The 82,225-nt window shown below is 71.8% G+C and carries 69 protein-coding genes and 2 pseudogenes; 28 read left to right on the forward strand and 43 right to left on the reverse strand.

What is annotated here, in order from left to right; translation table 11 throughout:
- Nucleotides 1-14: 14 nt before the first annotated feature.
- The 4 genes from ACFRAR_RS12100 to ACFRAR_RS12115 form a co-directional block, all read right to left on the reverse strand.
- On the reverse strand, nucleotides 15-365 hold the full coding sequence (locus ACFRAR_RS12100; RefSeq protein WP_380697496.1) for a hypothetical protein: 351 nt from the start codon (nucleotides 363-365) through the stop codon (nucleotides 15-17).
- 77 nt (nucleotides 366-442) lie between these two features.
- The gene (locus ACFRAR_RS12105; RefSeq protein ID WP_380697497.1) at nucleotides 443-673 is read right to left on the reverse strand and encodes a MarR family transcriptional regulator; all 231 of its coding nucleotides are present in this window, start codon (nucleotides 671-673) and stop codon (nucleotides 443-445) included.
- 531 nt (nucleotides 674-1,204) lie between these two features.
- Entirely contained in the window at nucleotides 1,205-1,417 is a 213-nt protein-coding gene (locus ACFRAR_RS12110) for a hypothetical protein (protein ID WP_380697499.1), read from the reverse strand.
- A gap of 320 nt (nucleotides 1,418-1,737) precedes the next feature.
- On the reverse strand, nucleotides 1,738-2,364 hold the full coding sequence (locus ACFRAR_RS12115; RefSeq protein WP_380697500.1) for a hypothetical protein: 627 nt from the start codon (nucleotides 2,362-2,364) through the stop codon (nucleotides 1,738-1,740).
- Here ACFRAR_RS12115 and ACFRAR_RS12120 point away from each other — a divergent pair.
- Nucleotides 2,363-2,596: a hypothetical protein gene (locus ACFRAR_RS12120; protein ID WP_380697502.1), complete on the forward strand. Its 234-nt coding sequence runs from the start codon at nucleotides 2,363-2,365 to the stop codon at nucleotides 2,594-2,596. The genes ACFRAR_RS12115 and ACFRAR_RS12120 overlap by 2 nt on opposite strands.
- A gap of 6 nt (nucleotides 2,597-2,602) precedes the next feature.
- Here ACFRAR_RS12120 and ACFRAR_RS12125 read toward each other — a convergent pair whose 3' ends face one another.
- The 10 genes from ACFRAR_RS12125 to ACFRAR_RS12170 all read right to left on the reverse strand — a co-directional run bounded on the left by ACFRAR_RS12125 (nucleotide 2,603) and on the right by ACFRAR_RS12170 (nucleotide 9,813).
- Entirely contained in the window at nucleotides 2,603-3,085 is a 483-nt protein-coding gene (locus tag ACFRAR_RS12125) for a hypothetical protein (RefSeq protein WP_380697503.1), read from the reverse strand.
- A gap of 86 nt (nucleotides 3,086-3,171) precedes the next feature.
- The gene (locus tag ACFRAR_RS12130) at nucleotides 3,172-3,981 is read right to left on the reverse strand and encodes a winged helix-turn-helix transcriptional regulator (RefSeq protein ID WP_380697505.1); all 810 of its coding nucleotides are present in this window, start codon (nucleotides 3,979-3,981) and stop codon (nucleotides 3,172-3,174) included.
- A gap of 17 nt (nucleotides 3,982-3,998) precedes the next feature.
- Complete coding sequence (locus tag ACFRAR_RS12135; RefSeq protein ID WP_380697506.1) at nucleotides 3,999-4,838, reverse strand: hypothetical protein; 840 nt, start codon at nucleotides 4,836-4,838, stop codon at nucleotides 3,999-4,001.
- Complete coding sequence (locus tag ACFRAR_RS12140; protein WP_380697508.1) at nucleotides 4,835-5,467, reverse strand: hypothetical protein; 633 nt, start codon at nucleotides 5,465-5,467, stop codon at nucleotides 4,835-4,837. The genes ACFRAR_RS12135 and ACFRAR_RS12140 overlap by 4 nt, the downstream gene beginning before the upstream one ends.
- Nucleotides 5,467-5,958, reverse strand: a complete 492-nt coding sequence (locus tag ACFRAR_RS12145; RefSeq protein WP_380697509.1) for a type II toxin-antitoxin system RelE/ParE family toxin — start codon at nucleotides 5,956-5,958, stop codon at nucleotides 5,467-5,469. The genes ACFRAR_RS12140 and ACFRAR_RS12145 overlap by 1 nt, the downstream gene beginning before the upstream one ends.
- Nucleotides 5,955-6,707, reverse strand: a complete 753-nt coding sequence (locus ACFRAR_RS12150) for a glycosyl hydrolase (protein WP_380697511.1) — start codon at nucleotides 6,705-6,707, stop codon at nucleotides 5,955-5,957. Before ACFRAR_RS12150 ends, ACFRAR_RS12145 begins: the two co-directional genes overlap by 4 nt.
- Nucleotides 6,704-7,294 (reverse strand): DUF4913 domain-containing protein, encoded by a 591-nt coding sequence (locus ACFRAR_RS12155; RefSeq protein WP_380697512.1) that lies wholly within the window; start codon nucleotides 7,292-7,294, stop codon nucleotides 6,704-6,706. The genes ACFRAR_RS12150 and ACFRAR_RS12155 overlap by 4 nt, the downstream gene beginning before the upstream one ends.
- Before the next feature lie 139 nt (nucleotides 7,295-7,433).
- A complete protein-coding gene (locus ACFRAR_RS12160; RefSeq protein WP_380697513.1) occupies nucleotides 7,434-8,147 on the reverse strand; it encodes an HAD family hydrolase in 714 nt (237 codons plus the stop codon).
- Between the two features lie 29 nt (nucleotides 8,148-8,176).
- Nucleotides 8,177-9,379 (reverse strand): MFS transporter, encoded by a 1,203-nt coding sequence (locus ACFRAR_RS12165; protein WP_380697515.1) that lies wholly within the window; start codon nucleotides 9,377-9,379, stop codon nucleotides 8,177-8,179.
- Between the two features lie 158 nt (nucleotides 9,380-9,537).
- Entirely contained in the window at nucleotides 9,538-9,813 is a 276-nt protein-coding gene (locus tag ACFRAR_RS12170) for a hypothetical protein (protein WP_380697516.1), read from the reverse strand.
- 341 nt (nucleotides 9,814-10,154) lie between these two features.
- Here ACFRAR_RS12170 and ACFRAR_RS12175 point away from each other — a divergent pair, with 341 nt between their 5' ends.
- On the forward strand, nucleotides 10,155-15,122 hold the full coding sequence (locus ACFRAR_RS12175; protein WP_380697518.1) for a hypothetical protein: 4,968 nt from the start codon (nucleotides 10,155-10,157) through the stop codon (nucleotides 15,120-15,122).
- Nucleotides 15,123-15,767: 645 nt separating this feature from the next.
- Here the strand turns inward: ACFRAR_RS12175 and ACFRAR_RS12180 are convergent.
- The 18 genes and pseudogenes from ACFRAR_RS12180 to ACFRAR_RS12265 all read right to left on the reverse strand — a co-directional run bounded on the left by ACFRAR_RS12180 (nucleotide 15,768) and on the right by ACFRAR_RS12265 (nucleotide 32,612).
- Complete coding sequence (locus ACFRAR_RS12180; protein WP_380697519.1) at nucleotides 15,768-15,917, reverse strand: hypothetical protein; 150 nt, start codon at nucleotides 15,915-15,917, stop codon at nucleotides 15,768-15,770.
- A gap of 26 nt (nucleotides 15,918-15,943) precedes the next feature.
- Nucleotides 15,944-17,110: a DnaB-like helicase N-terminal domain-containing protein gene (locus ACFRAR_RS12185; protein WP_380697521.1), complete on the reverse strand. Its 1,167-nt coding sequence runs from the start codon at nucleotides 17,108-17,110 to the stop codon at nucleotides 15,944-15,946.
- A complete protein-coding gene (locus ACFRAR_RS12190) occupies nucleotides 17,110-17,343 on the reverse strand; it encodes a hypothetical protein (protein ID WP_380697522.1) in 234 nt (77 codons plus the stop codon). Before ACFRAR_RS12190 ends, ACFRAR_RS12185 begins: the two co-directional genes overlap by 1 nt.
- 26 nt (nucleotides 17,344-17,369) lie before the next feature.
- Nucleotides 17,370-18,383, reverse strand: a complete 1,014-nt coding sequence (locus ACFRAR_RS12195) for a hypothetical protein (RefSeq protein WP_380697524.1) — start codon at nucleotides 18,381-18,383, stop codon at nucleotides 17,370-17,372.
- Entirely contained in the window at nucleotides 18,380-19,255 is an 876-nt protein-coding gene (locus tag ACFRAR_RS12200; protein ID WP_380697595.1) for a hypothetical protein, read from the reverse strand. Before ACFRAR_RS12200 ends, ACFRAR_RS12195 begins: the two co-directional genes overlap by 4 nt.
- A 193-nt stretch (nucleotides 19,256-19,448) precedes the next feature.
- Nucleotides 19,449-21,240: pseudogene (locus ACFRAR_RS12205) on the reverse strand (type IV secretory system conjugative DNA transfer family protein).
- Nucleotides 21,241-21,340: 100 nt separating this feature from the next.
- On the reverse strand, nucleotides 21,341-21,766 hold the full coding sequence (locus ACFRAR_RS12210; protein ID WP_380697525.1) for a hypothetical protein: 426 nt from the start codon (nucleotides 21,764-21,766) through the stop codon (nucleotides 21,341-21,343).
- 40 nt (nucleotides 21,767-21,806) lie between these two features.
- Nucleotides 21,807-23,084, reverse strand: a complete 1,278-nt coding sequence (locus tag ACFRAR_RS12215; RefSeq protein ID WP_380697527.1) for a hypothetical protein — start codon at nucleotides 23,082-23,084, stop codon at nucleotides 21,807-21,809.
- Nucleotides 23,085-23,163: 79 nt separating this feature from the next.
- Entirely contained in the window at nucleotides 23,164-23,673 is a 510-nt protein-coding gene (locus tag ACFRAR_RS12220; protein ID WP_380697528.1) for a hypothetical protein, read from the reverse strand.
- 76 nt (nucleotides 23,674-23,749) lie between these two features.
- Nucleotides 23,750-24,247, reverse strand: coding sequence for a hypothetical protein (locus tag ACFRAR_RS12225; protein WP_380697530.1), 498 nt, complete (start codon nucleotides 24,245-24,247; stop codon nucleotides 23,750-23,752).
- Nucleotides 24,248-24,275: 28 nt separating this feature from the next.
- Nucleotides 24,276-25,016, reverse strand: coding sequence for a hypothetical protein (locus ACFRAR_RS12230; protein ID WP_380697531.1), 741 nt, complete (start codon nucleotides 25,014-25,016; stop codon nucleotides 24,276-24,278).
- Nucleotides 25,017-25,256: 240 nt separating this feature from the next.
- On the reverse strand, nucleotides 25,257-26,762 hold the full coding sequence (locus ACFRAR_RS12235) for an ATP-binding protein (RefSeq protein WP_380697533.1): 1,506 nt from the start codon (nucleotides 26,760-26,762) through the stop codon (nucleotides 25,257-25,259).
- A 23-nt stretch (nucleotides 26,763-26,785) separates the two neighbouring features.
- The gene (locus ACFRAR_RS12240; RefSeq protein WP_380697534.1) at nucleotides 26,786-27,235 is read right to left on the reverse strand and encodes a DUF6238 family protein; all 450 of its coding nucleotides are present in this window, start codon (nucleotides 27,233-27,235) and stop codon (nucleotides 26,786-26,788) included.
- A 33-nt stretch (nucleotides 27,236-27,268) separates the two neighbouring features.
- Entirely contained in the window at nucleotides 27,269-28,738 is a 1,470-nt protein-coding gene (locus tag ACFRAR_RS12245; protein WP_380697536.1) for an SCO6880 family protein, read from the reverse strand.
- A 154-nt stretch (nucleotides 28,739-28,892) separates the two neighbouring features.
- On the reverse strand, nucleotides 28,893-30,341 hold the full coding sequence (locus tag ACFRAR_RS12250) for an ATP-binding protein (RefSeq protein WP_380697537.1): 1,449 nt from the start codon (nucleotides 30,339-30,341) through the stop codon (nucleotides 28,893-28,895).
- A gap of 15 nt (nucleotides 30,342-30,356) precedes the next feature.
- Complete coding sequence (locus ACFRAR_RS12255) at nucleotides 30,357-31,052, reverse strand: hypothetical protein (protein ID WP_380697539.1); 696 nt, start codon at nucleotides 31,050-31,052, stop codon at nucleotides 30,357-30,359.
- Nucleotides 31,052-31,360, reverse strand: coding sequence for a DUF6112 family protein (locus ACFRAR_RS12260; protein ID WP_380697540.1), 309 nt, complete (start codon nucleotides 31,358-31,360; stop codon nucleotides 31,052-31,054). The genes ACFRAR_RS12255 and ACFRAR_RS12260 overlap by 1 nt, the downstream gene beginning before the upstream one ends.
- A gap of 82 nt (nucleotides 31,361-31,442) precedes the next feature.
- Nucleotides 31,443-32,612, reverse strand: a complete 1,170-nt coding sequence (locus ACFRAR_RS12265) for a C40 family peptidase (protein WP_380697542.1) — start codon at nucleotides 32,610-32,612, stop codon at nucleotides 31,443-31,445.
- Nucleotides 32,613-33,186: 574 nt separating this feature from the next.
- On the opposite strand from ACFRAR_RS12265, the gene ACFRAR_RS12270 reads away from it, so the two are divergent.
- The 10 genes from ACFRAR_RS12270 to ACFRAR_RS12315 all read left to right on the forward strand — a co-directional run bounded on the left by ACFRAR_RS12270 (nucleotide 33,187) and on the right by ACFRAR_RS12315 (nucleotide 51,217).
- The gene (locus ACFRAR_RS12270; protein ID WP_380697543.1) at nucleotides 33,187-33,912 is read left to right on the forward strand and encodes a DNA-methyltransferase; all 726 of its coding nucleotides are present in this window, start codon (nucleotides 33,187-33,189) and stop codon (nucleotides 33,910-33,912) included.
- 342 nt (nucleotides 33,913-34,254) lie between these two features.
- A complete protein-coding gene (locus ACFRAR_RS12275) occupies nucleotides 34,255-35,895 on the forward strand; it encodes a hypothetical protein (protein ID WP_380697545.1) in 1,641 nt (546 codons plus the stop codon).
- Entirely contained in the window at nucleotides 35,892-36,635 is a 744-nt protein-coding gene (locus ACFRAR_RS12280; RefSeq protein WP_380697546.1) for a hypothetical protein, read from the forward strand. The genes ACFRAR_RS12275 and ACFRAR_RS12280 overlap by 4 nt, the downstream gene beginning before the upstream one ends.
- A gap of 2 nt (nucleotides 36,636-36,637) precedes the next feature.
- Nucleotides 36,638-41,236, forward strand: a complete 4,599-nt coding sequence (locus ACFRAR_RS12285; RefSeq protein ID WP_380697548.1) for a hypothetical protein — start codon at nucleotides 36,638-36,640, stop codon at nucleotides 41,234-41,236.
- The gene (locus ACFRAR_RS12290) at nucleotides 41,233-42,309 is read left to right on the forward strand and encodes a hypothetical protein (RefSeq protein ID WP_380697549.1); all 1,077 of its coding nucleotides are present in this window, start codon (nucleotides 41,233-41,235) and stop codon (nucleotides 42,307-42,309) included. Before ACFRAR_RS12285 ends, ACFRAR_RS12290 begins: the two co-directional genes overlap by 4 nt.
- Nucleotides 42,310-42,546: 237 nt before the next feature.
- Nucleotides 42,547-43,659, forward strand: a complete 1,113-nt coding sequence (locus tag ACFRAR_RS12295) for a hypothetical protein (RefSeq protein ID WP_380697551.1) — start codon at nucleotides 42,547-42,549, stop codon at nucleotides 43,657-43,659.
- 687 nt (nucleotides 43,660-44,346) lie between these two features.
- The gene (gene cas7u / locus ACFRAR_RS12300) at nucleotides 44,347-45,537 is read left to right on the forward strand and encodes a type I-U CRISPR-associated RAMP protein Csb1/Cas7u (protein ID WP_380697552.1); all 1,191 of its coding nucleotides are present in this window, start codon (nucleotides 44,347-44,349) and stop codon (nucleotides 45,535-45,537) included.
- Nucleotides 45,538-45,543: 6 nt separating this feature from the next.
- Complete coding sequence (csb2, locus tag ACFRAR_RS12305) at nucleotides 45,544-47,016, forward strand: type I-U CRISPR-associated protein Csb2 (RefSeq protein WP_380697554.1); 1,473 nt, start codon at nucleotides 45,544-45,546, stop codon at nucleotides 47,014-47,016.
- The gene (gene cas3u, locus ACFRAR_RS12310; protein WP_380697555.1) at nucleotides 47,013-50,105 is read left to right on the forward strand and encodes a type I-U CRISPR-associated helicase/endonuclease Cas3; all 3,093 of its coding nucleotides are present in this window, start codon (nucleotides 47,013-47,015) and stop codon (nucleotides 50,103-50,105) included. Before csb2 ends, cas3u begins: the two co-directional genes overlap by 4 nt.
- Before the next feature lie 2 nt (nucleotides 50,106-50,107).
- On the forward strand, nucleotides 50,108-51,217 hold the full coding sequence (locus ACFRAR_RS12315) for a hypothetical protein (protein WP_380697556.1): 1,110 nt from the start codon (nucleotides 50,108-50,110) through the stop codon (nucleotides 51,215-51,217).
- A 1,039-nt stretch (nucleotides 51,218-52,256) separates the two neighbouring features.
- On the opposite strand, the gene ACFRAR_RS12320 is transcribed toward ACFRAR_RS12315, so the two are convergent.
- Together ACFRAR_RS12320 and ACFRAR_RS12325 are read right to left on the reverse strand one after the other, a co-directional pair.
- Nucleotides 52,257-52,403 carry a hypothetical protein gene (locus ACFRAR_RS12320; protein WP_380697558.1) on the reverse strand — a complete coding sequence of 49 codons (147 nt, stop codon included), beginning with the start codon at nucleotides 52,401-52,403 and terminating at the stop codon, nucleotides 52,257-52,259.
- Between the two features lie 2,000 nt (nucleotides 52,404-54,403).
- Nucleotides 54,404-54,691: a hypothetical protein gene (locus tag ACFRAR_RS12325; protein ID WP_380697559.1), complete on the reverse strand. Its 288-nt coding sequence runs from the start codon at nucleotides 54,689-54,691 to the stop codon at nucleotides 54,404-54,406.
- A 1,480-nt stretch (nucleotides 54,692-56,171) separates the two neighbouring features.
- Here ACFRAR_RS12325 and ACFRAR_RS12330 point away from each other — a divergent pair.
- On the forward strand, nucleotides 56,172-56,348 hold the full coding sequence (locus tag ACFRAR_RS12330; RefSeq protein WP_380697561.1) for a hypothetical protein: 177 nt from the start codon (nucleotides 56,172-56,174) through the stop codon (nucleotides 56,346-56,348).
- Nucleotides 56,330-56,707 (forward strand): family 1 glycosylhydrolase, encoded by a 378-nt coding sequence (locus tag ACFRAR_RS12335; RefSeq protein WP_380697597.1) that lies wholly within the window; start codon nucleotides 56,330-56,332, stop codon nucleotides 56,705-56,707. Before ACFRAR_RS12330 ends, ACFRAR_RS12335 begins: the two co-directional genes overlap by 19 nt.
- Nucleotides 56,708-56,823: 116 nt before the next feature.
- On the opposite strand, the gene ACFRAR_RS12340 is transcribed toward ACFRAR_RS12335, so the two are convergent.
- The 5 genes from ACFRAR_RS12340 to ACFRAR_RS12360 form a co-directional block, all read right to left on the reverse strand.
- Complete coding sequence (locus ACFRAR_RS12340; protein ID WP_380697562.1) at nucleotides 56,824-58,749, reverse strand: DNA/RNA helicase domain-containing protein; 1,926 nt, start codon at nucleotides 58,747-58,749, stop codon at nucleotides 56,824-56,826.
- A gap of 63 nt (nucleotides 58,750-58,812) precedes the next feature.
- A complete protein-coding gene (locus ACFRAR_RS12345; protein WP_380697564.1) occupies nucleotides 58,813-59,682 on the reverse strand; it encodes a hypothetical protein in 870 nt (289 codons plus the stop codon).
- A 267-nt stretch (nucleotides 59,683-59,949) separates the two neighbouring features.
- Nucleotides 59,950-60,597, reverse strand: coding sequence for a nuclease-related domain-containing protein (locus tag ACFRAR_RS12350; RefSeq protein ID WP_380697565.1), 648 nt, complete (start codon nucleotides 60,595-60,597; stop codon nucleotides 59,950-59,952).
- Between the two features lie 625 nt (nucleotides 60,598-61,222).
- A complete protein-coding gene (locus tag ACFRAR_RS12355) occupies nucleotides 61,223-62,230 on the reverse strand; it encodes a hypothetical protein (RefSeq protein WP_380697567.1) in 1,008 nt (335 codons plus the stop codon).
- Between the two features lie 469 nt (nucleotides 62,231-62,699).
- Nucleotides 62,700-63,662, reverse strand: coding sequence for a pirin family protein (locus ACFRAR_RS12360; protein WP_380697568.1), 963 nt, complete (start codon nucleotides 63,660-63,662; stop codon nucleotides 62,700-62,702).
- Nucleotides 63,663-63,832: 170 nt separating this feature from the next.
- Between ACFRAR_RS12360 and ACFRAR_RS12365 the strand changes: the two genes are divergently transcribed.
- From ACFRAR_RS12365 to ACFRAR_RS12385, 5 genes are all read left to right on the forward strand, one after another.
- On the forward strand, nucleotides 63,833-64,246 hold the full coding sequence (locus ACFRAR_RS12365; RefSeq protein ID WP_380697598.1) for a carboxymuconolactone decarboxylase family protein: 414 nt from the start codon (nucleotides 63,833-63,835) through the stop codon (nucleotides 64,244-64,246).
- A 157-nt stretch (nucleotides 64,247-64,403) separates the two neighbouring features.
- Nucleotides 64,404-65,654: a serine hydrolase domain-containing protein gene (locus ACFRAR_RS12370; RefSeq protein WP_380697570.1), complete on the forward strand. Its 1,251-nt coding sequence runs from the start codon at nucleotides 64,404-64,406 to the stop codon at nucleotides 65,652-65,654.
- 131 nt (nucleotides 65,655-65,785) lie between these two features.
- A complete protein-coding gene (locus ACFRAR_RS12375) occupies nucleotides 65,786-66,526 on the forward strand; it encodes a leucine-rich repeat domain-containing protein (protein WP_380697571.1) in 741 nt (246 codons plus the stop codon).
- Between the two features lie 210 nt (nucleotides 66,527-66,736).
- On the forward strand, nucleotides 66,737-68,059 hold the full coding sequence (thrS, locus tag ACFRAR_RS12380) for a threonine--tRNA ligase (protein WP_380697573.1): 1,323 nt from the start codon (nucleotides 66,737-66,739) through the stop codon (nucleotides 68,057-68,059).
- 147 nt (nucleotides 68,060-68,206) lie between these two features.
- Complete coding sequence (locus ACFRAR_RS12385; RefSeq protein WP_380697575.1) at nucleotides 68,207-68,494, forward strand: hypothetical protein; 288 nt, start codon at nucleotides 68,207-68,209, stop codon at nucleotides 68,492-68,494.
- Between the two features lie 56 nt (nucleotides 68,495-68,550).
- Here ACFRAR_RS12385 and ACFRAR_RS12390 read toward each other — a convergent pair.
- Together ACFRAR_RS12390 and ACFRAR_RS12395 are read right to left on the reverse strand one after the other, a co-directional pair.
- Nucleotides 68,551-68,649 (reverse strand): annotated as a pseudogene (locus tag ACFRAR_RS12390) (glyoxalase/bleomycin resistance/extradiol dioxygenase family protein); the annotation flags it as partial.
- A 16-nt stretch (nucleotides 68,650-68,665) separates the two neighbouring features.
- A complete protein-coding gene (locus ACFRAR_RS12395) occupies nucleotides 68,666-69,292 on the reverse strand; it encodes a C40 family peptidase (RefSeq protein ID WP_380697577.1) in 627 nt (208 codons plus the stop codon).
- Between the two features lie 229 nt (nucleotides 69,293-69,521).
- Here ACFRAR_RS12395 and ACFRAR_RS12400 point away from each other — a divergent pair, with 229 nt between their 5' ends.
- The 4 genes from ACFRAR_RS12400 to ACFRAR_RS12415 all read left to right on the forward strand — a co-directional run bounded on the left by ACFRAR_RS12400 (nucleotide 69,522) and on the right by ACFRAR_RS12415 (nucleotide 72,499).
- Nucleotides 69,522-69,929, forward strand: coding sequence for a RidA family protein (locus ACFRAR_RS12400; RefSeq protein ID WP_380697578.1), 408 nt, complete (start codon nucleotides 69,522-69,524; stop codon nucleotides 69,927-69,929).
- Nucleotides 69,930-70,069: 140 nt separating this feature from the next.
- Nucleotides 70,070-70,831, forward strand: coding sequence for a hypothetical protein (locus ACFRAR_RS12405; RefSeq protein WP_380697580.1), 762 nt, complete (start codon nucleotides 70,070-70,072; stop codon nucleotides 70,829-70,831).
- Nucleotides 70,828-72,123, forward strand: coding sequence for a nucleotidyl transferase AbiEii/AbiGii toxin family protein (locus ACFRAR_RS12410; RefSeq protein ID WP_380697581.1), 1,296 nt, complete (start codon nucleotides 70,828-70,830; stop codon nucleotides 72,121-72,123). The genes ACFRAR_RS12405 and ACFRAR_RS12410 overlap by 4 nt, the downstream gene beginning before the upstream one ends.
- Nucleotides 72,124-72,316: 193 nt before the next feature.
- Nucleotides 72,317-72,499 (forward strand): hypothetical protein, encoded by a 183-nt coding sequence (locus ACFRAR_RS12415; RefSeq protein ID WP_380697583.1) that lies wholly within the window; start codon nucleotides 72,317-72,319, stop codon nucleotides 72,497-72,499.
- Here the strand turns inward: ACFRAR_RS12415 and ACFRAR_RS12420 are convergent, their stop codons facing one another.
- A complete protein-coding gene (locus ACFRAR_RS12420; RefSeq protein WP_380697585.1) occupies nucleotides 72,500-73,132 on the reverse strand; it encodes a hypothetical protein in 633 nt (210 codons plus the stop codon). It lies immediately after the preceding gene.
- 144 nt (nucleotides 73,133-73,276) lie between these two features.
- Entirely contained in the window at nucleotides 73,277-73,681 is a 405-nt protein-coding gene (locus tag ACFRAR_RS12425; RefSeq protein WP_380697586.1) for a heavy metal-responsive transcriptional regulator, read from the reverse strand.
- Between the two features lie 88 nt (nucleotides 73,682-73,769).
- Here ACFRAR_RS12425 and ACFRAR_RS12430 point away from each other — a divergent pair, with 88 nt between their 5' ends.
- The 5 genes from ACFRAR_RS12430 to ACFRAR_RS12450 all read left to right on the forward strand — a co-directional run bounded on the left by ACFRAR_RS12430 (nucleotide 73,770) and on the right by ACFRAR_RS12450 (nucleotide 82,184).
- A complete protein-coding gene (locus ACFRAR_RS12430) occupies nucleotides 73,770-74,789 on the forward strand; it encodes an alkylmercury lyase family protein (protein ID WP_380697588.1) in 1,020 nt (339 codons plus the stop codon).
- Nucleotides 74,790-74,992: 203 nt separating this feature from the next.
- Nucleotides 74,993-79,189 (forward strand): AAA domain-containing protein, encoded by a 4,197-nt coding sequence (locus ACFRAR_RS12435; RefSeq protein ID WP_380697589.1) that lies wholly within the window; start codon nucleotides 74,993-74,995, stop codon nucleotides 79,187-79,189.
- 270 nt (nucleotides 79,190-79,459) lie between these two features.
- Complete coding sequence (locus ACFRAR_RS12440) at nucleotides 79,460-80,170, forward strand: ScbR family autoregulator-binding transcription factor (RefSeq protein WP_380697591.1); 711 nt, start codon at nucleotides 79,460-79,462, stop codon at nucleotides 80,168-80,170.
- Between the two features lie 394 nt (nucleotides 80,171-80,564).
- Entirely contained in the window at nucleotides 80,565-81,416 is an 852-nt protein-coding gene (locus ACFRAR_RS12445; RefSeq protein ID WP_380697592.1) for a BTAD domain-containing putative transcriptional regulator, read from the forward strand.
- A gap of 99 nt (nucleotides 81,417-81,515) precedes the next feature.
- Entirely contained in the window at nucleotides 81,516-82,184 is a 669-nt protein-coding gene (locus tag ACFRAR_RS12450; RefSeq protein WP_380697593.1) for a ScbR family autoregulator-binding transcription factor, read from the forward strand.
- Nucleotides 82,185-82,225: the final 41 nt, after the last annotated feature.

Consider the following 82,225-nt stretch of genomic DNA (forward strand, 5'->3'; position numbering starts at 1 on the left):
CCTTCGCGCTTTGGTCAGCGTCCCGAATCGGGAGGTGCTGTCGGGGGGAGTCTGCGGGCAGTGGCCAGTCGGTGAAGGCTGAGCCGGACGGCGGCCGGGCGCAGGCGGAGGTCGGCGGCGAGTTCCTCAGGGCTAAGGCCGGGCCTACGCTGCAGGTGGTCGAGGACGGTGCGGTCGGTCCGGTTCTCGGCGGTGCGGATGGTTCGGTAGGCCGCCAGCGTGCCACCCCAGAGGGCGAACAGCCCTGCGGCGCACACCCCGTGGGCGCCGGTCACCGCAGCACTGATCGCGGTTGCGGCGCCGATCACAGCGGTGGAGTACCAGGCGGTCAGCGCGACGGGGCCGCGGACCAGGCGGTCGGGCATCGGCAGGTACTCCCCTTCATGCTCGGTGGCGAGTGGCGAGTGGCGAGTGGCGAGTGGCGAGTGGCGAGTGGCGCGGGTCAGCCGGACGCGGGCTCGGAGGGCTTGCCGTGCAGGTCGCTGCGGCGGCCCTGGCCAGGGGGCGTCCAGTCCTGGAAGGTGGACGGCTTCCAGCGGGGGCGGTCCGGGACGCTGGTGTCGTCGGGATCGGGCAGGGTGCCCCTGTTCTTGCGGTTGCGGGCGGCGCCGACGCTGATGCCCAGGTGCGCGGCGACCTCGGCGTAGCCCCAGAGCTGCTGGTCGTCGGCCATGTGCGTGTCCTAATCCTCGGTGTTCCGGTGATGAGCGTACGCGCCGCCGGTCGGGTGGGTGTACGGCGAGGCCGCCCCGGCTGGTCAGCGCGGGGCGGCCTTGTGCGGTGCTGTTCAGGAGTCGACGAGGCGGTTGGCGAGTTCGAGGGCGGCGGTGGCGACGGCGAGGGCGGAGCACAGGCCGGTGACCTCGTCCAGGGTGGGGCGCACCAGGCGGGGCCAGTCGTCGCTGGCAGCGGGCCAGGTGGCGAGGTGGACGTCGGCGGTGGCGAGGCCGAGGCGGGCGATGACGTCCCAGCCCGCTTCGGGGGCCTTCTCCCACCGCAGCAGGATGCGGCCGAAGGGGAGTCTCGTGGTGGTGGCCGGGAGCCAGAGGACCTCGATCGGTTGGCCGGGGTCGGTGGGAACGCGGCGGACGAGCGCTCCGCTCGCCCAGTGGGGTACGGGGTGCAGTGCGAGCCGGTCGAGCGGCTGCGTGCGGGTGCGGCGGTGGGTGGTCGGGATGTGGGTCTCCTTCGGGCGGGCGGTGGTTCAGGCCCAGGCGAGTTCGTCGCGGACGGCGGAGGGCAGGTAGCTGTCCTGGCCGTCTTCGGCGAGGTAGGCGATGCCGTCGTGGACGACGACGTCCGTGCCGATGTAGTGGGCGAAGGCCCAGTCCGGGTTGACGGCGAGACGGACACGCAGGTTCGGGTCGACGGTCTGGAGCTGGGCGATCAGGTGGGCGACGGTCAGGTACTGGGGCATTGCGGGTCTCCGAGTAGAGAGGCGGTGGTGGGTATGGGCGGCGGTCACGGGAGGTCGAGGCGGAGCCGGTCGCGCAGGACGGCCGGGCCCTTCGGGTGGGGCTTGGGGTGGGTGGCGAGGTGCCGCTTGCGGGACTCGTCGACGTAGCCCTTGCTGGTGCCTTTGAACTCTCAGTCGCCGCAGGTGCAGACGGCCTGGGAGTAGGAGCGCCCGGGGCAGTCGGGGTGGAGCGGCTTGCCGGAGCTGGTGTGCTTGTGCTCGGGTGGGCAGAGGCTATGGTCGGCGTGGTGGTTGGTCAGCGGGGCGCGGTGGACGGTTATTCAGACCCTCTCGGTGGGCGGAATCGTCGGGGTGGGCAAGGCGTCTCGGGGATGGACGAGGACGGGTTCGTCGGCGGGCCACGGGTCGCAGCACTCCCAGGGGAAGTCCCGGGTGAGGACCACGGTCCCGTGCGGGCCCTCGACCTCGGGCAGGCCGCAGACGCCGCATCCGCACGTGAGGTCGTACGGTCCGGGGTCGGCCGGGTAGGGGCCGCAGGCGAAGTAGTCCGTGCGGCGCAGGCGCCCTGGGGCGGCGAGTGCGAAGGCGGAGACGATCAGGTCGCCGGGGCGGACCTCGTCCGCGCGGACGACCCGCAGGGTCGGGCTGGCGAGGACGCGGCGGGCGGCGCGGTGTTCGGTGGTGGCGGTGACGATGAGCGGGTGCAGGGCGACGTGCTGGGTGTTCGCGGCGTGTCCCTTCGCTGGCCTGCGGTTTTCGGCGACACCGATACTTTGACATGCAGCGTCCCGAAGTTGGCAGTCCTTTTTTCGGGACCGGTGCTCTGCCGTGGGCGAACCGGACGGGAATGGATCAGGGGTGCGGGGTGCTGAACCGAGGTTGCGGCGCGGAGCCGTACAGGGTCGGAGGGGGACGAAGGCGTTGGTGCCGAACAGAGGCCGGGACATGGCGGCGCTGGAGCGCAAGATCCGCAGCGCGGGCCGGGCGTGGACGATGGGCGACGTCGCGATGATCGCCGAGGGCCAGTGGGCCGTCGCCACGGGCCGGGCCGAGCACGGGCAGACCGTGATGGTCGAGGAGCGGCTGGCGGACGGCCGGCGGGTGGAGCTGACCCTGGAGGAACTGGCCCGCGTGGTGGGTACCGACCCTGGCACCCACCACGACAGGGCAGCGGACTGACCGGCGCTACCGCCGGTTCACCACCAGCGGGGCCGGGGCGGCGGCTGGTGGAGTTGGCCGGTCGACAGACGGCCCGAGGGGGCGATACGCCTGTGAGGTGCGGGCGGTGGCGGCCCGGACTCGTTCGGCGTTCCGGCCGCCTTCGGCGTTGAGCGCGTGCTCGCGGGCGTCGACAACGTGGCGGATCATCTGGACGGCCGTGTTGCTCTCGGCGTAGGCCGCACGCAGCGAGTTCGCCGAGGCGGTGATCCGGTCGAGGTCGTAGAAGGCGGGAACATGGCCGGGCCGGGTAAGGGCGTGGAGCCGATCCTGGTGCACGGCGATGGAGTTGGACACGACGACGAGGTGGGCCCGGTGGTGCATGGCCGAGCGCAGCATCGGGTCCACGGCGGTCAGGCGGGATGCGGACTTCTCCAGATCGGCGATCGGCCGCCCCCAGGCTTTCTCGATCATCGCGTCCGCGCAGTCGAGGGCGGTGGCGTCGGTCACGGTGCTCTCCGGTGTGATGGCGGGGCGTCAGCGGACGGTGCGGGCGGCCGACACGGGTGCCGGTCCGGTCCAACAGGTCACGGAGGTCACCGGCCGCGCGAGGGGTGGGAGGCCGCCGTGACGGCGGCGGGGACACGCGTCGGAGGCACCGGGGGGTGGCTGAACAGGGAGGAAGGGGCGGCGCTGCGCCGCAGTGCCGCAGCGGTCCGCGTGGACTGCGCGGGGGAGTTGAGGGTGCGCTCGGCGGCCGGAACCGCAGGGGTCACGGCGGTGCTGTGTCGGCTGTCCCACTGCTGGATGGCGGTGTAGACGGGGCCGAGGGCCTGCCCGGCGTCGGTGAGGACGTACGGGGCGCCGTGTCGGTCACCGGTGCGGGCGACGAGGCCGTCCGCCTGCATGCGGTTCAGCCGGGTCGCGGCGAACTGCTCGGAGGCGCCGAGGCGTTCGGCTAGCTGGGGCAGGCGCACGCTCCCGTGCTCCGCGAACAGGCGGACCGTCTCGGTGGTGCCGACGAGCTGCAGGCGCTGCAGGGCGTCCTCGATCCGGTCGTACCGGCCCTGCGGGGTGTGGTCGATGTGGTCGGAGGACCACTCGGCAAGTGTGCGGTAGGTCGGGCCGAGCGTGCGGGCGGAGGACGAGAGCCGGTAGGGCGCCGCACGGTCGAACGTGCCGTCTCGGGTCACCAGGCCGGCCTCGGACATCGACGCCAGCCTCTTGCTGACGTACGACGGGGACAGCGCGGTGAGGTGCTGGGCGACGTCGGCAACCCGCATCTCCGGGCCGTACTTGGCGACCGTATGGACGACGTGGGTGGTCCACTTCGGCGCGATCCGGTGCAGGACGGCCTCGACACGCTGCGCGTCGGCGGTGCTCATGGGAGTGGTCTGGGCGGACATGGCCGGGAGTTCCTTGCTCAACAGGTACGGGTGGAGACGGAGGGCTGGGCCGCTCCTGGCGAGGGCACTGCCTGGGCGGGACCGGCCGCAGTGGGGGTGATGGTGCGGTAGAGGGCGGCGACCTGGCGCAGCCGCTCCGTGCGGGCGGCGGCGCCGGCGGCTACGCCCTCGGGGGTGAGCGAGAGCATGTGTCCCATCCGGGAGGCGGAGGTGTTGGTGTTGACGGCGACAAGGCCGGCGCCGATCAGCCGCTCGACCGTCTCGGCCTCGATCGGGGCGCCGAGTCCGGAGCCCCAGATGACGTGCTTGTCGCCGTGCACGCTCTCGCGCAGCCACAGGTCCCCGTGCTCCATCTGCCGCAACGCCGTCCGGGCGAGGCCCTGTTCGTCGTCCCATACGGTGGTGGCGGGTCGTGCTTGCCGGTTGGCCGGGGCCGTGGCGCCGTTGGTGTGCGCGGAGTCGCGACGGACCTGCGGCGCGGCGGTCGGCCGCTCGGTCTCGGCGCCGCGCTCGTAGGCACCGAGGACCTTGTCGAGCTGCCCGTAGGCCGCTCCCCTGCGGGCGGTGAGCAACTCGACCTGGAGCCCCGCGGACTGGATGATGCCGTTGACGCCGCGCATGCTCGCGTGGTCGCCACGGGCGATCGGCTGCAGGCGCTCGATCACCGTCTTCGCCTGCTCGGTGAGGTCCTGGTGGAGCCGGTCGACGTCCCGGGCGCACGAGGCGACCACCGAGGCGAGGTGGGCCAGCGGGCTTTGGTACGGGTGTTGACCGGCGAGGTCCTGGGCATCGCTGGCACCGAGCCGCTCGTAGACGAGGTGGGCTCCGGGGCGGGTGTGCGGGTCGTGCGGGTTCACCGGACCTCCTCCATCCGGGTGAGGAGGGAGCGGACCAGGGTGGGCAGGCTGTCGGGGCCCTCTCCGTCGAGGCGCACCGCGCTGACCGACTCGTCCAGGAGGCGGTGGGCGTCCTCGGTCAGCGCGCCGATGATCTCCGCGCACGCTTCCGTGAACTCCGCGCGGGCGAGCAGGGCCCGGTCCAGGAGCTGGAGGTAGAGGCCGGGCGGCAGGGCGGCCTCGGCGGCGAGAGCGGCGATGGCCTCCCGGTCCTGCGGTGCGAAGGCCGACAGGTCGACGTCGGAAGCGCCGTCGTCGTCGGCCGGGTGGTCGGCTTCGGCGACCAGGGCGTCGACGGCCTGGGTGAGGTCGGCGAGCGACTCGGTCAGCCAGCCCAGGGCGGAGACGTAGGAGGCGAGGGTGAACAGGGAGGCGGGGGTGGCCGGCAGACGTGCTTCCAGCAGGTTCTCCAGCCGGTCGGCGAGCGCGTTGATCGCCTTCGGCCCGGCGGTGAGCGGCCCGAGGACGGGGTGTAGGTGGGAGCGCGAGGGTGAGGCGGGGGGCTGGGCCGTGGCGATGCCGGAGACGGCCTCGGCGGCTTCGACGAGCCAGACGGCGAGGTCGGTGTGCGTGGGGGTGGCGGTGGTCATCATCGGGCCCTTCGGGCGGCGGCGCTGGGGGCGAAGCCGGGGGAAGCGGTGGTGTAGGCGGGGCCAGTGCTGCCGGCCTGTACGGGGCGGACGGACTGGGCGCGGGCGGCTCGCACGCGGGCTTCCTCGGCCGGGCCGAGGCCGGTCGACACGTTGAGCCCAGTACGGCCCAGGCGGTTCTGGGCGGAGCGGTACACCTGGTAGTCGAGCCGGGGGCCGGCGGCGACGAGGTGGACCTCGCGCCGGTGCTGGGAGGCGGGCGGGGCGTCACGGAACTGCACGACCAGGCGGTGGCTCGCGAACTGGTCGCCGACGCCGAGGTAGACCTTGTGGCAGCCCTCCAGCCGGCCTTCGAGGCGCTTGGCGACCCGCTCGCCGTGGACGAGGTCCTGCAGGTGCAGTAGCGCCTGGTCGCGGACGGCGTCGGGGAGCCGGCGCAGGTCGGAGATCGCGTCCGGGTGGGCGGAGAAGGCGAACTTGGCGCGGCTCACAGCGAGCGCCCCCGATCGGGCTGCGCGAGGGCGGCTGCTGCGGGTGCGGCGGCCACGATCTCGGCGACGCCGGGAGCGGTCGGGGCGGCGCTGCGGGCGAGCGCGGCGCGGGTGCGCAGGGCGTCGGCGTCCTGCCGGTACTCAGGAGGCTCGGGCAGCGGGGTGTTCCGGTCGGCCAGCCACGCCTCGGCGCCGGCACGGTCGGGGAAGGCGCCCTCGCGGACGGTGTAGGTGTTCTGCTCCGCGTCGGAGTGCTCGATGAAGAGCCGGACGGGCAGGTCGGCGGCGTCCCTGTCCACCACCATGGTCCACGCCTCGCCCGGACTCTCACGGGCGGCCGTGAGGCCGATCAGCTCGTAGCGCTCGCCCGCACGGTGGATCTGGTCCTCGATCCGGTAGGTGAGTTCGTCGGCGCCGACGAGGTCGCCGTCCACGGTCATCGCCCGGGGCGGGCAGCCGCGCTCGGCGAGCCACTTCTGGGCGAACGCCACGTTGGCGTGCGCGGCGCCGTCCAGCGCGAAGGTGCCCTGGGCCTGGTCGCGCCGGACGTCGAACGTGAACAGGTCCGGCAGGCTCCGTCCCGGGCCCCACGCAGCGCCGTTGTCGAAGGCGATCAGGTAGCTGCGATCGCCGACGTCGTGCCGCGTCAGCAGGTCGAGGTCGCTTTCCCCGGCGATGTCCCGCAGGATGCCGGAGCGGTCGTCGGCGGGCGACAGGCCGCCGAGGTCGAAGTCGAGGCCGGCGCTCATGCGGCGAGTCCCAGCTGGTCGGGGGTGGACAGGACACGGTGGGCGGGCCGGGACGGGCTCGTGGCGCACGCCGCGAACGGGCCGTCCGGTGCGCGGAGCTGGGCGATGGCGTGGTCGAGGTGGTCGCGGTGCCAGGTCGAGGGACCGCTCTGGCCGGCCTCGGCGGCGGTCAGCTGCTGCCAGGCGAGCCACAGCGCGTGGAGGCGGGCGACGGCCTCGGGGTGCTCGTGCCACTTCGCGCACCAGGGGCGGGTGGAGCCGATCTCCCGGCCGTAGACGGGCAGCAGGATGTGGGTGACCCAGAACGAGAGCTCGGCCAGCTCGGCGGCGTACTGCGCGCTGCCCATGGCGAGGATGAACAGCGGTGGGGCGGAGCCGGGTTCGTCCCCGGCCAAGGGGTCCGGCCCGGCCGGGCCGGACCCCTTCTCGTCGTCGGCCTCGGAGCCGAGGCGGTCGAGGATCACGCCGTGCTGGCGGACCTCGGCCATCGTGCGGGTCAGGGCGCTGACGAGGTCGTCGAGGTCCTCGTCGGCGATGCGGATCGGCTCGGGCTCGGAGGAGCCCGGAGCCGGGACGGACTCGGACATGGCACATCCAGGGGGTTCGTACGGACGGGGAGGGCGAGGCCGGAAGGCGTTCTTCGGGTCATGGCGGGGCTCCGGTGAAGCGTGGTTGTGAGGGACAGAATCCGCAGGATCGGCGGCTTGGTCAGGCCGCTGATTCGTGCTAGGCGCAGGCCAGTTGATTGCCGTGGTCCTGGATGAGGCGCAGGCCCAGGGCGACGGCGTCGGCGAGGGTTTCGGTGAGGGGGTGGCCGGAGGCGGCGAGCTTGGCGGGGTGGTGCAGCCCGCCGGTGTGCAGCACGGCATACGCGCCGTTGGCGTGGGCGGCGTCTGCGTCGTCGACGGCGTCGCCGACCAGCAGCACCCGGTGCGCGTCCTCGGTGAGGCCGAGGGCTTCGAGGTGGGCTGTGAGCGGTGCGGCCTTGGTGCCGCCGGAGGGGCCGGTGCGGCCCTCGAACCGGGTGAAGAAGTGCCCGATGCCGGCCTGCTCGACCTCGCCGACCAGGGTGTCGTGCGGGCACAGGGACAGCAGCGACTGGGTGTGGCTGGCCTCGCGCAGGGCCGTCATCAGCTCGACGGCGCCTTCGCGCACCTTCACCGGCTGGGCGCGCAGCTGCTCCAGGAAGGCGTTGTCGCTGGAGATCCACTCCTGTTCGGTGATCGTGCGGCCGAGCAGGCGGGCGTAGAAGTTCGGGATCGGCACGGTGTGCTTGGCCCGGTAGGTCTCCCGGTCGACCGCCTTGCCGCCGAGGGCGGGCAGGGTCGCGTTCAGCGCGGAGACGTGGTCGTCGAGGTCGTCCTTGACCGTTCCGTTCCAGTCCCAGACCACGTGCATGCGGGTGGCGGGAGTCGCGGCGGCGAAGAGGGCGGTGTTCACGGCGGTGTCCTTCGGAATGAGCGTGGTGGTCAGACGGAGAGGCGGTCGTTGAAGCGGTGCAGCAGCCACAGGGCGAAGGCGGCCCCGGCGAGCGGGACGGCGGCGACGAGCAGCGGGGAGGTGGTGAGGGAGGCCAGGGCGGTGCCGGCGGCCTGGCCGACACCGATGCAGGCGATCAGCCAGGCGAACGCCTCCGTGCTCTCTCCCTGCGGAGCGAGGCGGTCGACGGTGAGGGACGCGGCGGTCAGCAGCGGCGCGAGGAAGGTGCCCGGCAGCACGGCGCCCAGGACGGCGACGGCTGGCGCGGGGTCGGGCAGCAGCGGCAGCCATCCGGCGGCGAAGCCGATCGAGGCGGCGACGAGGTGCTTGGCGGGGGCGCCGGGCCAGGCGCGTCGGCCGTAGGCGAGGCCGCCGAGCATGCTGCCGATGGACAGCGCGGCCGGCATCACCCCGGCCAGCCACCCGGCGTGGTGGCGCTCGGCGGCGGACAGCGCCAGGACGTTGACGGCGCCGAGCGCGACGCCGGTGCCGATCAGCGCGGCGAACAGCACCCGAAGACCCGGCACGCGCAGCGGACCCGTCCAGTGCACCGCCTCGGTGAACTCCACCGGCGTCCATGCGCGGGAGGGACGGGCGGTGACGACCAGGCCGGCGCCGAGCAGCCCGAGCGCCGCGGTCGCCACCAGCGCGGTGGTCGCTCCGATACCGGCCGCGAAGCCGGTGGCCAGCAGGGGCCCGGCGACGAACACCAGCCCCTGGCTGGAGGAGTCCAGCGAGAGCGCGGTGCGCTGGCACTCGGCGTCGGGCAGCAGCACCGGCCACAGCGCCCGGAGTCCGGCCTCCAGTGGCGGCGTCGCCAGCCCCGCCACCAGCACGGTGAGCGCGGCGAGCACCGGGTGGCGTGCCGGGCCGGTGCACGGCAGCAGCAGGAAGGCCGAGCTCGCAGTGGCCGTGGCGGTGATGAGGACCCGGGTCTGGCCGTGGCGGTCGACCAGGCGCCCGAGCAGTGGCTGCCCGAGCGCGGAGGCGAGGCTGTACAGGGCGACGAGGGTTCCGGCGAGGGCGAGCGGGCTGTGCTCGGCGCGTACCAGCAGCAGGATCGCGATCGGCGCCATGCCGGTAGGCAGGCGGCCGATCAGGGTGCCGCCCAGCAGGCGGGCGACGTGCGGCGAGCCCAGGACAGCGCGGTATCCGCTGTCCTGGGCAGGGCCGCAGGCGGTGGTGGTGCTCAAGGGAGGAGGTCCTTCGGTCGTAAGGCCCGGCGGCGCGCGGGCGCGCCGGACCGGGGCATGCGCAGGCATGACAGCCCCCTCGGGTCGGTGCGGCTGCGGGGAGAAGAGTCCGCGGATTCCGGGATTTGGTACGGCCGGGAAAGGGAGGTAGAAGCCCCTCAGCCGGTACGGCAGTGCAGGCAGCGGGCGAAGGCTGGGGCGAGCAACTTCATTGCCTTGGCAGCTTGTTGGGGGAAGAGGCCGTTGCCGAGGGCGGTGATCTGGGCCGGGCGGCCGAGTCCTGGGGTGGTGGTCACCCAGCCAGCAGGAAGCCCTTGCATCCACTCGACGAACTCCGCGCGCAGCCGCCCGCCCTCGTCGATGGGTGCCGGCGCCGGGCGGGTGTGCGTCTCCCACCGGGTGACTGCTGAGGTGTACCGGCGCGCTGGGCGCATCAGAACACGGGGCCGACGAGTGCCCGAGCGTTTGCCATGGCGAGCTGGGGCTGATCGTCCTGGGGCCCGACGACTGCCAAAGGGAGACGGTCACCGCTGAGCACGGCGCCTTCGTGGTGGTGCGAGGCTCGGAGATGATTCCAGCACACGGTTTTGCGTGCTATCGCGTTGGCGGGAAGATGGCGGTCACATCGTCTGCCGTCATGAACCGTCTACGAGGGAACGCGAGCAATTCTCGCGGCACGATGCCTGAGGCTGGGCCGTTGCCGTTGCCGGCACGGACGCCGTCGAGTTGCTTGAGCTTGTCCCGTGGGTGTGACGAAGAGGAGGAACTGCAAGCCGTGACTGAACTGCCGCAGCACCAGGTTTCACCAGAGGCTACTGGTGGAGCCGGAACTATTGAGGAGTACACGCTCGGTGCGGTAGCTCTGACACGCCTCCTCACCGGTGACCTGTTTCCCGGCCTCCTGGGCGCGCCAACCTCCATCGGCCTGCAGCGACGTGTTGCCGGCAACACGCTCGACGACCTCGTCGTCCGATCGCGCTCCGATTCGGGCGAGGTCGGGATCGACTTCCAGATCAAGCGAAAGGCATCTCCGACCAAGTCCGACGGTGCCTTCACCGACGCTCTGACGCAGTGCCTCGAAGTCATGGAGAAGCAACCAGAAGCGTTGGCGAGCGGCCTCCTTCACATGGGGTTCGGGGCGTCTGAACCCCGTGGCCCGCTGACTCAGCTCAAGCGACTGGCACAGCTCGCCCGCGCACACTCCACCCACGAGACGTTCCTGGGCGTCATGGTGCCCGGTGCCATCGATGAGAGCGTCCGAGCGCGATTCGACCACGTACGTGGTGCTGTCGCGCAGGAGTCGGCTGCCCGTGGGGTGACCGTTCAGGGCGGCGACCTCGATGAGCTGACGTACCGGTTCCTGAAGTACCTCCGCGTGTGGATCTTCGAGGTTGATAGCGAGGGACGAGACGTACTGGAGGCCACGAGCCGGCTTGCGACGCTCCTGCCTGCCGGGGGCCCCTCCGCGTACCAGGTGTTTGCCATCTTGCGCACGATGGCCGAGGAGTGGGGCCCGAGCGCCGGCGTGATCGATGCCCCGATGGTTCGCGCAGCGCTCCTCGCGCGCGGCATACCCCTGACGGCGGATCCGCGGCACAAGGGGGAGTTGGGGCGGGTCCTCGATGCTTCCCGCCAGGAGCTGGCCCGTACGGCGAACCAGATGGGCGGAACGCTGCGTCTGGAGCGAAAGACGGCGGCCCAGACCCTGGCCGGGGCCATCAACGACGGCGGCATCGTGCTCGTGTCTGGAGCGGCCGGTGTTGGGAAGTCGGTCCTGGTCCGGCGCATGGTCCAGGGACTTGACGACGAGGCCACGGTTGTCGTCATTAGCCTGACGACCCGGAGCGGCGACACCCTGGCCACCATCCAGCAGGAACTAGGCATCTCCCATCTCGGCACCGTGCTTGCTGCGGCGCCGACGACCGGCCTGCGGATGATGTTCATCGATGGGGCTGAGCACGCACTCACCGATGCGGGACGGCTGCTGGAGTCCCTGCTCGAGGCGGCACCGACGAACGGGGCCAGTTCACCGCCCTGGACGGTCGTGATCACGTGCCGGGCGGACGCGACCGGGCCCCTGACCCAGCGGCTCGGAGGCCGACTCAGGGCTCACGTCGAGCTGGATGAGCTCTCCGACCCCGAAGTCGACGAGGTCAGCGGGGCCTTCCCTGCCTTGGCGCCACTGACGCGTCACCCGCGGGGCAAGCGGTTGCTGCGCCGACCGTATCTCGTCGACCTCATGGTCCGCTCACAGGCCGCACCGGGTGAGGGCGAGGCACTGGGTGAGGAAGACATCATCGCGGTGATGCACGAGAAGGTCGTGCGGCGAAGCGAAGGCCTCTTGCCAGGACAGGGTACGGCTCATGACCGTGACGTCGCCTGGAACGCGCTTGCCGAAGCGGTCATCGCGGGCAGCGGCAGCAGCCGTCTGACCGGCGTGGACGGGACCGCTGTGGGCGGCCTCGTCAGCGACGATGTCTTCCGGCGTCAGCGTTCGACGTACCGCTTCGCCCACGACGTCCTGGCCGACTACGCCACGGCCATGCGGTTGGGCGACGAGGACGGCGGCGAACTGTTGGCTGCCGCCACCGCCCCGCGCTCGCTCATCCGGGCGGTGAGGCTCGCTCTGCAGCGCAACCTCGCCGAGGCGGCAGGCGACGCCGGCGTAGTCCGCCAGGTGTGGGCGCACGCCCAGAACCTCTGCCGGGATCTCTCAGCCCGTGACGGGAGCCGATGGGAAGATGTGCCGTTCGAGGCGCTGATCTCGATGGGCAGCCCGGACGGGGTACTGGCGGTCCTGACGATGGATCTGCTGGCCAACGACGGTGCAGGTCTGGCCAGGCTCATCGACGTGACCGGCCGCTACGCCACTACGTCTCGGTACGAGCCGGACGGTACCGGGCTTGAGATCGACGACGTTCTGGCCGCCCCAGTGGTGACGCTCCTGAGCAGGCTCTCGGACCATCTTCCCGGACGGCTCACTATTGTTGCCACCCAGCTGATTCGACGCTGGCTCGTGAGTGTGGAGATCAACGGACATCGTGCGAGCACGTTCATCCCGGATCCCGCTGTCCTGAGCATTGCTGTTGCCACCTGGGCGGCCGAGGACTCGTACGGCGACCGGCACGAGTGGGCCCTGGCGGTGGTGGGACTACTCGGCGGGCACCTCTCGGCGGAGGGCCGCGCCCTGCTGGAGCGTGCCCGTGGGCACGACCTGGACGTAGTGGCCGAGGATCCGGAGGTGCTGGCCGTGCTGGCACGGGACAATCCGGATCTCCTGCTCCAGGTCGCCGGTAGCTACTATCTGGATCTTCCCCTCACGCTCGATCCGAATGTACCCGGGCGGCGGCCGCCGCGACCGAGCCGTGATCCGGGACGGCGCCGTACGGAGCTGTCCGGATACGAGGGCGAGGACGGTGTGCGGGATCACTCCCACCGCACTTCACGCCGCCTGGGCTTCGGACTGGCGGGTCCGGGCCGGGGGCCGTTCGCAGCGCTCTTGAACCGCTCGCCCAAGCACGGCCTGCGCCTCGTCGGGGCCGTCGTGGACGCCGCCACGGATGCACGACTGCGGGTCGAGGAGTCATTCGACTGGCCGCCGCGACCAGTCCGGTCGCCGCTACGCCTGCCGCACTGGGAAGGGGCCGTCACGTACAGCGGCCCCGCTACGGCGTGGGGGTGGTATCAAGGTTCCGGGAACGGCGCCTACCCTGCGATCTCAGCGTTGATGGCCCTGCGCGCGTGGGCCAAGGAGCAGTTTGCGACCAGGCCCTTGGAGGATGTCCTGGATGAGGTCCTGGGCGCAGGCAAGAGCGTGGCGTTCCCGGCGGTGGCCTACTCCTTGCTGATCCCTGACGTGGCGGCGGCCGGGCCCATCCTCGATGGGTTCCTAGAGCTTCCCGAGGTGTGGGATTTGGAGATCGGAAGGACAGCCGGTGGGCAGGGCCTCTTCCACAGGTTCGAGGACCAAGAGGCCCTGCGACAAGGACCGGACCGAGTTGCCATGCAGCTCGTCCTCGCTGGCACTGCCGAGCGCAGGCAGGCGCTCAAGGCTGTGGCTGAGCGGCTTCTGACGGCATCACGCGAGGCATTGGGAAACCCACCCAGTGACGACCCGGCACTGTCGGTACCACGACGGCGGGCGCTCTTCCTTGACATCGAGGCATACCGAGGCACTCCGTCCGTCGAGCGGCCCGGCGTGATCGAGGTGTCCGTCGACGTGCCGGCGGACGTGCAGCAACAACTGGAACACCGCGGCGGTCGGGCAGCCATGCTCAGCCTGGCACTGACCAACGCGGTGCACGCCGCCATGAAGATCCGCGACGGGGAAGCGACAGAAGCGCGGGCGGCGCAGCTGTACACCCAGGTGCAGGATCTCCAGAGGTCAATCGCGGCCACGCCTGGTGCCAGATCGGTCCACACCGTAGATGACGTGCAGGCGATCGTCGCAGCAGCGGTCGTAGCGCAGGCGGCCCTTGGCGAGCAGGACGCGAGGCAGGTGCTCCCAGAAGCCACCCGGATCCTCATGGAGATCGGGATCGAGACCAGGCCGGAGCCGTACAGTTACGGGTCCGGTCGGGACACGCTCTGGGACGTGGGCGCCGATCGATCAGCGGCCATCGCACTGCCCGTGATCCTCATCCACGGTGATCTACTGGCTGCCGGCGGTGCCTCACGCGCAGACGTGATCACGGCTCTGGAACGCTTGGCGGGTAGCGAGTCGCGCGAGGTGCGAGAGCGCCTGACAAGTGGTCTGGCAGCTGTATGGACCACGGGTTGCGACGACAGCGACCCGCGACAGGCCCACCACGCTGCCGCCATGACGGTCTACCGCGAATGGTTGTCGGCCGCAGGTCTCGGACCGTGGAACGGACAAGAGCGGCCGCAAGTACGACTGTCGGAGCCGCTGGCCACCGCGCTCGAGCAACCAGGCGTCCTGTTCGACCTCTCCACGGCCGCGGATGCACTGCCAGGTTTGAAGGCAGCGGCCGCGTGCGACTGCAAGCACGGGGATGGAGCACGCACCACGCTGATGGTGCTCATGGAGCATGACGTGCGGGCCTGGCCGACGGAGTGGGCTCGCCGCCACCACGGCTCGGGTGCGTGGCGGCGCGAAATGGACGCTTGGGCTGCGGCTGAGGTTTTGGCCGGTGATGATGCGATGCTCGGGCGGTATTTGGGCGGGTTCGCCGCAGTGCCGGAGCAGTTGACCGGCCTGTTGGCCGCCATGGCAGAACGAGCCATCTCCCCGGAGCAAAGCCAGCGACTGTTCACTGTGTGGTCCACGGTCTTGGACCGTTTGCTTCCCGGGGCCCGGCAGGCCGAAGACCCCGGCGCAGAACGGTTGTCCTGGCGCGACGAGGCGGGACTCGACAAGGCGCTCTTGCCGGAACGCCCGGAGGCTGCCAAGTGGCCGCTGAAACTCTGGGTTCAGGGTCTCGTGCGTTGGATGGATGCTTTCGCTCCGAGCCCGAGCCTGTGCGACCGGCTGATTGAGTGTCTCTCACGCTTCAGCCACGCGATCAGCCCGGAAGGCGTCGGACTGGTCCTGCGAATGCTCGGCGACGATACGGGCCGGATCTTGCGAGACAGCCGGTACGTCACGATCTGGCTGCGCGTCGTACTTCTGGAGCGGCCTGAAGGCCTTGAAGCCCACCGGCAAGCCCTGCGAATGCTGCTGGATGATCTGGCAGCGAAGGGCTCCACGGACGCGATCCAGATCCAGCGAGAGCTGGAGGCCTGAAGCTTGTTCTGAAAGGTCGGCGTCAGGCGTTTTTCCGATATAAGTAAGCTCCTGTCGGCTGAGCGGGAGCGGGTGGAGACGTCGCCCTCGGTCGCGAGGTGCACCGGGCGGGTCCGGGTGACCTTGTGGCCGGTGGCGATGAGCGCGGAAGAGGCACCGGTGATCGCGTGTGCGATCACCGGTGCGACCAGGGCGTCGCCGAGCACGGCGTGCTGGTAGGTGTGGGCCTGATCGGCGTCCAGATCGCTGGTGTCGCCGACGTCGTCGGTGCAGGAGAGGGCGTACTGCTGAATGCCCGCGAGGGCAGCCAGGAGGTCGGAGGCCGCTTCGGGGGCGGGCAGGCGAGTGGTCGAGTTCAGGCGCCCAGATGCCGGGCGGCATCGGCGAGAGTGTGCAGCTGCTCACGCCCATGCTGGCCGGGGACGAAGTCCATGACGGCGGGCTCCCGTGGCGGAAGGGATGGGGGTCGGTCCACCGCGAGCGCGCGGCTGTGGGCGCCAGCGGCCGGGCGATGTGGGCGATCGTGGCCAGCTTGTCGGTGACCGCCCCGAGAGCCGCGGCCGCCTGGCCCAGACGGTCGACGACCTCGCCGCCGGTCCGGGCCATGCGCAGCACGTGATCGGCGGCTACCCGAGCGTGGATGGCCTAACCCATCTCGGCGATCAGGTGGCCGAGTTCGGTGAGGCTCCGGCTCGCCAGGGCGGCGTCCGTGAGCCGGTTCGGCAGCTGGGTCGAGGAGGGCAAGCTCGCCTCCTGCGCCTCCTGCGCCTCCAGGCGAGCGGCCAGAGACTGCATGGCAAGGGATTCGCTGACGGAGGTTTTCATACGGGGCTCCGGTGGGAGCTAGTGTGCTCGTGGACCTGGCGCGGGCCCGACGGGGGCAACGGGGCGTGGTTCGGCGGCGGGCTCGCGGGGGTGCCCGGCAGGGTGGGGCTTCGGGCGAGTGCGGCCTGGACGCGGGCAGCCTGGTCGGCGCCAGCCGGGGGCGGTGCGGGAGGTGAGGTGGCGGTGCGCCAGCGGGCTCGTACCTCGTCCAGCGGGCCGAGGGCGTGCAGCGCGTGGCCGATCAGCTGCCCGGGGGCGAGGCGCCGGTCGTCGGCATGGGCGGCGATCTGCTGCGCGGCGCCGGCGGCGGTGCGGGTGAGGGAGGAACGCAGGAGCTGCTCGCCCAGCCACTCGGCCGAACCCGCCGCCCCGTCGCGCAACACCGGCGCGAGCTGCTCCTCAGTGATCGTGCCTTTGGCGAGCAGGCCGCGCCGCTGGACCTCCCACAGCGTGGTGACCGGGTCGATCGGCTCGCCGCGGTGGTGGAGCGCCCCAAGGCAGCGGTAGAGCTGGCCGTGGCCGGGATGGGCGAAGTCCTGGGGGCGCAGCCAGTCGAAGACCTCGCCGATCGCGCCGTTCTGGTGGACGAGCAGGGACAGCAGGAACTGCTCGTCCTCCGCCTGGGCCGCCGCGGGCGGCTGTCCGGCGACAGGGAGAGAAGGCGTCCTTGGGGCGGTGGCCAGGGGGCGGGTTCCCCAGCGCTTGGCGAGGTCGTCCAGGACGCCCGTGAGCACGTCGGCCTGGGCAGCGGTGCCGCGGACCTCGTGCTGCCCGGCGTCCTCCCGGGCGACGGCGAGCAGGCGGTCGGCGTGCTCCGCGACGGTGCGGTGGATCGACCCCTCCAGCACCATCCGCCCGTACAGCGGCGCGTGGGCGGGGCGCGGGCAGGCCGCGACGAGGGTGTGCAGGTAGGAGGCAGTGAGGCCGCGCACCTGCTGGCCGGCCTCGGCGAGGGTGTCGGTCAGCCACGCCACCGGCACCGTGCCCTCCGTGCCGAGGGCCGGGTGGTCCTCGTCCCGGAGCTTGCGCAGCGCGGCGAACAGCGACTGGTGGCCGGGCCGGTAGAAGTCGCGCGGCTCCAGCCAGTCGAGGCCGCCGAGCTGGCGGGGGTCGAGCAGAACCGCTCCGAGGACGGCCTGCTCGCCGGTGAGCAGCGGGTCCATCACCGGCTCCGGCGGCGACGCGCGCCGCTGTCGGCGCGGAGCTGGGCCACCGCGAGGTCGGCGGCGGCCTTCGCGGCGGCGAAGCGGTCCAGCTCACCGGTGAACGTCGGGTCGGTGGCCAGGATCGAGCCTTCGCTGGTGATCAGCCACCACTGGCCGCCCCGGCGGACGACCGGCGCCCCGGTCAGCGGAGCGGGATGGCGGTGGGCGGCAGGCGAGTTGGTGTCGGACATGAAGACCTTCCGGGGAGTCGATCGGGTCAGCGGCTGCGGCGGGCTGCGGCCGGGCCTGCCGCCGCTCCGGCACCGGGCAGGACCAGCGGCGACGCGGTCCGACCTGCGGTGCGGGAGGGGGAGGAGGAGGTGGCGGCCCGGACCCGGGCCTGGTCCGGTGTCTCGCGCACGGCCTGGACGGTGTCGGCGAAGCGGCGCCAGCCGTACTCGCTGCGGTCCCGGGACCACGTGCTGGCGGCGGCCGTGAGAGCAGGGGCGAGGGCGCCGACCTCGTCGGCGGTCGCGGAGCCGAAGGCGAGCAACTGGCCCTGCGCGGACCACAGGTCCAGGTACCAGTCCTCGTTGCCCATCGGGTACGCCTTCACATGGGCACCGGAATCAGCGTCCTGGAAGGCCCACAGGCGCCCCAGGTCGCTCCAGCCGGGGCCGGCGAACGACGGCGCGGCCACCGGGACCTCGGGCCGGGGTCCGGCGTGGTCGGCCACGTCGAAAACGGCACTGGGCGGCTCACCGGCGAGCACGTCCTTGACCAGGCCCAGTACCTCGGCGCCCTCCAGACCCGGCCGCCCCTCCAGCACGCCGACGACGTTGTGCACGGACCGAAGGGTGGCGCGGGCGCCGTCCGGGTCGATGAGGTTCTCGGCCGGGCCCGCGTCCCGTAGTTGGTGGGCCACCCGCACCCCGACCGAGCGCAGGTCCTCCAACTGCTGCACGCCAGGGCGGTCCGGCAACTTCTCGACCCGGTAGAGGAGTTCATGGAAGGGCCGCATGTGCTGGCGTACCGCGTCCTGGGCGAAGCGATCGGCATGGCCCTTGAAGGAGGCGACGGCTGCCGTACGAACCTGCTCGTCGTGCTTGCGCAGGGAGGTCAGCAACGACATGTAGCGGTCGCGGGTGTCGATCTGCTCGCGCAGCACCGACTCGTACGCGGAGTTGAGCAGTTCGAGGTCGGAGAGCGCGGCGGACGGTTCGCCGGAGCGCTCTGCCTGCTCGCGCAGCGCGGCGACGCGGTCGGCGGCGGGGGTGTTCCAGACGCTCATGCCGCCAGCCCGAAGGAGTCGTGGCCGACACTGACCGGCTGGCCGGCGCGGCAGGCCCAGGGCGAGCAGCCGTCCGCGTCGCCGGCCTCCAGTTCGGCGTCCGCGAGCGCGTCGAAGACGTCGGTCTGACGGCCCGCCCACTCGTGCGCGGTGACCCGGTCGATCGGCGCCTCGTCCAGGGGTCGGCGGCTGCGGTGCAGGTACGCCTGCCCCAGCAGCGGGGTGCCCTCGGCGGTCGCCCGCGCGTTGCCCTTGCGGATGGCGCGGTCGAACGCGACGACGTCCTGCCACTCCTCGGGCGAGCCGTCGCGCAGGGCCCGCCACTGGGCGTTGCCGTGGAACGGGCACCCCAGGCAGCTTGACTTCGGCGTGGACTCGAAACCGCGCGAGCGCAGCAGCCGCAGGCAGTCCGCGCGCGAGAACCCCTCCTCGATCAGAGGGAAACGATTCTTCATGTAGGCGACATCGGCGTCCTTCGCCCGGTGGAACTCATCCGTGGAGATGCCGATCCACTGCTCCACGAACACCCCGGCCGGCACTCGCTGCGGGTGCGGGTGGCCGAGCAGGGAGCGGACCTGCTCCTTGATGGGCCGGATCTTGTACTGGCCCGTGCACTGGCGACGTGAAAGCCCCTCGGTGCCTTGGGGGTTGAGGATGTGCAGCGGCATCGACGCGAAGCGCTTGCCGGGGTCGAGGGCGTCGTCGCGGATGTTGCCGGAGGAGACCCGCAGGACCGGGATGCCGGCGGGCTCGGCGACCTCCCGCTCGATCCGGTCGAGGTGCTCGTAGACGGCGCGCGGCTCCCAGCCGGTGTCGGCGAAGATCGCGGCATCGAGGCCGGGTAGGTGACCCTCGGCGGCCAGGAGCAGCAGCGCACTGCTTTGCACTCCGGCGCCGAGTGAGAGAACTCGCAGGGCGGGAGCGGTCGTTGTGGTCACGGAGGTGTCCTTGGCGTGGGCGGGTGGAGGTGGCGCACCCGGGCGGATCGGAGCGGGGGAAGTGGTTGGAGGGCGGCGCCGCCCGGGGAATCGGGCTTCCGGTCGGCGCCGCCGGGGTGGGGGTGGGTCAGGCCGAGAGGGCGAGGTCGTCGGGGGCGGCGCTGCCCTTGGCGAGGGCGCGTTCGGTGATGGCCTTGGTGGCGCGGGAGGAGGCCGGGCCGATCTCCTTGGCGGAGCGCTCCTTGTACCAGGGCTTGAGGTCGAGCATCGCCACCTTCATGCCGGTCGCGAAGAGCAGGATCTTGCCCTTGGGGAGCGCGCGGATCTCGTCCGGCGGCAGGATGCGCTCGGTGCGCATCGACACCGAAGTCGACTTGCCGCTGCCGGAGTCGGACACGGAGACGGTCTGCACGTCGTGCTCGCCTATCTGCCTCGACAGCTTGTCCGCGAAGTCGGCGTCGTCGATGCCGCTGCCGATGACCTTGACGGTGGCTGCGGACCAGAGGGCGTCCATGCCGGCCTCGCCCCAGCAGCGCTGGCCCTGGCGGTAGGACTGCAGAATGGTGATCGGGATGACGCCCCGGCTGCCGAGGTGGGAGTAGAGGTCCGGCAAGTCGCTGATCTTGCACACGTTCGCGGCCTCGTCGAGGACGCACAGCGCGGGCGGGTCGAGCCGGCCGCCGGATCGTTCGGCGACGATGACGGCCGCGCGCATCACCGCGTCGGCCGCCGCCGCGATGATTGCCGAGGCGGAGCCACCGCCGTCCTTGCTGAGCAGGAACAGGGTGTCCCGACTGGAGGCGAAGTCGAACGGCTTGAACTCCGGCAGGCCCTTGGTGGGGGTGACCCACGCGGCGATCTCCGGGTCCAGCAGGCAGCTCGCGTACTGCCTCGCCGTTTCAAAAATCCCATCCCTGGTCTCCGTGGCGCCGGTAACGGTGCCCTGGAGCTGGGCGGCGACGGCGTGGTGGCCGGCGTCGGTGAGCAGGTCGACGGGGGTGCGGTCGGAGGGGGAGGCGAGCCAGGCCAGCACGTCGGTGATCGGGCGGCGGTGGCTGGCGGCGGCCAGGAAGAGCGCGCCCAACGTGTTGCTCGCCGCGGTCGACCAGAAGTCGGAGCCGCTCGACTCGTCCACGCTCGCCGTGACGAAGTGCCCGGCCAGGCGCTTGGCGCCGGCGAGGTCGCGGGCGTCCGCGAGGACGTCCCACCACATCTCGCGCGGGTGGTGCGCGATCTGCTGCGGGTCGAGCGTCCAGACCGTGCCGACCTTCGCGCGGGCGTCGGTGCAGGCGGTGAAGGCGTCGTTCGCGGCCTTGTTGCTGGTCAGCAACACCGGTCCGGGGGCGGCGAGGATCGCGGGGATCGCGATGCCGCTGGTCTTGCCGGAGCGGGGCGCCATGATGGCGACCATCACGTCCTCCCAGCTCGCGCGGACCTCGGCATTGCCCGGGGAGAGGGTGCCGATCAGGATGCCCCGGTCGGCCGGCTCGACCTCTTTTACACTCCCGGTCGTTCAGGCTCGGGCGCAGGCTGCGGGCCTTCTTGGTGATCTCCGCGTCCAGGAGCGGCGCTATGTCCGCCTTGCGGGCCAGACCGCTCCTGGCACCCGAGCGGTGGCGCAGCCACAGCACCAGGACGGTGCCGGTAGCCGCGAGGGTGAGGACGCCGGGGACGATGCGGGCGCCGACCAGGACGGCGGCCGGGTCGAGGTGGGGCCACAGCCGCTCGGGGTGGAGGAGGGCTTCGGTGGCGTGGAACGGAGCCCAATCACCGGACCCGACGAGGTAGTTGGTGAGGTTGCCAGTCAGCCAGGCGAGGGAGCCGAAGGCGAGGGCGGCGCCGACTACGGCGAACAGGAGATAGAGGAGCGCGTCCGAGCCGGAGGTGGTCGACGGCGCGCCGGTGCGCGGGGTGGGCAAGAGGGCGTCCAGGAGGGTGCGAGCGGGCGGCGGGCGGGGCGCGCTCGGCTCTCGTACGGATCATGGTGCTCTCCTCAGGAGGCGGGACTGGCGGAACGTTTCAGCGGGTGCGGGCGGCAGGCCGGACCAGCGCCGCTGCGGGCGTGCCGACCTGGACGGGGGCCGCCTTGGCGGTGGCGGAGGGGAAGGTGCGGCGGGTGGCGGCGAGCCGCTGCTCCTCGGCCTGGACGATGCAGTTCTGGCCGACGTACCCGACGACCAGGTGAGGGTCGATTCCGACCAGGTACCCGGCGTCGTCCAGCATGGCGGCTGCCGTGGAGGCCGCAGCGGGCTGGTCAGCGCCGGGAATGTCCGGGGGCAGGTGGTAGCAGCAGGAGCCGTGCGAGTCGGAGGCGGTGAAGCCGCACTGGCGCAGGACGTCGTGGATCTGTTCCGGGGCGTCGGTGCGGCAGTAGGCCCGGACCACCGCGTCGGAGCGGCGGACGATCTCGACGTCGGTGCCGAACGCGTCGGCCAGGGTGCGCATGATCGTGTTTCCTTCGGGTCGGTCTGTTGGGCAGGCGGTTTCAGCGGGCTCGGCCGGCGGGCCCCGCCGATGCGGCCGGTACGGACGGCACCCGGGTGGGGGCAGCGAGTGGGCCGGTGGATTTGGGTGCCGGGGCGGTAGCGCTGCGGGCGAGCGCGGCGCGGGTGCGGAGGAGATCGGGCGGCTGTACCGGGTGGCCCGGTCCCGGCTGTGCGGGCGCAGCGCCGAGGGTCCGCAGGTCGCTGAGGGTGTCAGCGAGTTCGGCCTCGGCGGTGCTGATCAGTTCGGCGCCGGAGGAGAGGCGGCCGGACAGCCCGTACTTGTCGGGGGCCAGGCCGGCGACCTGTTCGGCCGCCGCTTCCAGTGCTTCCCGCAGCCGGGTGAGGACGCCGTCGTCGGGGTCGAGGAGTTGGCCCAGTGCCATGGCGGCGTCGGCGGCGCTGGAGGCGCCGCGGATCTGGTCGGCCAGCTCCAGGACCTGCCGACCTGCGACCTTGAGACCCTGCGGATCGGTGGGGGTGGCCAGGAGACCGCTGTCGAGCCTGGGGTCGAGGTCGACGTTGTAGCGGGCGGCACGCAGCATCTCGGCGGCGTGCGTGGCGACGGCGATTCGGTCGGCACGGGTCGTGGTGGTGGGCAGCCGGTGCCGGCGCCCGTGCCAGTCCTGGATCTGCTTGAACCCGGCGTGGCGCAGCAGGGTGGCCGACAGGTCGTCGCTGGAGCCCTTGGCGACGACACTGCCGCTCGGTTCGGTGCCGATGGTGATGTACGGGGCGGGCATCCGGTAGTCCTTGGCGGTGGTGACGGAGGGGACGCTCCGGGGTAGGTGGCCGAGTTCGGCGGCGATGCGGTTGCACTCGGCCTGCACGTGGAAGGCGTCGCGGTAGGTGCTGTGGATGCGGCCGTCCTCCCGCACGACGGTGGCGACGATGTGCACCGAGTGGTCGAAGGTGCGGATCGCGGCCCACCGGCAGCCGTTCGGGTCGCCGGAGGGGGCAAGCCCGGCGGCGGTGACCAGGCGCCGGGCGACGTCGGCCCACTGGGTGTCGCTCAGGTCCGGGTGCCGGGGGTCGGAGCGCACCGAGCACAGCCACACCGGCCGCTCCGGTGCGCGGGCGCCGATCCGCTGGGCGGGGGCGTCCAGCACGTCGCCGCCCAGGACCTCCTGAGGGTCGCCGACCAGGGGCAGCTGATTGTCGGCGCCCCGGTACTCGGCGCCGATCAGCCTCGGACGCAGTCGGTGGCGGGGGTCGTCCGGGCCGTAGAGGGCGGGGATCAGCGCGGTCGTGGTGGCGGCGCGCTGCAGGCGGGCGATCACGGCGTCCCCTCTCGGACGGTGGTGGCGGGCCCCGGTGGCCAGGCTGGGAGCTGCGGTCGGCCGCGTGCTTCCGTGAGCGTCAGCGCCGAGCAGTGAGCCCGTGGTCACGGGCGAAGTCCTCGCAGGCGAAACGCGCCCAGTGCTGGTCGTTGTGCAGCCGGGCCCAGCGGCCGTCCTGGCGGATGACGGTGGCGACGAGGTCGAGCCGGTCGCCGGTGTTGCGCAGGGCCACCCATCGGCAGGCGTCGGGGTCGTCGTCCGGTTCGATGCCGGTGGCGTCGAGCACCTTCCACGTCAGTTCGAACCACTGGTCGTCGGTGAGCGCGGCCCGGCCGTTGCTGCGGATCGAGCAGTGCCAGGTCAGGAGTCGGGACGGGGTGTGGCCGGTGCGCGGCTTGCGCAGCGCCAGCGGCTCGTCCAGTAGCGCCGCCAGGTCCGGCAGGACGATGTCCTCCTGGTCGGGCGGGCCGGGCGACCACGACGCCAGCAGGTAGGACTCGAAACCGGGATCGGCGCCGTTCAGCACGGCGAGCAGATCGGTGGTGCTCTCGGTGCGCCGCACGGTGCAGGACAGCGGGGAGGAGGACATCGCGGGGGCTCTCGGATTGTGGTGAAGGGGGCGGGCGTTGGTGAGGTGCGCTGCGTCGGGGGAAGGCGCCGGCAGGTCAGACGAAGGGATTCTCGGTCGGCCGGTCGGTGTCCACGGCCGCCTCCAGCAGCTCGGGCAGGTCGCCGGGTTCGCAGGCGCGCTGGTCGATCCACCAGCCGGCGCGGGTGATCGTGCGGGCCTGGTCCTCGATCAGCTCCCACTCGGGTTCCGCCATGCCGGCGTCGAGGACGAGCGCGTTGTACGCGGCGGCGAGGACCTGGTGGCGACACCGGACGCCCCAGGCGATGCCCTTCTCGGTGCCCTCCAGCGGCGGCATCCGGTACTGCCTGGACCAGTTGTCCGACTCGGCCTGCTCGGCGGCGCGCTTGGCCTCCAGCCACGCCGACTTCTCGGCCTCGTCACCGGCCTTCGCCGCGCGCCAGCAGTCGGTGCACTCCTGCTTGGCCAGCCACTCGGCGAAGCCGGCCCGGCGGTCGGCCGGACGGTCGCCGAGGTCGCGTTCGGCCTCATGCCCGCACGAGTGGGTGATCTGCCAGACCTTCTTCACGGCCATGCGCTCTGCTCCTTCGGGGTGGGGGTGGTCAGCGGGCGCGGGCGAACGCGATGCGCGGGTCGACCGCCGCCGGCGGCGGGCTCACGGGGGCGGGTGCCTTGAGTGCGGCCTCGTTGACGCGGAACTTGTGCGTGGTGAACGCCTGCTGGGCCGGGGTGCGCCGGGCGGAGACCTCCTCGGCGAGGCCGGGAAGCATGGCCACCTGGAAGTGGCCGCGCTGCAGCCCGACCGTGGTGCGGGCCACCGCGTCGAGCGTCTCGGCCCGGGTGCCGGCCGGGGGCAGGTAGACGTCCAGGTCCCGGTGAAGGCGCCAGCCATCGGTCTCCAGGAATATGCCCGGGTTGAAGGGCAGGTCGTCGTTGACGGCGGCGACGATGCCCAGGCTCGGGTGCTCGGCGATGGCGACGTCCGGACCGGTGCCCGGCGCGGGGGCACGCTGTGGCTTGGCAACGTCCGGAGCGGCGTGCGCCTGCCGCGCTTGCACCCGGTGCTGCCGGTCGGTGTTCCCCGCGGACAGGGCCATGTCGGTGTCGACCTGGTAGCCGGCGCCGGTGAGCAGCTTGGTGGCCCAGGCGGCGCGCTCGGGGGCTTCGCGGTGCTGGTCGGTGAGCGTGAAGAGCTTCGGGTTGCCGGGCAGACGCTGGAAGTCGAGGCGTTCCAGCATCCACTCGGCAGCGGCCGACTGGGTGGGCAGGGAGGCGACGACGCCGTGGGTCGGGTGGTGTCCGATGGCGACGTCGGGCAGCGGGATGGGTTCGGCAGCAGGCACGGTGGGGCTCCGCTTCGCTGGTACGGGCTGGGGTGGCCGGGGCCGTGAGGACGGCTTCCGGCGGAGCTGATGATGCGGAGAACCGGGAGTTTGGCCCGGCCGGAATCTGCTGGTAGAGCGCAGGACCGGGGCACTCCGGCCTCCGAGGCAGGGCGGATGCGACCCGCTCCTCGCCGTCCGGTACGAGGAGCGAGCCGTCCGTGGTGGACCCGCGGGTTCAGGATTCTCGAACCCAGTGGCTTACGCGGCCATGCGGAAGTCGGTGTCGTAGAGCGCCCGTTCGCGGCTGTGGAGGAGGTGCTGGACGATGAAGGAGAGAGAGGCGACCTTCCACAGGCCCCGGCCGCGGGTGAGTGCGGCGATGGCCTGGGCCTCGACACCGGTGAGGCCGAGCAGGGCCATGGCGGCGGGGATCTGGTCGGGTTCCTGGCGGTAGATGATCCGGGTCGAGCAGTCGGCCAGGAGGCCCTCGGCCAGGACACGCCCGCGTGATCCGGCGTCGCCTGCGGAGAGCAGGTCCGAAAGCCGGTGCAGGATCAGCAGGTTGGCGATGCCCAGGCCCCGGCTCAGCTTCCACTGCTGCTGCATCCGCTCCAGCAGGCCGACGTGCCGCATGATGCGCCACGCCTCGTCGTAGATCACCCACCGGCGACCACCGCCGGGGTCGGCGAGGGCGGCTTCCATCCATGCCGAGGCGCAGGTCATCGCGAGGACGAGGGCGGTGTCGTCGCCGCTGCTGCCCAGGCGGGACAGGTCGATGGAGAGCATCGGCGCGTCCGGGTCGAACGTGACGGTGGACGGCGCGTCGAACATCCCGCTCAGGTCGCCGTGGACCAGGCGGCGCAGGGCATGGGCGAGGTCGTCGGTGGCGTGGCCGAGGCTTCCGGCCTGGCCGCCGAGGGCGGCGTCGAGGCGATCGGGGCGGCCGAGGACGTGGGCGATGTCGCCGAGCAGCGGCACCGTGTCGGCAGCGTCGGCGTCGGCGACGACCAGGTCCAGGGCGACGTCGAGGCCGGTGTGCTCCATCGGCAGCAGGTCGCGCTTGAGCACGGTGGCCGCGAGGCTGGCCAGCAGCAGAAGGCGGCGCTTGCGGACCTCGCCGCTCCAGTCCTCCTCGCTCACCCCGACCGGACGTTGCGGGGCGTCCAGCGGGTTCAGCCTGCCCGGGAGACCTGGGCCCAGCGCGATGGTCTGCCCGCCGAGCGCCTCGGCCAGCCCTGACCACTCACCCTTCGGGTCGCTCGGTACGTAGATCTTGTAGCCGTGGGCGATGGCGCGGGTGGCGATGGACTTGGCCAGGGCGCTCTTGCCCATGCCGATGACCCCGCACAGGATCGCGTTCGGGTTCGTGAACCCCTCTATTCGGCCTGAGTTGTAGAGGGCGAACGGGTCGTAGCAGAACGACCCTTCGGCGTGGAGGTCGCGGCCGATGAAGATGCCCTCGGCGCCGAGGCCGGCCTCCGCGAGGAAGGGGTAGGCACCCGAGGCGGTGGCGGTGGTCAGGCGGTGTTTGGGCAGTCGGAGCTTGCCGCCGCGGGCGGAGGCGGGGCCCGGCCGGCCGGTAGCCGGGTAGACGGGCTGGAGATCCGCGTTGGTGACGCTGTTCCGGGGACGCTCGGCGGCGGGCTGTGCGTGGCGGGCCTTGGTGCGGGCCTGGGCGAACTCGGCGCGGGCGGCGCGCTGTTGGGCGCGAGTGCTCTTGCTCGGGACGAACAGGTGGGAGGCGGTGGCGCGGTTCCTGGGCATGGTCTCGAATCCGGGGTGGAGGGTCAGCGGCGGACGAGGCCGGTGAACGGGGAGTGCAGGTCGGCGGGGGTGGTGCGGCGGCGCACCAGCTGCGCGGTCTCCTGGTGGCGGCGGCAGATGCTCAGCTCCGGCGCGCCCTCGGGCAGGCGGGCGCGGCAGGCGTCGGGGCCGGGGACCTCGCCGCTGCCGGGCCGGGGCGAGGCGTGGTAGGCGGCGTGGAGGTGGTCGGCGACCTGCCACAGGCGGGTGCGCGCGGCCTTGAGGTGGTCGCCCTCGGCCGGCAGCAGCGGCGCGGTGCGCTGGGTGTGGGCGTCGAGGAGGCCGTGCAGCGCGACCAGGTGCTCGTGGAGCGAGTCGAGTTCGGCGCGGGAGGCGACCAGCGGGCCGGTGGGGATGTTGAGCGCGCGGTGGAAGTCGATCGCGGCGGTCGCGTACGGGACGAAGTCCTGCGCGACGGAGGTGGTGGCCGGCATCAGGTGCTCTTTCGGAAGGCGGGAGGGCCGGCATCAGGCGGCGAGGGCGAACGGCATCGCCGAGGCGGTGAACGCCTCGGCCTGCTGCCAGGTCAGCGGGCGCAGGTCGAGCTGGGCGCCCACGGCGGCGGTCTCCACCACGGCGCAGGCGGAGCGCAGTTCGTCCTCGGTGTCGGCGGAGACGGTCAGCAGCCCGGTGAGGGCGACGTCGGCGTGGCCGGCGATCAGCTGCCGCTCGCGGTCCTGGATGTCCTGGTACTCCACGGAGTCGGCTTCGCTGGAGACCTGGCCCTTGCGGGCGCGCTCGGCCGAGTCGGCGATCACGCTGGCCTTCTTGCGGCGCACGTCGCGCAGTGCCGAGTCCAGGTCCTGGGGTTCGTAGGACAGGGAGACGGTGCGGCGCACGTCGGAGGCGAACAGCACCTGGTGGAGGAAGCCGGGGTTGACCTGCGTCCTCGGCCAGTTCTCGACCCAGTAGGTGGTGTGATGGGCGGAGTCGGTCGAGATGTGGTCGGCCTTCTCCACCACCACGACCGGGCCGGCGGCGGCCGGGTCGGCAGACGGGCGTCCGTCCTCGGACCAGCGGTCCAGCGCGGCACGTGACTTGGGGTCGTAGGCGGTCCGGGCCACGGCGGCGATCTCGCCAGCGGACAGCCAGCCGGACGGGGTGAGGCCAGCGGTGCGGGCGGACTGCTCGAACGCGGAGGTGAGCTGGGCCAGGACCGCGAAACCACCGGTCAGGCCGCCTCCGGCCTGGGAGATCAGCCGCCGCGCGCCCTTGAAGTCCAGGGCGATGGCGACGTACGCCTCGTGCGGGGCGGCGGCCGGACCGGCGCCGCGGATCAGCTCCCCGTACAGCTCACCGGCGAGCGGCGCGTCGGGGCGGCCGTGCTCCTCCCAGTACCGGCGAAGCGCGTCGCCGGTGTCCGGGACGGTGCGCTCGATGACCTGGATGCGGGCGACCTGACCAGTTCGGGCGAGCGCGGCCAGGGAACGCCCCCACCCGTTGACGTTGGCGTTCTGGGTGCCGGGGTCGAGGAGGGCGTAGGCGCGGGAGGAGACCTTGACGATCGCGGTGAGGGTGCCGGCGTGCGGGTCGTGGACGGCGCCGTAGCGGCCATCGGGCGCGGTGACCACGCGCAGGCTGGCCGCGCTGCCGGGCAGGTGGAGCAGGCCCTCGCGCACCGGGCGGGAGGAGGGCCGGGTGAGCCAGACCAGCTGGCCGCGCAGGCGCCGCAGGCCGTAGCGGGCGGCGACGGGCGCCCAGTCGGCGAGGGTACGGCCCCGGTAGCGGATGAACACCAGGGCGGCGACACCGGCCCACAGGGGTATGAGCTGCAGGGCGCCGGTGACGCCCCGGGTGACGAGCACGCCGAGCAGCAGCAGGCCGGTGGCCGAGGTAGTGATGAGTTGCGGGGCGCTCAGGCCGAGAAGGATGCCGCGCTTGGAGCGGTGGGGGAACTTGACGGACGCAGGAGTGGCGTCGGGCGTCGAGGAGGACATCGGTGTTCCAGAGGGGGAGAGCGTGCGGGCGGCGGGCGGGGGCGCGGCACTCTTCTGGACGTCATCGCGGATGCTCCTTCGAGGATTCGAGATCGGGCGGTGGGCCCGGGGCGGGCGGCTGGCTGCCGCCCGCCCCAGGACATGGGGGTGCCGGTCAGGAACCGGGCGGGGTGGGACTGTTCGGGTAGACGAACCGGGCCGGTGCCGGAGCCGGTGCTCCGCCCGCGGCCAGTCCTGCGCTCGCCGGTGCGGGCGGTGCCGGTACACCGGGGCCCGCCGGGGCCGGACCGGGCGCCGAGGGCGCGGGCGCGGCCGGGGCGGTCGAGACGCCCGGCACGGACGGCGCGGAGGGCTGGGCCGCGACGCCGTCCTGACCGCCGCCGGATGCCGACTGGTCACCACCGCTGTCGGGGGAGGCCCGGGTGATCAGGGCAGGGATGCCGGGCCGGGTGACCAGGGCGCGTCCGCGGTCGCCGCCCGCGCTCGGGTCCTCGCCGAAGCGGAACTTCGTCGGCTGCTGCGCGGGGCCGGCGTCGATCCCCTCCTTGCTGATCCGGCCGGTCGGGTCGATGCCGGAGGCACCGCCGCCACCTCCCGCACCCGGGACCTGGGCCGGGCCCTGCGGCGCCGGGACGCCGGTGCCCATCTGCATGGCCAGGGAACCGGCGGTCTTCGCCGCCCCGGCCGCGACCGCCATGCCGGCCATGCCGGTGCGGTGCGTATCGTCGTGGCCGCTGCCGTCCGTCGCCCAGTGGACGAACTTGTAGACGGCGTACGGGCACAGCAGCACCATGACCATGATCACGACACCGGCCATGGCGTCGGACAGGGCGGCCATGCCGTCCTTGGCATCCGTCTTGCCGAGGGCGGAGACGCCGACGAGGAAGACCACGGTCATCAGCAGCTTGGAGACGATCAGGGTGGCGGTGGCCTCGATCCAGCCGCGCCGCCACCGCTGGGCGACCTCCCAGCCGCCGCCGGCACCGGCGAAGGCGGCGAGCACCACCAGGATCAGCACGCCGACCTTGCGGGCGACCATCACGCACCAGTAGAGGAACGCCCCGATCGCGCTGCCGACCGCGACCAGGGCGGGGATCGCCCAGCCGAGGGCGAACATGGGGCCGAACTGGGACACCTTGATCATGCGCCTGACGGCGTCGGCGACGCTGGTGTGCGCGGCTTGGAACAGCCCGGCCGACAGGGCGTCGACCACGGTGACCGCGACCGCCGTGAAGCTGATCGCGCCGAAGGCGAACAGCACGCCGGTCATCGTGCCCCAGGCGGCCTTGGCCAGTGCCCGTTCGTCCCGCCGCCAGGCGGCCAGGATCAGCTGGGCGCAGAAGGTGCCCACGGTCAGGATCAGCCCGATCGGCAGGATCAGCTGGTAGTTGTCCCTGAACCACGGCGCGGACAGGTCGATGGCCGTGGTCTCGTCGACCGCCTTCGCGCACAGGTCGACGGCGCTGGCCGCCAGCTCGCCCATGCTCTTGGCGATCCACGCGCCGATGCCGTCCGTGATGCTCTTGCCCGGGTCGCTGACGAAGTTGATGCCGTCGACGACGTTGCAGACCTGGGCGACCATCGGGAGGTTGCAGATATCCACGAGGAACTCCCCAGGTCAGGGCGCCACGGCCGGCAGCACACCGGCCAGGGCACACGGGCGGTCAGGACGGCACTGCACGGCGAGGGTGGCCGAACGGTCCTCGGCCCCGCCCTGCGGGGCACCGTTCCAGGCGATCGACTGCTTCCCGGAGACGGTCACGGCGTAGACGTACGCCTGCGTGATCGCCCCCGGATCGGCCTGCAGCGCCTTGGTGAACCGGTCCGGGAAGTGCGCCTCGTCCGCGGTCGCGGTGGCGAACTGCCCGGAGTCGGCCATCCGCCCCCACAGCACCGGCGAGGGCACCAGCCGGTCGACCGAGTCGGCGTCGAGGTACTGCCCCTCGTTGGTCAGCCACTGGTGGAGGGAGGCCACCAGCTCCGGCTGCGAGGAGGAGCGGGTGTCGTACGACCACAGCGCCACCGCCGCCGCCTTCGCGAACGCGATCGGATCGTGCGTCGAGGGCGGACCCGGCAGCGACTTCGCATGCCCGCCCGGCGACGGCGAACTCACCGGCGCGGAGGGCGCGGCCGAACCCGCAGCCGCCGTAGCCGGATGGGCGGCCTCGCGGCCGTCCCGGGTGACGTAGGCCAGCACGCCGGCAGCGGCGACGAGCACCACCAGGACGAGCGAGCCCAGCAGCGCCCGGCTGCGCACCAGCGCGCCGCCGGACCCGCCTGGGCGAAGGCCCGAGACGAAGGAACGTTTCTGCATCACTTGACCTGGCTTCCGAGCGTCGAGAAGAACGAGACGACGCCGTTCGCGGCGCCGAGCAGTAGTGCCGCGCCGGCCGAAACGAGGACGCCCTTTTTCCCGTTGGCCTCCGCCTGGTGACCGCCGGAGTGGTGGCCCCAGGCCCACACCCCGGCGCTCACGGCCAGGGCCCCGACGACCGCGATGATGCCGAACAAATTCAGCGAGCTCATCACCTGCTTGAGGACCGAAAGGCCGGGCAAGCCGCCCTCGTTGGGGGTGATTCCGGGGTCGTAGGCGAGCTGTACGACTGCGTCCGCGAGATACAAGGGAAGCTCCAGAGCGGTTCAGGGCGCGCGAAGGCAGCCCAAAGAGAAGAGGGAGAAGAGAGGGGGAGGAGAAAGCGCGGGGTCAGGCGACCCGGCGGGCGGCGAGGATCTCCGGCCGCCACGAGGCGAGGGTCGAGATCTTGACCACGTCACCGGTCTTCGGCGCGTGCACGATCAGCCCCGAACCGATGAACATGCCCACGTGCTCCGGCACAGCGGCACTGCCCCGGGTGAACAGCAGGTCGCCCGGCTTGAGCGCGTCCGCCGAGACGGCCGTGCCCTGCTTGACCTGGTCGTAGGTGGTCCGCTCCAACGAGACGCCGGCTGAGCGGTAGGCCATCTGCATCAGCGAGGAGCAGTCACACCTGCCCATCGGGTCCGCACCGTGCGAGTTCGCGCAGGTGCCGCCCCACTGGTACGCAGTGCCCAACTGGCCGAGCGCCCACCGGATCGCGGTCTGCACCGGCTGTGGCGCATCCGCCGGGATCGTGTATCCGTTGGGCAGTGAGCCCGCGGGGATCGTGCCGAAGTCGCTGCCGTCACCGCCCGCCGTGGGCGTCCCGCAGCCGCCACCCGCTGTCGGGCTGGCGCTCGCGCCAGCCGTTGGCGTCAGGTTCACCGTGGGCGAGGCACCGGAGGTGGGGGTGAGCAGCAGGGCGAGGGCCTTCTGGAGTGCCTCCGCCAGGGGCTGCCACTTGGCGTAGGCGTCGGGGAAGCCGGAGCGCTGCACTGCCTGGGCGGCCTGGGTGACGGTCATCGACTCCCAGCCGCTGACCTTCTGCAGCGCCTCGTAAAACTTCGTCGAGGCGTACACCGGCTGCATGATCTGCTCCGGCGTGCCCCAGCCCTGCGAAGGCCGCTGCTGGAAGAGGCCCAGCGAGTCCCGGTCGCCGCCGTTGACGTTGCGAAGTTCGCTCTCCTGCAGTGCCGTTGCCAGGGCGACGACCTGCCCGCGTACGGGGATGCGCATCGCGACACCGGTGGCCTGGATCGTGCGGGCGTTGGGGATCTGCTCGGACGGCTTGCTCAGCCCGGCCACGGCCGGAGCCGACAGCGGACTGGAGCCCTTGAGGATTGCCTCGACCTGCGCCGCCACCGCTGAGGAATCCACGCCCTGTGTACTTCCTCCGGGAGGGCAGGAGCTGGACGTGGAGGCCGAGGCGCTGCCCGCGCCGACGATCGCGACGGGCAGGGCCAGCATCAGCGGACCGCAGGCGACGACGCCGACGAGCGCGCCGACCGTCTTCTTCACGACGGCCCCCGGTCACCGGGCAGTGGTCGACCGGGTGGCGCAAGAGGATGAGGGCATGGGTGTGCCAGGGCATGCTGCATCGCAGCGGCTCCTCGGGGATTCGTAGGAGAACGCGGTGCCGGCCTCTCGTGCGAAGAAGTCGCCGGCACCGCGCCGGTGGTGAAACCGCCCTTACTCAGAGCGGTCCCGGGTCAAGGGAGTTGGTAGCTCCAGGACGCCGGTCTCGGGCCACGCGCGGCAGTCAGCCGCGCTCGTAATCTCAGCCGGAACACGACGGCGCTCCTCGGGAGACAGGGGAAGGGGACGCTGCCCGCACGTGGTCGCGGCTGTACGGGGCAGCACGAACCAACACGCGCCGGGTCAGGACCGTTTGGCCTGCTGCCCGGTCGGCATGGCGAGACAGTAGACGCGAAATTCGGCCGCACCAAACGACCCCTCGGTCGAGCCCTGCACCCCGTCGCGCTCATTAGGTACGGCCGCCGATCGCGGCTACCGTCCTGGGCATCCCCGCTCCGGGCGGCTGCCGCCGGGAGCCGCCCGGAGCGGGCCCAAGCACCATGCGGAAGGAAGACCCGTGAGCTACCAGCTGCACCGAGGCGACGCCCTCACCGTGATGAAGACCCTCCTGGACGAGTCCGTCAACGCCGTCATCACTGACCCGCCGTACAGCAGCGACGGGCGCACCAGCCGCGATGTCCGCGGCAAGCTCGCCACCAGCAGCAGCGGCGTCCACGGCCCCAAGACCTTCCCCGACGAGAACGGTGACCACATCGCCTGGGCTCACAGAACTCTCACCGAGGCATACCGGGCAAGCGCCGAGCACTCAGTCGCGATGATCTTCTCCGACTGGCGGCAGAAGCCCGACATCAGCGAAGGGCTCCGGATGGCCAGCTGGACCTGGCAAGGCACCATCCCCTGGATCAAGCCCGCCAGCCAGCCCCGCAAGGGCGGCTTCGAGCAGTCCGCCGACTTCATCACCTGGGGGGGCAAGGGCTCCCTCGACAACAACCGCGACCTCTACCTGCCCGGCCACTTCACCGCCACCCAGCCCTGCAAGGATCAGGACCACACAACCCAGAAACCGATGGAGATCATGCAGCAGCTCGTCCAGATCTGCCCCGAAGGCGGCACCGTCCTCGACCCCTTCACCGGTACCGGTTCCACCGGCATTGCCGCCCTGCGCGAAGGCCGGCGCTTTCTCGGCATCGAACTCAACCCCCGCTACGCCGACATTGCCGAACAACGACTGCGCGCCGAACTCACCCAGCACGACTTCGTCCTCGCCGGACCGGAGGCGTGACCCTCAGCGCGATGACCTCCGCTACCACGGTGGCGGGTCGGGCGGCCGGGCCGAAGTGGATGCCCCATGGCGGGGAACGGGCAGGGTTGCCATGATCGCGGGCACGGAGTGGCCGGCTCCGGCGGCGGATGGCTGCAGAGCGGGGTGGTCGTGTTTGTGGTAGCGCGCTCGGGGCTCCATTCCGTCTTCGGCAGAGCTTGGTTGAGCGCGTGGTAGGTGGTGTGAAGCGCAGCTGAGGCTCACGCCGACTCAAGTAGTTCAATCATTCATACGCGTGCATTCGAATGAATTATTCGCCCCGCTTTCTGATAATTTGTCTGACCTGAGTGCTGCACTCGGCGCATGACAAGTACACGCACCATCCGCCGGGGAGCGCGCCCCCTGGACGATGAGGACCAGGACGCGATCGTTCAGCGCCTTCTGAACCGCGAGGAGAACCGGCTTCTGGCCGAAGCCTGCGAGCCGGAGTCCGGCGACGGCTGGCTCGGGCTGGTCTCCGACGCGGGCTTCGTGCGCAAGTGCACGGTGCTGGCGCACTCGGCGCCGTTGCACCGGATCGATCAGCGGCAGGCGTGGCAGCAGTTCCCGACCGGTCTGTACGACCCGCGCACGATGGCCCTGGCGGTGCTGGAGGCTGTGGTGAGCCAGCAGGGCATGGAGCGCGAGGCGACGACCGAAGAGGTGGTCGTCTTCCTGGCGGAGCTGGCCCGAAGAGCGGCACCGTATCGCGACGGGGCTGAGCACGTGGCGGTAGCCCGGTTCGTCCTGAGGGAACTGCTCAACGACCACGGGGCCGCCGAGCAGTTCTCCCTCGGCTACAGCGATTACCGCGAGGGCCACAGCCGGGGCGAGGTGCTCTTCCGCTACCTCGAAGAGGACATCGGCCTTCGGGGCCAGCCGGTGCTCAAAGCCAGTACCTCCGCCATCAACATGCTGCTGTCCGGGCTCGACCACGACCTTGAGGACCAGCAGGCGGCCTACGACGAGATGCTGCGCCGACAGGTGTCGACCGGCCGCTGGGGCCGGGCGGAGGAGAGCGCCGCACAGAGTCTGAAGCTGTCGCTGCTGCTGGCCGAACGCGTCCGGACGGTCCTCGCCGAGACGGAGCGCGATGTGCGCTCGGTCGACTGGTCCGGCCAGGTCACTGGCCTCCTCGCCTCCTCCCGAGCGCACCTGACGGAACGCCAGAGCGTCGAACTCGGCCTAATGGAGCTGATGCGGCAGGCCCGCAACAACATCACCGACGGGGACGTCCGCATGACCTGCGTGCGCGTCCTGCGCCTGCTGGAGCGGGCGAACCTGCGCCACACCCAGCTGCTGAAGAAGGTGATCGGCGCCACGCCCACCTTCCTGCGGGCGCAGGCCGAGCAGTGCTTCCGGCCGATGCCGCGCCTGGCGCTGATCGGCTTGCGCGACGACCTGCTGGAGCCGCTGCTCGAACTCGACGCGGACGAGGCCACGCAGGTGGCGGGCGTGTTCGCGGACGCCAGTGGCGGCCCCCTGGTCACCCGCCGGCCGCGGCTGAGGGACTTCTGGGAGCTGCTCCTGGCTCCGGTGCGCGAGTTTCGGGACTCGTTCCCCGACGACTCCACCGACCTGGTCATCGAGGAAGCCGAGGACGAAGATCCCTACACGGAAGAGGACTTCGCCGCGGCCAGAGCACTGATCGAACAGGCACTGACCGCCCCCGTCCACCTGTCCGCCCTGCTCGCCCAGGCGGAGCAGGACGGGCCGGCCGTCACCGACCTGCTGGCGCTGTGCGTGCTGCGCGCCTTCGCCCCCGACCCCGAGGACGAGGACGACGGCTGCCTCGCGGATCTCGCCGACCTGCTGGAGGAGCGCCTGGTGGTACTGGCTGACGCTGCCACTTTCGACCTCGGCTTCATGGCCGGCACCGACCTGCTGCTTGTGCCGGCCGGACCGCTCATCCCCGAACCGGCGGCGCCCGACGCCCCCTTCACCGCAGAGGACAGCCGCCCATGACCGCCCCGACCGTCACTGGTCTCGAACTGGCCGCTGTCGCGGCGCTCGTCGGGTTCGGCCTCCAACCGCGCATGAGACCCCTCGACAACCCGCGCTACCGGGAGCTGCTGCAGCGGTGCCGTTGCGAGCGCCCGTTCCGCAGCGCCGTCGAAGCCTGCGCCGAGGGCCTGGAGATGGACCTGATCGAGGTCCACCCGGTGGAAGGGTTGATCCTCCACCCGCGCCACGGGTCGATCTTCACCTACCGGCTCACCGACCACGAAAAGCTTTCGAGCAAGGAGCGCCTGACTCTCGGCCTCGTCCACGTCGCGATCGCCGCACGGGCCTACCCCTACCCGGAGGACCTGGAGGAGGACGGCGCCAAGCGGATCGCGGTCGACGACGTCGACGCCTTCCTACGGCACCTCATCGGCAAACTCCAGGAAGCCACCCGCGACAGCGAGGGTCTGGCGCTGCCCCACACGGGCCTGGACGCCGCATGGCGCATCTACGCCAAGCTCACCCCCGGTCGACCGACCGCCGGCGGCAGCCGCGTGGTCCGCGCCAGCAGTCAGTACTGGATCGCCTACGCATTGCGATGGCTGGTCGAGCAGGGCATGGCCACCCCCGCCCCCGCCCACGGGCCGGGCCACTACCTGCTGGCCCACCGCTTCCGCCTTCAGGTCCGCGAAGCCGCCTCCGCCCCCGCCTTCGCCCTCCTCGGCGACCTGCGGCGCACCCAACTCGTCGAAGAGGACTAGACATGTACGTCATCCGCCGCATCCGGCTGGAGCACGTCGGACACCGCTCCGCGCGCTTCGGATCCCTGATCCTGGACCTCACCAACGGCCAAGGCACAGCCGACGGCCGCCCCCTGACGGCGGCCTCGGCCGTGGACACGGTGCTGTGGCTGCGCAACGGCGGCGGCAAATCCAGTCTCCTGGCCCTGATCTTCAGCCTGCTCCTCCCCTTCAAGATCGACTTCATCGGGCACGCCGACGGCAAATCACTGGCCGACTACATCCCCGGCGGGAAGGTCTCGCACGTCATCCTGGAATGGGAGGACTCCGAGCGGCCCGGCACCGGTCCCGCCCTAATCACCGCGGGCGTCTACCAGTGGAAGGACGGCCAGTGCCCCGCCGACACCAGCAGCGGCTGGGACCGCCTCATCCGGCGCTGGTACCTCTTCCGCCCCGTCCCGGGCGTCCTCGACCTCGACACCCTGCCGGTGCGCAGGGACAACTCGCTCCTCAGCCAGAGCAATTACCTGCGCACCATCACGGAGACCTTCAGGGCGAACCGGTCCGCGAAACTCGTCATCGCGGAGGAACAGTGGAACTGGGCCGAGCAGCTGGAGCAGTACGGACTCGACCCACAGGTGTTCAAGATCCAGCGGGACATGAACAAAGGGGAAGGCGGGATCACCGACCTCTTCCGCTTCACCACCTGCGAAGACTTCGTCAACTTCCTGATCGGCATGGTCGTCAACCCCGACGGTCCCATCGCGGCACGCGAGGCACTGGAAGAACACGCCGACAAGCTCGCCACCCGCCCCGATCGGGAAACCGAAGGCCGCTTCCTCGCCGAAGCCGTCCTGCGGCTGCGCCCGGTCCAGAAGGGAACGGCCGCGCTCACCGCCGCGCGCCACCAGCTGGAACAGCAGGTGCACGTCGTCGACCGGGCCGCCGAGCACATCGCCGAGCAGGTCCGCGGGCTGCGGCAAGAAGCCCAGGGGATCGAGGCCGAGGCCGATGCCGCCGAACGGGAAGTGGAAGAAGCCAAGCGTCGCCTCGCTGGGCAGCACACGTACGTGGCCGCCCTAACCGCCCACGTCGAACGACTCGAAACGGCTGAGGCCCAACGTACGACGGCCGACCGTTCGAAGGCAGTCGAAACTGCGCAGCTGGAGCGCGAAGCCTGGGAGGCCGTCGAGCCGCTCCTCGCGCTGAGCGCCAGGACCACCGAGGCGAAGGAGACCACGGAGCTCCTCGCGCAGCAGGACAAGAGCCGAGCCCCGCAACGCCTTGCCCTGGAACGCTCCGGCGCGGCGCTGCACGCCGCTCTCACCCAGTCGCTGGCAGGTATCACGGTCGACCTCGAAGCCGCGAAGGCCGACAAGGCCGGCGCCGATACCGAGGCCCAGGAGTCCCAGAGCGAGCATGCCGCGGCTTGCGAGGCGGCTGCGGCAGCCAACGGCAGAGCCAAGGACGCCACCCGCCGACGCGACGAGATCACCGCCCTCGTCGCGAGCGCACGCACCGAAGGAGTCCTCCAGAAAGCCGAGAACCCGGACCAGGCCCTCCAACGCCTGCGTAGCGCACGCGACAGCACCGACAAGCAACTTGACGACTTCAAGGACCGGCTGGAGCAAGCTCGCCTCCGACAGGGCGAGATCGCCGTCCAGCGGCAGAACGTGGGCAGCGAACTCGGCGAGGTCTCCGAGCGCCACACCCAGTTGTGGGACCGGATCGACGACTTCCAATCCAAACGCCGCGCGCTGGCCGCCGAGCCCCGACTCAAGGAAGTGGCCAGGATCGACAGCAACGAGCCGCTCGACCTGGACGCCATCGGCGGCGACTTGGTGGGGCTCCTCGAAGACCAGTGCCGCGCCGCGGACGAAGCCATCGCCTCGGAACACGCGGCCGCGGCAGAGGACAGGCGAGTAAGCAGGGCCGTGCAGGACACCGGCTACCTGCCGGCCGCCCCCGAGGTGGACAGAGCCGTCCAGAGCCTGCGCAACCTCGGCGCCCCCGCTCTGACGGGCTTCCAGTACCTGCGCGACGCAGTCCCCGCCGAGCGGTACGCCGAAGTCATCGCCACCCACCCGCATCTGGTCGGAGGGATCGTGGTCAGCGGCCCGGTCCCTGGCGACGACCTGACGGCCCTGGCGCGTCGTGCCAACGTCGCGCTGACCTCGGTGATCGCGGTGGCGGCACACACGGACGCGGAAGAGCTGCTCGCTGGCGGGCCCGACCGGCAGTACGTGGTGATGCCCGTCCACCCCGGCGCCCTCAACAGCGATGCCGCAGACGACGAACTGCGGCAGGTCAACCGCCGGCTGGACAGTCTCGCCGCACGCCAAAGCGCCCTGATCAAAGGCCGGGAGAACGACCGCCTGCTCTCCCAACGCCTCGTCGAGCACCTCGCCGACTTCGGGACCCGGCCGCGCGCCGCCCTGGAAGCCGAGCTCGCCCGCCTCGACGACAAGAAGACCGCCCTGCAGAACCGGCAGCGCGAGCTTGCCCGGGACGCCCAGGACGCCGAAGCCGCCCAGCAGCACGCCCACAGCCGCATCCAGGCCATCCATCAGGAACTCGTCGACCTGGCCGCCCTGATCGAGCGCGCGTCCCGGCTGGCGGCAGACTCCGCTGCCCTGCCCGGTCTCGAATCGGAGATCACCGATGCGGCACACGAGGCCGCAGAGCACCAGCGCGCCGGCCAAGCGCACCGGCGACGCGGTGACAAAGCGCTGCAGAACGTCGCCAAGTTCGCCGCCGAGGTCCAGCGCTGCAACAACACGCGGACGAGGTGGCAGAACGACCTCGCCGAGATCCGAGCCGAGCTTCCGGACATCCCCGCTCCTCCGGACGCCCCCACCACCACACCCGCCGGTACCGAGCCGAAGGTCGCGTTGGGCAACCTGCGCACGCGCTGGCACCAGGCCCTCCAGGACTGGAACTCCGGAGTCACCGACAAAGGCCTCCAACAGCGCCTCGACACCTGCAAGACGGCGATCACCGAACTCAGCGCCACCCTCGACCGCTTCAGCGAGCCCGCCCGCACCCGCGCGGCGGAGATCGCCGCCGACACGGACGCAGCGGAACCCCACCGCCGGGCCGACCGCCGCGAACACACGGAACAGGAACTGGATGCGGCGAAAGAAGCACGCACCGAGGCAAAGATCCTCCACCAGCAGGCCGAGGCGCGGCTCGAAAAGGCCGAAGCCGCCCTGGCCCGACTCGGAGAACCGCCCACCCTCCCCGACTTCCCCACCACCGTCGAGGCCCGCTCAGTCCTCGACACCGCGAGCCAGAAGCTGGACGGGGCCAAGGACAGCATCCACGAACGCGAACTCGCCGTCGAACGCCTCCGCCGCGCGGCCGCCGAGACGACCAACCGCGCAGACCTGCTCGCGCAGGCCGAACAGAGCCTCGCATCGGCAGCCGCCCGCCACCGCAGCGACGCCCCCAGCCAAGGAGACAACAGCTCACCCCTGTCCACGGACGCCTTGCTGGCCGAGCAGCACGACTTCACCGCACACGCCGCCAGCACCCTGACCACCGAGCAAGCCCGCACCCTCCAAGCGAAACTGACCACCGTGCTCGACGAAGCGGCCAGCGCCCGCGACAGGCTCCAAAGAGCCCTCGACCGCGCCACCCGCGCCGTTGAGTCCCTCGCCAACCAGCCCGAGTACAACCAGGTCGTGAATGGCCGGCTCCTCGCCCAGCTGACCGGCGACCTGGCATCCCCCACCCGCCTCGCAGCCCTTCTCGCCGACATCCACGAACGCGAGCACGTAGTCACCAAGCAACTCGCCGAAATCGACGAAGACCAGATCCTCGTCGTCCGAGCCTGCGTCACCCTCGTCAAGTCCGTCTTCGACGACCTCGAAGAAGTCTCCCGCTACTCACGACTACCCCGCGGCCTCGGACAGTGGACGGACAAGCGCTTCCTCGACTTCGAGATCCGGCACGAACCCACCGACGAAGAACTCGCCCGCCGGATCGCAGCGGAGATCGAGCGGCTCACCACCGCCCTCACCCCCAAAACCGGCCAGCCCGTCCCATTGCCGGAAGCCATGGAACTGGCCAAGCGCCTGGTCCTGGCCGGCATCGGCGGCAACGGCAACATCGTCGCCAAGGTCATCAAACCCACCCAGAGCACAGACACCCTCGAACGCGAATCCGTTACCGCGATCAAGAAGTTCAGCGGAGGCGAACTCCTCACCACATCCGTCCTCCTCTACTGCACCCTCGCCCGCATGCGGGCCGCCCAACGCGACCGGAAGATCCCCGGAGGCGTCGGCACCCTCGTCCTCGACAACCCCTTCGGCAAAGCCAACTACCTCCCCTTCGTCAGCCTCCAACGCCGAGTCGCCGAAGCCCACGACATCCAGCTCGTCTACACCACCGGAAGCAACGACCTCCCCGCCCTCGGCCGCTTCCCCCTGATCCTCCGCCTGCGCAACGGCGCCGACTCCCGCACCAAACAGCGCTATGTCCAGATCGAAGAACGCTACGGAAGCGCCGTCACCGACGCCCTCACCCGCACCGACACCGACACCATGACCACCGCCCGACTACTGCGCCGCACCCGGCCGGCACCGGCCGACCACGGCGGCCACGAGGCGGAGCACGAGTGACACCCGCCGAGCGCATGGCCCTCCGGCTCGCGCAGCACGGCCGCCAGCGGGTCGACTTCGACCTGCTGGCGGCCGCCGCCGACGAGGGCGACAGCAGCCTCCCGACCTCCCCGCACCGACGGAGCATCCTCGCCGCGGCAGCCGGTGAACTCGCCGAGCGCAACCTCGCCACCCTCCCGAAGGGGAAGGCTGGTTGGGACACCAGCGCAGACCCGCCCCTTCCCCGATGGGTAAGCAGGACCACTGCACCCCGCCCCCGACAGCCCCCTCCCGTTCCGCGGGCCTGGGTTCCGGCGCTCTCCTTCGCCAGCCGCCTCCGTCTGAGCCCGGCCGACCGGCAACTCCTCGATCCGATCAACTCCCAGCTGCGCGACAACCCCCACACGGAGGTCCTCCCGCTCGCCGAACGCTCCTACCAGCTCTACGGTGACGAGAAGCGCCTGAACGGAATCGAGAAGAACCACCTCGTCAGGGCCGGGCTGCTCGACATCACCGTGCACCTGCGCGCACGCCCGACACCCCCACCGCTCGCGATGTTCGAGATCGGCCCGGCACCGTGGATGCTGATCGTCGAGAACTCCGCGACCTTCACCAGCCTGCGCGAGACCCTCCGCACCTGGCCGGAGGGGTCCCAGGTCGGCTGGCTGGCGTATGGCTCCGGCGACCAGCTCGCGGCATCCATCCCGACCGCAGCCGAAGCCTTCGAAGAACGCGCCCATCCAGTGACCGACATCCTCCTTTACGGGGACCTCGACATCGACGGCCTCGAATGCGGCCAGCAGACAAGCGCCAGAGCCGTTGAAGCCGGGCTCCCGGCCGTCGAGCCCGCAGGAGGTCTCTATCAGGCACTCCTTGAAATGCCTCCTCGCTTCCTGACACCTACCAGCTCGGAACGGCTCAAGGCTGCGATCACTTGGCTGCCGGAGTCGATCCGCACGAGAGCGGAGGCGCTCCTGAACGGCGACAAGGTGCTCCGCCAGGAGGCGCTGCCGCTTCCCGAACTTCGACAGCACTTCCACCGCGGACAACCCCTCCTGCCGCAGGTACGCGACGTACAGAGCGGGCTTCTATGAGAGCTCCACACGACTGAGGTAGACAAGCACAAAATGCCCATTCCCGGAGGTCATCGCGGTGACGGTGACCAGGCGGGCGAACAGCGGGAGCACGCGGGACGGCGCCACGGTGCATTGCGAGAACGATCGGTGTGGGGGACGCCGCATCTACCACTCGCAGCGACGGGAGAGGCGGGCGATCTGCACCCCCGCGTCTGGCGCCCAAGAATCGATGCGCTCGTTTTGTAGCGTCTCCGTATGCCACGCTCCGCGCCGACGGGCGCCTATCGCAAACTCATGGACCTGACGGCTGCCGACGGGAACCCCGTCAGCGTTGCCCAGCTCGAACGCTGGCGCCGCTCGGGCCTGCTACCTGCGCCCGACAGGGTGTCTCTGGGGCGGGCCGGCACCAGTACCTCCTACCCGCAGGAAGTGAAAGACCTCGCCCGCGCGCTGGCGCGCCGGCACCGGCCCGGCCGCCGGCTGGACGACACGGTCCTGCTTGCCTTCTTCTGTGACAGCGCCCGAATCCCGGAACTCCCACTGAAGTTGGCACTCGTCAGGACGTACTTCCCCTACCGGCAACGCCACCGCGATGAGGTGGCCAGGATCGCGGACGCTGTCCCTGACGACCCCGGCTTCGAGCAGGACGTCTACTACGACTGGGCGGAGGCCGAAGCCGTCCTCGATGTCAAGGAGGGCGGGATGGCAATCCGGAAGATGCGCGCGAACCTGCGCCGGCTGCCTGACCTCGCCCGCGCCTCGCGGGAAGCGGTCGATGAACGCCTGGTCGGCGTGCTGACCCACCTCAACTCGCCCCGTCTGCCCGAGGACGATCTCGTCATCATGCGCGACCTGGAGGCCGCGATCGACCTGGACTCCGACGAGTTCAGCCTTGCCCGACTCGCCGTCTGGGAGTACGCGGCCACGACTCACGCGGGCCAGATGGGCCGCTTCGAGGAGACAAATGGCGAGGAACGCCTCCACACGCTCTGCTACACCCCGCTGGACGAACTCCACCACCTGCGGGACGAAGTGGTTACCGCCATGCAGGAGACCTGGCGGCGCGCCACCGGCGGACGCCGAGGCGCCCTGGCCCTTGACACCGTATCGATGGCCAAAGGCGCCGCTCGCGCGCTCGCTGAGTGGACCACGGCCCGACAGGCCCACCCGGAAGGCACCTCGTACGCCGACATCCACTTCACCGACAGCCTCCTCGACCTGGCCCGCGCCACCGCCCCCGCATGGTTGCTGAACCGCGCCGACCGCCAACGGGCCGCGCTGCCGCCGGTCGATATGGCGGGCGAAGGACGTGCGGGGTTCATCGCCCGCACCACCGGGGCCACCGGCCGGCGGCGCCGCACTCGCTGATTCCTTCCGGAGCGCCGGCGAGCTCTGCGGAACACCCGCAACCCACAGGAAATGGAGGGGCGTAGGAGACTCTGCAGCAGTCCCGCCAGGATGCCAGGGCCGTTTGCGCCAAAGCCTCGTGAGCATGACGGTTCCGGCAACCGCACCGCTTGTAGATAGTTCCGGCGCCACGCATGGCGCTCTCCTCGCGGGGCCGCGGGCGAACCTACGGCCAGTCTGGACCTGTAGGGCTGCGGAATGGGCCATACCAGGACCTTCGGGGGGAGACCGCGGTGTGGTGTGTGAAGGTAACGGGTTCCATGAGGTGGGCGTTCGTAGCTTCGGCAAGGCTGGGATCGGCCGGTGAAGACCGGGATGGGATGCCCACCCTAGAAGCTCAGGCTGTGCGCCCGCACGGCGTCAGGCTGCCATTGGACGCCTCCAGGGCGACCACGGCAATCAGCTGCGGCGTTGATCCATTGGCCGGGAGATGGCTTCGGATGCCAACTGGCTGATCCAGGTGCGGAGTCACCACCCTGACACCCGACGGACAGTGCTATCGCCAGTCGGCAAAGATTGGCGCACCTTAGTCCAAGTCATTGCTGCATAAGCAATTCTGACGATCTATCACTCAAATAGGTGATGGCTGTCGGTGGGGGCTGCTTCGATGCGAACTGTCCGAGAGATTCCTACCCAAGGAGGGTTTCCATGGAGGCGTTGTACGAGCGGATGGCCGAGGCGGCGAGCGGGCTGTCGGCGGACGGAGCGATCCGGATCGTGGCCCAGTACGAGCCGGTGGCCGGCGTGGGGGCGCCGGTGGCGCCGCCGACGGTGAAGCTCAAGGAGAGCGACGGTCCGGGCCAGTTGTTCGAGGACCGGTGGGTTGGCGGGCAGCGCACGAGGGTGGTGCTGCTGGACCAGCGGCAGTCGCAGGCGAACCGCTGTGAGACGGCTCTGCTGGAGGCCGTCGACCTGGGGGAGGCGGTGGTGCCGCACCTGGCGCTGCACGTGACCGCGGAACGCCGGGGCCTTCGGATGACGAACCTGGACGCGCCGCACCGCTCCCGCGATGCCTACTTCCGGGACGCGCTGGACGAGTCCGGGGTCAAGTTCGACGAGACGGACACGGGCCGGGCGCTTCGCGATACCGGGACCGGTGATGTGCGTGCCTTCCTGGAGTCGGCGCCGTCGGACCTCGTGTACGGGCTGTGGGACTCGCACCGCAAGCGCCGCGTGCAGCTGAAGGTGCCGCGCACCTACACCTCGGAGCTGGTGGGCCTGGATCCGCTGTCCGGGAAGAGGGCGGCGGGGCGTTTCGACAAGTGGAACTTCCCCGGCGACAACGTGGAGCTGACCGCCGACGGCTGGAGGCCAGTCGAGGGCACCGGGAAGAAGGGCAAGGGGAAGACGCTCAAGGCGTCGGCGGTCGGGCACGGCATGATCCCGCCGGTCGAGGGCATGGGCGGGGTGACGGTGCAGGCGATCGAGCGGAACGCGACGCTGGCCATGGCGGGCCTGCGGGCGCTGCGCTTCGGCGACGCGCCGAAGGAGTACGTGCGGGCGGCGAGGGCCCTGCTGGCGGCGCTGGCGCTGCTGGGGGACCGGCTGGCGTTCGCGGCGCCGGCGGTGCGGCTGCGGTCGGGCTGCGACCTGCTGCTGGTGTCGGAGCGGATCGAGTGGGTCGGCCGCGGGCGTGAGGGTGTGGCGGTGACGGAGCCGCTGGAGCTGGACACTGCAGGGCAGGCGCTGGAGCTGTTCGAGTTCGCGCGCTCGCGGGCCGAGGAGGCTGGCCTGGTGTGGTCGAAGGAGCCCGTGCGGCTGCGGCCGAACGCGCAGGTGCAGCAGGCGATCGAGCGCTCCTTCCGCCTGGAGGGCATCGGCGAGGCGGAAGGCGAGTAGAACGTCATGCCCTTCCACATCTCGGTGGAGCTGCTGGAGCCGCTCTACCAGGCGACCGCCATGGACGCAGAGCGGGCCGAGTGGCCGCCCCACCCGGCCCGCCTGTTCTGCGCGCTGGTCGCGCACGCCGACCTCGACGATGCCGCGCACCGGATGGCGCTGACCTGGCTGGAGGCCCAGGATCCGCCCGTGGTCACGGTGCCGGCCAGGCCCTTGGAGGCGGAGCACCCGCGCGCGGCGTGGGTGGTGACCAACATCGTGGACCCGGGAAAGGTGACCCACGGCCTGCTGCCGGGACGCACCGCCGGCGGCGTTCCCCGTGCGTGGGCGCAGAAGACGCTGTCCGGTGCGCGGATGGTGTTCAGCTGGGCTGCGGAGCCGGGGGAGGAGCTCGCCCCGGTGTTGAAGGAGCTGGCCAGCCGGGTGCCGTACTTCGGGCGATCGACCGGGGCCGGGCTGCTGGATGCCTGGTGCGGCCCCGACGAACCCGGTGAGAAGGACGGGTGGCGGCAGAGCTGGAGGCCTGCCGCCAGCGGGGAGTACCCGAAGGAATCGCGGCCGATCCGGATCCCCTACCGCGGCTATCTGGCGTGGCTGGAGGATGCGCTCGAGGAGCAGCGGCCGTCCTGGAGCCAGGCGGTCACCCACCACTACCTCGACCCCGACCACACCGACCGGGACGAACCGGCGGTGGCGGAGGGTCCGTTCGGTGATCTGCTGACGTTCTCGTTCGCCCCAGGCGTGGCGCTGGACCCGCGGTGGACGCTGGAGCTGACCAGCCGGCTGCGGAGCATGGTGATGGGCACCCTGGAGGCGATGGGCCACGACGTCGAGGCGATGACCACGGTCCACGGCCACAAGAACAGCCCGGACGACCCAAGGCCGGTCGCCTACCTCGCGCTGCCGTTCGCCGGCCACCACCACGCCGACGGGATGCTCCGCGGACTCGGCATCGCCCTGCCCCGCGAGATGCCCAGGCAGGACCGCAAGGCCCTGCTCGCGGCCCTCCTTCGAAATGACGGGGGCTTGCGGTGGATCCCGTTCGCGGACGGGGAACCGCTGGACCTGGTACGGGTCAGTCCCGCTGACCACGATCAGTGGCCGCAGACCGTCCAGCCGGGGACGTGGCAGGGGCCATCGACGGTGTGGACCACGGTGCTGCCGATGGTCCTCGACCGCTTCCCCAAGAAGTACGAGGAAGCCGCGTGGGCGGACTCGGTCGCGGCCAGCTGCGCCGCGGCCGGTCTCCCTGAACCTACGCAGGTGCATGTGAGCCCGCGCGGCGCGCTCGTGCCCGGGGCCCGGGGCGTGGACGGGTTCCCGGTGCGCCGCAAGGACGGGGAGAGGCCGCTGCCGAGCTGCCATGTGCGCCTGACCTTCCCGGTCCCGGTGACGGGGCCGGTGGTGCTGGGCAGCAAGAAGAACTTCGGCCTGGGCCTGTGCCGCCCGGAGCCCGACTTTCAGGAGGACGACCAGTGACGGGCACCGAGCGGCTGCCGGTGATCGAGACGGCCGAGTTCCCGGCCTTCTTCCGGGAGCTCCACCACCACACCCACTGCCCCGGCGGGGCCGAGACCGCGGTGTGCGACGGGTGCGATGGCTGGGCGCCGTTCCCTTGGCAGAGCGCCTACCTGAACGCCGTGGCCGAGGGGGCCGACTGGCCCGACCTCGATGTTCCCACCGCGCTGGGCAAGACGACGTTCATCGACATCTGGCTCTTCCTCCTCGCCCAGCAGCACTCTCACCACCGGAACCAGGAACTGGGCCGCGAGTACCGGACGGTGCCGCTGCGGCTGTTCTTCTGCGTCGACCGGCGCCTGGTGGTCGACCAGGCCCACCAGCACTCCACGGAGCTGGCGGCGGCGCTCGCCGAGGCGCCGGCCGGTTCGGTGCGGGCGAAGGTCGCCGCCGCGCTGCGTGACCTCGGCGGCGGCGAGTTGCCGCTGGAGGTGGTGCGGATGCGCGGCGGCACCCGCTGGGAGTCGAACTGGGTGCGCAGCCCGGCCCAGCCGCTGGTGGTGACGTCGACCGTGGACCAGTACGGCAGCCGCCTGCTGTTCCGCGGCTACCACACCTCCCCGCAGCGCGCCCCGATCGACGCCGCCCTGACCGGGCACGACGCTCTCCTCGCTCTGGATGAGGCCCATCTGTCGAAGGCTCTGCTGGCGACCGCCGCCGACACCGCGCTCTACCAGCAGACGGCGGTGCGAGGGGAGTTGGCGGCGCGGGCGCTTCGGGTGGTGAGCCTGTCGGCGACCAGCGCCACCGGCGGCCGGCCCCGCCTGGGCATCGGTGAAGACGACCGCGCCCATCCGATCGCCGGGCGGCGGATCGCGGCCGAGCGCCACGTGACGCTGCTGGACGCCGGCGGCTGGTCGAAGGAGCCCGCAGAGGCGTTCGCCCTCGCGGCCGAGACCGCGCTGGACGCCGTTCTGCCTGTCCTGGGGCTGCCCGCGGTCGCGTTGATCGCCAACACCATCAGCCACGCCCGCGCCGCCCACGAAGCGCTGGCCCGGCGCACCGACGTGGACGTGCTGCTGCTGACCGGCCGCTGCCGGCCCGCGGAGCGCGACCTGCTTGTCACCGGCCCGCTGGCCGAACTCCTCGACGGTGTCAGCCGGGACCGTGAACGCCCCCTCGTCGTGGTCAGCACCCAGACCCTCGAAGTGGGGATCGACTGCACCTTCGGGGCGATGGTCAGCGAATGCGGCGACTGGGCCTCCATCCTCCAGCGCCTCGGGCGTCTCGACCGCCGCGGCGAACTCGGACCCGTGCCCGCGATCCTCGTCCGCGCCCACAAACCCGAGGACCCCGACCGCATCCCCGTCTACGGCCCGGCCGCCGCCCACACCTGGCAGTGGCTCACCCAGCACACCCCCACCCACGACACCCAGGACCCTGCCGAGCTGACCCCCCACCTCCTGGACGGCCTGGTCCTCAACCCCGCCACCCTGCCCCAACTTCTCGACGGCACCGACACCACACCGCTCACCCGCGCCGGCGAACACATCCCCCCGGTCGAGCAGACGCGCCTGGGCGCCTTCGCCCGCACCAGCCCCATCCCCGTCCCCGACGAATCCCCCGCCCCCTTCCTCCACGGCCTCGACACCGGCCAGCCCGAAGTCCAACTCCTTTGGCGCGCCGACCTCCCCACCGATATCACCGACCCCGAGACCCTCGCCGAACACATCCGCACCACCCCCGTCCACACCGCCGAAACCCTCGCCCTACCCCTCGCCGCGGTGCGCCGATTCCTCACCCAACCCCGCGCGACCCCCGACACCAGCGACCTCGAAGGCCCCGACGCCGACACCACCCCCGAACCCCGCAACCCACCCACCCGCCTGCGCACGACCATTCTCCAACGCGAGACCGACGGCACCTGGACTACCCCGCGCACCACCGGGGACCTGAAGCCCGGCGCCACCCTCGTCCTGCCCACCACCGCCGGCGGCCACGACGCCTACGGCTGGACCGCCGACCCCGACACCCCCGTCCCCGACCTCGGCGACCACCCCACCGACAACACCCGCACCCCACTGCGCCTCGACCCTGCCGTCCTGGCCAGCACCACCGGTGCCGCCCCCGAGCAGTTCACCCCGATCATCAAGCAGGCCCTCACCGACCTCACTGCAGACCCCGACGACCCGGATACCCTGAGCACGACTGACGCGGTCCACGCCGCGATCACCAGCCTGCTCGCCGCCCTGCCCACCGACACCCCGGCCGACGGCCCCGCCCGACACACCCCGGCGCTATGCCGGCGCCTGGAGACCCTGCTGGAGGTCGCCGAGTGGCGCACCGGACGAGCGGCCGCGGCCGGGGTGGTGTTGCTCGACCACGGTGGTCTGGGGCGGATCGTCCTCGTCCCGCCCCGGCACGCCGACGCCGGCCGCTACCGGATCGCCGTGGACGACGAGGACCCGGACAGCAGCAGCCTCACCCGTGCCGTCACCCTCAAGCACCACCATCAGGCTGTTGGCGAACGCGCCCGCAACTTCGCCCGGGCCATCGGGCTGCCCGACGACCTGGTCGACGCCATTGTTCTCGCGGCGGCCAGTCATGACTGTGGTAAGGACCACCCGCGGTTCCAGTGCATGCTCTGCTCCGGTGACCGACTCCTCGCCGAATCCCTGCCCGAACCCCTCGCCAAGTCCGGCATGGACCCCGCCGACCGCACCACCCGCCGACGCGCCGCCCGCCTGGCCAGCTGGTCCAAGGACCTGCGCCACGAAGCCCTCAGCGCCGCCGCCGTCCACACCTGGCTCGCCACCGACCCCGCCACCGCCCGAGGACTCGACTACGACCTCGTCACCCACCTCGTCGCCGCCCACCACGGCTACGCCCGCCCGCTGCTGCCCGCATTCGCCGACCCCGAGCCCGTCCTCGTCGAGTGCACCATGCCCGACGACACCACCATCACCGTCTCCAGCACCGTGATCGGCACCGACTGGATCGGCCCACGCCGCTTCCGCGCCCTCAACCGGCGCTACGGCTTCTGGGGCCTGGCCCTCCTCGAGACGATCCTGCGCCTCGCCGACATCGCCTGCTCCGAAGAGGGCAACTGACCATGCACCAGCTCGAACTCCCCGCCCTGCGCTCCGACGACCCGCTCGGCTTCCTCGCCGCCCTCGGCATCCTCGAACTCACCACCGCCACCCTGCCCACCGAGCCGTACCTCCACTGGAAGGGCCCCGCCGGCGCAGCCGTCCTCACCACCGACCAACCCCTCACCCTCGACACCCTCACCGAGCTCCTCACCACCCACCTCCCGCCCAAGCCCGCCACGACGGCCCGCACAACCGGGGAGCCCGCGGACAGCGCCGAGACAGAGGACGGAGAGGGCGAGGACGCCGACGCAGCCGGCACGGGCGGTGAAGTCTGGGACTCCTTCCCGCACGTCCCCGGACTCCTGACCCGACCACGCGAGGACCCCACCGCCCCCAACGAAGCCCTGCGCATGCGCGTCGACACCGCGCACCAGACGCTGCGCGAACTCGCCCAGTCCGAACGGGAGACGGGAGATCGCCACGCCCGCTGGTTCACCTCCCTGACCAACGTCATGTGCTTCGAAGACACCAAACCCAAGACCGGCAAGAACGACCCGGGACCCGCGGAGGAATCGGGCTCCGTCACGGTGCGGCGTACCCCCGTCACCCCGCTGATCGCCGCCGCCGGCCAGATGACCATCACCGGCCTGATGCAGAAAGCCGTCCTCGGCTGCCGCAAGGACCCGCGGCAGATTCGCTCGGCCCTGGACGGCTGGCGCCGCGTCTCCGACTACGCCTCCGCCAACTTCGACCACCGATCCCTCGGCGACGCCCATACCAACTCCGAAGGCAAGGCCTACCAACGCGGAGCCCCCGGCCCCACCTGGCTCGCCCTCCACGCCCTCGCCACCTTTCGCCTCACCGCCACCGGCCGCACCCAAGCCGCCGCCAGCTGGGACACCACCGACAGCCGTGGTGCCCTACGTTGGCCCGCCTGGACACCACCACTCACCACCACCGACGTGACCGTCCTCCTCGAACACCCTGCCGTCCGCGCCACCGAACCCGACACCAACCGCAACGCCGGCATGCTGACCAACCTCGGCGTCACCGCCCTCTACACTGCACCCCGAACCGGCCTAAAACAGTCCAACGGCCCCCTCGCAGCAAGCCGCCACCTCTGGCCCTGAACCCCACGTCCGACCACCCCACCAATCCCCGATCCTTGACAACTCCACAGCGCCAACACAGAAATCGGCATCCCGGCTGGACGCGTCTTCGGAATCACAAGCGGACACGAAAACACCCCACCACACCGAAGCAACAAGTCCGAATTGCCCTAAAAGATACCCAGGCAGGTGCGGCAGCCGACTCGTCGGACCATCAAGCCAGCAGCTCAGACGCTGTCGCTCCGCACCGTCCCGGTGCGGCACCATCGCAGCGCGACGTCGACGGCGCAGTCCCAGGCGTACGTGCAGGTCGCTCCGCACCGTCCCGGTGCGGCACCATCGCAGCGGCCTGGCCAACGGCGCAAGGTACTTCGTCGGCGACGTCGCTCCGCACCCTCCCGGTGCGGCACCATCGCAGCACCCGTGCGCCAGTTCACCGCCCACCCAGCTTGACCGCCGCCCCGCGCCCTCCCGGTGGGGCACCATCGCAGGGTCCTGGACGAGGTCCTGAGTTAGCCGGATGGATCGTCGCTCCGCACCGTCCCGGTGCGGCACCATCACAGCCCGGAGCTCACCGTGTCCCGCCTGATCGCCCTGTTGGTCGCTCCGCACCGCCCGGGTGCTGCACCATCGCAGCATCACGTTATAGCCCACGCGACCCAGAGTCCCTGTCGTCGCTCCGCACCATTCCGGGGCAGCACCATCCCCGCTGGTACGGGCCCTCGAACTCCGGCTTCGACCTGGAGGTTCCGCCGCACCCTCCCGGTGCGGCACCATCGCAGCATCGCCCACAGCGCGCCCGCCGCTTCGCCGGCCATGTGTCGCTCCGCACTTTCCGGGTGCAGCACCATCATCCGTGCGAACGAGTCCGGCACCACGGAGGCCCGTCGTTTCGCACCCTCCCGGTGTAGCACCATCCCAGCCACTCGCTGCCTACAGCGCTGCGCGGGCAGCTGGGGTCGCTCCGCACCCTTACGGGGCGGCACCATCGCGGCATGGTCTTGGTCGACCGGGTCATCAGGGTGCGGATGTCGCTCCGCAACTTCCCGGTGCGGCACCATCACAGCAGGATGGCCTGCTTGGTTTCGTTCTGGGCCTGCTCGGCCCTCCGCACCGTCCTGGCGCGGCACCATCGCAGCGCGTCCAGGCCCGGCCCGTACGCCAGCGCGTCGGTCGGCCGCTCCACACCATCCGGGTGCGGCACCATCGCAGCTGCGAATACGTGTGCGACTCAAGGTCGAGGGTGCCTGTCGCTCCGCACCGTCTCGGTGCGGCACCATCACAGGCGGCGCCGGTGGCCGCTCCGCAGCGTCCAGTTACGGCACCATCGCAGCATGACATCGTTCTGCGCGGTCGCCCTGTTCTGCCGCGTTCATCCGCATCTCACGTGCAGCATCATCACAACGTGGTCGTCGTGCTGAAGCAAGGAGGCGGTGCCGAGTTACTCCGTTCCTCGCCAGTGGGGCACCATCGCAGCACCGTGCCGGACTGGATTCTCGGTGTCGGCGGCAAGGTGCGCTCCGCACCACTTCGGTGCGACCCCATCGCAGGGCCTGTGACATCGAAGAAGGTGCCTGGGTGGAGGGGGCGCTCCGCACCATCCCGGTGCGGCACCATCGCAGGACCTTGAACGTCCCGTCCTGGCCGACCGTGACGTCGCGTCGCTCCGCCACGATGCCCGTGCGGCATCGTCGCTGCCATGGCGTGTAGGGGCCCAGCGCCGAAGGACCCAGCAGCCGCTCCCACACCATCTCGGTGAGGCACCGGTCGCGGCCAGCGCCGCCACGAGTCGCTCCGCATTCTCCCGGTGCGGCACCATCGCAGCACCGCGTCCTGCATGGCTTTCACGCCGGCTACATCCCGGCCGCTCCGCGCCATACTGGCGCGGCACCATCGCAGGTTCGACGCGCCGAACCGTCAGGGTGGATTGATCATGTCTCTCCGCAGCGTCCCGGTGCGGTACCGTCGCAGCGGCCACTCCTTGAAGCCGGTTGGGGAGCCGAACCCGGGTGCCTCTGCACCTCTCTGGTGCGGCACCATCGCAGTGGCGTGGGCACCCCGATCCAGCTCGACCGCATTAAGGTCGCTCCGCACCAGCCCGGTGCGGCACCATCGCAGCGCCGACCGCGACAACCCGGCCACCACCGTCGGCTACCGCCTCCCTCCGCGCCATCCCAGTGCGGCACTAGCACAGTTATGTCCACGCTGCCGACCGCCGCGCCCGTTGCACCGGTCCCTCCGCGCTATCCCGGCACGGCACTGTCGCAGCCCGAGCCCGACCGGCTGGCCGAAACCCTACTCGCCGTCGCTCCGCAACCACCTCAGTGCGGCATTATCAGAGCAACGCCGCAGCGGCCTGGCCTGACGTGCTTGGCTCCGGTCACTTTGCACTACCTCGGTGCGGCACCATCGCAGCCCCTTGAGATCGGTGGCGTTGGGCTGCGTCCACGCATGCCGCTCCGCACCCTCCCGGCGCGGCACCATCGCAGCTCCGTTTCCGAACAGAACGTCAACCGCGCGCCCCGGAGTCGCTCCGCACCATCCGGGTGCGGCACCATCGCAGCCAGTACTCCGGCTGCTGGCGCGGCGTGTTGTACCGGGTCGCTCCGCACCATCCCAGTGTGCCACCATTGCAGCATCTGCCAGGGCGCTGAGGGCGGCTGGCCTGGCGTCGTTCCGCATCCTCCTGGTGTGGCAGCATCGCAGCGTCACCGGCAGCCTCTGGCTGGCTGTCGGAACCACGTCGCTCTGCACCTTCCCGATGCGGCACCATCGCAGCACGAAGTAGTCCGTACTCTTGGTAGAGAGATTGAAGTCCCTCCGTACCCTTCCGGTGCGGCACCATCGAAGCAGGTAGCGGTAGCGGTCCTCGCTGCCAGCCTTCAGGGTCGCTCCGGCCCGGTCCGGGCGCGGCACCATCGCAGCGATTCTGGCGTACCCCCACACTGGCGAAACCATCCGCTTCCACCACACTTCATCGGTGCGGCATCATCGCAGCGAATGGCACACTTACGACCCGCGCGACCCGCCCAGCCGCTCCACAGTATCCCGGTGCGGCACCATCGCAGGCCGTTGAGGATCTGCCTGTCGAGTTTGTAGTCGAGGTTGCTCTGCGCCATTTCGGTCCGGCACTATCCCAGCTTGGAGACGCGCAGGCTCCGGGTGACCGCCATGGTTGTCTTTCCGTGCCTTCCCGTTGAGGCACCATCACAGCTGCGTGATGCTGACCGCCGCTGTCCCGCGCCGCATAAGCACCATCCTGGAGCGGCACCATCGCAGGTCTGACTTGAAATCGTAGAAGTCCAGCGGCGCACCCCCCGGTTTCTCCGTCACCCCGGTGCGGCACCATCGCAGCATCAGGCGGTGGGGGCTGGGCGCGTTCTTGAAGCGCTTGCTCGCACCCTCCCGGCGCGGCACCATCGCAGCGATTTTGAGACGCAGCGGCACGAACTCCTCGGCGACGAGTCGCCCCGCACCTGGGTGGTGCGGCACCATCGCAGCAACCTTGCGACCGCCTCGGCAACGCAGACCGCTATGTCGCTCCGAACCGTTCTGGTGCGGCACCATCGCAGCACGTCCGCGCAGGCCGCGCATGCGTCCGGATCTTGGTCGCTCCGCAGCCTCCTGGTGCGGCACCATCGCAGCTCGTACAGAGCACGGATGAGCGGGTTGATCGCCTCGTCGCTCCGCTCCGCACCCTCCCGGTGCGGCACCATCGCAGCCAGCTGACGACGCCGGTGCAGCAGGATGCCTTTGCCTGCGGTTCCGGGCCAGCAACTCAACCGCTTTTGCTCTGCACCGTCCTAGTGCGGCGCCATCGTAGCGCCACCACCAACCCCGACAGCCCGGCCCATTGGGTTGTCACTCCGCACCGTTCCGGTGTGGCACCATTGGAGCACCTCATCGCATGCGACGTTGAGCAGCGGATTGGGGCCCGGCCTCTCTGCGCCTTTCCAGTGCGGCAGCATCGCCGCAGGCCGAACGAGTTGGCTCCCTTCGCCTTGCCCTGGGCTGCAGCACCATCACGGCTCCAGCGTCGCCTCGGCCAGGTACGTCTCCATGGTGGGCCTTTACGCAAGTCCGGCGCGCACCATCGCAGCTGCACCATCAACCCGGACTCGCCGGCTCACTGGGCGTCGCTCCGCACCTTTCCAGTGCGGCACCATCGTAGCCCGACGCCGGCCTGGTACTGGTTGACGAAGATCACGGGTCGCTCTGCACCGCCCCGGTGCGGCACCATCGCAGCAGCTGCCGCTCAGGTAAGGCGGTCGTGTGACCTCCCATTGCTCCGCACCATCGCAGCGACGCACTGACCGAAGCGGCGCGTCAGAACGGCGCGTTCCTTACACGACTTCGGTGCGGCACCCATCGCAGCAAGATCGCGGACACCTACTGCCCTTCGCAGGGCGTCGTTCCTCCGCACCACTTCGATGCGGCACCACCGCAGTAATGTGACGGTGATCGACGCGTCCCGCTCGATGTCCGTCGCTCTGCACCATCCCGGTGCGGCACCATCACAGCGAGATCGGCGAGTGCGACCTGTAGATGAGTATCCCGAGTTCCACGCTTCCGAATGTGGTTGCCTGTGGAGCGTGGCTGAGGATCGTAGCGGCAGGGGTATCGATGGGGACTTGCCGAGGACCACTCGTCGTCTACTGCCATGTCTGAGACGCCCCTTCGGCGAACGAACAGCGCGGGCTGTCTACCGTCTGATGTGCAGCGATGGCTATGGCCGGGCGACTGGGGGTCAAGCGGGTTTTGGAAAACCAGTTGTGGGGTCTCCGGACGTGGTCGACGGCCCTCTGGTGTTCCGGTACGGCGCCGGTTACCTGACTTCCCCTCCCCCTCGGTCGAGGACACCGCCGCCTCCGAGGCCTACGATGCCCTCCACAACCGCCTGTTCACCGAATCCGTCCTGCTCGGCCGCTACCCCGACCTCTCCGCCCTCGGCGTTCCCGACGACATCTTCGGCGCCGTGCGCGACGGCGACCTCGACCTCATCCACACCCCCGGCCTCAACTTCTACAACCCCACCCGCGTCGCCGCCCCCACCGCCCCAGGCCTCCCCTTCGACCTCGTCGACATCCCCGACGCCCCCACGCCGCCTTTGGCTGGCCCGTCGTCCCCGAGGCTCTGCGCCAACTCCTCATAAACCTACGCGAGTTGTACGGCAAGGCCCTCCAGCCCGTCACCATCACCGAGAACGGCTGTTCCGCCACCGAGTCCGACCGGCCCCGCATCGACTTCATGGCCGCCCACCTCGATGCCCTCGCCCAGGCCGCCGCCGAAGGCATCGACATCCGCGGCTACTACACCTGGTCCCTCCTCGACAACTTCGAATGGGCCGAGGGGCTGTTCCGTCAGAGGTTTGGCCTCGATCACGTCGACTTCGAGACGCAGCGGCGCACCCCGAAGGTCTCGTACGGCTGGTATCGAGACCTCATCGCTTGCCCACCGGGCGCGGAACGCGAAGTAGAGGTCGGTAACTTCATTGCAAGAGTGCAGAGTTGAGAAAGGCCGCGAATGGTAGTTACGGTCTCCTTGTAATGACAGCCTGTTCGACGGCCTGATGTGCATGGCCAGCGGCGGGAGTGCGACATCCACGCAATGGTGAGTGTGAGAGGCACTTATGGCTGCGTGATGAGGGTGCTGAGGAAGGCGTGGGTTTCGGGGTCGGTGGAGTAGAGCCGGGTGGCGTGGATTCCGCGGGTGAGTAGGACGTGGTAGATATTCAGCGTCAGGGGCAGGTAGTCGTCGGGGTGCACGTTTCGCATGACTCGGTCGTGGCTGTGGTGGGGGCGCGGTTGCCAGGCGCCGTCGCGGCGTACGAGGTCGGGGCCGATGATGACCCCGCTGTAGGAGTACTCCAGGCCTTGGGCGGTGTAGATGCAGCCGACTTGCCGGTGGCCGCCGGGGGCGGTGGCCCAGAAGTTGCGGTGCGGGGCGGCCGCTGAGGGGATCTCCTGGAACGCGTTCCAGGGTGCCTTCCAGAGCTGCTCGGTGCTGTTGGCGTCCGTCCAGGGGATGACGACCTCGAGGAGGAGACGGGAGGTGTCACGGGCCCAGGGCCAGCAGAAGCCGGCTGCGGTGCGGGCGCGTTGCCCCTGGTCCGTGTGGTGGTCGATCCACGCCTGGAGTTCTTCGGGGTCCGCGCTCAGCTGCAGGTCGTAGTCCGCGCTGTCCCAGTGGGCCGGCGTGCCGTAGAGCAGGTTGGTGACCCAACCCATGTAGGCAGCCGAGGAGTTGGTGCGGAAGCAGCCGGACAGGCTGTGTCGCCGGAAGTCCGCCCCACTGGTGGCGGCAAGTTCCTCGATCTCTTTTAGCGTGATCCCCTCGTTGGGGGAGATGATCTGTCGTTCGTCCAGGAACATGATCACGATGGGGACGCGGTCGACGATCTGCTGGACCAGCCCGCGTCCGTCGGTCGGCCGACGCAGGCGCTGCGCCTCGTCCAGGATGGTGATCCGGGACCCCTTCAGGGCGGCGGCCGGGACATCGCCGGGCAGCATGAACAGGTCCCGGGCGCCGCGAATGGCGGAGGTGGCCTCGCGCAGCTGGGCGACGAGCGTGCCGGACGGACTGACGTAGCGTGGCTGCAGGGCGGCGTCGTTGCGCAGGTAGTGCCCCATCAGCCGAGACGCGATGATGGTCTTGCCGCTCCCCGGGCCGCCCGTGACGGCCACCACCAGCCGTGTCCTCCGGGTCTTCGCGGCGGTGACGAGCCGCTGGATGTCCAGGAGCGCGTCCTGCTGGTCGCCGATCAGTGTGATGGGGGACCGGGGTGAGAGCAGCAGGTCGCCGACACTTTCCAGCAGGGAGCGTGACGGTGTCCAGCGCATGGTCTGGAAGGCCCGCACGTGTCCGCCGGTGGGTTCGGTCAGGTCGGCTGCCAGTAGGCGCTGTGCCAGTTTGCGTCCGTCGACGTCCGGCGCCAGGTCGTCGTGACACAGCACCGGGATGCCGCTCCAGGAGCCGGTGCCGTGGTGCTGGCGGAGCGGCTGGGCCTGTTCGGCGGTCGCGTTGTGCAGGTAGACCAGGCCGCGTACCTCGACCCCGATGTCACCCTCGGTGAACCACTGGTGGAGGAAGGCGGTGTAGCCGGCGACCTGGACGACCGGATGAGTGGGTTCGCCTCCGTCCGGGAGCTGCACCTGCGTGCCGGAGAGGACGGTGAAGCGGGTCCATTGCTTCAGTTCCACGACGACGAGCGCCGGGAGGCCCTCCTCGGTGCGGCCGAGGAGGAGTGCGTCGAAGCGGTTGGCGCCGCCCGGAGTCGTGTACTCGAGGTAAATGTGCAGGTGGCCCAGCCCGGCGCGGACGAGTGCGTCGGCGAGGTACGGCCAGCTGCGTTCCCAGCTGCGCTGCTCGGACTTGCCGACCGTTCGGCGGTCGCGGGCCTCGTGGCGGCGCACGCAGCTCTCGACGAATGACGGCTGCTGGACGAGGTCGGCCAGGTCCGCGACCCGGCCGGCCCACACCCAGGGGTCGGTGGCAGCGTCCGTCGTGCCGCCCCAGCTGCCGGTTGCGGGCAACTGCCCGCTGGTGGCGGTCATTCCGTCACCAGCGCGATGTTCTCGCGGTGCCAGGCGAAGTAGGGCCGGCTCTCCTCGGTGAACTCAGTGCAGTGCCGTCCGTCGAGCGCGGTGAGCGCCGGCCGCAGGCCGCAGGCCGGGATCGTCGAGGGCACTCGTGGTCGGGGTGACGAGTCCCTGCTCCGAGACGTACAGGTAGCCGTGCTCGAACAGCGTGTCGCAGCCCAGTACACAGGCGCCCATCACGTTGGCCAGGTGGCGGCGCTCGTAGATGTCGCAGTCGCGGCGCCGCTTGATGTGCGCGGTGTGCACGACGCGGCCGGGCAGCGAGGTGCCGCACAGTGCGCAGGTGATGCGTTCGGCGGTCCCGAACTTGGCCCGCCGCAGCCGCTGCTGCTCGCGGCGGACCAGGGTCAGGGTGCGCTGGTCGAGTGCGCCGTCGATGTCGAGGAACCGGTCCGGTGCGCCCACGCCGGAGTCGCCTGTGTCGGGGGCGTCGTCCGGGGCCGGGGCGTTGATGACGTTGTCGATCGCGCTGAGGTCCTGCAGGACGGGTGCGCCCTGCTTGTTGGCCGACAGGCGCAGGGCTTCCATGGCCTGTTCACCGAGCACCGAGCCGTCGGCGTCCGCCCTGATGTCGAGAACGTCCAGCCGTATGCGGTGCGGGTAGGTGTCGTCGGGCCAGACCGGCTCGGTGTCGATGAAGGCCTCGCCGGTGATCCGGGCCACCACCAGCTGCTTCAGCGAGGCGTGGGCCCAGCCGCCGGGTGCGACCCGGGCGTTGGGGCCGCGGTGGCCCAGCAGGAGGAAGTCCCCGGTGTTCAGGTCGGCCAGGACTTCTTCAGTGCGGCCCCGGGCGACGGTCTCGGCGCGCCACCCCCACAGGGAGCGCTCGATCCCGATCTTCAGGTTAGCCTGCGAGGGCGCGGGCACGTAGACCAGGGCAGTGGGCACTGCCGGCCTCCTTCACGATGCGACTCCGGAACGGAGTTCTGTGACGCCACCCCCGCCTGGCTGCCGGGCACACCCGGGTGCGCAGCCGAGGTGACTGAGACCCCCAACATCTACACCACGCCACCGACAGCCGGCCGTTCCGGGGGCGGCCAGGAGAAGGTCCGGCCATCACTGGCATCACGCCACGTGCGTTGCGAGCGTATCCGCGGTTGGTCCGACGGCTCACAGGCATGAGCCTTATCGATGGGCCGATACTGCTCGGGCGATCTACTGTTCCTGTTCTCGATAGGGCCTGAACCTGGTCAGGCAGTGCTGCAGCAGATCCGGCTTGCCGGTGCTCTGGGCAGTGCGAACCGCATTCAGCAGCTCGTCGGCGCCGACGATATGGAGATTGGGCAGAGGGAGGCGGCCACGGCGCACGGACGGTCCATGGATCACCATGATTGCCTTCGGAGTCACCGGAAGGTCCTCCCGAACGAATTTCAACTCCCAGAGGAACGTCTTGATCTGCGCGGTCCGGTCGTTGCGCCCATACAGCAGGCGACCATCGGTCAGTAGGCGGACCTCTGCGCCGGGCACTGGCGTCCAGTTCTTCGAGTCGATGACAACAAGCTGGTTCTTCGGGCCGATGGCGATGTGGTCGAGGTTGGCGGTCGCTCCGGGGATGCCACGGTCGTGCAGGAGGTGCCAGCCTTCCTGGGCCAGCGGCGCTAGAAGTTCGGCGGTGGTCTTCTCACCCACGGCGCCCTGCTCGAGTCGCCTGGCCTTCGCAAGGTCATCCGTGGTTGGCGGGATGCGTTCGGTGCGGTTGGGTCCGACGCTCCGGTGCGGCCGCTTCCTCGCCAGGACAGCGGCGGCCAGCGCCAGGGCGACGGCCAGGAGGTAGTAGTGAAGCAGTACCGTGAAGCCGACCACAACGATGAGTGCTGCGAGCCGAGGCGCGGTCCAGGGTCTGACGGTTGCTTCGCCCCTGACGGTCCGCGTTCTGGGAGTCCGGAGCCTGCGGGCCTCGCGAAGCGCACTGTCGCCAGCTGGGTTGTTCATAGGGCGCTCCCCGCTATTTGGTCCCGTAGAGTTACGATCGTTGGCAGTCTGTCAGATTGGCTGACACGCGGTGTAGGCCTCAGTGGATCGTCGGCCTGACGCGATGCCGGGTGAAGGGCGAGGTGACTGGTGACGCGGCCTCCAAGAAGTCGCCGCTTGTCCGCAGAACGTCTGCCGCCCGGATCCCAGCACGGGGCTCACCAGGCGTCTAGCCTGTACGGACATCAGCACCCGCCGGGCGTCAACTCGCACGTCGGCCACCGACTGCTGGTGGAAGCCGTGTACGCGGTTCGGCGCCGTGCCGCGCAAGGGGCCCGGCACCGGACTGTCCCAGAGCCGCGTCGACACCCGGACCACCTCGCCCTCGTCCGTCACACTCCCGACGATCAGTGCCGAAAGCCCCGAAAAACCGTTCTCACAGGCTCGGTGGCACTTCACATGGCCTGTCGACGACGCCTGCCACGCTTCGTTGCCACCGACTACTGGACAAGGCCGTTCATTGGGCAGCCCCGCCTGCCGTTGCTTCGGGGCCGCCGGTAGGTGTGCGGGTGCGGCGGAGGGTCGCACCGTCGGGGTCGGCCGGTTCGAGGTCGATGGCGCGGCGTAGTTGTTCCATGCGTCGGGGCAGGGGGTGCCAGCCGGGTTCTGCGGCCATCTCGGTGTTGAGGTCGTTGATCGCGCGGGCGTAGGCGCGGGCCAGGCCGCGGAAGTGCAGGGGTAGGCCGGGGCGGGGGTGGCCGCTGGGGGCGATGCTCACCCAGAGGGCGTCGGTGGTCTCGTTGCCCGGGCCGAGGGGTTGGGTGGTGTCGCGTGCGACGAGGTGGCTGCGGACGGTGAGCCAGTGGCTCATCGCGGCCCGGGTGGGGGCGGACAGGCCGACCGTCATGGTGGCGGGTGTGGTGCGCGGGTTGCGGTGCTGGGGGAGGCGGGTGAGGCGGATTGTGCCGTGGTGCGGGTCGACGTCGTCCGTGCGCAGGGCGCAGAGTTCGCCGGCGCGGCAGCCGGTGTCCAGCACGGTGCCGATGATCGCGAGGATCCGGCTGCGGGCCTCGGACCGGCCGGGTCGGGCCGAGTGTTCCAGGTGGCCGAGGAGGATGCTGCGCGGGCGGGCGGCGACCACGGGCCGGAGTTCGCCCCGCGGCGGGTTGCGGTCCGGGAGCGTGACGGGGGTGCCGGCCAGGGCGCCGAGGATGCGGAGGCAGTCCTCCCGGACGCGCATGGACGCGGGTGAGGCCTGGTCCGGTCGTGCGGCGGGCTTGCGCCGCAGCAGGCCCCGCTCGGCGGCTGTGAGGTAGTCGGCGAGCGTGTCCGGCGCGAGGAGCAGGGTGAGTGTGCCGGCGGCCGTGGGCGCGAGTGCGCCCCGCTCCAGGGCGGTGCGCAGTTCGCCGGCGACCCAGCGCAGTTGCTTTGCCCGGGAGATGCCAGTGGGAGGTCGGCAGGCGCGCTCGGTGAGGGCGTCCAGGGCCTCGACCGAGGGTGCTGCTGTCGTCGGGGCGTCCGCCATGAGGTCACCCTAGCGCCGGGTCGGGGCGGCTCGGTGTGCTCTTGCCGGCAGAGAGGGCTGGGAATGTCTCACAGGGCCCGGTTTAATAACTGGCTTGAAGCAAGATCGTCGATGAGGGCAACGGGCGGCATGGTGGCTGTCTTCTCCGGCCCGCGCCGCTCCGGTGGTGACCGTCCCTCGGCAACCAGCGAGGGGGCCACGCCAGGTCATCCGCCGGTTCTCGTGGCGGAACCCGACGATGACTTCCGGGGCTCCGTGAGTGCCCCGGTCGCTTCTGATGGACCATCAGCAAACTCAGCATTGAGTCAGCATCGGTCCTGTCAGAGGCTGTCGCGGATGGTCGAACCGTGTCATGCGCCGAGTGCGGAAGCGCGTGCCGACGGGGGCACTTCGAGGTGGGCGCATGGGGGCTTTGGGCCGGGGGCGCGGTGGCCCGGGCCACCGCGCCCCCGATCTCCTAACACGCAGGTCAGCGCATGTTTCCGCGCGGCTTCAGGGGGATCCTGGGGAGCTCTGGGGCGGGCAGACGGTCGCCCGGGTAGCCCTGGACCTCGCCGAAGCGGTCGGGGTTCGCGGAGCTCATCCACTCCTCGCGGGCTCGGGTAATGTCTTCGTGAGAGCGCCCGATGAAGTTCCACCACATGACGATCCGCTCCTCGAAGGGCGTGCCGCCGAGCAGCACCAGCCTGGCATCGGCTCCGGTGGTGTTGGTGAGGGTGAGGGTGCTGTGGCCGGGGGCGAGGTAGCCGAGTTCGGCGCGGCGCAGGGGGGTGCCGGCGAAGTGGACCTCGCCGGTGTCGACGAGCAGGCCGTGTTCGAAGGCGGGGTCGACGGCGAGGGTGACGGTGGCGTTCGGGCGCAGGACGAGTTCGGCGCCGAGCAGCGGGGTGAAGGTGGGGACGGGGGAGGTGTCGCCGGCGAGGGTGCCGAGGAAGACCCGGGCCTCGCCGCCGCCGTCGAGGGCGATCGGGGCGGGCACGTGGTGGTGGAAGTCGCGCCCGGTGTGGCGGTGCTCCTCGGGCAGTGCGACCCAGAGCTGGACGCCGTGCAGGACGGTGGTGGCCGGGGTGGAGACCTCGGAGTGGGCGATGCCGTGGCCGGAGGTCATCAGGTTGACCTCACCCGGCCGGACGTAGGCGTGCACGCCGAGGCTGTCGCGGTGCTCGATCTCGCCGGTGAACAGCCAGCTCACGGTCTGCAGGCCGGTGTGGGGGTGCGGGGCGACGTCCATGCCGCCGGTGCTCGCGATGTCGTCGGGCCCGTAGTGGTCGACGAAGCACCAGGCGCCGATCATGGTGCGGGCGCGCTGGGGCAGGGTGCGGCGTACGGTCATCGCGCGCGGGCCGCCGAGCGGGACGTCCCGGGCGGGCAGTACCTCCACGCGCGGGTCGGCGGTGGGGGTGGTGGCGAGGTCGGTGTCGGCGGTGCTCACGGGTGGGGTCCCTCCCAGGTGCAGTTAGTTCTATATTCAACTATCATGGCATGGCAGAGTGACGGATGACAGCGCGACCAGCCTAAGGAGTCCAGGTGAGTGATGTGACGGTGGTCCCGACGGACCAGCGGGTGTTCATCGACAAGCAGAGCCCCCAGGCGTACCGGGCGATGCTGGCCGCCGCCGAGGCGACCCGCGAGGTCGCGGCCGAGGCCGGGCTGGACCGCCGTCTGGTGGAGCTGGTCAACCTCCGGGTGTCGCAGATCAACGGCTGCGCCTACTGCCTCCACGTGCACACCAGGGCCGCGATCCGCGAGGGCGAGACCACCCAGCGGCTGGGCGTTCTCCCGGCCTGGCGTGACACCGAGGTGTTCAGCGACCGCGAGCGCGCCGCGCTCGGGCTGGCCGAGGCGACCACGGCTCCGGCGGATGCGGCGCTCCAGGAGGCCGCGTACGGTGTTGCGCGCGAGGTGTTCGACGAGGCGGAGATCTCCGCGGTGGTCTGGGTCGCGATCGCCATCAACGCGTTCAACCGGGTGTCCATCCTGAGCAAGCACCCGGTCCGCCCGGCCGCGGTCCGGTAGCCGAGCGGGTCGGAGGGCCTCCACCTTCCGGTGGATGCCCTCCGTTCGCGGGTGTACGACCGGTTCCTCCCGGCGGAGGATGACGGGCCGTCAACCCGGCGGCGAGGCTGGGCATCGAGGGCGAGGAACTGCTCGCCGACGGCGAAGGTGGGGTCGCATGGCACGTCACACGCTTTCCATGCTGGTGGGTACGGTCTGTCTGGCTCTGGCCGGGCCGGTGGTCGCGGCGGGCGCCGCCGAGGCCGCCGACGCGCGGCCGGGCACCGGAGACCCGAGGGCGGTGGCGCTGCGGGCGGTGACCGGCGCCGGCGCGGCCGGGGCGATCGCGGAGATCAGGGACGGGAACGGGACCTGGCGCGGGGCCTCCGGGGTCTCCGACCTGGCCACCGGCGCCCCGATCCGCGCGGACGGGCGGTTCCGGGCCGGCAGCGTCACCAAGATGTTCACCGCCACCACCGTGCTCCAGCTGGTCGGCGAGGGGCGGCTGGGCCTGGACGACCCGGTCGAGCGCTACCTGCCCGGGCTCGTCCCGAACGGCGGCCACATCACCGTCCGCCACCTGCTCAACCACACCTCCGGCCTCTGGGACTCCACCAACGAGAAGGGCGGGGTCTTCCCCGACTGGACGGACCCGGCGGTCACCCGCGACTGGCTGGACCGGGGCGGTCTCACCAGGCCCATCACCCCGGCCCAGGTGGTGGCCTCCTCGGTCGCCCACGCGCCCAACTTCCCGCCGGGAAGCGCGTACAGCTACTCCAACGTGAACTTCACCCTGCTCGGCATGATCGTCGAGAAGGTCACCGGGCACGGCTACGCCCAGGAGATCACCGCGCGCGTCCTGCGACCGCTCGGGCTGGACGACACCTACTTCCCGGGCGCGGCCACCGGCATCCGGGGTCCACACGGGCACGGCTACTGGATGGTGCCCGGGAGCTCCGCCCCGGACGGCCGGAGCGAGCGGGACGTGACGCTGGAGAGCACCACCTGGGCGAATTCGGCCGGCTCGCTGATCTCCACGACGGCCGACCTGAACCGTTTCGACAAGGCCCTGCTGGGCGGGCGGCTGCTGCCGCCGACCCTGCTGAACGAGATGACCACGACCATCCCGATGAAGATCGAGGGGCTGGCGGACACGTTCGGTTACGGGCTCGGGCTGGCCCGCTGGCAGCTCTCCTGCGGTCCGATCTACGGGCACAACGGCTCGATGCCCGGGTACAGCACCCAGGCGTGGACCACGGCCGCGAACGACCGGCAGGTGTCGCTGTCCGTGACGGCGCGTGGCGACGACACGCAGGTGAACGCCGAGCTGATGGCGGAGGTCGACTTCCTGGAACAGGCCTTCTGCGGCACCGGTCCGAGGTCCGCGGGTGCGCGGGGTCCGGAGGCCGTGCCGGCGAAGCTCGGCTGACCGTAGGGCGCCGCGCCGTCCCGGCCCTTCCGGCGGTCGGCCGGCGCCGGGCCGGCCGACCGGTGGTACGGTCGGCGACCGGCGGAGTTCCGGATCGGGCCGGACGCGCGGGCGGAGAGGTGAGGGCCGACATGGCGGAGATGACGGACGTGACGCTCAACCTCTGGCGCCGGCCCCTCGCCGAGATACCGGCCGAGGTGTGGGACGACACCGCGCTGACCGTGCTCATCCTCGCCGAGACCGGCATCAGCGAACTCCCGCCCGGCATCGGACGGTTGACCGGTCTCCGAACCCTCGACCTCGGACACAACCGGCTCGCCGGGCTGCCCGGGGAACTCTTCGGCCTCACCGGCCTGCGGGACTTCCTCTACCTGCACGACAACGCCCTGACCGCCCTTCCCGAGGCGCTCGGGCAGCTCACCGCGCTGCGCCACCTCAACGTCGGCGAGAACCGGATCACCGAACTCCCCTCCACCATCGGGAGGTTGTCAGCACTGGTCGAGCTGCGCGCGCAGCACAACCGACTCACCGCGCTGCCCGAGTCGATCGGTGAACTCGGGGCGTTGCGCGAACTCTGGCTGCGCGGCAACGCGTTGACCGGCCTGCCGGACTCCGTCGGCCGACTGGTCGAGCTGCGCGAGCTGGAACTGAGGGAGAACGCCCTCACCGGGATCCCCGCCGCGATCGCCGGCCTTCCGCTGCTGCGCCGCCTCGACCTGCGCGGCAACCGGATCGCCGAACTGCCCGACTGGCTGGCCGCACCGGATGTGCTGCCCGCGCTGGAGAAGCTGGACCTGCGGTGGAACGAGGTGCGGCCGTCGGCCTCGCTGTCGGCGGCACTGGCCGCGCGCGGGTGCGTCACGCTGTACTGAGCCGGTCGAGGACTCCCGGAAAGGATCAACCGCCGCGAGGGCGAAGCTGCTACCGTGGAACGCATGAAGCGCGCTGCACTCGCCACGACGACGCCGGAGAGAGTCCCGGCGCGCTGACTGCTGACCTAGTCCGAAGCCCCGGGGCGAGTGCCCCGGGGCTTCGCCGTTCCCGGACCCACTCGCCCGCCGACCCGAGTGGAGACCACCCCCATGCACGACCACCAGCCCTCGCCCGTGCAGTCCTCGCCCGCGCACCCGGAGCCCGTGCAGCAGGAATCCTCGCGCCCGGAGCCCGCGCACCCGGCGCGCGACCACCGCAAGCTCGGCCGTGAACTCGACCTGTTCGACACCGACCCGCTGATGGGCTCCGGCCTGCCGTACTGGCTGCCCGACGGCGCCGCGATCCGGCACTCCCTGGAGGAGTTCATCCGCGGCCGCGAGCGCCGGGCCGGCTACCGGCACGTCTACTCCCCGGTACTCGGCAAACGCGAACTGTACGAGATCTCCGGGCACTGGGCGCACTACCGCGACGACATGTTCCCACCCATGGAGCTGGGCTCCGAGGAGATGGTGCTGCGCCCCAGCCTCTGCCCCCACCATGCGCTGATCTACCGCTCCCGCTCCCACAGCTACCGCGAACTGCCTCTGAGGATGGCCGAGTTGGGTGGCATGTACCGTTCCGAGCCGTCCGGGGTACTGGGCGGCCTGACCAGGGTGCGGGCGATCCAGCTGAACGACGCGCACATCTTCTGCACCCCCGAACAGGCGGCCGACGAGGCCGTCGCCGCACTGGAGCTGATCCGCGAGGCGCACCGGGCGCTCGGCGTGGTGCCCGTCCGCTACCGGCTCTCGCTGCCCGGGGCGGGCGGCAAGTACGTGGCGGACCCGGCACTCTGGGAGCGCGCCGTCGCCCTGCTCACCGAGGTGCTGGAACGCTCCGGGGTGCCGTTCGAGGCGGCGGAGGGCGAGGCCGCGTTCTACGGGCCCAAGATCGACGTGCAGATCGCCGACGGGGCCGGGCGCGAGTTCACCCTCTCCACCGTCCAGATCGACTTCCACCAGCCCGAGCGGTTCGACCTGCACTACATCGGCCCGGACGGCGCCAAGCACCGCCCGGCGATGGTGCACCGCAGCGTGATCGGCAGCGTCGAGCGGGTGGTCGCCCACCTGATCGAGCTCTACGGCGGCGCGTTCCCGGCCTGGCTCGCGCCCGTCCAGGTGGTGCTGCTGCCCGTCTCCGAGGCCGAGCTGCCGCAGGCTGAGCGGCTGCGGCAGCGCTGCCTCGACCTCGGGTTGCGCGCCGAGGTCGCCGGGCCCGAGCACGGCACCCTCGGTGCCCGGATCCGCGCGGCCCGGCTGGCGCCGTACCAGGCGGTGATCGGGGCCAGGGAGGCCGTGGACGACCTGGTGGCGCTGCGGCTGCGGGACGGCCGCCGGCTGCCGCCGCTGCCGGCCGAGGAGGCGTGGGCGCGGATCGGGGCGCTGGTGGCGGCGTGCGACGCGCGGCTGTGGGCGCGGGACGCCGAGGGCTGAGGGGCCGTCGGCCGGCGCGCCGGTGGCGTCCGTACGACTAGTGGGCCACGCGGTGTGTCGGCCGGGCCGGGGGTGGCGGCCGCCCGTCGAATGGGCCGGTCGGCCCAGTCTGCGGCCGGCTGCCCCACCCGTACCGGAGGTACCCCGATGCGCTTCCCCCGCGGCTTCGCCGCTCCCGCCCTGGCCGGCTGTCTCGCCCTCGCCGGGGCCGTGGCCGCCACCCCGGCCGGCTCGGCCGGGCTCCGCCCGCTGCCCATCCACGCCGTCCAGTACTGCGCCGCCGTGCTCGGGCACGTCCCGGGTGCCGACACCGCTTCGGCGGCCCTCGGGCGGGCCTGTTCGTCGGACTTCCGGACCACCGGGTTCGCCCGGGCGGAGGGCGGTTTCGACGCCGCCGGGCAGCCGGCCGACCGCCCCGCGCCGTCGATGGAGTAGCGGGCGCCCCGTCACCCGGCCGCGCCGTACGAGGGGAGCCGTGCGGCGCGGGCCGGTCAGTAGGACTGGAGCTCGATCAGACGGCCGTCCGGGTCGCGCAGATGGGCGGTGCGCAGGTTCGGCCCCCACTGCGGGCGGTCGGTGGCCGGGGCGGCCGGCGGGCCTCGGCGGTCAGCCGGCCCCGGGCCCCGGGCGGCGGGCACCGGCGAACTCGGCCGCCCAGCGCGGGACGTCGAGCGCGTTCTCGACCCGGGCGACCAGCGTGCCGGTGCGCTCGGCGTGGATCATCGCGCCGTCGCCGACGTAGATCCCGACGTGGTGGAGCGGCGCGTCGGGGCGGGAGAAGAACAACAGGTCGCCGGGGGCGACCGCGTCGCGGGCCACCGGGGCGCTCAGGTTGAACTGCGCGCCGGTGTAGTGCCCCAGTTCGACGGTGCCGTGGCTGGCCCGGTACCAGCAGTAGAGCGACAGGCCGCTGCAGTCGTAGCCGACCGTCTTCTCGCCCAGGCAGACGCCGTTCAGCCAGCCGTTCTGGTCGTCGCAGAAGCCCAGCCCGGCGCCCAGCCGGTCGCCGCCGCCCCAGGCGTACGGGATGCCGAGCTGGCTCGCGGCCACCTCGGCGACCCGGCGGCCGAGTGCGGCGACGGGCAGCGACCGGGGTGTCTCGGGCGCCGTCTCGGACGCCGCCTGGGCGGCCGGGCCGAGTGCGGGGACGAGGCCCGCCCCGAGGGCGAGGCCGAGCATTCGGCGACGGTGGACTCCGGAGGCCTGGTCGCGGCCGGACGGTTGGGGCTCCATGGCGGTGTCTCCCGGTCGAGGTGGCGAGGGGCGGGTCGGTGTGCGGGGGCGGTCGGGCGTACGTCCCAGGATTCCGTCGGGGCGGGCCGGGCCGCCATCACCCACAACGGTGAATCGCGGACGCCCGGACCCCGTAGCGGAACGGAGTTCGCCGGTAAATGGTTTGACGGTCATTCGGAAAGCGCCAACGATGGGCGCGAACGTTCGGTCGGGGCCATCGGAGGGCTTCATGAGCAGCGCCGTCAGGCTGATCCGTGACACGCGGCTGACCAAGGCGGTCGACTACGCCTACGCGGCGGAGGTGGACGCCTCGGTCCGCTCGCTCTGGCTGGCCGGCGCCTGCCCGCTCGACGATCAGGGCCGTACGGTCGCGGTCGGCGACTACGAGGGCCAGGCCCACCAGGTGATGCGCAACCTGACAGCCGTGCTGGAGGACGCCGGCGCGGCGCTCACCGACATCGCCCGGACCACGGTCTACGTGGCCTCCGGCCGCCAGGCGGACCTGGGAAGGGTGTGGAGCGTCTACCGGGCGTACATGGGGGAGCACGACGCCCCCAGCACCCTGCTCGGCGTCACGGTGCTCGGGTACGAGGACCAGTTGGTGGAGGTGGAGGCCGTGGCCGTCCTGCCCGCCTGAGGTCCTGCCCGCCTGAGGTCCTGCCGCCCGGCGTCCGGCGTCCGGCGTCCGGCGTCCCAGCGTCCCGATCTTCCCGGGTCGGCCGGAACGGTCCGGGCGCAGTTCCGGCGTTGTCAGAGGGTCTTGGCAGGATGGTCCCCATGCTCGACACCTGTCCTGACCAGAGCCGTGACGACCGGCTCGTTCCGCCCGACGTCCGGGGCGACTTCGAGGTGCACCTGACGGTGGCGGCCGGTGCCGCCGAGGCGCTGGCAGCCTGGGCCGAGGGCGAGGGCGAGGGCCTGAAGTTCACCCAGATCCTGCTGGCGCGCGGTGCGGTGCCCTCACAGCCGATGCTGACCCTGCGGGTCGGCGGCACGCTGGAGGAGGTCGCCGACATCACCTCCCGGACGGCGGAGCGGCTGGCCCGGGCCGGATTCGCCGTCCTGCGGGCGAAGATCGAGGCCGCGCCCTGGGCGGAGGGCGTCCCGGTCTCGGACGAGGACGCCGTGCCGCACGGGAGCGGCCGGTACTTCGAACACCACGTCAAGCTGCTGCTCCCGGCCGGGGGTTCCGCAGCGAGGACCGCCGCGCCCGCGGCCCCCGTCCGCCTCGCCGCGCTCACCGCGCTTGCCGTCCGGCACGGTGCGCACCTGTCGCGCAATCCGCGCCGGGTGCGCGAGGACGGCCGGCGTGAGTGGTTCGTGACCCAGCGGTGCCGCCTGGTCGGCCTGGACACCGCGGGCCGCCGCCTGGAGGCGCTGCTGGGGGAGCTCGCCGCCGACGGGCACGAGGTGGTGTCGGTGGAGCGCGAGTTCGTCGTCGTGGACAGCGACGAGGCGCTGGACGCGGGCTGGATCACCGAGCACGAACACGGACGCGGGCGCGGGGCCCAGCCGAACGGAGAGGGAAACCAGAGATGACCAAGGACCAGTCCCAGTCGCCGGTGACGTGGGAGGAGCTGCAGTGGGGGCCGTGGGAGGGCGTCGTGCTGCCCAGGCAGCCGCCGTCGGAGGAGGTGCGCGAGGAGCAGGGCCTGCCCAGGAGCCTGCGGCCGATCGACGACGAGGCGGTCAGCCAGCAGCCGGTCTTCGACCCCGCCCTCGCCGAGTACAGCCGGGCGCTGCGCCCCAGCGAGCCGGCCTTCACCGACCCGGGGCTCGCCGAACGCTGGCTCGCCGCACGGCGCGAGGCGCTGAACACCGCCCTGTCCGCCGTCGCCGTCTCGCCGTGGGCCGAGCACCTGGTGCTGCGCGGCAGCGTTCTGCTCCGGGCCTGGTACGGCGAGCAGGCGCGGGAGCCGGGGGACCTGGACTTCGTGGTCCGCCCGGTGGACTGGCAGCTGGAGGACGCCCGTACGGACCGCATGCTCCAGGAGCTCGCCGTCGGCGCCGAGCGGCTCTCGGGCCGGGTGCGGCTGCACGCGGACCAGGCGCTCAGCGACGAGATCTGGACGTACAGCCGGATACCCGGGCGCAGGCTCGTCCTGCCGTGGTCGGCACCGGGTGTCCCCGGTGGGACCGTCCAGCTGGACTTCGTCTTCACCGAGCACCTGCCCGTCCCGCCCGAGTCATTCCGACTTCCGGGCGTCGCCGGTCCGCTGCTCGCGGCCACCCCGCAGCTGTCCCTCGCCTGGAAGGTCCTCTGGCTGATCTCGGACGACCACCCGCAGGGCAAGGACCTCTACGACGCCGTCCTGCTCGCGCAGTCCGCCGAGCTCCCCTACGACCTGCTGCGGCAGGTCGTCACCCAGTCGGAGGAGAGCTGGTCCCGTCGGCCGGTCCTCCCGGCGCAGATCACCGACATCTACGTCGACTGGGACGAGTTCGCCAAGGACTACCCGCAGTTCGCCGAACCCGTCGAGGAGTACCCGGCCCAGCTGGACGCCCGCCTGCGTCCGACCTTCGCCGGCCGCGGCGAGTACGCCCTGCGCGCCCAGTGGCTGGCCCCGCTCATCGAGGACCTGCGGAAGGTGCTGGAGCTCGACGGCATGGCCGAGGTCCGGCGGTGGATGGACCGGCGCCACATGCTCCCGGAGAACACCCTGGTCGTCACCCGTGAACTGCTCGGCGCCAGCCTCGAAGACGCCCGCCGTGCCGTCGCCGCCCACCTCGACGGCGAGCCCGAGCGGCTGACCCGCAGGCTCGCGGAAGCCGCCGCCCGCTACGCCGCCGAGCTCGAAGGCGACCACCCGGCGGGCGGCGCCGACGACTGACCGTGGTGCCGGGGCCGCGCGGGACGCGCCCCGCAGGATGCCGGGCACCCGGCCCAGGCCCAGGCCCAGGCCGAGCCGAACGGCCCACCGGCCGAACGTCCAACGGTCGCCCCGTCAACGTGGCTTGACGCTCGGTGTGCTCATCGGGCCGTGGCTGCAAGGCAGTTGGCCGCCTTGCGCCTACCCTGGGCCCATGAAACAGCACATCGTCACCCTGATCCTCGGCGGCCTTCTGCTCGGCATCGTCGCGTTCGGGGCCGGGTGGTACGCGGCGGACTCCCGGGAGACCGCTCCGGCGCCGACCTACATCATGGTCACGCCGGAGCCGGTCGCCACCGGCAGCGCCTCGCCGCCGGCCGCGGGCAGGGGCCGGTAGCTACTGCCGGACCGCCCAGAACCGGTCGGCCATGTCGTCGTGGCCGACCGACCCGGACAGCGACTCCGGAGGCTCCTTCCAGAGCATCTGCCACTGGCCGTCGCCCGGATCGTTGTCCACGATCACCTCCAGGCCGCGGGCGGTGTTCACCCAGCTGCTGGTCTGGTCGCGGAACCCGTAGTCGGCGAAGTAGACGGCCGCCTCCTCGTGGAACAGGTTGAACTGGATCCTGCGGCCGCCCCAGCTCTTCTCGGAGTAGAAGCAGTAGTACGACGGCTCGGTGGCCGGCGCCGGGCAGTGCTTCCAGTCGGGGCCCCGGACGCTGCGGCGGGTGCGGTCGCCGCTCCACGGCGGTGCCTGCGTCTGCCCGGGCAGTGGGAGCACCACCACCGCCCCGTCCGGGTAGCTGATCTCGTTGGCGGCGGTCTGCTTCCCGCCCTTGCTCGCGGCGAGTTGGGCGTCCACCGCCTGTTGCAGCGCGTCGCGGTCGCCCTCGCCCAGCGCGGTGATGATGGCTCTCCGGTCCCCGGCCGGGCTGTGCGCGGAGGCGGCCTGCGCCCCGAGGGGGGCGGCCAGGAGCACCAGGGCCCCGGCCGTGCGAACGACGAGACGGCGGACTCGGGAGTGCGTCATATGCCAACCGTAGCCGTGCACATACCGCAGGTAACCGTGCTTTCTCGATCAGACGGCGCGCACCCGGCCACGGCGCGCCGGTGCGCACACGCCCCCCGATCGAGCGAACCCGCGGCGGACCCTCGCCGGGGTGGCCGCCCGGAGCTACGGCCTCGCGGGGTTGAGGATCGTGCAGATGTCGTCCGTGCCGCAGACGGCCGGATCGGTGGCGGCGGCGCGGTCCGCGAGGAGGCGCAGCGCGTCCCGGGTGGCGGCGAGTTCGGCCATGCGCCGCTCGATGTCGGCGAGGTGCTCGTGGATGAGACCGGTGACGTGACCGCAGGGGGCCTGGCCGTCGTCCCGCAGCGCGAGGACCGAGCGGATCTCGGCGAGGGTGAGCCCGGCGTGCTGGGCGTCGCGGACGAACGCGAGCCGAATCACGGAGGTGTCCGGGTAGTCGCGGTAGCCGTTCGCGGTGCGCGGTGGCGCGGGCAGCAGTCCGCCGTCCTCGTAGAAGCGGATGGTCCTGGTCGTCAGCCCGCTGCGGGCGGCGAGGTCGCCGATGCGCATGGCACCAGGCTACCGCTTGACCTTCCAGTGCACTGGAAGGTCTACCGTCGGCCGCGGGAATCGAACGACGGTCTGGAGGACTGGGCGCATGCGGATCACGGTGCTGACGGTGGCGGACTGCCCGAACGCGCGGCCCGCGCTGGAACTGGTGGCCGCCGTACTGGACGGGCGGGACGCCGAGGTGGAGCTGGTCGAGGTGGCGGACGAGGCCGACGCCGTCCGGCTGGGCATGTACGGCTCGCCGACGATCCTGGTCGACGGCCTCGACCCGTTCGCACCGCCCGGAGCGGTGCCGAGCCTGTCCTGCCGCCTCTACCGCGGCCCGGACGGCGCCGTGTCCGGCGTGCCGGCGGAGGCGGCCCTGCGCCGGGCCCTCACCGGGAACGCCACGGCGCCGCACAGCGCCGGGACATCGGACTGCTGCGCCCCGCGCCCGGACGCCCCAGCCGTCCCGGACACCACAGCCGTCCCAGCCGCCCCGGACGCCGTGGGCCGGGGCGGTCGAGGGCGCCGCGCCCCCGCCGAAGGCGGCCTGCGCGCGGTGCACCAGCACATCCTGCGCCACTTCGCCGCCACCGGGTCCGCCCCCGACGCGCGGCTGGTCCAGCCCGTGGCGGCCACGGCCGGGCGCAGCGCCGCCGAGGTGCTCGCCGAACTGGCCGACGGGGACTTCCTCACCCTGGACGAGGCCGGCGACATCCGGGCCGCCTACCCCTTCTCCGCCGTGCCCACCCGACACCGGGTGCGCCTGGACGACGGGGTGGAGGTGTGGTCGATGTGCGCCGTCGACGCCCTGGGCATCCCGGCCATGCTCCGCCGGGACGCGGTGATCTCCTCCACCGACCCGGTGAGCGGCGCCCCCGTCACCGTCACCGCGACCGGCGGCAGCCTGCACTGGGAACCGGCGAGCGCGGTGGTCTTCCTCGGTGAGCGCCCCGGCGGCGGCCCCGCGGCCACCGTCTGCTGCGACGCGCTGAACTTCTTCACCGACGCCGCGAACGCCGAGGCCTGGGCGAGCGGCCACCCTGAGGTCCCCGGCCGCACCCTCGACCGCACCGACGCCGAGCAGCTCGGCCGGCAGGTCTTCGGCCCCCTGCTCGCGCCCTGACCAGGCCAGGCCAGGCCAGACCCGGCCCGGACCCGCGCCCGGCCGAAGGGCGCCACCCCGCCGCCGGACCCGACCCCGGCACTCGGCGCACCCGCCCGTCCGGTAGATTCTGCGCCCGGTTGATCGGCACACGAAGCGGCTGGCTGCCGCGGGTTCGACGCAGGGGGCAACGGGTGCGCAGCGGGGACGGGCAAGGCCGGCGGGTGGGGGATCTGCTGGAGTGCTGGCGGGCGATCGAGCTGTTCGGCCCGCCGTCGATCCCCGAGGTGCCGCGCAAGCGCCGCGCCGGGCGGCCCCGGGCGTCGGACCCGGTCGTCGTCGACGTGACGCCGGCCGCGGGCCAGGCCGCACCGCTGCTGCCGTGGTCGCCGGACCATCCGGAAACGGCGGCTCGGCGGGCACCGCAGGGGATGGTGTGGCGGCACGAGGTGTACGGCGGGGTTTTTGAACTGGAGCTGCTGCGCCGGGCGATGATCGCCGTCCTGCCCGCGGGCACCGACCCGGACCCGGGCGTGCCGGACGAGGAGCTGGTGCTGTCGGGCGGGAGCGCGGTGTTCGCGCTGGTGCTGGACGAGCACGGGCGGCCGGTGGAGGACACGTCGGTGGTCTCCGCGTGCGCCTGGGCGACGGGCCGGCTCTTCGACCCGGGGCCGTCGGCGCCCGGGTGGCTGGACGGCTTCGAGGAGTTGGGCGAGGCCTTCGAGGTGGCGGTGGGGCGGCTGACCGCCACGCCGATCCCGTACGCGCCGGGGCCCGGCGCCGTGCCGAGCCCGCTGCGCCCCGGGTCCGAGTCCGGGTCCGGGTCCGGGGCCGAGGTGCCCGGACCGGACGCGGTGGCCTCCGGCGGCTGGCAGCAGTTGCTGGCGGAGATCCTGGGCGGCGCGGCGGTGGCCGCGGTCGGGGCGTTGTTCGGCGAGGTCGCCGGTGCCGCCGTGCAGGGGGCGACGGAGCCGCTGGTGCGGCGGGTCGCCGACTGGGCGGCGGCCCGCCGTCCGGGCCAGGGCGCCGCCGCGGACCGGGCTTCCACCGTCGATCGGAGCGCCGCCGCAGAGCCGGGGGCCGCGCCCGCGGCGCCGGAAGCGGCCGCCGAAGCGCCCGCAGCCGCCGAGCAGCCGCAGGACGAGGGCGGCCCGCGCCCGGTCACGCTCGCCGACCTCGTCGCCCTGACGGCCCAGATCGCGCACCTCTGCGGCGTCGAGGAGCACCTCGACCCGCGCGTGATCCGGGTGCGGAGCCGACTGGTCCACCGTCCGCGCGGCCGGAACGCCCAGCCCGCCGCCGCCCAGCCGTTCCTCAACAGCCTGCTGCCGCCGGACCTCGCCCGGGTCCGGGCCGCGCTGGAGAACGGCAGGGGAGGGGGCCTCGGCCCCGCCCTGGAGGCCTACCTGACCGACCGCCGGGACATCTCGGCCGGTGCCCGCACCGATGTGCGAGAGGACCGCCGCACCGTCCTCGAAGGCGTCGACCCGGTCCTCGTCCCCGCCGGTCGCTGGCCCGCCAAGGCGCGGTACCCGCTCGCGCTCAGCCAGCAGTTCGCCGTCAACCGGATGCTCGCCGACCGCATGCCCGCCGACCGCATGCCCGCCGACCGCATGCTCGCCGACCGGATGCTCGCCGACCGCACCGCGGCCGAGGCCGCGACCGGCACCGCCGACACCGACCCGGGCGGCCTGTTCTCCGTCAACGGCCCGCCCGGCACCGGGAAGACCACCATGCTGCGCGACCTGGTCGCCGCCCTCGTGGTCGAGCGCGCCGCCGTGCTGGCCGGCTACCGGCGGCCGGACGAGGCATTCGTCGGCCGCGCCTGGCGCGGCAAGGACCGCCAGGGCGTCCACGCGCGCTTCGTCGCGGCCCTCGACCCGAAGCTCACCGGCCGCGAGATCGTGGTGACCTCCTCCAACAACGGCGCGGTGGAGAACATCACCGCCGAACTGCCCGGCGCCGACGCCCTGGACGAGCACTGGCACGACGGCCCGGACCACTTCTCCGACCTCGCCTCCACACTCCTCGGCGGCGCGCCCGCCTGGGGACTGGTCGCCGCCGTGCTCGGCAACAAGGGCAACCGGACGAAGTTCACCGAGCGGTTCTGGTGGGGCCGCCTGCCCGAGGACGAGACCGCCGCCCGCGAGGCCGACGGACTCCCGCCGCTGCGCGGGATGAACGCCGTCCTCGGCGACTGGATACCGCCCCGCGTGCCCAGGCCGGCCACCGCCTCGCGCGACCGACGCGCGGCCCCGGCCCAGGCCCCGGCCCAGGCCCAGGCCCAGGCCCCGGCTACCGAAGCCCAGGCCCAGGCCCCGGCCACCGAAGTCCAGGCCCCGGCCGGCCCCGCCGAACGGATCCCCTCCTGGCCGGAGGCCGTCGCAGCCTTCCGGTCCGCCCAGGCCGAGGTCGAGCGCCTGCGCGCCGAACGCACCCGCCTCGCCGCCGCCCTGGCGGACACCCGCTCGGCCCGGGTCCACCCCCGCCTCGACGCGCTGCGCTGCGCCATCGCCCGCGCCGACGAGCGCGCGGCCGCCGCCGAGGCCCGCCACGACGCGGCCGGCCCGGGCGTCGAGACCGCCCGTGCGGCCACCCGCGCCGCCGAGGACGCCCACCGGGCCGCGACCGAACAGGTCCCCCGGGCCCGCGAGGCCCTCGCCAACGCCCGGGCCACCCTGACCGTCGCCCAGGAACGCGCGGAGGAGTACCGCCGACAGGTCGAGGTGCTGACCGCCCTGCACGCGGAGCCCTCGGCCGCCGCCCAGCCGGGCCTGCGCTCAGGGCTGCGCCGTCTGCTCCGGAGCGGCGCCGAACGCCAGGCCGCCGAGGACCACCGCGAACAGACCCGGTCCGAACTCCTCACCCGGCTCGTCGAGCAGCGCACCGCCCTGGAGGAGGTCCAGGAGCACATCGCCCACCGCGCGCGGGCCGCGGACCTCGCCACCGACCTGCACACCCGGTCCGTCACCGCAGCGACCGAGGCCGCCGCGGCCGCCACCCGCGCCCGCGGCCACGAGGAGGCGGCCCGCGCCGAGCGGTCCGCCGCCCTCGCGGACGCCGAGCGGGCCCGGCACGAGGCCCGCTCCGCCCGGCACGACCTGGAGCGCGCCACCGCCGAACTCGACGCCGCCCACCGCGCCCTGCGCGCGGCCCAGGCCGACCTGCCCTCGCTGCCGCTGGACTGGTCCGACCTCGACGACCACGCGCAGGAACTCGGCGCCCCCTGGTCCGACGAGGCCTGGAGCACCGCCCGCAGCGACCTGTTCCTGCGCGCCCTCGACCTGCACCGCGCCCTCGTCGCCAACACCGCCCAGCGGGTCCGCGGCAACCTCCAGGTCCTGGTGGAGCTCATGGCCGGCACCGCCGGGCCCGTCCCCGACGAACAGGTCCTCCAGGCCTGGCAGACCCTCTTCCTCCTGGTCCCCGTCGTCTCCACCACCTTCTCCTCCATCGGCAGCATGTTCGCCCGGCTCGGCCGGGGCTCCATCGGATGGGTCCTCGTCGACGAGGCCGGCCAGGCCACCCCGCAGGCCGCCGTCGGCGCACTGTGGCGCGCCCGCCGCGCCGTCCTGGTCGGAGACCCGCTCCAGCTCGAACCCGTCGTCACCATGCCCACCGCGCTCCAGCGCCGACTGCTGCTCGCCCACGGCGTCGACGAGGAGTGGCTGCCCTCGGCCACCTCCGCCCAGGCCGTCGCCGACCGGGTCAACCGGTACGGCACCTACCTGCCCGCCCCCACCGGCGCCGAGCAGGACACGGTCTGGGTCGGCTCGCCGCTGCGCGTGCACCGCCGCTGCGAGGAGCCCATGTTCACCGTCAGCAACGAGGTCGCCTACGGCGGCCTCATGGTCCACGGCACCCACTCCCAGCCCTTCCCGGACGCCGACCACGACGGTCTGTTCCCCAGCCGCTGGCTCGACACCCCCGACCCGGACCGCCCCGCCGACGCCCCCTGGGGCGAACGCGACCGCCGCGCCCTCACCTTCCTGCTGCGCCGACTCGACCGCCAGGGCGTGAGCGTGGAACGGATGCGCATCATCGCCCCGTTCCGCGCTCTCGTCGCCGAAGCCCGCCACACCTGTCGCACGCTGCCCGGCTGGACCGCCGAACACCTCGACGAACGCTGCGCCACCGTGCACAAGGCCCAGGGCAAGGAGGCCGACGTGGTGATACTCCTGCTCGGCGCGGGCCGCCCGGGAGCCCGCGCCTGGGCGGCCGGCACCCCACACCTCCTCAACGTGGCCGCCAGCCGGGCCAAGCGCCGCCTCTACGTGGTCGGCGACCGCGCCCTGTGGGCGCCGCTGCTCCACTTCGACGTCCTGGCCGCCGAACTCCCCGCCTACGACCACGTCCGCGACCGCGACACCTGGCCCCTCGACGACCCCGGCCGCGATCCCGCCGGCTCCTCCGGCGGCTGACCCGCGGAAGGCCGGCCGCACCCGGCCGTCGGTGGATAGGGAAGCCCATACGCGGAAGAAACCGTTCGTTCGGTTTTTGGTGCCGACGAACCGACCACCCGCTCGGGAGGGGTCCACCGTGGCTGCCGGGGTGTGGCGCCACCACCGGGCCGCTGGCGAAGGCGGGTTGGGGGGATTCACCGTCTTCGTCTTGTCGGTCGTGGGTGAGGCGAAGCTAAGATACGGGGTGTTTGGTTTTGTTTTCCGGGAACTCGCGGCGGGGTGGTTTCGGTGGTACGGCAGGAACGGGCGCTCCGGACACGTCGGCTGATCCTGGAGGCGGCGGCCTCGGTCTTCGACGAGTTCGGGTACGAGGGAGCGACCATCGGCGAGGTGGTCTCCCGAGCCGGAGTGACGCGTGGTGCGGTGTATTTCCATTTCGCCTCCAAGCGCGATCTGGCGCAGGGCGTGGTGGAGGAGCAGTTCGTCCAGGACGGAGTTCCCGAACGGAGCTGCAAGCTCCAGGAGTTCGTGGACACCGGAATGGTGGTGGCGCACCTGATGCCGCGTGACCCGCTGCTCAGCGCGGGTGCCCGGCTCTCGCTCGGCCAGGACGTCTTCGACGATCTCGGCGGCGGCGCCATCCCCGGTTGGATCAACCGGTTCGAGGCACTGCTGGCCGCGGCCGCCGAGCGCGGCGAACTGCTCCCGCACGTCGTGCCGGCGGACACCGCGTGGCTGCTCGTCGCCGCGTGGACGGGGGTGCAGATCCAGTCCCAGAAGCTGTGCGGCCGGGCGGATCTGGAGCTGCGGGTGTCCGGGCTGTACCAGCACCTGATGCCGAGCATCGCGGTGCCGGGCGTGCTCGGCTCGTTGCAGATGGGGCCGAACCGCGGTGCCCAGGTGGTCGCGGAGGCCGCGGCGGCCCGCGAAGCCGAGGAGGCCGGCGAAGCGGAGGCGGCCGTGCGCGCCGAGGCGCAGGCGGCGGCCGGCGTCGGCTGACGGCGGCTCATCGGCCTCCCCGCCTGCGGGAACCCGGACGGTTCCGGGCGGCGAACCGGGCGGAACGGGCAGGCGAACCGAACAGACGAACTGGCGGCGGCGGGACCACGGGGGTCCGGCGCCGCCTTTTGCGTGCCCTGCTCCGGTCCGGTCAGGCCTGGTCCGGCCCGTCGCGGAGGGCCGGAGGGGAACGGTCGCGGCGGTCGGCGGCGTCGTCTCCGTCCGCGCGGCAGGCGATGACGCCCCCCAGCAAAACAAACAGCACGTTCGGTTTTGTATTGACAAACCGCACGTCCTGTTTTTGACTATGACCAGTTGACCCAGGGGTGTCGACCCGGGTGCCGGCCGTCGGCGGAGGGGCCTGCGGCGTTCCGTGTGATGAGGGGTGGTCATCGTGGAAATTCGGGTGCTCGGGGCGCTGGACGTCCGGGTGTGCGGAGTGTCGGTGGTGCCGTCGGCGCCGAAGCCGCGGCAGGTGCTGGGACTGCTGGCGTTGCGGGCGGACCAGGTGGTGGCGGCCGGAGTGCTGGCCGACGAGCTGTGGTCCGGTCGCCCGCCGCGGAGCGCGCGCACCACCGTGCAGACGTACGTGCTCCAGCTGCGCGACCTCATCGACCGTGCGCTCGCCACCGTCGGCGCGGCGAGCGGGATGTCCTGCGCCAAGGACGTCCTGGTGACCTCGCCCGGCGGCTACATGCTCAACAGCGGCGGCGGGCTGACGGACCTGCGGGAGTTCGAGCGGCTGGCCGGCACCGGCTACCGGGCGATGGACGCCGAGGACCACCCGGCGGCGGCCCGGCTGCTCGGTGAGGCGCTCGCGCTGTGGCGCGGCCAGGCCTTCGCGGACGTCCCGGTCGGCGGACAACTCGCCGTCGAGGCCAGGCGGTTGGAGGAGACCAGGCTCTGTGCGCTGGATCAGCGGATCGAGGCCGACCTGCGGCTCGGCCGGCACCGGGTGCTGCTCGCCGAACTCACCGTCCTGGTCGACCGCTACCGCACCCACGAGAGCCTGCACGGCCAGTACATGATCGCCCTGCACCGGTCCGGTCGCCGGGGCGAGGCACTGGAGGCGTACCAGCGCCTGCGCAACACCCTGGTGCGGGAGTTGGGCATGGAGCCGTCGGTCGGACTGCGGCGGCTCCAGCGCTCGATCCTGCTCGCCGGGCCGGATCGCGCGGAACGCGAGCCCGTCGCCGCGGCCGCCGGGCCGGGGGCGGCGGCGGCCCGGTTCAGCCGGGTCGGATGAACCCGGCCGCGGTCGGCGGTCGGAGGCCGCGGAGCCCCGTCCCGGGGCGGCCGGGGTCTGGTCGGAACGTGCTTGGCGTCGTGAGGGGTTGTGGGACAGGTGGTCCAGGAGAGGTCGGAGCGGACGCGCGGGCGGCTGGTGGAAGCGGGGGCGGCACTGTTCGACCGCCGCGGCTACGCCGGAGCCACCCTCGGTGAGATCGCCGCAGCCGCCGGGGTGACGAAGGGGGCGCTGTACTTCCACTTCGCCTCCAAGGAGGAGCTGGCCAGAGCGGTGTGCGAGCAGGCCGAACGTTTGCTGCGGCTGGTCTGCGCGGACCTGCGCGCCTCCTCCTCGCCGCTCCAGGGGCTGATCGACGCGGGGTACTGGCTGGTCGACGCGCTCGGGGCGGACCCGGTGATCCGGGCGGCCTTCCGCCTCGGCCGCGAGGACACCGGCTGGCAGGCGGGGTCCGGATCGGCGGGGCCCGGGCCGCAGCCCTTCGCCGCCATGCGCGGCTTCCACAGCGTCTGGGCCGGGGCGGTGCGTGACCTGCTGGCGGGCGCCCGCCGTGCGGGAGAGCTGAGGGAGCGGTCGGGCGGTCTCGGCCCGGAGACGCTGGTGGTGACCGCCGCCTGCGGTCTGGAGGTCGTCTTCGCCGACGGCTGCCCCGCCGAGGAGCGTGCCCGCCGGGTCGGCGCCCTCTGGGACTGGCTGTTGCCCTGCCTGGTGCCCCCGGGCGCGGCCGGCGGCTACCGCACCAGGCCACTGGCCCCGCAGCCCGCGTAGTGACAGGCCCGACGGACAGCGGACCGCCCCCGGTGCCCGAA

Origin of the sequence: Kitasatospora sp. NPDC056651 (genome assembly GCF_042792155.1) — a bacterium.
Classification (GTDB): Bacteria; Actinomycetota; Actinomycetes; order Streptomycetales; family Streptomycetaceae; genus Kitasatospora.

Coding starts and splice junctions, on each gene's coding strand:
- ACFRAR_RS12100 (WP_380697496.1), bottom strand. CDS start 365: ATGCCCGACCGCCTGGTCCGCGGCCCCGTCGCGCTGACCGCCTGGTAC.
- ACFRAR_RS12105 (WP_380697497.1), bottom strand. CDS start 673: ATGGCCGACGACCAGCAGCTCTGGGGCTACGCCGAGGTCGCCGCGCAC.
- ACFRAR_RS12110 (WP_380697499.1), bottom strand. CDS start 1,417: ATGCCCCAGTACCTGACCGTCGCCCACCTGATCGCCCAGCTCCAGACC.
- ACFRAR_RS12120 (WP_380697502.1), top strand. CDS start 2,363: ATGGCGGCGCTGGAGCGCAAGATCCGCAGCGCGGGCCGGGCGTGGACG.
- ACFRAR_RS12115 (WP_380697500.1), bottom strand. CDS start 2,364: ATGTCCCGGCCTCTGTTCGGCACCAACGCCTTCGTCCCCCTCCGACCC.
- ACFRAR_RS12130 (WP_380697505.1), bottom strand. CDS start 3,981: ATGTCCGCCCAGACCACTCCCATGAGCACCGCCGACGCGCAGCGTGTC.
- ACFRAR_RS12140 (WP_380697508.1), bottom strand. CDS start 5,467: ATGACCACCGCCACCCCCACGCACACCGACCTCGCCGTCTGGCTCGTC.
- ACFRAR_RS12150 (WP_380697511.1), bottom strand. CDS start 6,707: ATGAGCGCCGGCCTCGACTTCGACCTCGGCGGCCTGTCGCCCGCCGAC.
- ACFRAR_RS12155 (WP_380697512.1), bottom strand. CDS start 7,294: ATGTCCGAGTCCGTCCCGGCTCCGGGCTCCTCCGAGCCCGAGCCGATC.
- ACFRAR_RS12170 (WP_380697516.1), bottom strand. CDS start 9,813: ATGCGCCCAGCGCGCCGGTACACCTCAGCAGTCACCCGGTGGGAGACG.
- ACFRAR_RS12180 (WP_380697519.1), bottom strand. CDS start 15,917: ATGCAGTCTCTGGCCGCTCGCCTGGAGGCGCAGGAGGCGCAGGAGGCG.
- ACFRAR_RS12185 (WP_380697521.1), bottom strand. CDS start 17,110: ATGGACCCGCTGCTCACCGGCGAGCAGGCCGTCCTCGGAGCGGTTCTG.
- ACFRAR_RS12190 (WP_380697522.1), bottom strand. CDS start 17,343: ATGTCCGACACCAACTCGCCTGCCGCCCACCGCCATCCCGCTCCGCTG.
- ACFRAR_RS12195 (WP_380697524.1), bottom strand. CDS start 18,383: ATGAGCGTCTGGAACACCCCCGCCGCCGACCGCGTCGCCGCGCTGCGC.
- ACFRAR_RS12210 (WP_380697525.1), bottom strand. CDS start 21,766: ATGCGCACCCTGGCCGACGCGTTCGGCACCGACGTCGAGATCGTCCGC.
- ACFRAR_RS12220 (WP_380697528.1), bottom strand. CDS start 23,673: ATGTCCTCCTCCCCGCTGTCCTGCACCGTGCGGCGCACCGAGAGCACC.
- ACFRAR_RS12225 (WP_380697530.1), bottom strand. CDS start 24,247: ATGGCCGTGAAGAAGGTCTGGCAGATCACCCACTCGTGCGGGCATGAG.
- ACFRAR_RS12235 (WP_380697533.1), bottom strand. CDS start 26,762: ATGCCCAGGAACCGCGCCACCGCCTCCCACCTGTTCGTCCCGAGCAAG.
- ACFRAR_RS12240 (WP_380697534.1), bottom strand. CDS start 27,235: ATGCCGGCCACCACCTCCGTCGCGCAGGACTTCGTCCCGTACGCGACC.
- ACFRAR_RS12245 (WP_380697536.1), bottom strand. CDS start 28,738: ATGTCCTCCTCGACGCCCGACGCCACTCCTGCGTCCGTCAAGTTCCCC.
- ACFRAR_RS12255 (WP_380697539.1), bottom strand. CDS start 31,052: ATGCAGAAACGTTCCTTCGTCTCGGGCCTTCGCCCAGGCGGGTCCGGC.
- ACFRAR_RS12275 (WP_380697545.1), top strand. CDS start 34,255: ATGACAAGTACACGCACCATCCGCCGGGGAGCGCGCCCCCTGGACGAT.
- ACFRAR_RS12280 (WP_380697546.1), top strand. CDS start 35,892: ATGACCGCCCCGACCGTCACTGGTCTCGAACTGGCCGCTGTCGCGGCG.
- ACFRAR_RS12285 (WP_380697548.1), top strand. CDS start 36,638: ATGTACGTCATCCGCCGCATCCGGCTGGAGCACGTCGGACACCGCTCC.
- ACFRAR_RS12295 (WP_380697551.1), top strand. CDS start 42,547: ATGCCACGCTCCGCGCCGACGGGCGCCTATCGCAAACTCATGGACCTG.
- cas7u (WP_380697552.1), top strand. CDS start 44,347: ATGGAGGCGTTGTACGAGCGGATGGCCGAGGCGGCGAGCGGGCTGTCG.
- csb2 (WP_380697554.1), top strand. CDS start 45,544: ATGCCCTTCCACATCTCGGTGGAGCTGCTGGAGCCGCTCTACCAGGCG.
- ACFRAR_RS12315 (WP_380697556.1), top strand. CDS start 50,108: ATGCACCAGCTCGAACTCCCCGCCCTGCGCTCCGACGACCCGCTCGGC.
- ACFRAR_RS12320 (WP_380697558.1), bottom strand. CDS start 52,403: ATGGTGCCGCACCCGGATGGTGTGGAGCGGCCGACCGACGCGCTGGCG.
- ACFRAR_RS12325 (WP_380697559.1), bottom strand. CDS start 54,691: ATGGTGCCGCACCACCCAGGTGCGGGGCGACTCGTCGCCGAGGAGTTC.
- ACFRAR_RS12340 (WP_380697562.1), bottom strand. CDS start 58,749: ATGACCGCCACCAGCGGGCAGTTGCCCGCAACCGGCAGCTGGGGCGGC.
- ACFRAR_RS12355 (WP_380697567.1), bottom strand. CDS start 62,230: ATGGCGGACGCCCCGACGACAGCAGCACCCTCGGTCGAGGCCCTGGAC.
- ACFRAR_RS12365 (WP_380697598.1), top strand. CDS start 63,833: ATGCTGGCCGCCGCCGAGGCGACCCGCGAGGTCGCGGCCGAGGCCGGG.
- ACFRAR_RS12370 (WP_380697570.1), top strand. CDS start 64,404: ATGGCACGTCACACGCTTTCCATGCTGGTGGGTACGGTCTGTCTGGCT.
- ACFRAR_RS12375 (WP_380697571.1), top strand. CDS start 65,786: ATGGCGGAGATGACGGACGTGACGCTCAACCTCTGGCGCCGGCCCCTC.
- thrS (WP_380697573.1), top strand. CDS start 66,737: ATGCACGACCACCAGCCCTCGCCCGTGCAGTCCTCGCCCGCGCACCCG.
- ACFRAR_RS12385 (WP_380697575.1), top strand. CDS start 68,207: ATGCGCTTCCCCCGCGGCTTCGCCGCTCCCGCCCTGGCCGGCTGTCTC.
- ACFRAR_RS12395 (WP_380697577.1), bottom strand. CDS start 69,292: ATGGAGCCCCAACCGTCCGGCCGCGACCAGGCCTCCGGAGTCCACCGT.
- ACFRAR_RS12400 (WP_380697578.1), top strand. CDS start 69,522: ATGAGCAGCGCCGTCAGGCTGATCCGTGACACGCGGCTGACCAAGGCG.
- ACFRAR_RS12405 (WP_380697580.1), top strand. CDS start 70,070: ATGCTCGACACCTGTCCTGACCAGAGCCGTGACGACCGGCTCGTTCCG.
- ACFRAR_RS12410 (WP_380697581.1), top strand. CDS start 70,828: ATGACCAAGGACCAGTCCCAGTCGCCGGTGACGTGGGAGGAGCTGCAG.
- ACFRAR_RS12415 (WP_380697583.1), top strand. CDS start 72,317: ATGAAACAGCACATCGTCACCCTGATCCTCGGCGGCCTTCTGCTCGGC.
- ACFRAR_RS12420 (WP_380697585.1), bottom strand. CDS start 73,132: ATGACGCACTCCCGAGTCCGCCGTCTCGTCGTTCGCACGGCCGGGGCC.
- ACFRAR_RS12425 (WP_380697586.1), bottom strand. CDS start 73,681: ATGCGCATCGGCGACCTCGCCGCCCGCAGCGGGCTGACGACCAGGACC.
- ACFRAR_RS12430 (WP_380697588.1), top strand. CDS start 73,770: ATGCGGATCACGGTGCTGACGGTGGCGGACTGCCCGAACGCGCGGCCC.